Source organism: Winogradskyella sp. A3E31, from assembly GCF_046720935.1.
GTDB lineage: Bacteria > Bacteroidota > Bacteroidia > Flavobacteriales > Flavobacteriaceae > Winogradskyella.
This window is the reverse complement of the sequence record NZ_JBHNWH010000008.1, coordinates 1-115343: the sequence shown is the minus strand read 5'-3', so window position 1 is coordinate 115343 and position 115343 is coordinate 1. Positions and strand designations below refer to the sequence as shown.

Below are 115343 nucleotides of genomic sequence, written 5' to 3'. Positions count from 1 at the left end.
TACTAATTGCCCCAGGAATGGGTAAACGATGGGTTAACGATATTATTGAGGATAACGACCCTGACGACGAAAGCTATTACCCTTATATGAACGGACAATTTGTATTTAAAAATGCAGTGGTACGTTTCAGTGAAGTCATTATGGAAGGTCTAATGCAGAATAAACTAGATAAGGATGATATTGATATGCTGATTCCTCACCAAGCTAATCTTAGAATTGCACAGTTTATTCAGCGAAAATTTGGTCTAAGCGATGACCAAGTATATAACAACATAATGCGTTATGGTAACACCACTGCGGCATCTATCCCAATTGCCCTAACTGAAGCTTGGGAGGAAGGTAAAGTGAAGGATGGCGACACTATCGTTTTGGCTGCTTTTGGTAGTGGTTTTACATGGGGAAGTGCCATTATTAAGTGGTAGTAGAAACCGCATTTTGAGAAAATAAAAAAAGCCGTGACCCAAATCACGGCTTTTTCAGCTATTAACCAACTTTAACTAACTTAAGTTAGGATTGTAACATCCTATACTTTATTACTTAAAACTTATCTCTTATATAGACGTACAAAGTTGTTTTTTATTGCAAACTTTAACAATTTTAACGCTAAATTAACTTAATGCGACTTCCGATGAATATGTGTTATCGGTCTCATGTACGAATAGTAGCATATTTCAAGCTACTAGCTTTTTAGCTTTAATGACCTTTGCTTTATGTTTATGTTTTATTACTTGAGTCGATACTAATAAATTGTTGGCTGTAGTTTTTATTTGTTTTTAAACAGAAAAGGCTATCACTTCAGACAGCCTTTTCAATAATTTATTTGTCAATTCGCTATTAGTTTCCAGCGCTTAAAGAATAACTTCCATCTCCATTGAATGAAGTAATTGTAATAGTTACAGTCCAATTTCCAGGCTCTCCAGCTTGAGTAACTCCGTCAATACTATCGGGTTCAGTTCCTCCGTTCAGAGTTCTGTCAAGTACTACAGTTCCTTCAGAATCAGTAACTACAATATTAAATGTTCCAGTTGCAGTAGCAGTTATGTCAGCATTATAGTCAGCCGTTGCCAAATTATTCGTCCAATTAATTGTTCGGGAGGCATTTCCACCGTTTCCAGTAAAATCGCCACCAATATCTCCAGATGGACCTTCGTTAACAGTTATATTCGCAGTTGGTCCATCGTCATCTGAACAAGATGAAAATGTGCCAATGAATAATACCATTGCAGTAAAAATTGTAAGTAGTTTAAAATTTGAGGTTTTCATTTTTATTAGTTTTTGCTATTTATTCTATTATAGAACAATTAAGTCAATAAATTTCCCAGTCTGAAAACGTGATTTTTTAATTTTTTTTTTAAAAGTAGTTAATCAGTATGTTATATGTTGAAACTGGTCAAAATGTGCTGCAAGGGTTTGCTATGGTTTGTTATGGAATTGCATAAAGTTCCGTCAACTAATAAGATAACTATTAGCATGGTATGCTAATTACTCTCAGTTTATATATTGTAAAAGGTGTTATTTAGATTTCAAATAATATGCCAAACAAAAACCCGAAGCATTTTTTACCTCGGGTTTTCTTTGTTTAATTGCCAAGCATTAACACTAACCATCAACTATTTATGCAGGCGATTAAACATGTTCTATTAAAGTATTCCTCCGCCAGATTTGGTATTATCATCTCGTTGTTTTCGTCCTTTTGCCCTATACTTTCCTCCGCCAAAGCGGTATGAGAGTCCAGCGAAAATGGTTTTAAATTCACCTTCAAAATTCACGTTTTGTCTAAATGGACGATCACTGACTATTGCTATCTCTTGGGTGTCAAACACATTATTAAAATTAAGACTAAAGGTTGCTCTGTTGTCTTCTAAGAAGCTATAGCGCATTCCAAGGTTGACAAAATACATCGGGTCCATTTCAAAATTTAAGCCAGTGTCTGGTCCGCGATACATGGCAAAAGCAGAAAGAGATAGGCTTTTGGTGACTTTAAAGTTGTTAAAGACCCTGAAATTATAAATAACATTATCTACTTCAACACTATTTAATTCAATGTCATCTACCGTTGGGTTCATTAATGTTGGGTCTAATGATTCTGCAAAACCAGTTTGCTTTCTTGCATAGAGATCAAAACTTGCATTGAAACTCCACCATTTTGTCGGTCTGTAGTTGCTAGAAATTTCGATCCCGTAAGCCGAAGTGTTATCAAAGTTGTCTCTAATAAGGAGCACTCTTCCAGAACCTAGGTCAGACCGGTCCACAAAAACACCTTGGTTAATTTCATCTTCAATGAGTCTATAAAATACACCTCCTGTAATACTTCCTTTTTCTAAATTACGTGTATAGTTCATTTCTAATGAGTTGGTAAACTGAGGTTCTAATTCAGGATTTCCGAACTGTGATATTAAAGCTGTATTGAATTCGGGAATAGGATTAACCTGCCCCACGCTTGGCCTGTCAACACGACGACTAAAACTAAATTGATAAGAGTTTTTCTCTGACGGATTAAAAGTCACAAAAGCAGATGGGTATAATTGAAAATAATCATTTTCAAACGGGAAGTCTGTCCTTGTATTATCTGTAAGGTCGATTTCAAAGGCCAAGGCATCTACGTTTACTGTTTCTGCTCTCAATCCAAGTTGATAAGACCATTTTTCTAATTTCTTGCTAAAACTTGCATAAGCAGAATATATATCTCTGTTATAGGTGAATTCTGTTTGTGAAGGGATATAATCTCCTGACATATTTAAGACTCGCCCGTCAGAATTATAATTCACAGTGTTTTCATAAAGTCTGGCTTGTAACCCTACTTCTAGCTTTGTGTTTTCAGCAATAGGGTTTACATAATCTAAATTTACGGTAGTTCTGTTTCTATCTACTTCAGAAAATTCATTGAAATTAGGACGGGCTGTAGAGCCATTAAAAGCATTGAATGTTTCAACCGTATTGTCAAAAATATTATGGTCTATTTCTAACTCTATATTATGACCTTTATCATCAAAATCTAATTTGTAATCAAAATTATACTGCTCACTTGTATTTTCATTATCGCTATTGATGCGTTGTCTTTGAAACACATCTAGTGTGTTTGTTGTAAACAATGTTGTATTGACATCTGCACCACCATCGAAAATATTCTGGTTGGTAAATACCGAAATGGTGTTTTTATCATTTAAATAAAAATCAACACCAGCCTTGAATAAATGGCTATTACGGCTGTCCAATATTCTTAGTGATTGCGAAACACCTGCATCTTCTTGGTTAAGTTGACCCAGTTGAAGGTTGTCTGATATATTATTGCCATAACTTCCAAAGAAATTCAACTTTCCGTTTCTGTAATTCATATCAATAGAGCTATTGAATTTTGGCTCAATCTGATAACTTAAACCTGTATTTAGATTTCCGTTAAAGCCTACATTTATGTTTTTATGAAGAATAATATTGACAATACCACTCATACCATCCGGATTGTATTTCGCTGAAGGATTAGTAATCAATTCAATTTGCTTAATTGACGTTGAGGGTATTTGCTTTAAGAGTTGGGACGGTGGAATATTTGAAAGTTTTCCATCGACCATAACTTGTACGTTTTGGTTACCTCGTAGGGCAATGTCACCAGTCTGTTGATCGACATTTACAGAAGGAATGTTGTTCATAATGTCAGAAGCCGTTGGCCCAGAAGTGGTTAGATCCTTTCCGACATTGATTACTTTACGATCTACTTTTTGTTGAATCGTAGATACTTCGGCAACAACAGTTACTTCGTCTAAACTTTCAGCATCTTCGGACAGCATAATATTACCGAGTTCAACTTTGTAATTTCCCTTTTCTAGACGAATTTCTTTGTTGATAGTTTCAAAGCCAATGTATTTAATCTCTACACTGACTGTCCCTTCTGGGATTTTTTCAATTGCAAAGTTTCCATTACTGTCTGTAATACCGCCTGTAATTATTTTACCTTGAGTATCTTTTATAATGACATTAACATATGGTAATGGCTGATTTAAGGCAGCGTCCATAACGCGTCCTGATACAGAACCTGTTTTTACTTCAGAATTTGAGTTGGGTTGTGCGCTTACAAAGATTGATGAGACCAATGCAAGCATTAATAAGAAATGCTTCATTTTTGATTGATTGTTTTTTGATTGATTTGATGTATTCATTATTTAAGACGACTATCTTTGTGTTTTGTTACGTTATTTTAATGCCTTAACATCTTTTTAACAATTATGAAGAAGAAAACTTTGGTTATGGGAGCCTCACTAAATCCTGCACGATATTCGAATTTTGTTATTAGTCGATTGGTCAGCCATGGACATCAGGTTGTTGCCTTTGGATTACGCTCAGGAAACGTAAGTGGAATTGAGATTGATACGGAATTGAAAAATTACGAAGCTATTGACACTGTGACTTTATATCTTAATCCAACTCGTCAAGAACAGTATTACGAGTATATTATAGGCTTACAACCAAAGCGGGTTATTTTTAACCCAGGTACTGAAAACCCTGAATTTTATCAATTGCTGAAAGATGCTAATATAGATTTTGAAGTGGCTTGTAATTTGGTGTTATTGAGTACTAATCAGTACTAAGCTTTTCTTTTGTTGAAATTAACCATAGTCCAACAAAGGTGATAAACCCATTGATTGGAAGAATTTCCCAGTGGAACATATAGCCACCAAGCATTTCAGTTGGAATAGAAGTAATTCCAAAACTGATTAGTATTGAAAGTAAGGCAATAATCCACGCAAATTGATCCTTGATTTTTCGCTTTGTGATAATACCAAATGTGAATAACCCCAACAGTGGTCCATACGTAAAAGTTGCAAATTTAAAGAGGTTGCTTACCACGCTACCATCAAGGAAATTGAAAATGATAACAACAATCACCAAAACAATAGATACGCCGATATGCACTTTTTTTCGGAGTGGCTTTTGTTTTATTAACTCACGCTTTTCTATTCCTAAAAAATCTACTGAGAACGACGTGGTTAAGGAGGTTAATGCACTATCGGCACTAGAATAGGCCGCGGCGATTAAACCTATAATGAAAATAACAGCTAGAGGTTTACCCAGATTTTGATTCATAGCAATTTCAGGGAATAATAAATCTGTCCGTACGCGTCCATCAACTGTTGGAATCTCAAGGCCAAATTGCTCAGCATAGATAAATAGTAATGCCCCTAGAGATAGAAATGCAAAATTAACGATGACCAATAATATGGACATGGTGACCATATTTTTTTTAGCATCGTATTCATTCTTGCAGGTAAGGTTTTTCTGCATCATGTCTTGATCTAAACCAGTCATGGCTATAGTGATGAAGATCCCACCAATAAAGTATTTCCAGAAATAGGTTGTAGAATTAACATCATCAAAAAAGAATATTTTGCCTTTAGAGGCAAAGTCATCTGAATTTAAAAATTCTAAATAGGTCCAATCGAGTTTATCGTTAATAAGAAAAATTGCTAAGAGGACAGCAGTAATCATAGTCAGTGTCTGTAGAGTGTCTGTCCAGATGATTGTTTTTATACCACCTCTATATGTATATATCCAAATGAGTAAAATTGAAATAACGACTGTAATCCAAAAAGGGACACCGATTTGTTCAAAAACGATGTACTGCATGGCCAATGCCACTAAAAAGAGTCTAAAAGACGCTCCTGTAACCCTGGATAATAGAAAGAAAAAAGCTCCAGTTTTATAACTAACCTTTCCAAATCGCTGCTCTAAGTATTGGTAAATGGAAGTAACATTCATTCTATAATAAATGGGTAAAAGCACCAAAACAATAACCAGATAGCCCACAAAAAAGCCAAGTACACCTTGCATGTAAGCAAACTGTTCTCCACCAATCAATCCAGGAACAGAAATAAAAGTGACTCCAGACAAGGAAGCTCCAATCATTCCGAAAGCCACCAAATACCACGGTGCGGATTTATTAGCTTTAAAAAATGCAGCATTAGAATCTTCTTTTCCGGTGAAATAGGATATTAAGATAAGAACGCCAAAATAGGATGCGATGAGAATGAGTATAGCAGTAGGAGACATAAAAGAATAGTTTGCTGTGTCGAAAATACTATTTTTAGAAAACTTAAAAGCCCCAATCGAAAAAATTAAAATTTAAGTACCTTCGCAATCATGGAATTTTCTTCAAAACTTTTGGAAAATGCCGTTAATGAAATGGCACAATTACCAGGCATAGGTAAGCGCACAGCTTTGCGTTTGGTTTTGCATCTCTTGCGTCAACCAGAAGGTCAATCCTATCAATTGGCTGATGCGCTAAAGAAAGTCAGAGAGCAGATTAATTTTTGTAAATCGTGCTTTAATATCAGTGACTCAGAACTGTGTGAGATCTGTTCAAATCCATTGCGTGATAAAGAATTGGTGTGTGTAGTAGAAGACATAAGGGATGTCATGGCTATTGAAAACACAGGGTCTTTTAGAGGGTTATATCATGTCTTAGGAGGAAAGATTTCACCTATGGATGGTGTCGGTCCTCAGGATTTAAAGATTAACGCCTTGGTAGAGAAAGTGAAGAATAGTGAAATTAAGGAGTTGATTTTCGCTTTGAGTCCTACAATGGAAGGTGATACCACCAACTTTTATGTTTTTAGACAACTTCAGGGATGTGACATAAAAACGTCGACCATTGCTAGAGGGATAGCTGCTGGTAATGAGTTAGAATATGCTGATGAAATCACTTTGGGACGAAGTATCATTGACCGTGTGCCATTTGAGGCTTCTTTAAAATCTTAACGTGTTTTGAAGCTTTCCGTCATCATCCTTAATTATAACGTTCGCTACTTTTTAGAGTTGTGTCTTCAAAGTGTAGAAGTCGCTATTGCAGATCTTGATGCAGAAATTATAGTTGTAGATAACAACTCCATAGATGATAGTTGTGCGATGGTGAAATCAAATTTCCCTAAGGTCAGGCTTATTAAAAACAAAGAGAATTACGGATTTGCGAAGGGAAACAACATTGGCGTTAAAGATGCAAAAGGTGAGTATGTCTGTGTTTTAAATCCCGATACTGTTGTAGCAGAAGATACATTTACCACTATTTTGGAATTTGCTGACTCCAAAACCAATTTGGGTATTGTAGGCTGTCAGTTAATTGATGGTAGGGGAAAATATTTGCCAGAATCCAAACGAAATGTACCGACACCAAAAGTCGCTTTCGAAAAGCTGATTGGGAACGATAAAAACTATTATGCAAATCACCTTGAACGAGAGTCTATAGGTGAAGTTGATATTTTGGTTGGTGCTTTTATGATGCTGAAAAGATCCATTTTTAATGAGGTAGGAGGATTTGACGAGCGTTATTTTATGTACGGGGAAGATATTGACTTGTCATATAGTATTAAGAAAGCAGGTTACATCAACTATTATTATGGGGCGACAACGATTTTGCATTTTAAAGGTGAAAGTACTTTAAAGAATAAGAAGTATTTGAAGCGATTTTATGGTGCGATGGGGCTTTTTTATAAAAAGCATTTTAGTCAAAACCTTTTTTTAAACAAATCTGTAAAACTGGGAACAAAATTGTTTTCTAGCTTTAATAATCGACAAAAGAACAAAGTAATCATTCCTGATTCGATTATTTCATTTTCGGAATTACCTAAGCTGCTAACAGAAAGGTTTTCAATTCAATATAAAAAGATAAAAGAATCAGAATCGATTCCAAAGAATAGCCAATTGGTTTTAAGTTGTCATTCAAAACCCTTTAAGTCGATTATTGAGATTATTAAAAGGGATTGGGGAAACCTCAATCTGACCTTTAGAATATGGCCAAAAAACTGTAATTTTATCCTCGGAAGTGATAGCAATGCCACTAATGGCGAGGTTATTCATTTTTAATTTTATTGCATATAAATTAATTTTCAATCACATTTTTTAGTAATTTTGCAGTCGATTTGCAAATAGACACTATCAAATTACGAATATGGCAAAGTTTGAATTAAAATTACCGAAAATGGGCGAGAGTGTTGCAGAAGCAACAATCACCTCTTGGTTAAAGGATGTTGGGGATACCATTGAAGCAGATGAGGCAGTTTTAGAAATTGCCACAGACAAGGTGGACAGTGAGGTGCCGAGTGAAGTTGATGGTGTACTTATTGAAAAACGCTTTGAGGCGGATGCTGTCGTTGAGGTCGGACAAGTGATTGCCGTCATTGAAACTGAAGGAGAAGATACAGAAGAAAATAGTACTGTTTCCCAACCAGAGCCAAAAATAGAACAGACTCCAGCTAAAGAAGTCGAAAAAGTTTCGCAAACCGTAGAGCAAGCAAAATCTGCCGTAGAACCTATCAGTAATTCAGGAGAAAGATTCTATTCACCATTGGTTAAGAATATAGCTAAGAAGGAAGGTATTTCACAATCAGAATTAGACGAAGTTCTAGGTACAGGAAAAGATGGTCGTGTGACCAAAAATGACATAAAGGCGTATTTAGAGAATAGAACATCTGCACCGAAAGCAAGTGCTGCAGAAGTTAAGTCGCAGACAGTTAAGACACCTTTAAAAGAAACTCCTAAAGCAGCTCCTGTTTCTGTAAATGGAGGAGATGAAATTATTGAAATGAGCCGTATGGGTAAACTTATTTCAAAACACATGGTGGATTCGATTCAAACATCTGCACATGTACAATCCTTTATAGAAGCGGATGTTACTAATATTTGGAATTGGAGACAAAAACATAAAGATGCCTTTAAAAAACGTGAAGGTGAAAACTTAACTTTTACGCCAATCTTTATGGAGGCGGTAGCAAAAGCTATTCGAGATTTTCCATTGATTAATATCTCTGTAGATGGAGATAGAATTATAAAGAAGAAGGACATTAATTTAGGTATGGCTGCAGCACTTGGTGATGGAAACTTAATAGTACCCGTTATAAAACGTGCAGATCAATTGAACTTATTAGGAATGGCTAAAAAAGTGAATGATTTAGCTAGTCGAGCCCGAGATAACAAATTAAGCCCGGATGATATTCAAGGAGGAACTTATACGGTGACCAATGTTGGGACTTTCGGAAGTATTATGGGGACACCAATTATCAATCAACCACAAGTCGCTATTTTGGCATTGGGAGCTATTAGAAAAGTCCCTGCCGTTATAGAAACTCCAGAAGGTGATTTTATTGGTATCCGTTACAAAATGTTCTTATCGCATTCATATGACCACCGTGTAGTAAATGGGGCATTAGGAGGGCAATTTATAAAAGCTGTTAAGGATTATTTGGAGGCTTGGGATATGAATAGAGAAATCTAATTTTAGCGTTGTCACTGAGGTTACTCGAAGTGAAAGCAAGAATCTCATTATAGAAACAAAAGCACAGTTCAAAACTGTGCTTTCTTTTTTGAATAAATTAAAATTAGAGGTTTTCCATATTCTACATACCTTTGTCACTCAATTATACAAAATGCAATTAAACCTCAATAAACCCATCTGTTTTTTCGATTTAGAAACCACAGGTATTAATATTTCAAAGGACAGAATCGTTGAAATCGCCATATTAAAAGTACATCCTGATGGTAAGGAAGAATCCAAAACATGGCGTGTGAATCCTGAAATGCCAATCCCTGCTGAAGTGACTGCTATCCATGGTATTTCGGATGCTGATGTCGCGGATAAACCAACTTTTAAGGAACTATCAAAGGAAATCCATAATATGATAAAGGATTCGGACCTAGGTGGTTTTAATTCTAACCGTTTTGATATACCGCTCTTGGCAGAAGAAATGTTGCGTGCAGACGTCGATTTTGATATGAAAAACCGCCAGTCTGTTGATGTACAGACTATTTTTCATAAAATGGAGCAACGCACCTTAAGTGCTGCCTATAAATTTTACTGTGACAAGAATTTAGAGGATGCACACAGTGCGGAAGCGGATACCAATGCAACGTACGAAGTCCTTAAGGCACAGCTAGAAAAATATGATGCTCTAGAGAATGACACCAAATTTTTGGCCGAATTCAGTTCTCGAAAAAAGTTTGCTGATTTTGCAGGGTTTATTGCTTTCAATAAAAAAGGGGAGGAGTGTTTCTCTTTTGGCAAGCATAAAAATAAGCGTGTTGTCGATGTGATGGAACAAGAACCAGGCTATTTTGGATGGTTGTTAAATGCAGATTTTCCGTTATACACTAAAAAAGTGTTGACTGCGATTAAGTTGAGACAGTTTAATAATAAATTAGAATAGAGAACCAAGAACCAAGAACCAAGAAAAAAGACTTTGTAATTCTAATATGGAATCTTGTTTCTAGAAGCGAAGCGGTCTAAAAATCTATAATCTAAAAGAAAATGAAACTCATTTGCATAGGACGCAATTATACAGATCATATCGAGGAGCTCAAAAATGAACGACCAACAGATCCCGTAGTGTTTCTAAAGCCGGACACATCGATTTTACTGAAAAAGCAACCCTTTTTTATTCCAGAATTTTCTGATGATGTACATCATGAAGTCGAAATTTTGGTAAAAATCAAAAAAGTAGGGAAGCACATTGCAAAGAAATTTGCGCACAAGTATTACGATGAAATAGGTTTGGGTATTGATTTTACAGCACGCGACTTACAAGCACAATTAAAAGCTAAAGGGTTGCCTTGGGAAAAAGCAAAAGCCTTTGATGGAGCTGCAGTAATTGGGAAGTGGCTACCTAAATCTAATTTTGAAAATGTGGATCACATAAATTTCAGGTTAGAAAAGAACGAAGAAGTGGTTCAACAAGGAAATACAGAGTTAATGCTGTGGAAAATTGATGAACTCATCGAATATGTGTCAAAATATTTTACTTTAAAAATTGGAGACATTATATTTACGGGAACGCCAGCTGGAGTTGGCAGGGTTTTTGCCGAAGACCAATTAAAAGGTTACATTGAAAACAACGAGTTGTTTTCTATAAAAATTAAATAGATGCCAGAACATTATAAATTAGATCGCGTAAGAGAATTAGCGGATAACGATGAAGATTTTGTCATGGCATTAGCCGCTGCCTTTATAGAAGAAGTGCCAGAAGATGCTGAACGCCTTAAAAAAGCGGTGCCAGAAAGGGATTATTTTGAAACGTACCAAGCTGCTCATAAAATGAAACCCACCATAGACTTATTTGAGTTAGGGGTCTTAGATACACTCATAGAAGTTCAGGATTGGGGAAAGTTTGAAAAATCAGATGAAGATGTTTCTGAGCAACTTCAAACAGTTTTAACTGCGGTAGAAAATGCTACTAATGAGATTAAATCTGATTTTAATTTATAATTATTTTATCCCAAGTACTTTTTTAGACATGTGCATGGTTACTAGCATATGTGGTAAATCTACAGTTTCAGCAATTTTAAGGTCACCAGCTAAAGAGCATAAGGCATAGGCTTCATGTTTACTGAGTTTATGTTCTCTCATTAAATAATCTATCATGTAGAGTGTCGCTTTTTTTGCAGCACTATCGATGGTTGTTCCAAATCCAGTGGTTGCATAATAATCTTTGGTTTCGTATTGAGGCTCTTTCATTGATTTATCTTTTATTAACTCAATTTCATAGAGCACTCTTAATGGAACTTCTATGGCAGTACCACATACTTCACCTAGTCCTTGTACTGCATGCCCATCACCAATAGAGAACAAACCTCCTTCGACAAAGACAGGGAAATAAATTGAAGTTCCAACCGTCATATTAGGGTCATCCATATTTCCACCATTTGCTCTTGGTGGTATGGTACTCAAGAGCTCTTGTGTTGCCGGAGCTACTCCCATTACTCCAGGAAATGGATTAAGTTTTAATTGAATGGAATCATTAAAGCTAACTTTAGTTTTATTATCTTTTAAATTGTATATCCTTAGATATTCGCCCTCAATGGAATCAGCAACAAAGCTAAAACCTGGATAGATGGCGTTCCAGCCCCAATCCCCTATTTCAATCTCATGCAATGTTACCTTTAATACATCACCTGGTTGAGCGTCTTCAATATAAACAGGACCAGTTAAGGGATGGATAGGTTCAAAGTCAAGACTTGCTAAATCTTCAATAGTAGAATTTAAATTAAATTGTTCGTCACTTGCATCTTCTGTATAAGCCTCGATTATAGCACCAGATTTTACTGTGAGAATTGGTGGAATGGAACTACTAAATTTATTGTGTGTTTGGTCTTTGGTGACTGTAAAATCCGGTTTTAAGCTGTTTTTTACTTCTGGTATTTCTTCGGTTTTACTTTCCTTTTTTTCTTGACATTGAAACAGTACGATACAACAAAGTAAAAGAGTTGCTAAAGGTTTAAAGGTGAGCTGGTTAGTCATAACTGATAAATTTTGGAATAAATGTCCTTTAAAATTAATGAATAAAATACTATATAGTCTTAAATTTGATTTTTAATTATATATCCAAGAACCATTGACGGCTGAAATAATTACCATTGGCGATGAAATTCTCATAGGCCAAATTATCGATACCAATTCGGCTTTTATAGGAAAGGCATTCAATAAAGTCGGAATTTCCATCTACCAAATCACATCCGTACAGGATGAAAAAGATCATATTCTTAAAGCCTTAAAAGAAGCTGAGTCCAATGCAGATATCATTATTATCACTGGTGGATTAGGCCCTACTAAGGATGATATTACTAAGCATACCTTGTGCGACTATTTTGAAGATGAACTTGTCGAAAATAAAGATGTGTTAGAGCATGTTGAAATGCTATTTTCAAAATATATAAGTACTCCAATTTCAGATTTAAACAGGCAACAGGCTTTGGTACCATCCAAGGCAGAAATTCTAATGAATCAGTACGGCACTGCTCCAGGCATGTGGTTCGAAAAGGATGAGAAAGTCTTTGTGTCTATGCCAGGTGTACCTTATGAAATGAAAGCCTTAATTACGAATGACGTGATTCCGAGGCTGCAAGCTAAATTTAAATTCCCATTCATTTTACATAGAACGCTACTCACTTACGGACTTGGTGAAAGTGCTATTGCCAATAGGATAGAATCATTTGAATCTAATTTGCCTCCGTATATTAAACTAGCCTATTTGCCAAATTTAGGACGTGTAAGATTACGACTGTCTTCAAAACATGTAGATAGAAAAATGGTTGAAGAAGAAATGCAAAGACAAGTAAATCTTTTACTGCCACACGTTGAAGATATTTTTGTTGGCTTTGAAGAGGATTCATCATTAGAGGCGATTATTGGAAAATTAATGACTGAAAAGGGACTTAGTCTTGCAGTTGCAGAAAGTTGCACAGGCGGAAGTATAGCGCAAGCCATAACGGCAAATGCAGGGGCTTCAAAATATTTTATAGGAAGTGTTGTGAGTTATGCCACTGCATCTAAAGTAGAACTGTTAAACGTCTCACAAGAGTTAATCGATAAACATTCGGTAGTCAGCAAAGAGGTTGCGGAAGCTATGGCCGTTGGTGTTATGAAACTATACAATACCGATTATGCCATTAGTACAACTGGTAATGCAGGACCGTCAAAAGGAGATGCTGATGCTGAGGTAGGTACAGTATATATTGCGTTAGCTTCAAAAGACAAGGTGCGCTCAGAGGTTTTTAATTTTGGAAACCATCGAGAAAAAGTGATTAAAAAAGCGACTAATAAAGCCTTTGAAATCCTTCAAAAAGAAATATTAAAAAAGTAAAGTTTTCTGTTTGCTGAAAGGGAAAGTTTTATTAAATTTGCACCCTGTTTAAAATTAACACACCTAAAGATAGAATAAAGATGTCAAGAGTTTGTGAACTTACTGGAAAAAAAGCGATGGTAGGAAACAATGTTTCTCACGCCATGAACAAAACAAAGCGTACTTTTGGTGCTAACTTGTTGAAGAAGCGTTTTTACATTCCTGAAGAAGATAAGTGGGTAACGTTAAGAGTAGCGGCTTCAACACTTAAGACTATCAACAAAGTTGGTATTTCTGCAGTTTTAAAAGAAGCTAAAGCAAAAGGATTTTATAAATAAGAGCTAAGCGCTAAAGTCAATTACAATGGCAAAAAAAGGAAATAGAATACAAGTTATCTTAGAGTGCACAGAGCACAAAGCATCTGGTCAGCCAGGTACGTCTAGATATATTACAACTAAGAATAAAAAGAATACGCCAGACAGAATGGAGATTAAGAAATTTAATCCTATCCTTAAGCGTATGACAGTTCATAAAGAGATAAAATAATAAGTTATGGCAAAGAAATCAGTAGCATCGTTACAGACAGGATCTAAGCGTTTGACAAAAGCGATAAAAATGGTAAAATCACCAAAAACTGGGGCTTACATGTTTGTAGAATCAGTAATGGCACCAGAATTTGTCAATGACTTTTTGAATAAGAAATAATCACATTTCAATGTTGATTTACAAAACTGCTTTCATTTGAAAGCAGTTTTTTTATGGCTATATTTGGCGTAAAACCTGACAGTATTGCAGATGTAATTTCAGGCAGGTTTTTTGCTATACCAACAGAAATAGAAATTCATGAGTTTTTTTAAAAAAATATTTTCTTCAGAAAAGAAGGAAACCCTCGATAAAGGATTAGAAAAATCCAAATCCTCATTTTTCACTAAATTAAACAAAGCCGTTGCAGGAAAGTCTAAAGTTGATGATGATGTACTCGATAATTTAGAAGAGGTTTTAGTCACCAGTGATGTGGGCGTAAATACCACTTTAAAAGTGATAAACCGCATCGAAGAACGCGTTGCTAAAGACAAGTATCTCGGTACTTCAGAATTAAATCAAATTTTAAGAGAAGAAATTGCAGCGCTGTTATCCGAAACCAATAGTGGCGAGGCTACAGAATTTAGTATTCCTGAAGGTAAAAAACCTCATGTAATCATGGTTGTTGGAGTTAATGGAGTAGGGAAGACGACAACTATCGGTAAATTGGCATATCAGTTTAAGAAAAAAGGACTCAACGTTGTTTTAGGTGCTGGTGATACCTTTAGAGCTGCAGCGATAGATCAATTGCAAGTTTGGGCAGATAGAGTGGATATCCCAATCGTAAAACAGTCTATGGGCAGTGACCCAGCATCTGTGGCATTCGACACATTGCAAAGTGCAGTAACCAATAATGCAGATGTTGTTATTATTGATACTGCTGGTCGACTTCATAATAAAGTAAATCTCATGAACGAGCTCACCAAAGTAAAACGTGTGATGCGAAAGGTAGTTGATGATGCTCCGCACGATGTATTATTGGTTTTAGATGGTTCAACAGGGCAAAATGCCTTTGAGCAAGCCAAACAATTTACAGCAGCAACGGAAGTGACATCTTTGGCAGTCACTAAATTAGATGGTACTGCAAAGGGTGGTGTTGTTATAGGTATTAGTGATCAATTTCAAATCCCTGTAAAATACATTGGTGTTGGTGAAGGGATTGAGGATTTGCAAGTCTTTAATAAATATGAATTTGTGGATTCGTTCTTCAAATAAATTCTGACTTTAAGGTTTATTGTTTTTCGTATTTTTATAAAAAAGTACGAACCATGCGATACCAATTATTTTTTCTTCTTTTCCTTCTAACTTTCAGTTGTAAGGATGATCCTCATTCTGATAACACTGTAATTGATGAAGCTCAAACGGAGGTTGATAACACCAAAGTTTCCGCTCTTGAAACTGATTTTAGGGAATTCAAGGTTTTAGATTCTAAAAACTTAACCAAAGAAGATATTTGGGTAAACGTGAGTTCTCAAATGGAGGATTTCACTGAAGAAGACTATGACCGCCTAAAACCTCTCGTATTAGAACAAGATATACCTACGCTTCAAAATCATAGATACGATAATAAATTCACTTACGAAGAGCTCGTGAAATTCTATCTCTATCGCATTCAAAAGTATGATCGGGAAAATGAATTATCATTAAATTCAGTAATTGCCGTAAGCCCTAATGTTATAGATGAAGCCAAGCAAAAGGATCGTGAGTTTTTAAACAGAAAACTGAAACATCCCATTTTCGGAATGCCCATTTTACTAAAAGACAACATCAACGCTGCAGGAATGGCAACTACCGCTGGAGCGGTTGCATTAAAAGACAATTATACAGAAGACGCTTTTATTGTAAAGCAATTGAAAGCTCAAGGAGCACTCATCCTCGGAAAAGCCAATTTAAGTGAGTGGGCTTATTTCTTTTGTGGGGATTGTCCAAGTGGCTATTCTGCAATTGGGGGACAGACCTTAAACCCTTATGGACGACGTGTTTTTGATACAGGTGGATCGAGTTCAGGTAGTGGTGCGTCGGTAGCCGCAAATTTTGCAGTTGCAGCTATTGGTAGTGAAACCTCTGGATCTATATTGTCTCCATCAAGCCAAAATTCAGTAGTCGGTCTAAAACCAACCATTGGTTTGGTTAGCCGATCTGGTATTGTGCCAATTTCGTCAACCTTAGATACGGCAGGACCAATGACAAAGTTTGTTATTGATAACGCTATTCTATTAGATGCTTTGGTCGGAGAGGATATATCAGACAGTAAATCCATAAAGGTAGATTTGGGATTAGGCTCTTATTCTAAAAATATCAAGGAAACCACTTTAAAAGGGAAACGTTTTGCTGCGCCCCTGCGTTTTATGGAAGACTCATTATTTATTGAAGCAGTAGAGACGATTAAAGCTCAAGGTGCAGAAGTCTTTGTTATTGAGGAACAATCGCTTAATCTTCCAAACTTTCTTCGATTACTCAACTTAGACATGAAAAAAGACCTACCTGATTATCTTGAAAACTATACTAATTCTTCAATAGAGTTTAGAACGGTAGATGACATCATTGCATTCAACCTTAAAGATTCACTTAGAACTATGCCTTATGGACAGCGTTTATTTGTTGGTATTTCTGAAGATAAAGGTGATGCTGATTTCCTAGAAAAAATTAAGGACACTCTAAAAATAAATGGACGTCAATATTTTAATGTTCCGATGGATTCTTTAAAATTGAATGGCTTTTTATCGATTAACAACCGTCATGCAGGGTTTGCTGCAGTAGCAGAATATCCTGCGATTACAATCCCGATGGGCTACACCGAAGAAGGCGAACCAAAAGGATTGACCATGATTTCAACACCTCTTAACGAAAAGCAATTGTTGGAGTGGGCTTACGCTTATGAACAGGCTTCCAAAGAGCGGAAAGCACCAAAGGATTATAATTAGTAATTTCAACAATCTAAATTCTACAATCGTATATCCTAAATCATTGCGTATCTTTGCAGACTGATTTAAGCAATTGATATTAATTAAAGAGGTTACCCACTTTCGTGGGAAATGAATATGCGAACAAAATCACTTAAGAAGAACAGGATTAATGTAGTAACGCTTGGTTGTAGCAAAAATGTTTACGACAGTGAAGTGTTGATGGGACAACTGAAAGCAAGTGGCAAGGATGTCGTACATGAGCAGGAAGGTAATGTTGTTGTTATCAATACTTGCGGTTTTATCAATAATGCAAAGGAGGAAAGTATCAACACCATTTTGCATTACATGAATAAAAAAGAGGATGGTGAAGTCGATAAGGTATTTGTGACAGGATGTTTAAGTGAACGTTACAAACCAGATTTGCAAAAGGAAATTCCTAATGTCGATCAATATTTTGGTACAACTGAATTGCCAAGCTTATTAAAAGCTTTAGGTGCAGATTACAAACACGAATTGATTGGTGAGCGTGTCACAACGACTCCAAAAAATTATGCATATTTAAAAATTGCTGAAGGTTGTGATCGTCCGTGTAGTTTTTGTGCAATTCCTTTAATGCGCGGAAAGCATAAGTCTACGCCTATTGAGGAAATAGTGACAGAGGCAGAAAAATTAGCTGCCAATGGGGTTAAGGAATTAATTCTTATTGCACAGGATTTAACTTACTATGGTTTAGATCTCTATAAGAAAAGAAACCTTGCTGAATTATTAGAACATCTTGTAAAAGTTGAAGGGATTGAGTGGATACGTTTGCATTATGCATTTCCAACGGGTTTTCCTATGGATGTATTAGATGTGATGAAGCGTGAACCAAAAATCTGTAATTATCTAGATATTCCTTTGCAGCACATTTCAGACTCTATTTTAAAGAGTATGCGTCGTGGAACAACAAAAGAAAAGACGACAAAGTTATTGAAAGAATTTAGAGCAAAAGTACCTGAAATGACCATCAGGACCACGCTCATCGTTGGATATCCTGGTGAAACTGAAGAAGATTTTCAAACACTTAAAGAGTGGGTAAAAGACATGCGTTTTGAGCGCTTGGGCTGTTTTACCTATTCACACGAGGAAAATACACATGCCTACAATCTTGAAGACGATGTACCTGAAGACATTAAGATGCAACGTGCCAATGAGATTATGGAAATACAATCTCAAATTTCTTGGGAATTGAACCAAGCTAAGATTGGACAAGAGTTTAAAGTAGTGATTGACCGTAAAGAAGGTAATTACTTTATTGGTCGAACAGAATATGATTCTCCAGACGTAGATAATGAAGTGTTGATTGATGCTTCAAAAACCTATTTAAAAACAGGTGAATTTACAACTATAAAAGTTATTGAAGCCGAGGACTTCGACTTGTATGGCGAAGTAGTTTAAGTTTTATTTGGGCGGTAAACTATTGACATAATCAAAACTTTTCTGAAAAAAACCAACCATTAGATCTTTATCAGTCCATAACGTTTCAGGTACTAGAACATAATCCTTCATTTTAGCGCCATAAGAATAATAATGACCAGTATCGTATTCTTCCATAAATTTTGATGCTTTGTCTTTTGGTAAACGAATTCCGATTTCAGCAGCTTTGTTTAGAAGCGTAAACATGTAACCATTGGATGACGTGTAAATCATGTTCTTACCTTTCCTTTCAAATCCATCACAAGATGCTACAATCTCGTCATATATTTTAAGTGCATTATCCCAAGTCATGATTATCGATATTCTGGGTTTTCAAAATTCCAGCGCGTCCCATCATCCCAACCTTTTCTAGAATTTCCATAAGCATTATACCCATTGTTAACCTTTAATTGGTAAGCTAAATGCATAAGGTTATAGGTCATAAATGTCGTATTTCTGTTCGTAAAATCATTGTTCTTAGCATCGGATTCTTTATCGAGATAACTTGGCCCTGGACCTGCCTCGCCAATCCATCCACAATCGGCTTGCGGTGGAATGGAATACCCAATGTGCTGTAAGGCATACAAGATGCTCATGGCACAGTGCTTTATTCCATCCTCATTACCTGTAATAATACAGCCTCCTACTTTTCCGTAATACAAGTATTGTCCTTTTTCATTTTGCTTGCCACTCATAGCGTATAATCGCTCAATGAGTTTTGTGGCTACTGAAGATTTCTCACCTAGCCAGATCGGAGTACCAACGATAAGAATATCAGCAGAGAAAATGCGTTCAAATAATTGTGGCCATTCATCAGTTTCATAACCATGTTCCGTCATATCTGGATAAACTCCGTAAGCCACATCATGATCTACAAAGCGAATCGTCTCTAGTTCTACACCTTCTTTTTTCATAATGGATCTTGAGACATCCATTAAACCTTCAGTATGGCTTTGTCTTGGGGATTTCTTTAACGTGCAGTTGACATACACTGCTTTGAGAATTGAAAAATCGGGAGTGTTCATAATCTATGGATTTATCTTAAAGATAACCATAAAAAATAATACACTTAATCACTCCTTAAATTCCGAATACGATCTAACAACGTTGGGTGGGAATAGTGCATAAAAACATAGGCCTTATGAGGTGTAAGGTTACTTAGGCTATTTTTGGATAATTTTTTAAGCGAACTGATTAAGGGTTCTGCTTTGTATGTGTTTTTGGCATAATCATCGGCTTGGTATTCAAAACGTCTTGAGACGTAATTCATAACTAAACCTGTGATTTCTGAAATTGGGGAGTAAAGTAATCCAAATGCAATTAAACCTACATGAAAACTCGGTGTTTCCACACCAATGGCTTGTGATAGTAATGGGTTAGAGATGAAAATAGAAAGAATAAATAGCATTACCCCTGTAAGACCAATTGACGTAACCAAATTAAAAACAATATGCTTTCGTCTATAATGCCCAACTTCGTGAGCCAATACAGCAACGACTTCCTCTTCTTCCAAATCATTGATTAATGTATCGAATAATGTCACTCGCTTTTCACGCCCAAAACCAGAAAAATAGGCGTTAGCCTTTGTACTCCGTTTACTGCCATCGATAACAAAAATCTTACTGAGATTAAAACCAACACTATTGGCATAATCAGAAATTTTAGTTCTTAAATCCCCATCTTCAAGTGGTGTTTGTTTGTTGAACAAAGGCACTATTAATCGAGAGTAGAACATATTCATAAAAATGGTGAACACAGTAACTAAACTCCAGGCGTATAACCAAAATTGGTTTCCGGTCAATTGATAAAACCAAATGATAAGAGCCAGAATACCACCACCCAGAATGATGGTCATCAGTAATCCTTTGAGTTTATCAAGAATAAAGGTGGCTTTGGTCGTTTTGTTAAACCCAAACTCTTCTTCAATGACAAAGGTTTTATAATAAGAGAACGGTGTGCTGATAATATCACTACCAATCATAATGATACCGAAGAATATTAACCCAATAACAATCGAATTATCGCTATAGCTTCTGGCAATAGTATCCACAAATTCAAAACCATCGAAAATCAGAAACCCTAAGGTTAATAGTAATGAAAATATGGAAGCGTAAATACCGAACTTGTAATTCCTGGCTTTGTAGGCTTGTGATTTTTTATAGGCATCTTCGTCATACACATCTTTCAATTCCTCTGGTAGTTCATCATTATAGTGTTTTGCATTGAGTGCATCTAAAACTTTATCGATGATAAAATTGATAATGATGATGGCAATGATGATATAAAATAATGTGGTTGCAGTCATAGTTTTTCCTTTTGCTTTAACGTTCTGTCACATTGAGCGCCCGCCAGAACAAAGTCGGGCTGGTAGTCGAAATGTCATTTAGTTTTTTTATTCAAAATTACGCTGTCGTTTGGCTTCAAAAACAAGGATTCCTGCTGCTACGGATACATTCATAGAATCTATGACTCCTTGCATCGGAATAATGACATTTTGAGTTGATGCTTCTCGCCAAACTTGTGTTAAACCAGTTGCTTCCGTACCCACAACGATAGCTGAAGGTAAAGTGTAGTCTTGCTCATTATAGTTTTTAGCATCTTGAAGCGTTGCACAAAATATATTGAAATTGTATGTTTTTAAAAATGTGATAGCTTCTTGCGATGATGCCATTGCAATTTCAGTGGTAAATACACAGCCCACACTAGATCGAATAATGTTAGCATTATATAGATCTGATTTAGGATTTGCAATGATAACAGCATCCACATTAGCGGCATCTGCTGTTCGTAACAAAGCTCCAATATTCCCTGGCTTTTCTGGCGCTTCAGCAACTAAAAGTAAAGGGTTTTTCTTTTTGAATTTCAAATCTTCAAGCGAATGGTGTTTTGACTTTACGACGGCAATAACACCTTCGGTCGTATCTCGGTGTGCTAATTTTTGAAAGACCTCTTTTGAAATTTCTATGATTTCAATATTATATCGCGACATGGAATTGGCTTCACTCGCAGAAAAATATTCAGGAAAATACAATAAGGTGTCAACGGTGTAGCCGCCTTTTATGGCCAAGGATAATTCGCGTTTACCTTCTAGTAAAAATAAGCCAGAATCTCTTCGCTCTCGAGATTTGCTCTTTAATTGAACTAATCGTTTTATTAGAGGATTATTGACGCTAGTAATTTGTTTATCCATAGGGTGTCAAAATTAAGACTTTAAATGTAATTTTATACGGCTGTTTTCGTCAAAGGCCATATACTAATCAAATAAAACAAAAATGAAAATTAAATTATTAAGTCTACTAATTATTATAACAGCATTTTCCTGTAAAAATGAAAAATCAGAAACTACAATTATTGAAGACGAAATTATAACTCAAGAGGATATTACGACCAGTATTTATCCTGAATCAATTACAAAAGTTTTTGATGCCCACGGCGGTGTTGATGCTTGGAATGCCATGAATACTTTGAGTTTTACTATGGAAAAACCAAATGGCAAAGAAGTCACGACGACGCATCTTAAAAGCCGAAACGAACGTATTGAGACTCCAACCTACACAGCCGGATTTGATGGCGAAAATTATTGGGTCTTAGAAAAAGATGGCAAGGAATATAAAGGGAATTTAAAGTTTTATAAGGGTTTGATGATGTATTTCTATGCTATGCCCTTTATTGTTAGTGACGATGGTATTATGTATAAAGACGTTGAGCCTTTAACTTTTGAAGGTAAAACCTATCCAGGGATATTAATTTCTTACGAGGATGGAGTGGGAGTGTCATCTGATGATGAGTACATCATTTATTATGATGAAGAAACAGGACAGATGGAATGGTTAGGTTACACAGTTACCTTTGGAAAAGATGGTAAAAGCGATGATTTTCATTTTATACGTTACAATAACTGGCAAACTGTTAATGGTTTAGTAGTCCCAAAAAGTTTGGATTGGTATAATTATGAAGATAACACCCCAACAACGAAAAGAAACACCGTAGCGTTTGTTGATGTAACAATTACTAAAGACACACCAGATGATTCATTATTTGAAATGCCTGAAGGTGCAAGAAAAGTAGAGTAATTAGGTATTTAGAGATAAAAAAAGCGAACCTATTGGTTCGCTTTTTTTTATGAATCTCTCGTTAATATAAATTAATCCTGATTCTCATATTTATTTGAATAGCGTTTCCACAATTCAGTTTGATGAGTGTCTAAACTTATTTGTCTGCCATCAATAAAAGCATGATCAATTCTGTTGCCTCGCATATCTAAGGCATCTCCTTCACTTATAAATAGGGTAGCGCTTTTACCAGCTTCTAAAGTGCCGTAATTATCATCGATACCCATGATTTTTGCAGGGTTATGAGTGATTAACTGTAATGCCTGTTCTTTGGTTAATCCATGGGCAACCGTAGTGCCAGCATAAAAAGGAAGGTTTCTTGCATTCATCCTTTCACTGCATTCTAGAGCTACCAAAACTCCCGCATCGACTAACTGTTTGGCTAACTTATAGGGTTGGTCATAGTCATCATCTTCTAATGCCGGTAATGAATGTACTTGCATTAGAAATACAGAAACATTGTTCTCTTTCAATAATCCAGATACATTAACTGCTTGGTAACCTCCGACAATTGTTAAATGCTCAACACCTTGTTGTTTAGCAAAATTAACGGCGTCGGTAATACTTCGCTCATCGTCAGCGTTTATATATAAACGTTGAGATCCATCAAATAACCCTGACATTGCTTCAAAAGGCAAATGTTTTTCATTTTTTGGACCTGCTAAATACGCTTTTGCCTCATTAAAATAATCGGATAATTCCTTTACCTGTTTTGGATAATCTTCATTTGGTGTTATAGCAGTTTCGCCTAACCACCAACGTGGACGAGTAAAACTTCTCGGCCAGTTTACATGAATACCATCATCAGCTTTTACAGTAGCATCTTCCCAGTTCCAGGCATCGTGCTGTACAATGGAAGAGGTTCCTGAAATACGATCTCCCTGAGGAACTACCTGACTTAGGAGTACGCCACTAGGTCTCATAGATTCTACCAATTTAGACTCCGCATTGTAGGCAATTATACTTCGTATGTGCGGATTGTATGTTCCCATTTCAGAAAGATCAACAGAGGCTTTAACAGAATTTACTTCCGCCAAGCCTAATGTACCATTGGCTATTATAAAACCTGGATACACATGTTTTCCGCTGGCATCAATGACCTCCATACCGGTCATGTCCATTTTTACCATTGTAGCATCCGCCACATTTGTTAGTTTCCCATCCGCAAAAGTGATGACACTATTCTCTATGACTTCACCATTACCGATATGAGCAGTTGCTCCAACGATGGCGATTGGTTTGCTCTGTTTATCTGCTGGTGTTTGCTGTGCGAATCCGAATGTGATGCACAGTAAAAACAAGATTGAATTTATTTTAGATATCGTTTTCATGTTATTTGTTTTAATCTGTTAATCCGCTATTCGTGGAATCGCAATGCAATAATTCTTTTTCTTTTTTCTTTATAGGTTGCGTTTTCAACCCTTTGTTTTTTGCCTGAAGCATTAGATTCGTTAATTCACTCTTTTCCTTTTTAATAGCCTCACGTAACTGTTTATCACGTTCTAAATCAAAATAAGTAACACCTTCAATAATGGTTTTTTCAGCTTTAGCATAAATAGATAACGGATGGTCACTCCAAAGGACAACATCAGCATCTTTACCAACTTTAATACTGCCGACACGGTCGTCGATGTGTAATAGTTTAGCAGGATTTAATGTCACAAATTTAAGAGCTTCTTCTTCACTTAACCCACCATATTTAACGGATTTTGCAGCTTCTTGATTTAAGCGTCGAGACATTTCGGCATCATCACTATTGATAGCAACGGTCACACCAGCATTATGCATTATGGTTGCGTTGTAAGGAATAGCATCATTAACTTCAAACTTATAAGCCCACCAGTCACTGAAGGTTGAACCGCCAACTCCATGCTCTACCATTTTATCTGCTACTTTATACCCTTCAAGAATATGTGTAAACGTGTTGATATTAAAGTCGAATTTTTCCGCTACTTTCATCAACATATTGATTTCGCTTTGAACATAAGAGTGACAAGAAATGAAACGTTCTTTATTTAAGATTTCTGCAAGTACCTCCATTTCAATATCCTTTCTGTATGGCTTGCCACTTTTCTTTAATGCATCGTAAGCTTTGGCTCTGCTGAAATAGTCCATAAAAACTTGCTCAACTCCCATGCGTGATTGAGGAAACCGTGCATTGAATTGACTTCTAGACTGCTTCACATTTTCACCCAAAGCAAATTTTATAAACTTCGGCGAATTATCGTAAATAAGATTTTTGGCTGGCTCACCCCATTTTAATTTTATTATGGCAGATCGTCCTCCAATTGGGTTTGCAGATCCATGTAATATTTGGATTGACGTTACACCACCAGATAAATTTCTATAGATATTAATATCGTCATCTTCAACAACATCTTCTATTGAAACTTCAGCCGAAGAGTTATGCCCACCCTCATTAATAGATGAAGCAGCTATATGAGAATGTTCATCCACAATGCCGGCTGTAATATGCTTACCTGTGGCATCAATTACTTTTGCGCCACCAGAAGACAGGTCTTTACCAACTTTAGAAATCTTACCATCTTTGATAAGTACATCTGTATTTTCTAAAACACCTTCAGATTCATTGGTCCAAATCGTAGCATTTTTAAACAATAAAGTTTCACTTTTAGGTTTTTCATCAAAACCATAAGCCAAATTAGGATAGGTAATAGGACTCATAGTTTTGCTATCATCCGGATTATCTTTCTTTTTATCCTTCTTCTTGCCATCAGTACTTTTTGTAGCACTAAAATTGGTAGAATTACCATTAGGCATGGTTGCTTTGCCTTTCAGGGTTTTTCCATCGGTTGTATTAGCTGCAATACGGATATATTCTGTATTTGTTGAATCTTTTGTTCTAAAGGTTAGAGTCATCCAATCATCATCATAACTGATTTTTGCTCCTAATGAACGCTCACCAGATTCTAATTCAGCTTTAGGTTTACTCGTACTATTTGAAATTGACAATTTATAAGCATCGCCTGCAAGATTAAAGCTATAATCCCCATCAATATCCTTAACATTCATGTTTTCTATAACATGAGGATAGCCTTGTACCCAGTTTTCGAATATTTTGCTGTCTTTTTCGAAAACATCACCAGAAGTAATCAAAAAATTAGCATAACTACCAGTTTTTAAGGTTCCGATATTTGATTTGCCTAATAATTTAGCAGGAACTGTAGTTAATGCTGCAAGCGCATCTTCTTTAGATAGTCCATGTTCAATAGCCATCATAAGATTTGATATGAATGTTTTTTTGGACTTTAAGCCATGAGTAGTTAACGCAAATGTAATTCCGTTCTCAGCTAATAATTTAGGATTGTAAGGCTCTTGATTCCAAGAACGCATATCACTTAATGATAATGTTGAAGCTAAAAATGGATTCTCTACATCGTAAGCAGCTTGAAAATCTATCGGTAAAATAAGAGCTGCATTTGTGCTTTTTACTTCACTAATACGCTCATATTCATCTCCACCACCCAATATTGTATATTGTATATTATAAGCATCACCAACCTTATCGGCACGTAATAGGTTTGCTCGGCTTCCTGCCGAAAATATTTGAACTAAATTCTTATTTCTATTTAAAGCTTCAAGTGATAAATCTTTGGTGTCACTATTGCCATCCGCATACCAGTCAGCATCACTGTACATTTGTCTTAGTAAAGCCATACTTCCCATAATGGATTGAGGATACTGTTGTGCAGAAGTTACACTTTTACTAAACGAGAGGTATTGGGCAGATTGTCCATCAATAATACGCATGGAATTATCTGCTCCATTGTTTAAGGCAATTAACGCTCCAGTACCACGGACTATACCATCTGGCATGTGTGTGTTAACGACCCCAAAACCAAGTTTGTGCATTTCAGACGCTTCTTTGCTATTGTATTTAAATGACGTCATTACCTCTTGCTCTGGCATAACATGGTCGTTCCAATAAAAACCACTTCTACTAGCCTCGTATTGACGGACATTACTACGCACGCGTTCTGGTGTTTTTACACCAAATTCGGTAAACATATCAATAAAAGAAGGGTAAATTGTTTTACCCGTAAGATCGACTGTTGTTGTATTTTTTGGAATATTTACGCTTTTCCCAACACCGACAACTTTTCCTTCTTTTATTAGAAGGATACCGTTATTAATAATTTCAGTTGGAGAGACGTAGATCTTTGCATTGGTAAATGCCGTGTAATTAGTGTTGTTGGCAATGACTCCAGAATTACTTGGGAAATAGTCTTGACCAAACAACGAAAAACTGCACAATAACATGAGCAGCCTAAGATGTACTTTAATCATAAAAAATTGGTTAGTTAAATTAGAAACTTAAATATAGATATTATGCTCCTTCAATAAAAATATAGCAACGAGTTTAACGTTTTAATTGACAAAAACTTCTCGAAGCAGAGCTTCGAGGTTTCCATTGAAATTGTCATTCCCATGAAAATAGGAATCTAAATAACAGTTCTAAAAGCTTTTTAGACAGGGCTTTACTCTTAAGGACAAAATAAAATGGATAGAGCCTTTGCTGAATGAAATATAAATCTATTGCTCTACCTTGAAGATGGTCTATTTGAAGAAACTCTTTATTTCTCCAGTTGACCCTCAAAATAATTGACGAATAAAGCTACGACGTAACTGTAGCTCTCCATGCCTTTAGCTTGGTTGTTCGCTTTTAAAAAGGTGTCGTAGGTAGAAGCAAAAATTGGCTCTAAAGGGTTTTGGTAGGCCATCCAAAAATCTTGCACTTCTTGGTAATTCTTTAAAACACCTTTATATAATAGCGTTTTCTTTTGCTCGTAAGCTTCAGGGTCTCTTCTGTAAAGCTCATAAAGGCAGTGCCGTAATGCAAATGCTTTTCCAGAATACTCCATATATGGGTCCGGGTTGTGCATAGCCGCCAACCCGCCGATAAAATTAGCTTCATTTTCCGCTGCAAATCCTAATTGATGTGCAACTTCGTGGCTTCCAGTGGTCGCTAATTTATATTTTGGAATTAAAACATCAACTTGTGCTTCGTTGGTGAACGGATTCAGATATCCAGAAAAACCCATATAAGTTAATGGGGTGCTATAGATGGAAGATTTAATACTGGCAGGATTGTATTTCAGTTCTGGGAATGTCTTTTGCAATTCCACATAGCCTTGAGGAATCTTATCTATAATTTCAGCTTTAGAATAAGGGAATTCTATTTTTAAAGAATCAATTGGGTTTAATTTAGAATGTGCTTCGTTAGCTTCTGTAATCAAATAATCGATGACGTTGTTGAGTTCCTCAGTGGTATAGTCGTCATTTAAATCTAGTGCGACATGAAGTGGTTGTCGATAGTAATTAAACGCCCACAACACATGAAACGCAATGTATGCAAAAGATAAACCCGTACAAAGCTCCAAAAACCAGTTTTTGGTATCGTTTATAATACGTTTTCTGTGCTGTATTAACCATCTCAAAACGTACAGAATCGCAACGGTGTACAGTATATCACCAACTGAAAAAGGGAGCCAACCAAAACTATAGCGCATCAATTTAGAAATCCAAACATAAAGACCGTTACTGTAATACTGTTCTACAAATTCTGGAAAATGCTTAAGTATGGCATTAATGACGATAATTGATAATCCTGAAAATGCCAGAATGAGTTTCTTATACTGCTGCATTCCCCAAAAATAGAAAATAGTTTCAATTCCCTCTATGGTTTAACTACCTTTGTGAAAGGTTAAAAACTATTACACCTTACTGTCATTTCGAGCGTAGTCGAGAAATATGATATTTAGAACTTCAAGACATTTCGACTACGTTCAATGTGATAGATAATTTTTGATTATAGTGAATTGTTAATGTGAAAGAATATAAAAATGGAATAGTATGGATACAGATATAAGAGCTTTAGAACCTCAACCACTTTGGAATAAATTTGCAGATCTTAATGCAGTGCCAAGACCTTCAAAAAAGGAAGAACGTGTGATTGCCTTTATGAAAGATTTTGGTAAGAATCTTGGCTTAGAAACTATTGAAGATGAAGTTGGAAATGTCATTATAAGAAAACCAGCAACTTCTGGTATGGAAGATCGAAAGATGATAGTGATGCAGTCACATTTAGATATGGTGCATCAAAAAAATAACGATACTTCTTTTGATTTCGATTCTCAAGGTATCGATATGTATGTTGATGGAGATTGGGTGCGTGCAAAAGGGACAACTTTGGGTGCTGATAATGGTTTAGGTGTGGCAACAATTATGGCTATTTTAGAAAGTTCGGATATTGAGCATCCTGCTATTGAAGCACTCTTCACCATTGATGAAGAAACAGGTATGACAGGGGCAAAGGGCTTAAAAGGAGGTGTTTTGAAAGGCGATATATTACTAAACTTAGATACTGAGGAAGATGACGAAATTGGTGTAGGTTGTGCAGGCGGAATAGATGTTACAGCAACTAGAACTTACATTAATGAGAAAGTGCCGCTGCATTTTAGTGGTTTTGAAATTAAGGTCAAGGGTCTTCAAGGTGGGCATTCAGGGATGCAGATACATGAGGGTTTAGGTAATGCCAATAAGCTAATGAATCGTCTCTTGTTTAAAGGATCTCAGAAGTTTAGATTGCGACTTTCTGAAATTGATGGTGGTGGTTTAAGAAATGCCATCCCAAGAGAGAGTAGGGCGTTAATTGCTGTTAGAACAGAAAACAAAACTTCTTTTGCCGAAGAATTGGAGGCTTTGGCTTTAACTATTAAAAGTGAATTTAAAACCACTGAGCCTAATCTACAAATATTAATAGAAAAGGCTGAAACTCCTCTACGTGTGATGGACTTATCAACACAAGAGGTATTTTTAAGAGCCTTATATGCAGCACATAATGGTGTTTATAGAATGAGTGCCGATATCCCCGATTTGGTAGAGACCTCAAATAATATGGCTAAGGTTATTGTTAAGGATGGCTATATAAAAATAGGGTGCTTAACACGGTCATCTGTTGAAAGTTCTAAATGGGATTTAGCAACAGCATTAAAAGCGACTTTTGAATTGGCAGGTTGTGAAGTCGAATTTTCTGGCGACTATCCTGGTTGGACTCCTAACATGGATTCTGATATATTAAAGGTAATGGTACCAATTTACGAGCGATTAAATAATGGGGAAAAACCAAAAGTGGCTGCTTGCCACGCAGGATTAGAATGTGGTATTTTAGGCCAAAATTATCCCGATATGGATATGATTAGTTTTGGACCTAATATTAAGGGAGCACATTCTCCGGATGAGAGGGCTCAAATTTCTTCGGCCCAAAAATACTGGAAATTTGTATTAGAAATTCTCAAGCATATTCCGAAGAAATAATTAGAAAACAGAAAGCCCTTTCAAATTAATGAAAGGGCTTTCTGTTTTCTAATTAAGTTCAATTTATTGCTGACCTGCAATACTCACCAGCTCAACTTCAAAAACTAAATTTGTGTTTGGAGGAATTACTGGTGGTCGTCCACTTTCGCCATAGCCTAAATAGTAAGGTATAAAAACTCGAGCCTTATCTCCAATTTTCATATTTAACATAGCTTCTCTAAAGCCAGCAACTAATCCTGCTGTTTCATTGTATGGCATAGAAAATGGTTCATAACCGCCTCCTTGGTCAGTCCTTTCGTCATACTTGCCATTATTTTCTGCAACTTCTTTCCAGGTGGTGTAAAATAGTGTTCCGTCTTCAAAATACCCTGCGCAATTGATGTTAACTCTTTGGCTTGAGTTTGGTTTTGGGCCATCGCCATCTTTAGTAATAACCATTGACATTCCAGTTGGTGACTCTATTTTTTGTCCTTCAAGTTCTTCATTACTTTTTAACCATGCCTTACTCGCTTCTTCTGCTTTGGTTTTCAATGCTTGTTGTGCTTCTTCTTTGTTTTTTCTGATATTATCTTCAACTTTTGGCATTTCTTCTTCAAATACCTTAGGTGCATTGAATGCTTTTGCATCAGAACCTTTTCTAATAATATTTAGCTCAGTAATTGTTACATCTTCTATAGGCTTGTTTCCAACACCTACTTTAACATTAGATATTGAATCTTGTACTTCAACTCCTTTAACCAATTGTCCAAATACAGAATGGCAACTTACTCTAGGTTGGCCGCAGGGTTTCATAATACCTTGCTCATCAAAGGCGTTTAGGCTTGGGTAAGGCACTTCGGTTATGAAAAATTGACTTCCATTGGTGTTGAGTGCACCACTATTTGCCATCGATAATACGCCTGGTTTATCATGTTTTAAATCTGCATCAAAATCAGCTGCAAATCGGTAGCCGGGAGTTCCTGAACCGGAAGCGGTAGGATCGCCGCCTTGAATCATAAATTGATCCATTACTCGATGGAAAGTGATACCATTAAAAAATGGCTTATCCTTATATTGTTCTTCAACCATCGGGTGGTTGCCCTCGGCCAATGCCACAAAATTGGCAACAGTTACAGGAACTTTGTCATAATATAATTCAGCAACCATAGTTCCTTTGGTAGTTACAAACTCGGCATATAATCCATCCTCAAGGTCTGGATAACGTTCTTGACACGACGAAATTAGAATGAGTAAGAGTAGTGAAAATGGGGTTAAGATTTTTTTAATCATTGTTGTTTTGAGTTATAGTGTTTAAGGTTACTTCGCAAATAATAGGAACGTTTGTTCCAATTTTATTATCATCCCCGTAGTAGCCGTAAGCAACTTGAGATGGAAAAATAAAAGTGACTTGTTCGGAGGGTTTCATTAGTTTTAAACCCTCTCGGAGACCAGAAAAAAGGATTTCCTTTTCCATAACATAGTCTTTATTACCGATTTGGTTTTTACTGTATATGATTTTTCCATTTAAATCCTGGACGTTATAATCGAAATTGATAGAGTCACCAAACTCTGGTTGAATGGTGTCTTGCTCCACTTTGTTTTGGTAGGTGTACCAAAAGCCGTTTTCGGAAGCGAAATACTCCAGTTCTGGATTTTGTTCAATGATGGACTCTATTTTAGTACGCTCCTTAGCGATTAACTTCTTGTTGCGCTCCGCCGATTGTTTTATAAATGAGCCAGATTGTACTGATTCTGGTCGACGCGCTTCTTGAGGCTTACAGCTGACCATAAACGAAAATGAAATTAAGAAAAGGAGTAGGTGTTTCATTGCGTTAATTCCGATTTGTATTGTGGCAATATACTAATAAATTTATCAATGGTGCCCTGCAAATTTAGATCACTCTTACCACCCGCAGCATTGGTATGGCCACCGCCGCTAAAATGTGCTCTAGAAAACTCATTGACAGAAAAGTCACCTTTACTTCTAAGAGATATTTTTATAATATTCTCCTGTGTATTTTCAATAAATATGGCAGCGAAAATGATACCCTCTAACGATAGTGCGTAGTTAACAAAGCCTTCTGTATCTCCTTTTTTGAAATTGAATTCATCCAAATCTTTTTGGGTCAATGAGATATATGCCGTTCTTAATTCTGGGATAACTTTTAAGTTTTGTAATGCTCTTCCTAAAAGTTGTAAGCGACTATAGCTATTTGTATCATAAATATTATTATGAATTTGGGAGTTGTCAGCTCCTTTGCTGATTAATTGCCCAATAACTTCGTGAGTTCTTCTTGTGGTCGCAGGGAAACGAAATGAGCCCGTATCGGTCATTATGCCAGCATATAGACATGTAGCGATATCTGCAGTTATTTTCTGGTCATCACCCAATAGTTCAATAAAATTATAGACCATCTCACAGGTAGAGGACATACTGACATCAGAATACATGTATTTTGCATAATCATCTGGCTGTTGGTGATGATCAATCATAATCTTTAAGGCCTTAGATTGCTCTATGGTTAAGCCCATATCTTCACCAGTACGATTTAGGACATTAAAATCTAATGTAAAAATAATATCAGCCGACTTAATATGTTCCTCACTATTTTCAGTCGAGGAATCAAATTTTATGATGGATGATTCACCAGGCATCCATTTTAAAAAGTCGGGATAGTCGTTTGGTGCTACTACTATAGCGTTATGGCCTAAACTTTTCAAATAATGCATGAGCCCCAAGGTAGAGCCAATGGCATCTCCATCTGGATTTTTATGCGGAACTATAACAATGTTCTTTGGTGAGTCTAGGAGTGATTTAATGCTTAAAATGTCGTCTTTAGTCATAGCCAACGAAGATACAATTTTTTAATATCTATCAATATTGAATTATAACATAAAAGCATTACTTTTGCAACCGAATTTAAAAGGCCTTGTGCCGTTATATAACACAGAAAATTAAACATGGCAACTAACAGAACGTTTACAATGTTAAAGCCAGATGCTGTTGAAAAAGGACACATCGGCGCAATATTAGAAAAAATAAATGCTGCAGGATTTAGAATTGTAGCAATGAAATTAACGCAGATGACGACTGCTGACGCAAAAGAGTTTTACGCTATCCATAAAGAGCGCCCATTTTATGGCGAATTGGTAGAGTACATGACTCGTGGGCCAATTGTCGCTGCAATTTTAGAAAAAGATAATGCTGTTGAAGATTTTAGAACTTTAATTGGAGCAACAAACCCTGATGCTGCTGCTGAAGGTACTATCCGTAAATTATATGCTGCTTCTATTGGTGAAAATGCAGTACACGGTAGTGATAGTGATGAGAATGCTGCTATTGAAGGTGCATTTCATTTTGCTGGTAGAGATCAGTTCTAAACTATCTTTTGCATAAAATTTTATAAGGGTCGTCCTGAAAGGGATGACCTTTTTATTTATTCATTAATAAATGGAGAGAAATCATCTATAGCGTGAGCTTCTAAAAATTGCTTTTCACCAATGGTATTATTCTCGTTGGAATCATAATCTACTAAAATCATCCAAGTATTATCTACTTTTTTGAATATGACATGGAATTGACCATAGTAGGACTGCTCGTCCTGTTTTCCTTTGTTAACAGTTAGTTTATAGATTCCTCTTTCACTTGCGGCTTTACCGTCATTAAGACGTTCAAAAAAACGTAATGAGATGTTTCTTGTACTGCCTTGCTCTTTTACCGATTTAAAACTTTGTCTATAATTTCCTATATAAGTATTGTAATCTAGGATTCGGCTACCACCAGAAACCCTGACCAAATCTTTAGAGTGTATATCAGCCATTAATTGGGCATCAAGGGCCTCAAAAGCTTTATAGAATTTTGACCATGTTGTATTAATGGCTTTTAAGTTTTCTAAGGTTTGGGATTGAATAGCTGTGCTGCATAAAAGCAATATGGCTATTGCAACTGTTTGTGATAAACTACGTTTTCTCATGTCTAATAAAGAGTTGGTTTATTGTTTTCTAAGAATCTTTTCCATTTTTCTTCCTCTTGCTAATTCGTCAACTAATTTGTCTAAATAGCGTACTTTTTGTGTTAACCTATTGTCAATATCCTCTATTCGGTACCCACAGATAACTCCTTTTATAAGATGAGTATTTGTGTGTAGTTTAGCTTTATCAAAAAATGTTTTAAAGGTCACTTTATCGTCTATCAATGTTTTGATATCGTTATCGTTAAATCCGGTTAACCATTCAATAACCTCATGTAGCTCTGCTTTTGTTCTTCCTTTCTTTTCAACTTTGGTGATATAATGTGGATATACGGATGCAAAAGTCATATTTGCTACACGTTCATTATGTTTAGGTGTTGTTTTCATATATCAAAAAGTCATAATATTTATACTTGCAATTGCACAATTTTTTGATAGCAGTTGCACTAAGTTACTTTTTTTGACCAACAATCAACTTATAAGATACTTGATATCTTCTGTTCATTATTGGTACAAAACATACCTTGGGGGCTTAAGCCCATTCAGTCTTAAGTAAACAAGCATTTGCGCCCTGTGATGTGTTATGTGGTCAGATAGTAATAATAAGACTTGTCTTTTTGTTCTGTCTAACCCAAAATAGTCTAGTCTTTCATCCAGCCTCTCTAAGTCGAAACTTGAAATAAAAGCTTTAGTCTTATCAAATATTTTGTCAATAGTAGCAATCATTTCTTTTTTGGACTTGTCATCAACTTTGAGTTCTGTATCTGTATTCCAGTCTCTAGCTTCACGTCCACCCATTAAAGATTGACTGTGCCAATCCATTGCCCAACTTATATGCATTAAATGTTCTGCAAAACTCATAGATTCTGGTGTGGCTTTGTATTTATACAATTCCTCTGGCATCATTTCCGCAACTAGGATTAAATATTCTTTTGAATTTTCTAAGCGCTCTAAGTAGCCCTTTACAAAATCGTTTTGCTGAGCAAGTAAACCTGATGTAAACAAAGCGAAGAGTATAATCGAAGGTAAACCACTAATTTTTTTCATTGTTAGTTTTTTTAATTAATAAAAAGGGTACTCAAGATAAAATTCTTAACTCCTCGAATTCAAATCGGTTTTGATTTACTATTGAAAAATTAAGAAATTTAATATCATAGGGTTACGGCTAGTTGCAATTAGCGAGCCTTCCATTCTTCAAGAATAGGTTCTTCTCTTGCTAAAACAGATTTTGGGTCTGATTCAACCTTCTCTCTTTGCTCCTCAGAAACGGCATCAGAAGTCCACCAGTCATAAGTGTCTTTTACAGTCTTTGCTAATGGTGTAAATGATAAACCATTTACTATTGCTTTTTCATTGTTAACTTTGGCTGAGCCTTTGTTTTTCTCTGTGGGCATAATCCAAGGTACGATATGGTATATATTTTTCTCTTTTAGAAAATCGTAATCATCAATTTTAACTAATGAATTATCGGTAGAAAATGCCTTTTTAGCTTCTTCAACAAAAGAATACATATTCTGTTGCTCTTTAGGGCCAACGGCATTAAATGTACCTGTATTTTTATTTTCAATTAAGCGGATCATCCATTCTGCCACATCTCTAACATCCATATATTGTACCATGTCATCCGCTTTTCCTGGCACTAAAACCTCTCCTCCTTTGCTCAATCGTATTGGCCAATGTATAAATCTGTTAGACTTGTCTGCTGGTCCTATCATATAGGTCGGTCTTACAACAATGGTTCTATCTTTACCGAACTGATTTATTGCCTCAAGCTCAGAATTGGCTTTCATGACTCCATACCAATATTCTAATTTCTCTTCTTCTGCAACAGCTTCAGGTTCTTTTAATAAAACCTGGTCAGTCTCTTTGTAATTGCTTTTTAAATATGGATAATAAACTCCTGTTGATGAAGTATAGAGATACAAATCACAGTTTTCTTTTAATAGTTCGGCTGATCTTTTGGTCCATTCTGCATTACGTCCAGAGTTGTCTATGACAGCATCCCATTTACGATTCTGCAACGCTGTTAAATTATCTTCTCTGTCTCCAATAAGTTGTTCAACATTTTTAAAGAGGTCTTTATGGACTGTAGGCTCTGTTTTTCCCCTTGTGAAAGTGGAAATGGAATGCCCTCTTTCTATCGAATAAGCGATTTGATGTGGGCCTAAAAAACTTGTTCCGCCTAGAATAAGAATTCTCAATCCTTTTTTCTTGGTTGCTGGTAAGGATTTTTCTTTTTTCTCTTCGTTACCAGATATACAACTACTTAAACCAGTTAATAATAATGGAACAGCAATACCTGCCTTTGCACCAGTTTTAATGAACTCTCGTCTTGATGTACTGTTTTTCATAATTTTTAATATGTTGACGTATCGATATTAGTTTTAATGAACGTTATCAGTTATTTTCTTTTCTAAGCGGTTAATTATCTGATCATTATAATCAATCAAAGTTCTGAGTCTACCTAAGGAATTTGACATATACTCAAATTCATTTATCATTGCTTGATAGAAATTCTCATCGTCCAATAATTTATCTGGATCCGATTGGTACATAGTACTCCACTTTTCATCTCCACTTCGTTTTACAAATAGTTTCTTTAAAACACCTCTTTTTATAGCCTCCTCTTCAGATTTTTTGAATTTTGGAAGGTATTCATCTTCAATCGTTTCCATGAACTTAACCATTCTTGGTAAATTTTGTGTGTAGTATTTATTGATAGTTTTAAGAAGCTCCTTATTGGACATTTTATTAATACCAAGCGCCACTATATTTTCATACGGACTTTTGTCGTAGGTAAAACGGATTTTTTGCCTAGCAATGCCCATTAATCCACCGAATGATTTACCAGGTAAGAGCCCATTTTTTTCTCTTAAGTCTAAGATTTTTTGAATTGCACTATCCTTGTCCATTAAGCGTTTTTCAAGCATCTTAAAAGTGCTTTTGTCGTTTTTTAATGATATCAGCATTTCATCTAATATTTGCTGTTCTATTATTCTATCCTTTTGTGTCTCATTCCAATTATTAATCTGAAGGGCAATTAAGATCCCAATCACAACAAGAATAATCTCCCCAATGGCATACTTAAAATATCTTCCAGTTTTATTTTCACTCATAAGGGTGTAGCGTATCTTTCTAAAGAATTTTATCATTGGTTAGCGGTTAGTTATAATGAAACACAAAAGTTATTGTGTTTTCGTTTTTTAATTCACGATTAATCCACGTTGTTTATGCTAGGATAAACCGTCTCTAATTGATTTTTAAGACTTTCAATTTGCCTAATAGCTATTTTAATTCTCTGCACGAAAGGGGCATTAGAGCCTCTAACACTATGAATGATATTGGCAAATTTTAAGTCTGAGAGCAGGTCATGGTAGTCAACCTTACTTTCTGTTTTTTTTCCAATAATTATATTGTTGAAATTTTCAGTTGAATAATTGTCTATCAAATAAGGTTGTAGTAATTGGTGATAATTTTCATCGTTCTGCTTGTAATATTCCATTAGCGTAATGTACATATCATTAAGTGAAAGCATAGAATTAATTAACGAGGGTGATTTTTTGAACTCAAAATTTTCTAAAGAAATTATCCTTTGAAATTTACTTTGCTTTAATTTAAAGTTACTAAATGCTATAATATAGATTAATGTACTGTCAAATTCTCGGTTTGTGAGTTTTACATTATCAGAGTCTATTAACGATATGACTTCTATTATTTTTTTATCTCTGTTTTCCCATAAGGCTAACTGATTTTTAACCGAAATTAGGTTTTCATTCAATTCAATATATAATTCCTTTGCAATAGTTGTTTCTTTTTTATTCAGTTTTTGAAGTTCGTTCCAATTGTTAATTTGTAAGGCAATCAAAATCCCAATAACTACAAGGACAATTTCCCCAATTGCATATATCAGATATTTTTTGGTTTTATTTTCACTCATAAGGGTGTAGCGTATCTTTCTAAAGAATTTAATCATTGGCTTTTATGCTTATAAAAACATTTTGGATAAGACGAGATATATCTATAATCTTAAAATAAGTGTTCAGGTTAGGGTTGTATGTAATACTGATTTAGAACTAAAGGTAGTAAAATCGAGAAGATTTTACGATAGACAGTTTGAATGTAATGAGTTTATTATGTTTATAATAACTCAATGTGTAAAGACAGTTTTTACATATTCAAGTGTAGAATTAAAAGCGGTAGTCCTTTTATTTCACCTACCAGATCATCAACATTCGTTTCATCTTGCTAACAGTAATACTTATAAATACTCCGATTACTGAAGCCACATAATTGAATGCAATATCTACTATATCGAACACTCGATACGGTATAATATACTGGATGCATTCGTCTAAAAGACCAACGGTACCAGCACCCAAAATTGAGATTAAGACAGGCGTTTTGACATATACTCCATTACTTTTTCTTTCAGTTAAAGCCTCATATATTAATAATGAAAGTAATCCGTATTCAAACATATGGGAACGCTCAGAGGTCTTAATATCCATCCTTAATATAGCCATACCATAAACTGCAATCACCCCAGCATAAATCCAATACTCTAGTCTTTTGTCAGAATGTTTCAATCCGCTAACTATGAAGGCAAAAATTAACAGAAGGAATAAATAAAACATACTTTCTTCTATTATTCGTCGGCGAATCATTAAATCCAAAATTTGACCTCCCAAGAAGAGAGTTGCATAGATTGCAACTAAAACTATTAACGCCACAATCCATAATTTCCGTTCCTTTTTTGATGTAACTTTAATCACTATCGGGTTCTACAGATTCTTTTTCGACAGGAAAGTAGTTTTTTGTGTTAGACTCTATTACGTCCTTTAGGTTCATTAGGTTGGTATCCTCTTGGGATTTAAATGAACTGCCAACCAATGCTATAAATGATTTAGAAAACATGCCATTTCCTTTAACGGTAGTATGCGACGTAATTTTTGTTTTTCCGTTGAGAGCAGTCATGTTTAGTTTGTAATCCATATCCATAAAGTCTGTCTCAAACAGCATTTCTATAGATTCGTTTGGCTTTAAGTCTGTAATGGTTTCTTTAATGGTCATCTCTTGCCCATCAGTAATAAAATAGACGTTTGATACAGATCCGACAGTGCCTTTTTGGCCACTGACATGTTCAACGTTTTGAAATCCATCCATCCATTCTGCCATTTTGCTCTCGTCTTGCATTACTTGCCATGATTCTTCTAAAGGTTTATCGACCACTATTTCACTGTCATAAGAGATGTCTGGCTTAAGAACACCAATAAGTAAAAATATAATTAACAATATGGCTAAAGTTCCGAGTATGTATTTTAAATATTTCATAAGTCTGATTTTTGGTTGTTAGTTTTTATTTTTGATTTGCCACTTTTTCTGATTCTATGCGTATAAACTCAGGCAAGTAACTTGGTGTACAATTTTTAGGAACAACTTCATCTTTGTACAGACCAGTATTTTTGCCAATTGCTATACATCTATTGCGATATTTTTCCTGCCATTTTCCTATTTGACCTGCTGTGTAGTTCATGGCCCACTGTACTTCTGGTTCTTCATTTAGCAGGTTAGTTTCAATCACAGTCAATAATTCTTCTGTATTTGAGTGGTTTGTGTTTCCCATCCATCTTAACCTTGCTTGATAATACCAAAAGACTCTCCGTAATAAAGGTGATGAATGTTCTTGCCAAGATTGAATACGTGTAATCAATTTTTTGTCTTTAGATAATTGATTTGCCATCAACCAGTCAATTAGGTGAATGCGCTCTTCATAGCCGTGCTTCTTAATGTCGTTATCTAATTGGTCAATCACCTCTTCATTGAGACATTTTTTATCCATTATCAAAATCGCTAACTGACGAGGTAGAAATTCTTCTGTTGACCAAAGATCCATTGCTAATTCATGATCTTTTTTTATTTCCTTGGCAATTTTTCTCAAATCTCCCAGTTTGGTTGATTCATTGTCAATTTGATTATAGATATTATATGCTTTTGAAGAAAGATTCATTTGTTTTATTGTATTAAACATCTGTGTTTCGTTATAGAAAAAAATCGAACGGACGTTCCTATCTAAACCAAAGATAGTAAAGAAGTTATAAATTTAGGGTAGCAGATTACAGCTAATTATAGATGAATAGCGTTCAATTTTTAAAGTTGAAATAAATGTTCAACGATTACTTGTGCAGCAACCTCACTTCCTTTTTTTGAAGGGTGAAATCCATCAGGACCGTAATATTGCTTATCGTCTGTGGTATCAATATAGTTTTTCCATACCTCACCAACGGGTAACAAGATGGCGCTGTTAATGTCTGCGGCGTCTCTATGATTTTTTATTACACCATCAAACGTGTAAAAATAATTTAGAGATGGCCAAACTGTAAAGTAACACAGCTTGGTATCGTATAATGCACATAAATTGGATATTTTTTGACCGTCTTCAATAAGCATTTTACGACCTTCACTTTGAGATGATGGTCCTTGTTGTATAATAACATAATCATATGTTTTGCTTACAATTAGTTTTTGGATTTTTCCGTCATTCCAATGGTCAATGATAGCATAGTTTGGATATGCAATCATTTTGGTCTTTATTTTTATGCCCTTACGCTTGGCATACTTCTTAACAAGTTGAGGTAAATCGTTGGTATAAGTTAGACTGTTTCCTACAAACAAAATATTGAATTCTGTTTTGTCATTCTTAACAACATCTTCCTGACCATTTATATTTGAATAAACACTAACAGACAGTATTAATAGTAAAATAAATTTCTTCATGGTATAATTCATCCCAAATTATATCTAGACCTTACTTTTTTTAACGCATTTCCAGAATGAGCTTAGGTGTTGCTAACGGTAGTTTTTAATATATTCTACAACTAATGAATCCGTTTTTTTAACTAAGTCATTTGTGAATAATGTATTCCGATTCATAAATATCGCTATTGTCAAAGGCTTGTCTAAATACCTTTTGGTAAACGTATTTGTGCCAAACCAACCCCCAGAATGTGATGCAGTACTATCAGTAACGCCCCAACCCATTGCATAATAACTTTCAACGCCATTGTTTATCTCTGTGGAACTAGGTTTAAATATTATATCGTGAGTTTTTTCAGAAAGGATAGTTTTATTTCTTAATGCTAGATCATACTGGAAATAATCGTTTACACTCGTATATACTCCACCAGCTCCTAAAAGGCCATTTAAAAAATGACCATCCACTTTTGTCCAATTTCCTAAACTGTCTTTTTCATAACAAAATGCTCTTTCTTCAATTTCAATTGGCTTTGCAAGATTGAAAAAATTCGTTTTTTTCATTCCAGCTTTATCGAATACATTATTTTTTGCAAATTCTGCAAATTCTTCTTCACTCACTTTCTCAACAATGGAAGGGATGAGCTCATATATTCCGTTATTGTATTGATATTTTTCTCCTGGTTTTGTAATTGTGCGGTTTCCTTTGGAATACCATTCTAAAACATTTTTATTCTCTGCTATTTTTGTGGAATCCCATTCTGTAAAAAATGCTTCTTCGGCATCTGCTTCTCCAGAAGTATGATTTATTAGTTGTTCAATTGTGGTTCCATCTTTAAAAGTTTCTACTGGGAAAATTGAATAAACAGAATCACTCAATGATATTTTTCCTTCATCGACAAGTTTTAGAACGGTCAAAGCTGTAAATTGTTTACTGACAGAACCCATTCTCATATTTGTATTTTTTGTAATTGGTTTTTTTTCTTCTAGGTCTCTTAATCCAAAACCCTTTCCTATTATCATTTCACCATCATAAGCAACAAGTAGTGCTGCTCCTGGTTCATTTTCTCCAATATGAGAATTGAAGAGTGAATCAATACTTGTCTGTAGTTGTTCTAATTCTAGAGAATTAAATTCTATTTTTTTATCAGAGGGTGATTTACAAGAAACAAAAATGATTAGTAGTACTATTACTGTGTTTTTCATATTGGTTGGTTTTAATTACCGCTAACAATTGGCTGAACATAATATGTTTAGCTGCATTATATACACACAAAAAAGGTGCATTTATTTCCTAAATATAAGAAATAAACACACCTTTCTTAATTACTTTTTTTGTTGTTATTGATCTAAACCTTCTTGCTTAGGATTCAATAATACTGGGTCACCAAAACCAAGCTGTTTTAATTTTTCTAATTGCGTAGCTGCATCTCCCACTACCATATAAATCATTTGACCCGGTTTAATATAGCGCTGAGCCAAAAGTTTCATGTCATCAACGGTCATTGCCTTTACTATGGCTTCTCGTTGCTTGGCATAATCATCTGTAAAACCATAGGCGCTGATATTGGTGAGCATGTTTAATTTTGCACCTAAAGTTTCAAAAGCCCTAGCATTACTTTTTATGGTAAAGCCTTTGGTCACTGCTAAATCTGTGGAGTCGTAGTTTTTGCCATAGTTTTCCATAATGTCTTTCACCAAAGCAGAGGACTCATAAGTGACATTAGAGCGTACACCGCTACTGATTGTAAATTCACCTTGTAAATCCGAGCCACTAAAACGTGATCGAATACCATAGGTATAACCTTTACCTTCTCGTAATTGTTGCGTCAGTTGTGAAGCAAAACTACCTCCTCCCAAACGGTAATTCATTACTGTAGCTGGGTAATAATCCGCATCAGTGACCTTTAATGCAGGGTACCCAAATTGTAGCACCGATTGTTTGGCGTTTGGTACATCATAAAAATACACCTTAGACATGTCAACTTGTGGTAACGGTGGTAATTCTGGGATGCTAATAGCTTTGGCTGGCCACTTTTCATTTAATTGAGCTAAAGTATTAACAACGTTATCTTCTGAAATAGCTCCAACGACCTGCACCGTAGTTAATGTCGGACTCAAATAGCTGTTGTAATAATGTTCAATATCAGAGATTTGAATAGTTTCTACAGATGCCTCAGTACCGCTGTTATTATACGCCAATATGTTGTTTTCGCCATAAAGGATTTTATCAAACTCAGTATTAGCAATCGCATTAGGATTGGCTTTTTGGCGCTGAATACTACTAATGGTGCTCTTTTTTAGTAAGTCGAACTCTGTTTCGTCCCATCGTGGTTCGAGAAGTATTTCTTCGACGATGGCCATAGTTTTATCAAAGTTTTTAGCCAAGGTATTACCGCTGATAATAATAAATTCATCACCTGCATAAGCATTGATATTGGCTCCAAGAAGCGCAATTTCATTTTCGAGTTCTTCGGGGGTTTTGGTTTTGGTGCCTTTTGTAATGAGGTTAGCAAGAAGATTAGAGACTCCAACTTTGTCTTTGTTCTCAAAGAGCAAACCGCCATCCATTCTTATTTCGAACTGAACTAATGGTACTTCGTCATTTTCAATACCAAGCACACTTAACCCAGAACTTAATTGGCGTTTCCATACTTGTGGAACGGCAAGGTCTGGACTTTCTCCATAAGGTGGTTCGATAGTTCTGTCAAAGCTAGAAGGTGTTCGTTCATATTCTGCAGCAACAGAAGCATCAAACGATTCTTCAGCTCCTTCTACGATTTCTTCTTCTACAACATCTGCCAATGCTGAATTATCTAGTATTAAATGGGCTTGTCCTTTAGGGACAAAACTGGTGGCTACAAAGTTTTTGTCTTTAATATACGAATTGTAAACACGCATCACATCTTCTTTGGTCACGGCTAAAATATTCTGAACATCTTCATTGATAAAGCCTGGGTCGCCAGCAAATATTTCGTATTGTGCTAATTGAAAGCCTTTACCTAAAACGCTAGAAAGCCCATTATAGAAATTTGTTTCTTGTCCGGCTTTAATACGTGCCAAATCTTGATCCGAAATACCATTGATTTCAAAATTCTCAAACCCTTCTTTAATTGCTGAACTGACATCATTAAGATTAATTTGATTAAATGCGGTGACTTGTAATAGTAATTGTCCTGCCAATTCTGAGCTGTATTGATACATATTGACATCACTAGTCAATTCTTGGTCTTCAACTAAAACTTTATACAAAGGCGCAGATTTGCCTTCCGTTAAATATTCGGAAAGGACACTCAAAGCGTATGAGTCTGGGTGATATTGATGCACTGCAGGCCAAGCCATGGTTAATCGCGGAGCTCTTGCAAAATTGTCTTCATAATACAAACGTTTTGAGTTTTTGAGTGTGGCAGGTTGCTTTTCAAGTGTTGCAATTTCCTCACCAGCAGGAATCTCATCAAAATATTTTTTCACCCAAGCTTTGGTTTGCTCAACATCAATATCTCCAGCAATGGTTAACGTCACATTATTTGGCACATACCACCGGTTGTAAAAATCTTTGACGTCTTGTAGCGTTGCATTTTGTAAATCTTCAAGCGAACCAATAACAGTATGGTGATACGGATGCCCTTCGGGATATAGATTTTGATCGATTACCATGGAATTATGACCGTAAGGACGATTATCAACAGATTGTCGCTTTTCGTTTTTAACCACTTGTTTTTCCTTCGCCAATACGGGTTCTGTCACGGTATTAATAAAGTAGCCTAGCTTGTCTGCTTCAGCCCATATCATTTTCTCTAGAGCATCTTTAGGTACAGTTTGAAAGTAATTGGTACGATCTCGACTTGTAGAGCCATTGGCTCCAGAACCGCCAATACGTGCACTCATTTTATCCAGTCCGCCTTTTCCCAAATTTTCGGACTCTAAAAACAATAAATGTTCAAATAAATGAGCAAAACCTGTTCGGCCTTGTTTTTCTCTTGCCGAACCCACATGAGCAGTCAGTGCAACAGCCACAACAGGATCGGATCTATCGACATGAAGTATGACTTGGAGTCCATTATCTAAAGTAAATTTTTCGTAATCGACTTTAAATTCTTGGGCTACTTCTTTAGGTTCGTCTTTACAAGATGTTACAAAAAGAGATAGTGTCAATGCTAAAAAGCAAAATTTTAAGATTTTCATGGTTTTATAGTATTTGATTGATGTTTTATAGTTCAAACGCATTATTATTCACAAAGAAGATAGAATTGACTAAAAAGAGTTTTCCGTTTTCCCAGAAACTTCTAAACATAACATCGTCCACAAAATAGATAAAACTACCGCTACCCTTACGCTCTTCACCAAAAACAAGAGTATCATCTAATTTTTTAAGTGCACGCTGGCCAGCAAAACCAGAATACACCTTTGTGTTATCGAGATGAGCTACATTGTAGCCTCCATCTAAAAGGCCATACGCAGAACTACCCAGTTTTAAAGTGAAATAGTGGTCGTCATAACCAAAGGCCATTGGATGCGTGTTGTCTACTTTAGTTTTAAAAATGGCTCCTGTAATAAGATCATTGGCGTACTCTCGCTCTCGTTCTGCATAAGAAATAAGATGTTGTTTTGAATCCTTCTCTTCAGCATCCTCTTCGTCCTTTTTAGGCTCGAGACTAAAGCCTTCTTTTCCTGAAAAAGCACTTAGTGCTCTGTCAATGGCAATAACTTTTCCACCACTCTGAACCCACTCGTTGAGCTTTTTCATGTTATTGTCATTCAATACACTTCCGTAGTATCCACTTGGTAGTATCAGAACATTGTATTTGTCTAGATTGGTGCGTCCAAAATCATCTGTATGTATCGATGTTACAGGGTATTTTAACTGTTGTTCAAAGAAATGCCAAAGTGCACCGTAGCTTAAAGATGACGTACCTTCACCCGAAAGTATAGCGATTTTCTGGGGATTTATGAGTTTAATATCTGGCGAACCGATATCTGGTGTCGTTGTAGAAAACCCAGAATTGATAATATCTAGGATTCTGTTTTCAGTTCTGACCACCGAATTCAATGTTCCTAAAAAATCAGAGAGATGAGCATTATCTCCTTTAGTGATAATTAAAGAGCCTCTGTCAAAATTTTTACCGTTGCTAGTAAATGGTTTTTCGGTAAAACGTACTCTTATATCTGCCTTTAACAAAGCTGCTAAAAATTGCCCATCTTTTAAACTTTTCCATTGGCTTACATACCCATAAGCCGCTGGTAGCATTGTGGGCATTTTTCCTTCAATTGAATTTAATGTGTTAACATTCGAGGTGCTTGCAATGGCGTTGAGGCCATAAGCATAAGGAATGGACCAGGCTGTGATATCGTAAGTCAACGAATCACTTAGCTTTGCGTCTGGTTCAAACAATACTTTAACCATTTTGCCTTTTGGTTGATTGCTTGATACCACTAAATCCTTTGAACTAGCATTTAAACTGCCTTGCTTTCCTGTTTTGTAATCATATCCAGAAACTTTTCCGATTGAAGCATTGCCGTATTTTATCTCATGTTTGTCTAACAAAACTTTTAAGCTTTCAATTTTATCAGCGTTGCCTTGAAGTACATAACTTTTATATTTTAAGTTTGAATTATCAAAAAACTTAGAAAATTCAGAATTCAGTGTTTCTGCATTTTGAGAAGAAATTTCAACCGTTGAAAGTCCAGTTGTTGTATGATGGGTTAAACGCTCAACTAATGTTAGTACATGCCCCTCATCATTTAATATGCCTAGGCCAGCTCGGCCATGTCCGCCTTGCTCGTAAGTCATACCAATGGCTCCCATATAAGTAGGGTAAGTGTCCCCATAACTTGGGTAAAACAGATCGAAGCGTTCTCTGGTAAAAAACAACCAGCCTTCTTTATCGAAATACTTAGCGTGGTTTTTACCGATTTGAGTTTGAAAATCACGCTGCCAATCTGTAATGATTTCATGAAACGGTTCTGCAGCCGGAGCAAAATAATAGGGTTCATTGATGCCTTGTTCATGGAAATCGACATGGATATGTGGCATCCATTTATTATAAGCCTTTAGTCGAGATGTGCTTTCTACTTGTGTCGCCCATGCCCAATCTCTATTTAAATCAAACAGATAATGGTTTGGTCGTCCACCTGGCCATGGCTCATTATGCTCGCTGGCTTGAGGGTCAATATCATAAGGACTACTTGCTGTTTCATTAAACCAATTGACATAACGATCCCGTCCATCAGGATTAATACAAGGATCGATAATCACCAACGTATTTTCTAACCATTCTTGATTTTCTGTAAGTAACTTATAAATGGTCAGCATCGAGGCTTCTGTACTTGATGCTTCGTTACCGTGTACATTATAGCTTAACCAAACCACAGCAATTGAAGTGTCACTTGGACTCCCTTCAATTAAACCAGCATTTTTTAAATGATTGGTTCTAATGGCTTCAATGTTATTTAGGTTTTCTGCGGAAGAAATATAAGCCAAGTAGAGAGGACGTCTTTCATTAGTTTCCCCATACTGTTCTAATTTAACATTATTAGGCATCTCCCTTTCAACATGCTTAAAATAGTCTACAACTTGATGATGGCGACTAAATTGAGTGCCGATATCATAGCCTAAAAAATCTGAAGGTGATTTTAAATTTTGAGCTGTACTTAAAGTTACAGTACAGAAGAGAACGAATAGAAAACATGTTAGTTTTTGCATGAGTATTAATGTTGGTTTTAAAGGTTAGTAAAGATAAGACCTGTTTTTAAAACTTGAAGGTAAAAATCTGAATTAACTAAAAATTAGTAATTAAAATTATGAGTTGCTTTATCTTTATGCCTGAATTTAAGTGAAACTATGCCAACTGAATGTATTTCATTTAGGGAAACCAACTATTTCTCTGACCTAATTTGCGATTATCTCGATCAAAAGCCTGAATTAAAAGCATTTTATAATCGTTACCCTTCATTAGAAAATTTTGCTGAACAGATTGAAGAGAAATCTAAAAGTGGTCACCTTGAGCGCAGTCGAAAGGTACTTTTAGAGGTATTAAAAGAACAATATCAAAATATTGAAACTTCGGAATTGACCTCAGAACATATTGAAAGTCTGACATCACAAAAAACATTCACCATCACCACAGGGCACCAACTCAATCTTTTTACTGGGCCGCTTTACTTTTTATATAAAATTATATCGGTTATTAATCTTACCAAAGAATTAAAGGCAGCATACCCAGAGTACAATTTTGTACCAGTCTATTGGATGGCCTCGGAAGATCATGACTTCGAAGAAATCAACTACTTCAATTTTAAAGGCACCAAAATTCAATGGAATAGTAGCCAAACAGGAGCTGTTGGCCATTTTAATTTGGAAGGGCTAGATGCAGTTTACAAAGTTGTTGCAGAAGCTTTTGGACCAGGAGAAAATGCAGAGCAATTAAAAATATGGTTTGAGAGTGCTTATTTAAAACATAAAAATTTGGCAGATGCCACTCGTTATTTAGCTAACGAACTTTTTGGAAAACACGGTTTGGTTATTATAGATGCAGATCATAAAGATTTAAAACAGTCGTTTATTCCACATATTAAAAAGGAATTGCTAGACCAGAGCAGTTTTAATGATGTTACTAAAGTGAACACCCAACTTGAAAGTCTAGGCTATGGCATCCAGGTCAATCCAAGAGAAATTAATTTTTTCTATATCCATGAAGGTATTAGAGAGCGCATTGTGTTTGAAGATGGAGTGTATAAAGTCAATAACACATCTATGTCTTGGAGTAAGACTGAAATGTTAAAACACCTTGATGAAGTGCCAGAGCGTTTTTCACCGAATGTGATTATGCGCCCGTTATATCAAGAGGTGATTTTGCCAAACCTTTGCTACATAGGAGGTGGGGGAGAATTAGCGTATTGGCTGCAATTAAAACAAAACTTTGAAAGTCATAAAGTAACGTTTTCGATGTTGCTTCTCAGAAACTCTGCTTTAATAAAGTCTGAAAAGCAAGATAAAAAACAACAGAAATTAGGTGTTACTAATTCTGATTTATTCTTAAAACGAGAATCCTTTATCAACAAAAAAGTACGTCAGATATCTAATATTGATATCGACTTTTCAGATCAAAAAGAACACCTAAAGTCACAGTTTGAAGCCTTATACAAATTGGCAGAGCAAACCGATACATCTTTTGTTGGTGCAGTAAAGGCACAGGAGGTAAAGCAAATAAAAGGACTGGAGCATTTAGAGAAACGCTTACTCAAAGCCCAGAAACGCAAATTGGCAGATGAGGTAGAGCGAATGACAGATATACAAGAGCAACTGTTTCCTGGTCAAAGCTTACAAGAACGAAACACAAATTTTTCTGAGTTGTATTTGGAATATGGAGATAATTTAATTGAGAGATTAATGGAAACACTACAGCCTCTTAAAGGTGATTTTTTAGTGTTAACAATTTAAATTAAAAATAGGTGTGCCAAACTGGGATTTTGCATTGCAATTTCTATTTTTGCACATGCAACATAACAAAGTCCTAATTTTAGATTTCGGATCGCAATACACACAGCTTATTGCACGCCGAGTAAGGGAGCTCAACATCTATTGTGAGATCCATCCATTTAACAAAGTGCCATTAGAAATTGATGACTATAAAGCGGTAATCCTATCAGGTAGCCCTGTGTCAGTGCGTTCAAAAGAGGCATTACATCCAGACCTTTCTCAAATAAAGGGAGTAAAACCATTATTAGGGGTGTGTTACGGAGCACAATATTTAGCACATTTTTTTGAAGGGGAAGTTGCAGAATCCAATACACGAGAATATGGGAGGGCAAACTTGTCTTTTGTCAAATCTGATGATTCATTTTTTGAACATATCAATGAAGGCAGTCAAGTATGGATGAGCCATAGTGATACAATTAAATCACTCCCTAAAGGTTCTGAATTATTAGCAAGCACTCACGATGTTAAAAATGCAGCATACAAGATAAATGATGAACTGACCTATGCTATACAATTTCACCCAGAAGTGTATCATACCACTGATGGTAAGCAATTGCTGGAAAACTTTTTGGTCAATATTGCTAAGGTAGAACAAGACTGGACTCCTCAATCTTTTGTGGAAGAAACAGTAGAAGAGTTAAAAGCTAAGCTTGGCGATGATAAAGTTGTATTAGGTCTTTCAGGTGGAGTAGATTCTTCTGTAGCTGCTATGTTATTGCATAAGGCTATCGGAAAAAACCTGTATTGTATCTTTGTAAATAACGGGTTACTTCGTAAAAATGAGTTTACGGATGTACTAAAACAATACGAGGGTATGGGGCTCAATGTAAAAGGTGTGGATGCTTCGGCACGCTTTTTGGATGCCTTAGCAGGAAAGAGCGACCCAGAGGAAAAACGAAAAACCATCGGTCGCGTGTTCATTGAAGTGTTTGATGATGAGGCCACGAGCATACAAGATGTAAAATGGTTGGCTCAAGGTACCATTTATCCGGATGTAATAGAAAGTGTATCAGCAACAGGCGGTCCAAGTGCTACCATTAAAAGTCATCATAATGTCGGCGGATTGCCAGATTTTATGAAACTAAAAATTGTTGAGCCTTTAAAAGCATTATTTAAAGATGAAGTGAGACGTGTTGGTGCTTCTATGGATATGGATGCTAAGCTTTTGGGTAGACACCCGTTTCCTGGACCAGGATTGGCAATTCGTATTCTTGGAGATCTAACCGCTGAGAAAGTCCGTATATTACAAGAGGTCGATGCTATTTTTATTAATAATCTACGATCTTGGAATCTATACGATAAGGTGTGGCAAGCAGGAGCCATGTTATTGCCAGTTAATAGCGTAGGGGTTATGGGCGATGAACGTACGTATGAAAAGTGTGTGGCGTTGAGGGCCGTTGAAAGTACGGATGGGATGACAGCAGATTGGGTAAATTTACCCTACGAGTTTTTGCAAAAAACATCAAACGAAATAATAAATAAAGTAAAAGGCGTTAATAGAGTAGTATATGATATTAGCTCTAAACCGCCAGCGACTATAGAGTGGGAATAGGTATTCCCCATGATATATGATAAACATTTAATAAAATTAAAGCACCAAACATGAAGCACATTGTAGCAATTTTTATTCTTTTATTCAGTTTTGGGCTAAATGCACAGGAGTATCGCACTCACAAAGTAGCACCAGGGGAAACCTTACAACAGATTGCCAAAAAATATTTAGTAACACCGTTTGATATCTTAGCCTTAAACCCAGATGCTAAAACAGATTTCGGTCAGGGTACAATTTTGATCATTCCTACAGCAAGTGAAAAAAATAAAGCAATTGTTGAGGCCTCCCACCAGATTATTGGCTTTAAGAACCATAAAGTTCGACGTAAGGAAACACTATTTAGTATTTCACAGCAATACGGTATTGCAATTGACTCTATTAAAAGACACAATCCAAAATTATATGCAGAAACCCTACAAAAAGGAGACCGTATAAAAATCCCAAGATACAAGACCATAGTTTCAAAACAAACTATGGAGAATACCATAAAAAAGTATGCAGTAAGACCAAAAGAAGGTAAATGGCGAGTGGCTTACAAATTCGGGATTACAGTGCCGCAACTAGAGGCATTAAACCCTGATATGAAAGAAGTGTTACAACCAGGGGATGTACTTAATGTTCCTAACATTGCTGATAACGAAGAGAAGCCATTAGAAGATCAATTTGAATATTACGAAGTATTGCCAAAAGAAGGTTACTATAGACTGAATATAAAGTTAGGCCTTACTGAAGAACAATTAAAACAGCTTAATCCAGAATTAGAGAAAGATGGTCTTAAGGCGGGTATGATTTTAAAAGTACCTTCAGATATTTCTGTGATGAATGTGCTAGAGGAAACCGAAATAGTAGATTTAGGAAACTCTATTACAGATACAGAGACAAAAAAAATTGCCTTGCTTTTACCGTTTCGTTTGCAACGAATAGACTTAGATTCTGTTCAAGAAACTAAAGCCATGATGAAAAACGATAGGATGCTATCCGTGACCTTGGATTTTCATTCTGGAGCTTTAATGGCTCTTGATGCCGCTAAAAAGTTAGGTGTCTCATCTGAACTTAGCGTTTTTGATACTGAGAATAGAGTTTCAGAAATTTCAAATCTGGTAAGTCGAAATGACTTTACAAAATACGACGCTATTATTGGCCCGATGACTACTGGTAATTTTGATCGTTTTGCCCAAAGGCTGAGAAATGAAGATGTTCCGTTAATTGCTCCAATGGCCATTCCTTCACAGGTGTATGATAATGTATATCAAACTATTCCTGATAGTGAAGTATTACAAAATAAAATGATTGATTTTGTGAAAGCTGATTCGGTAAAACAAAAAGTGATTATAGTGGCTGATCGGAGTGCATCGGCATCAGTAGAGTTACTAAAAAGGCATTTTCCTACTGCATTTCTTTTGTATTCAAGAAAAACAGAAAAGGGTGCTGATGCCAAATACGTTTTAGTAAGTGATTTAGAAAACCTATTTGTAGAAGGAAAAAATGTGGTGTTCTTAGAGACTACTAGCGATGCATTTGCATCGAATGTTATTAGCTTATTGAATGGTCTCAATATGGGCGACAAAAAAATTGTATTGTCAACTTTAAATAGGAATAAAGCTTTTGAAGGTAAGGATGTTGAAAATACACATTTGTCTAATTTAAGTTTTCAATACCCATCCATTAATAAAGGTTTTAATGAAGAGCAATTGGACGAGTTTATTACAAAATACGAATCCAAGTATGGTGTAAAGCCAAATCGATTTGCAATCCGAGGCTACGACGTTATGTTAGATACCCTGTTGCGTTTAGCATCTGAAGAAGGTAACCTTTACGAAGCAAGTGGAAGTGGTGCGGAAACTGAATACATTGAAAATAAATTCCGTTATAACAAAAAGCTCTTTGGCGGTTATGTCAATGAGGCTGCTTACATCGTTCACTATAATGATTTAAGGATTTTACCGATTCAACAATGACATCGAAAGTAATTTACTTAGGAAATCTTAGAACGGAAAATGTTCATACCAAGTCAGGTGATTCTTATATCACTGATGCTCCGATAGACAATAATGGCAAGGGTGAAGCGTTTTCTCCTACAGATACTGTTGCGACGGCTTTAGCCAATTGTATGCTGACAGTTATGGGAATAAAAGCAAAAACCATGGATTTTGATATAAAGGGAGCTACAGCTGAGGTAACCAAAACCATGGCAAGCCATCCGCGTAGGATTTCAAAAATTGAGGTGGTATTAACTTTGCCATGTGAAGCTGATAATAAGACCAAAAAAGTATTAGAACACACGGCAGAAACATGCCCAGTACTTTACAGTTTGCATGCTGATATTGAAAAGAAAATAATTTTTAACTGGAAATAGTGACATTTAAGTCTTTCCTTATTATCGCTTTAGCATTTACGCTGATGTCATCATCAAACGATGGTGAATTTTCTTGGAGCGAAACCAAGAAATTAACATGGGCAGATTTTAAAGGTAAGCCAGATAAAAATTCTGATGCTGTGGCATTGACGGCTTCTGGTATAACATTCGGGTATTCCTACCGTCAGCAAAGAGGTAGTGGGGAGATTATTAGTTTTACTACAGATGTAAATGCCTATTTTTATCCTAGCATGTCTTGGTATCATAAGGATAGAGCTAATAACTATATTTTAGCACACGAGCAATTACATTTCGATTTAACCGAACTCTATGTGCGTAAGTTTAGAAAGGCTGTTAAGGACATACCTATTACTAAAACCATAAAATCAGATTTAAAAAAGCTTCAAAAAGACATTAATTCAGCCTTGTCTGAAGCCCAAAATAAATACGACTTTGAAACCAATCATTCTATAATTCCCGATGCCCAACAACGATGGATGGATTCTATTCATATTGAATTGGAAAAACATAAAGAATTCAAATCACAATAAATGCTTTCAGGAAGTAAGGAAGCTCTCGTTGAATTAGCCCACTACAAAATGCCATTCGGTAAATACAAGGACCGATACCTTATAGATATTCCAGAATATTATTATACATGGTTTAGGCAAAAAGGATTTCCAAAAGGAAAGCTCGGCATGATGATGCAACAAATGCACGAAATAAAAATCAATGGGCTTGAAGAATTGATTTATACTATTAAAAAACGGAACTTGAGATAGAGATTAACTGAATATAATGCCACATCAGATTCTACTCCAATAAAACATTTCAACAAAGCATAAACAATACACTAAAAAGTCGTTTAATTTCGTAAATTTGCCTGCGTTTAACAGCGCAACATGACTACAGATCCTAAGTACATTTTTGTAACCGGAGGAGTATCTTCATCACTTGGAAAAGGTATTATAGCAGCTTCTTTAGCTAAATTACTACAAGCACAAGGTTACAGAACGACCATTCAAAAATTAGACCCTTACATCAATGTAGACCCAGGGACTTTAAACCCTTATGAGCATGGCGAATGTTATGTTACAGATGACGGGGCAGAAACGGATTTAGATTTAGGTCATTACGAACGTTTTTTAAATGTACCGACTTCACAAGCTAATAATGTCACTACAGGTAGGATTTATCAGAGTGTTATTGATAAGGAAAGACGAGGGGAGTTTTTAGGTAAAACCGTTCAGGTCATTCCTCATATTACTGATGAGATTAAAAACAGAATTCAGATTTTAGGAAATTCTGGTGAGTACGATATTGTTATTACCGAGATCGGTGGTACTGTTGGTGATATTGAGTCTCTACCCTATATAGAATCCGTACGTCAATTGAAGTGGGATTTAGGTCCAGAAAATGCATTGGTCATTCATTTAACTTTGGTGCCGTTTCTTTCTGCAGCTGGTGAGTTAAAGACCAAACCAACACAGCACAGCGTAAAAACATTGATGGAAAGTGGAGTGCAGGCTGATGTTTTGGTGTGCAGAACCGAGCACGAATTAAACGATGGTATAAAAGTAAAATTGGCACGTTTCTGTAACGTAAAAAAGGAAGCGGTCATTCAATCTATAGATGCTTCAACCATTTATGACGTTCCGAATATGATGTTGGATGAAGGTCTTGATAAAGTTGTTCTCGAAAAATTAGGATTACCAAGTATAGCGCCAGACCTTAAACAGTGGAATCAGTTTTTAGGGAGATTGAATAATCCAAAAAACGAAGTCACTATTGGTTTAATTGGTAAATATGTAGAACTTCAAGATTCTTATAAAAGTATTTTAGAAGCCTTTATACATGCTGGTGCAGAAAATGAAATTACCGTCAATGTTGAAGCTATTCATTCTGAATATTTAACGGATGGAAACATAAAATTTAAGTTACAGCATTTAGATGGTGTTTTGGTGGCGCCTGGATTTGGTGAACGTGGGATAGAAGGAAAAATTGAGGCTGTAAAATTTGTACGCGAGAATAATATCCCATTTTTGGGAATATGTTTAGGGATGCAGATGGCAGTTATAGAATTTGCAAGAAATGTATTGCATCTAGAAAATGCCAGCTCAACAGAGATGGATGAAGGCACTCCACACCCAGTTATTGATTTAATGGAGTCTCAAAAAGATGTTGTGGACAAAGGTGGTACAATGCGTCTAGGATCATGGGATTGTGATTTAGAGGATGGGAGTATCGTTTCAAATACCTATGATGATCAAATCATTAAAGAGCGACATAGACATCGTTATGAATTTAATAATGCATATAAAAAGCAATTAGAAAAAGCTGGGCTAAAAGCAACAGGGTATAATCCTGAAACAGGATTAGTAGAAATTATTGAATTGCCAAGCCACCCATGGTTTGTAGGTGTTCAGTATCACCCAGAATATAAAAGTACTGTAGCAAATCCGCATCCTTTGTTTGTGGCATTTGTTGGCGCAGCTCTTAAACACAAATTAAAAAAATAGAATGCCAGTATGGCACAATCATATCAATTGGATAGCTTTTTGCTAAGACTTGATACGTTATCTGGTACATATTTAGAAATTAGAAAACAAATAACCGTCGCTAATTTTAGCATCCTCGAAAGGCAATCAACATTATGGAAGAAAAGAAATTAGATATTAATTCAATCATCGGATTTATCCTCATATTTGGGATTCTTATTTGGATTATGTATCAGCAGCAACCAACGGAAGAAGAAATAGCTGCTCAGAAAAAAGCTGAGGCTGAAAAGGTAGAGGCAGAAAAGCAACCTGAAGTTGTAAAAGAAGATACTGCTGTAACAACGGCCGAAGATTATTCAAACACAGGGCAACTGGATTCCCTTCAGCAAGTGGCGCTTCAAAATAAGTTAGGGGCTTTTGCTTATGCATCTTCACTACCTTCTGCTACAGATGAGGAAACGACTGTAAATACTGGTGTTTTTGAATTAAAATTTAAGAATAAGGGTGGACATCTGTCTCAAGTGAAGTTAACCCAGTTTGTAGATTACGATTCGGTGCCGATTTATTTAGTGAAGGACGGTAACTCAAAATTCAACATCAATTTCGCGACGACAGATAACAGAATATTAAATACAAGAGATCTTTACTTTCAACCTAGTGTTAGCAAAAGTGGTGACAATACTGTGGTCTCTATGAGACTTAAGGTATCTGAATCAGATTATTTAGAATACCGATACGAACTTAAGCCTGAGGACTATATGATAGATTTCTCGATTAAGTCTGAAGGTTTAGACGGTATTATAAATGGATCTCAAGAAATTATATTGGATTGGGAGCAAAAAGGTATTAGACATGCCAAGAGTATTTCTTACGAAAATAGATACACCCGCCTCACCTACATGCACGAAGAGGACAAAATTGACAAGTTGGGCCAAATGGGTGATGATAACGAAACGGTCGAAGATGTTGAGTGGCTATCGTACAGACAGCACTTCTTTAGTACCATATTAGTTGCTGATGACCCCCTTAAAAATGTAGCCATTTCCTCTAAAGATTTGGTTGAAGATGAAGAGGTAGATACCTTATATACAAAGTTGTATGCCTCTAAAATACCTTTAGAATTTAAAGGTGGTGCAATAAACGAAACTTGGGGTATGTACTATGGTCCTACAGACAGTAATATTTTAAAAACCTACGATAAAAGTTTAGAGGAAAGTATTCCTTTTGGTTGGGGGATTTTTGGATGGATCAACAAGGCCATTTTTATCCCATTATTTAATTTCTTAAGTGGCTTTTTACCGTATGGTATTGCAATTATAGTTATGACTATTTTGGTGAAGATTTTATTGTCATTTGTACAATACAAACAATTTTTATCTCAGGCTAAGATGAAAATTTTAAAGCCAGAGTTAGATGCTATTAGAAAGAAACACAAGGACAATAAATTAAAGGCGCAACAGGAAACGATGGCACTTCAGAACAAAGCTGGAGCAAGTCCATTGAGCGGTTGTTTACCAGGACTGATGCAGATACCTGTGTTTTATGCCTTGTTTATGTTTTTCCCGACAGCTTTTGCATTACGACAAAAAAGCTTTTTGTGGGCGGATGATTTAAGTTCTTACGATACTATTGCTAACCTACCTTTTAGTATTCCGTTTTACGGTGATCATGTGAGTTTATTTCCAATTTTGGCAGCAATAGCTATTTTCTTCTACATGAAAATGACAACAGGGCAGCAAATGGCTAGTCAACCAACGCAAGAAGGTATGCCAGATATGGCAAAGATGATGAAGTACATGATTTACTTTTCACCGTTACTAATGTTGTTCTTCTTTAACAATTATGCCTCTGGTTTAAGTTTGTACTATTTTGTGTCTAACTTAATTAGTATTGGCATTATGCTGGTCATTAAAAACTACATCATTGATGAAGAGAAGGTTTTAGCCAAGATTGAGGTAAGTAAGAAAAAGCCAAAAAAGCAAAACAAGTTTCAGCGAAAAATGGCTGAGATGATGGAGCAAGCTGAACAACAAAAGAAAGCACAGCAAAAGCGTAAGAAGTAATTTTATATTATACCTTATCATTCTGAACGCTGAGATGAATTTCTTTTGTTACACTAAATAAAAAAGCCCTTCAAATTATTTTGAAGGGCTTCTACTAACTAAATCAATCAATATAAAAATGAGGTAATCAGCCTCGATCTTTCTCTTTCATTTATTGTTGTGGTAATATGACTTTGTCAATAGCATGTACTACGCCATTTACACATTGAATATCTACCAATGATGGGATTATATTACTTACACGATCATTAGGGTCTGTAATTGTTAATGCTGATGCATCTAATTGTACATCTCCACCTAATGTAGTAACTGCGCCTGTCATTAATTCGTTCGACGTCACATTAGCGCCAGCTACAACATGAAAGCCTAAAACAGCTTCAACAGTTGCTGCATCTAAATCGGTAAGTGCAGTGATACTTAATTCAGTTAATAGGTCGGCAAATGCAGTGTTTGAAGGTGCGAAAGCCGTAAATGGTCCATCACCTGACAATGTTGCTGTTAAATCTGTAGTAGTTTGCGTATCTGCATAACCAATAGCTTGTACAAGAATACTTAAATTTGGATTTGCTACTGCATGGTCTACAATAGTTGGCGGTAATAAAACTTGATTTATGACATGTACTCTTCCATTAGTTGCAGTTAAATCTGGTGTTGTAACATTGGCACCAACTGCTGTAGATGATCCACCATTCAACTCTAGAGTTGTTCCATTCAAATTATAAAATAAACTTAAATTGTCATCATCAGCACCAGTTGCACCTGTATTTGTGTATCCAGACCCAGCAGAAATAAGGGTTGCAGAATCTACATCTGCACCAATTATAACATGATTTAATAATACATTGGTTAAAACATCTACAGGGATATCGTCAACTGTAGTCCAACTAGAGTTGCTATCTAATAAAGCTTGAAAAGCCGTATTGGTAGGTGCAAATACTGTAAAAGGCCCTGACCCTTCTAATGTAGTGACAAGATCAGCACGAATAAGAGCTGATACCAATATTGAAAAATCATCGCTACTTGTGGCAATATCCACCACAGTAGTTGTATTGGCTACAGGTCCAGTAGCATCATCGTCGTCACTACAAGACTGAAAGCCTATAAATAGTGCCAATAATGGTAATAATTTGAGGAAGTTAGAAATAAATTTCATTTTTTTGAGTTTTAATTTTAATACAATTAATTTTTTGTTCAACAAATATAGAAAATGATTAAACAAAAGTTATTACTTGCTTTATTTTTTACCATTATTTTAACAAGTTTAGGGGCTCAAAATGATGTCAATCAGTATGATAAAAGTGGCAAGCGTCACGGCGTATGGACTAAAAACTATGACGGTACGGACATCATTCGTTATAGTGGCACATTTGACCACGGAAAGGAAATAGACACGTTTAAATACTATAAAGTTAAAAACAAAAAGGCTGTTTTAAGTGCCATCAAAGTCTTTAACTCACAAAATAATTTGGCCAAAGTAACATTCTTAGCTTCAAACGGAAAAAAAGTGAGCGAGGGTGAAATGGATGGCAAAAAGTTTATTGGCAAGTGGGTGTATTATCATAACAATTCAGATAAGATACTTATTGAGGAAGTTTATAATTCTGAAGGTGTATTAAACGGAGAGCGGCTCGTCTATTATATTAATGACAATATAGCAGAGAAAGCCTTGTATAAACAAGGAAAGCTAGATGGCCCATCGTATTGGTTCACCGAAAAAAAAGACACACTTCGTATGTCAACATACAGCGATGACAAACTTAATGGCCTCAGCATATATAATGATGCTTCAGGGAAACTCAGTGCCAAAGGCGACTACAAGGATAATTTAAAAGTCGGTGCGTGGTTGTACTATAAGGATGGCGAGTTAGAAAAGGAAGTAGATCACTCTAACTAATAGTTTATAGCAATCCATACTATAGTTTTCTTGAATATATAGAAGGATTAATTGCCGTTTTATTTTGTAATTTTGCCGTTCGTTTTCGAACAAATTCAGACTTAGATATTTAAACATGAAACGAGTCATCGTCGGACTTTCGGGTGGAGTGGATTCCAGTGTAGCAGCCTATCTTTTAAAAGAGCAAGGCTATGACGTTATAGGCTTATTTATGAAAAACTGGCACGATGATTCGGTAACCATTTCTGATGAATGTCCTTGGTTAGAAGACAGTAACGACGCCATGCTAGTTGCTGAAAAATTAAATATTCCTTTTCAAACGGTAGATCTTAGTGTTCAGTATAAAGAGCGCATTGTGGATTACATGTTTAAAGAGTACGAAAGTGGCCGTACTCCAAACCCGGATGTGCTTTGTAATCGAGAAATAAAGTTCGATGTGTTTATGGACATCGCTTTAGAATTAGGTGCTGACTATGTTGCTACAGGCCATTACTGTAGAAAAGCAAGTTTTGTAAAAGACAATAAGGAAATACACCAATTATTGGCTGGAGTAGATGGCAATAAGGACCAGTCTTATTTTTTGTGTCAGCTTTCGCAAAAACAATTGGCTAAAGCGCTTTTTCCAATTGGGGAGTTAACAAAACCTAAAGTGAGGGAAATAGCAAAGGCCCAAAACCTAATAACGGCAGAAAAGAAAGATTCACAAGGCTTATGTTTTATTGGTAAGGTAAGGTTGCCAGAATTTTTGCAACAACAGTTAAAACCTAAAGAAGGTGTTATTGTTGAAATTCCGGATAATCAGGAATTTTATTCTGATGAGTTGCCAAATTTTAAATCCAAGATCCAAGAATTAAAGCATTTATCCGAAAGAAGACCGTATAAAATTGACGATGGTAAAGTGGTAGGTAAGCATCAAGGTGCCCATTTTTTTACTAAAGGACAGCGTAAAGGACTTGCAGTTGGTGGTACTAAAGAACCATTGTTTGTTATTGATACTGATGTTAATGAAAATGTTATCTATACAGGTCAAGGTAAAGACCACCCCGGATTATTGAAATCTGTACTTTTTGTTTCTAATGAAGATTTGCATTGGGTGAGAGAGGATTTGTCATTAGCAGAAGGGAAAACCATGTCAGTTGAAGCGCGAATACGATACAGGCAACCACTTCAGAAAGCAAAACTTTATAAAGTGTCTTCCGGACTCTATGTAGAATTTGAACAGTCACAATCTGCAATTACTGAAGGCCAATTTGTCGCTTGGTATATTAAGGACGAGCTCATTGGTTCTGGTGTAATTAGCTAGAAATATTTGAGTTGTCATTCCTGCGCAGGCAGGAATCTTCTCATTTATTTCTAATGCTTTGAATTATGTATTCATTATTTTTATGTCCTAAATATTAAAACGAGTCATGCTTAATTTGTATGGCTTAATATCTTATAAAACCAATAATGCAAAACAGAATAACATCACTTTTCAATATAAAATATCCCATTATTCAAGCAGGTATGATCTGGAATAGCGGCTGGAGATTAGCCTCAGCTGTGAGTAACGCTGGTGGTTTAGGTCTTTTAGGCGCAGGCTCTATGTACCCAGAAGTGTTAAGGGAACACATTCTAAAGTGTAAAAAAGCCACAGATAAACCTTTTGGTGTCAATGTACCGATGTTGTATCCTAATATTGAAGATATTATGGATATCATTGTTGAGGAAGGTGTAAAAATAGTCTTTACGTCGGCAGGTAATCCTAAAACTTGGACGAAGTGGCTTCAGGAAAAGGGGATAACTGTAGTGCATGTCGTGAGTAGTGTAAAGTTTGCATTAAAGGCTCAAGACGTAGGAGTTGATGCAGTAGTGGCTGAAGGCTTTGAAGCTGGCGGGCATAATGGACGAGATGAGACGACGACCTTAACACTCATCCCAATGGTAAAAGACCAAATTGACATTCCATTGATTGCTGCTGGTGGTATTGCTACAGGCAAAGCTATGTTGGCCTGTATGATTTTAGGTGCGGATGCCGTACAAGTGGGTAGTCGTTTTGTGGCGAGTGAAGAATCTTCAGCTCATGATGCTTTTAAAAACGTAGTAGTCGATGCAAAAGAAGGTGATACCCAATTAACCCTAAAGGAACTAGCACCAGTAAGACTTATTAAAAATAAGTTTTACAACGACATTCAAGAGTTATATAAAACCTCACCAACAATTGATGAATTAAAAGACCTTTTAGGACGAGCAAGAGCAAAACGAGGCATGTTTGAAGGTGATTTAGAGGATGGTGAATTGGAGATTGGTCAGATTTCAGGATTAATTGACGATATAAAACCTGCAGCTCAGATAGTTGCGGATATGATGGTTGAGTTTGAAGAAGCAAAAAGAAAAATAGCAGAATTATAGCTTGAGAAGTTTAATTTTGCACCATGGTACTTTCCAACTACACCAAAGAATTTAGATATAACCTAAAATTAGCGACACCTGTTATTTTAGGGATGCTCGGGCATACGCTCGTTGCTTTTGTGGATAATATCATGGTAGGTCAATTAGGTTCGGCAGAATTGGCTGCAGTGTCTCTGGGAAATAGTTTTATTTTTATCGCAATGTCTATAGGCATTGGTTTTTCTACTGCCATAACACCTCTGGTTGCTGAAGCAGACGGTGAAAACAATTTTGAACGAGGTAAATCAGCTTTTAAGCACGGTCTATTTTTATGTACTGCTTTGGGGCTTGTTTTATTCTTACTCCTACTTGTTGCTAAGCCTTTAATGTATGTTATGGACCAACCAGAAGAAGTGGTTGTTCTCGCTGCACCATATCTAGATCTGGTGGCATTTTCGTTGGTTCCGTTAATTGTTTTTCAAGCTTTTAAACAGTTTAGCGATGGGTTGTCCTTGACAAAGTATCCCATGTACGCAACTGTTATTGCTAATATTATAAACATAATACTAAACTATCTTCTTATTTTCGGAGCCTTTGGGTTTCCAGAAATGGGTATTGTTGGTGCAGCGTTGGGTACATTGATTTCACGATTTGTTATGCTGATCTATATGTGGTGGTTATTGGCAAAAAAGAAAAAATCAAAAGCTTACGTCACCAATATTAAGTTCTTTCAGTTAAGTAAAAAAGCCATAAATAAACTTACTGGTCTAGGTTTTCCAAGTGCCATGCAAATGCTATTTGAGGTCGCTATTTTTACAGCAGCTATATGGTTAAGTGGCACCTTGGGTAAAAACCCGCAAGCTGCAAATCAAATAGCATTGAATCTATCATCGATGACATTTATGGTCGCTATGGGATTGAGTGTAGCAGCGATGATTAGAGTTGGTAACCAAAAAGGGTTAAAGGACTTTAAGGCCTTAAAACGTATTGCAGAATCTATTTTTTTAGTGGGGTTTATGTTTGCTGTGATTTTTGCCTTGTTATTTGTTGTTTTCCACAACGTATTACCACATCTCTATGTCGATGCTAACGACCCTATAAATGCAGTTGACACCATTGAGGTGATAAAAATAGCCAGTACATTATTATTGGCTGCAGCGGTATTTCAAATTAGCGACAGTCTTCAGGTTATTGTTTTAGGTGCTTTACGTGGGCTCCAGGATGTAAAAATTCCAACATTTATGACCTTTGTTGCTTATTGGCTAATCGGTTTTCCGGTGAGTTATTACCTTGGAAAAGAAGACGCTTATGGTAGTTTGGGTATTTGGTTAGGGTTATTGGCGGGTTTAAGTTCAGCGGCTATTCTTCTCTTTTTTAGATTTAGGTATCTTACAAGAAAGTTAATTGCTAATAAAGCGTGATTTAAATATTTGAAGAAAAAACTAACTTTAGAAGCCAAATAAACTTGTACTTTATAACTTTGAATTTTTAAACTCTAAACTAATACATGGAACTTCCTAAATTCATTCTTGGAGACAACACGGACTACCCAGATGCTATATTTATTATTCATACCGAATTCCCAAGGTTTATCATCAACCTTGAAAATGATGAAGTCGAATGGTTTGAAGAATTCGATGCTCATGATGAAAAGGAATTAGAATCAGAAATGGAGAACTACATCAATGAAGCAACCGCATTTTACGATAGGGAAATAGCAAGATACGACGACTAATGTTAGACTGGCTTTTAGAAAACGATACAGAATTATTTTTATTCCTTAATAACCTTGGCTCAGAATCTTGGGATCAGTTTTGGTTGATCGTAACACACGAATATACCTTTGCACCACTTTATGGACTGCTATTATTTTTAATTTATAAAAAGTATGGATTAAAACCGTTGATACTTATGGTCTTTGTCATAGCAGCCATGATTACTTTTACAGACCAAATGACCAATGTCTTTAAAGACACTTTTATGAGACCAAGGCCATGCAGGGCAGAAGGCATTATGGATCAGGTACGGTTTATTGCGGTGCGCTGTGGTAAATACGGATTCTTTTCCGGACACTCCTCCAATTCCATGGCGGCAGCAATTTTCGGTGGTTTGGTCTTAAGGACTTATTTTAAAGGGATCATTTACTATCTTATATTTTGGAGTTTTGTGGTCGCTTACAGCAGAATATACGTAGGTGTACATTACCCCTTAGACATTATTTGTGGTTTAACTTTCGGTGCATTATCCGGTTTAATGTTCTACAAATTGAATAAATACCTTTTAAAACGGTTTATTTCCGACTAAGTAAGTACACATCATTTTTCAATCTGTTCTTATAACCTCTTTGATCTTGCGCAGCAAAATTCAAGTCATAAGTACCTATAGATTTAATGGTATATAAATCAGAAAGCGATGAGTCGCCCAAGGGTTTGTTAAACTCCGTAATCAAATAAAACGAGGTTTCATTAGGAATAGTAAAGCCTTCTTCTGAATTTAATGAAGGAACTTTGTCACCATAGTTCCAAACGGCTTCAGGTGAAATACTGCCTAGACTGTAAGCTGGGAGGTTTTCTGTTCTTAATTCTGAAATGGGTTTAAATCCATCGTGTTGCTGAGTACTGATTAATGGTAATGCAAACACTCCTAAAACAAGCATAAGTCCAAAACAGAGATAGACAACGTTTTTCATGTGCTTTCGTAGCATGTTTTTAAAAATCAAAAGACCAATACTGACTAAGAGTATTGATGCTAAGGAAAATAAAACCCATTGTACTCCAGAAAAATCACCAATAAATATAAAGACAGCTATAGGAAACATAATTCCTATTGTACCTATTAACCCAAAATTAAAATACACGGGATAGGTGTCTTTTTTTGAACTTAACGTTTTAAAATGCTGAATAAGATATTCAATATAAAACCCAATATTTAGGGCTAAAGGGATAAGCACTGGCATTAAGTAGCGCGATTTTTTTTCAGGAATAACGGATAAAAGGACCACAGCCAAAAGTGTCCAGAATAAAGTGAATTTGTAAATTTTTAAATTAGAAACCTTTGATTTCATATAAGGATACAGCAGGCTTATAAAAGCAGGAATAGTCCATAAACCGCTTTGGGTAAAAAAGCTCCAATAGTAATAAAATGGGCGGACATTATAGCTGCTCCAATTCCCTGTTTCCTTAGTGGCAATTTCTGTAAAAGTAATAGGGTCAGCAATGCGAACATACAAATACCAAAGACCACCAATGGCAATACCAAAGACAAAAAGCGTTAAGAGCTTAAGGTTTTTTAATAGTCCTCCATTGTACTTAAAAACAATACCATAAGACATAAGAAACGGCAAACATAGGGCATATAGAGATACTGGACCCTTAGAAAGTACTGATGCTGAAATACAAAGTGCAAATAGAATACCATAAAGTACAGAAGTCTTGTATTGCAGTTGCTTTAAGAGATAATAGATGGCCATTATCATAAAGCCATGAGCATAAATATCCCACGGTGCTTCAATAATGATTCCTATAACATAAAATGAAGTCATAACAATAAACCCATTTCTAAGGCTATGGTTATGAGGCAGCTTCAGGGCTTTTGAAATGAGATAGGAGTACACACCAATAATACCGATACACAGTATTGCTGGGATGCGGAGTGCCAACACATTTTTAATACCAAATACCAACCCAAAAAAAGCAGTAATCCATGTTGGTAAAGGTGGTTTTTCATACCGAGGCTCGCCATTCATGGTGGTTAAGATCCAATTATTGTCCGTTAGCATTTCTCGAGCTGAAATAAAATTTCTAGCCTCCATAATGCTTACAGGAACTGCCCAAATAGAGAAGCCAAGCATAAGTAAGGCAAAACACATAAGGCTAGCAATCGGATATTTTTGAATGGTCTTAATCACGTGTTTTTCGAATTAAAATGGCGTTCCTAGTGTAAATGACGACACCGAACAGATGACCTATAAAAAGGACAGGGTCTTTTCTAATGATGGCATAAGTTAATATCATTGAAGCACCAATCAAACTTAATACCCAAAAACCCATGGGTAGGCTTGATACTTTTTTTCGTTCAGAATGTATCCATTGATAGACAAACCGTAAAGTAAATACTAGTTGTGCAAGGATTCCTAAAACTAGCAACCAAGTAGGTATGGCCTCGTTCTTAAATAAAAGTTCGAGGTCTATTTTATTGTTGTTGTAATAAAAAATAACAATGACAACGGGCACAATAAAGAGAAAATAGCGTAATACTTTTGGAAATTTTTGCCATTGCCCTTGGAGCTGTAAATTTCTAATGTATATAAAATAAGTTAATGCTTGGCCAAGCATAATGGCAAAGTCCAACCGCAGGTAACCGTATATAAACAATAGGAAAGAGGCTATTAAACTAAGGGTCCAGAATGTAGTAGGTGTAATGACCTTACGTTGCTTTTCTGAAGTAACCCACTGAATGATTAATCGCGATGAAAATAAAATTTGCGCTAAAAACCCTATGCCATAAACGAGGTAATCTTTCATTGACTGCGTTTTGCAATGGTGTAATTGATGTACTTTCGTTTCATCCATAAATAGGCAAAGCAGTCCATTAATGGTCCTAAAAGTCGGTTCCATAACCCGAATTTTGCCGTGCCTGCCATTCGGGGAAAATGCTGTACAGGGATTTGAATGATGTTGCCGTTTTGAAGTAAGATCATCGCTGGTAAAAACCGATGCAGACCCTTAAACATTGGGATGCGTTTGGCATAGTCAGAGTGGATGATTTTTAAAGGGCAGCCAGTATCATCCATACCGTCTTTGGTAAAGCTTCTCCGAATTCCATTGGCAATTTTTGAGGACATATTCTTTACAAAGGAATCTTTACGATCCGCTCTAACGCCAGTCACTAAATGGTATTTTGAGGAGTGCTCAAGCAAGAGGTTGAAATCTTCTGGAGCCGTCTGTAAATCTGCGTCAATATAACCCACAAGAGGACTCTCCACAGTATCAAAACCAGCTTTAATCGCTGCGCTTAAACCTCGGTTGTCTTCAAAAGAAATAAAATTAAAGTGTGGCTGTCGCTCACAAATAGTTTCAATTAAATCCTGACTGTTATCTTTTGAACCATCATTGACAAAAAGAATTGACGTTGGCACAGAAGCTATACCAATATAATGTACAAGTTCCTGTTCTACACGTTCAAGATTTTCTTCTTCATTATAGACAGGAACAACAATGGTCAATTGGTAAGGCATGCGTTTTTACTTTGTGGCACAAAAATATCGTTTTTTTACTATACTTTTTGCCCTAGTAGGTTTAAACCTAAAAATGCTGTTACTTTGTAGGACAATTAGTAGATAAATATGAAGTTTTTAATCACTGGTGCAGCCGGTTTTATTGGGTCTCATTGTGCTGAAAGATTACTCGAGCTTGGACACTCGGTTATAGGGGTTGATAATTTTTCTGACTATTACAGTACTGATCTTAAGGAAAAGAATGCAGAGGGTATAACTTCAAAAGGGGGTGAGATTAAAAGATTGGATTTAAGAACAGATGATTTGTCTAAATCATTGTCTTTAGATTTTGATTATATCATCCACTTCGCAGCACAACCAGGGATTTCACAAAGCTCAACATTTACGGACTACTTCTCCAATAATGTTTTGGCGACCAAGTATCTCGTTGATTTTGCTTTAAAATGTAAAGATTTAAAGCTCTTTGTAAATATTGGAACCTCCTCTATTTATGGTTTGGAAGCTACGTCTTCTGAGGAAACTGCTCCTAAACCTGCCTCTTACTATGGGGTTACAAAATTGGCAGCTGAGCAATTGGTGATGCAAAAAAGTAGAGAGAAAATGATGAAAGCTTGCTCTTTGCGACTCTACTCCGTAATTGGACCCCGTGAACGTCCTGAAAAAATGTATACCAAATTGATAGATTTGGGCTTAAAGGATGAAGCCTTTCCATTGTTTGAAGGTAGCGCCTCCCACTTAAGAAGTTTTACGTATGTTGGTGATATCATTGATGGGATAGTCAGTGTCATTGGTAAAGAAAAAGAATTAGATGGGGAGATTGTCAATCTAGGAACCGAAGTGGAGCACACAACTCAAGAGGGTATCAATACCGTTGAAAAAGTATTGGGTAAAACCATACAGATAAAAACAATTCCTAAACGAGCAGGTGACCAGTTGCGTACAAAAGCTATTATCGATAAAGCACAGAGACTCTTAAACTATAACCCACAAACGACACTTTTAGAAAGTGTAAGACATCAAGTGGACTGGTATAAGAAAGAAATAGTGAACAACTAATATTACTTCTGAAGTTGTAGTAAATATTCGGCAGCAACAAACGGAGTCGTTTCCCCTTTTTCAATTTTATCTAGCTGTTCTTTTAAAGCTTCTTTAATTTTTGGCGTGTCAAAAAAATCAGATTTTAAGCGTTCTTCTATTGTCTGAAGCAACCAGAATTTATTTTGCTCGTGTCGATGACCTTTAAAATACCCTGAAGCTTTTGTCTCTTTAATATAATTTTGAATCATATCCCATATTTCAGAAATACCTTCGTGTTTTAATGCACTGCACAAAGTCGTTTTTGGAGTCCAACCCGATGCTTTTGCGGGATACAAATGCAAGGCGCGCTGAAATTCGAGTTTAGCAGACTTTGCGGCTTTAAGATTATCACCATCTGCTTTATTAATAACAATGGCATCCGCCATTTCAATAATACCACGTTTTATGCCTTGCAGTTCATCACCGGCACCAGCAAGTTTCAGTAATAGAAAGAAATCTACCATACTGTGTACGGCTGTTTCACTTTGTCCGACACCAACAGTCTCAATAATAATAGTATCATAACCGGCTGCTTCGCAAAGGATAATACTTTCTCGTGTTTTTCGGGCTACACCACCGAGGGAATTGCCAGAAGGTGAAGGTCGGATAAAGGCATCTTCGGACTTTACTAACTCTTCCATTCGGGTTTTATCACCTAAAATACTCCCCTTACTGACGGTGCTACTTGGGTCAACAGCTAGCACAGCAACCTTTTTATTCTCTTTTATTAGGTACAAGCCTAGGGCTTCAATAAAGGTGCTTTTTCCAACTCCAGGAACTCCGGTAACACCGATTCTTAAAGAAGAACTATCACTTAAACATGAGGAAATAAGGTCTTGAGCACTCTTGGCATGCTCGGGATTGGTGCTTTCAATTAATGTGATGCCTTGACTAAGACTTGCAACATCTCCTTTTTTAATACCTTCAATTAAATTTTGAATAGAACGCTGTTGTTGACGTTTTTTTTTAATGGTATCAGCAGACTTTTGGTTTAAAATTTCAGCATCTGAAACACCTTCCTTTTCGCTTAACGCAGAATTGGGTTTATGTTTGGGATTCTTCAAAATTTCAAGTCTTTTTTAAGGTTTTGATGGTTCTACTTTTGTAATAGGGATGGCGATCTTGGTTTTGTCCCAGGCCATGGTGAGCTTTAAGTCACCTGTTGTATTATCAAAAGCTATGGTAAAGTCTTCTACAACGGTTTCTAAATTCTGTGTTGGTACAACCAGATTGATGACATCATAGTTGGGATCCCACATAGGTTCCATTTTTTCATCCACACCCCAAGGATATTGTTTGCTGTTAAACATCACTTTCCAGGTGCTATCCATGGGTACCGTCCAAAGTGTGTAGTCGCCTTTAGGCAATGCATAACCGTTAATTTTTAATGGTTTGTTTGTGGAAAAGGTAGTGGCTTCATTGGCACCGGTTCTCCAGACCTGATTGTAAGGAACCAAAGCACCAAAAATATCTCGATCACGTTTTGAAGGTCTGTTGTATTTAACTTCAAGCTCTAGCTCGTTTAATTCTATTTTTGCGGTATCTGCAGGACTTAACCGTGGGGAAAAAATATTTTCAACAAAATAGGAGTATAAGAAAAGCCCAAAAGCCACTATGACCAATATAATAAGAAGGCGTTTTAAAAACGTATTCATGTAAAAATGTGGTTTAATTTAAAAACTAAAGATAATTGAATTCCCTAAATTTAAAGACCATTACAACGTATTTTTAACGATTATAGTGTGTTTTTAGATTTTTTTTAAATGTATTTGCAACACTCCTCTTTTTTCGTCGTCTTTATAATGAACACAACCAATTAAACCAAAATTACCGCATGTTTCAAGCAGACATTATTGAAAAGTGCAAACAGAACGATAGGCAGGCTCAATTAAAGCTTTACAATCAATATTGTAATGGTATGTTCTGTGTGGCCAAACGTTTTGTGCACGACACTATGGAAGCTGAAGACGTTGTTCAAGAGGCATTTATAAAAGCCTTTTCAAAATTAGAGCAATTTAAAGCGGAAGTAACATTTGGAGCATGGTTGAAACGTATCGTCATCAACAAAAGTATCGACTTACTCAAATCCAAGAAACAACGCATGTTGGAGTTGGAGGAGGTGCACCTAAAAGTAGTAGATACAGATGAGAAGGACGAATGGTTGGTAGAAGATGGTATTACCGTAGAAGATGTAAAAACAGCAATTAAAGAATTGCCTGAAAAATATAGGTATGTGGTAATGCTCTATTTAATTGAGGGTTACGACCATCAAGAAATATCTGAAATTTTAGATATTTCCCAGGTGGCTTCAAGAACACAATTATCAAGAGGAAAAGTAAAATTACAGTCAATTTTAAAAACAGAACAAAATGGCACAAGATCTTAGACACCTGTTTAAAGACAACACATCTCAAGAAAACGAAACCATGCCAGATGGCCATGAGGTTCGATTTCTTAAAAAGTTAGATGAAGCCTTGCCAAAGACAGAGGAACAATCGTCTTTCGGATGGTGGAAAGTAGCAGCAAGTGTTGTCATTCTATTAGGATTAGGTTATGGAGCGTATAACTATATAGGAACCACTCCTGTTGAAGAGGATGCTATAGAAATTGTTTCAGAGTCTCAATTAAAAACCATGGGGGATGTTTCGCCAGATCTAAAGAAAGTTGAGGATTATTATTTGGCAAGTATCAATTTAGAATTGTCCAAAGTCCAAGTTACTGAGGATAATAAGGAAGTTTTTGATGGTTATGTTCTTAGGCTTGAAGAGTTACAGAACGAATACAATAACCTTAATGTTGAACTGACTGACAATGGACCAAACCCCTTAACCATTGATGCCTTAATCAATAATCTTAAGCTAAGGCTCAATTTACTTTACGATTTACAAGAACAATTAAAAAACTTAAACAATGAGGACGCACTAATGCAAACCTCAGTGTAAACATCAAAAAACGAACAGTATAATATCAAAAAATTATGAAAACAAAACACCTATTGATCTATCTATTTTGCTTAATGGCGAGTGTTGCCATTGCACAGCAAAAATTAAATAAAACAACAAAATCGTTGAATGCGAATAAGGATGTCACCATCGATTTAAACACTAATTATGTTGAAATTGAAATAGACACCTGGAACAAGAACACGGTTAAGGTTGAGGCTTATATTGAAAGTGATAAACTATCAAAGGAAGAACTTCAAGAAGCACTAAAAGAGTGGGGTCTAGAAATTACTGGATCTGGAGACTATATTTCAATCACATCTAAAGGCGGACACAGTTTTAGGCATTTAGAAGGAGATTATGCACACGCTCTTAGGGATTTAGAAATTCGCTTGGCCGATATGCCTGAGATTCCGGAGATGCCAAAAATGCCAAAGATGCCGAAAATGCCTAACATGGAAATGCCAGAGATGCCAGAGATGCCAGAACTTCCGGAACTACCAGAAGGTGTAAAGTCTGTTAATTTTGACTATGACAGATATAAGAAAGAAGGTGATGCTTATCTAGAAAAGTGGAGTGCTGAGTACGAAGAAAAATACGGCAAGGAGTACAAAGAAAAAATGAAGCAATGGGCACGTAAATTTGAGGAGTCTGGCTACCAAGAGAAAATGCAGAAATGGGGAGAAGAATTCGGTAAAAAGTTTGAAGGTAAGTGGGCCAAGGACATGGAGAAGTGGGGAGAAAAATTCGGTGAAGAATTTGGTGAAGAATGGGCTAAAAAGATGGAAAAATGGGGTGAGGAATTTGGAGAAAGCTTTGGTAAGGATTTCGAAAAAAACATGGAAGCTTGGGGCGAGCGCTTTGGTAAGCAGATGGAGCGACAGGCAGCTATGATAGAACGTAATGCAGAAAGACATGCAGCTTTAGCAGAGAGAGATGCAGCGATTGCAGAAAGACATGCTGAACGTAGCTCTCAACTTGCGGAACGTCGCGAAGAGCAACTTGTGCGTAAAAAAGAAGCCTTAGAAAGACGTATGGAATCAAGAACTAGCGTTAAAAAGGTGATTAAAATTAAAATGCCTAAAAAAGCAAAGCTCAAGATGAACGTTAGACATGGGGAATTGAAGATGAGTTCGGTGATTTACGACCTTAAAGCGGATATACAATATGCAAGTTTAGTAGCAGATCACATTGATGGAAGTAACACTTCCATCAATGTGTCTTACTCACCAGTACTGATTAAAACCTGGAGTCTAGGAGCTTTAAAATTGAATTATGTAGATGACGCTGATATTAGTACAGTAAGTAGAATTAACTTAACCTCTAACTCTTCTAATGTGTCGATAGGCGATTTTACTGGTAGTGCTATCATTAACGGTAGCTTTGGTGAGCTTGATTTAGGCGGTATTTCTGATGGGTTTACAAATCTCAACATGGTCTTGGAGAACAGCGATGCCTTGGTCAATTTGCCTAAGGGGGACTATAATTTTCAGTACACAGGTAACAGGTCGCGTTTTTCCCATCCAAAGAAAACCGATGATAAATCGGTGAATACCTTTTCAGACGGAAATCTATCTAGCAATAAATCTATTATTGTGAATGCAAAATTCAGTACAGTGACTATGCAATAATTCTACGCTTCCGCTTACCTTTGCTGAAAATGGAGTTAAACAATGCCAGTTTCACATTTCAGTCAATTTTTAGAGGATCTTAGTGATGATCCATTATATGTTTTATCTCCTTCAATAGATTTGAAGGATTATTGTTTTATAGACCTCTCGGTATCCAATAAAGCGCTAGAGTCTGTCGATACATCTTCGTCCATAAGCTTAGAAAATTATATTGAGGCTTACAAATTTAAAAACTCAGCCAAAGTGGCCTATGGTGGTTATCTTGAAACACGTAATATCTACCAACGTAGCTCCTATTTTACAACATCTAAGGCTGATGCCCAACGCAATATTCATTTAGGACTGGATTTATGGATTGAAGCTGGTACAGCTATTTTTGCTCCTTTAGATGCCGAAATCCACAGTTTTAAAAACAACACCAATCACGGGGATTATGGGCCTACCATAATTTTAAAGCATCACATTGCAGGTATAGAGTTCTATACGCTTTATGGGCATTTGAGTTTAGCATCTTTAAAAGGAAAAGCAGTAGGGCAACCCATTAAAAAAGGAGATACCATAGCAACTTTAGGGACTGCTGAGGTCAATGGAGATTATGCTCCGCATTTACACTTTCAAATTATAAAAGATATGGAAGGACATATTGGGGATTATCCGGGAGTTTCAAATAAAAATGATGTGGAGCATTATAAAAGCAATTGCCCAGATCCTAATGTGCTTTTGAAAATTGGGGTTTAAAAATCCTTCAACAAAAAATATATAGTCAATAAAAAAGCATTCTCAATTGAGAATGCTTTTCGGTATGAATAAAAAGTATGTTTATTTATTCTTTAGATTCTTCAGCAGCAGGTGCTTCAGAAGTTGCTTCAGACCCTTCTTCAGTTCCTTCTGCTCCTTCCTCAGTTCCTTCTTCATCTTCCTCTTCTTCCACTTCATCAACAATAGCTAATCTACTACGTCTTACCTGCATAACAACAGTGTTGTCAGGGTGTAATAGTTTATACTCATCATTTTTCAATTCAGTGATATAAATTTTACTTCCAATTTTCATTGGTGTAATATCTACCTCAATAAAATCAGGGAGGTTAGAAGGGATGGCTTTTACTCTAAGTTTTCTGTATGGAATTCTTAAGTTACCACCATTTAGCACTCCTTTTGAAACACCAACTGTTTTTACAGGTATTTCCATAGTGATTTCCTTATCTTCATAAATTTCATAAAAATCTATATGAAGGATTCTATCCGTCACTGGGTGAAACTGAATGTCTTGCATTACTGCATTGTAAGTGTCACCATTATCTAGCTTAATCACAACCGTATGCGCATTTGGAGTGTATACGAGTTTTGAAAACGCTAGCTCTGGCGAAAAGAAATGCACTGGCTTGGCTTCTCCTCCGTATAATACGCAAGGAACCTGACCAGCATTACGTAAGGCTTTTGTCGACTTTTTGCCTACGCTTTCTCTTTGAGATCCGTTAATTGTAATCGATTTCATTGTTTTTGTTTATAGTTATTATTAATTACATTATAAATTTAGAACTGATAGAATTATTATGATGTACACGGTGCATGACATCAGCAAATAAATTCGCACAGCTTAATACCCTAATTTTTGAACTCTCTTTTTGGAGCGGAATAGAGTCCGTTACGATGAGCTCTTCTAGTTTTGAATTTTCAAGACGTTCATAAGCATTACCCGACAATATAGGATGAGTACAAATAGCTCTAACACTTAAAGCACCTCGTTCCATCATCAAGTCAGCAGCTTTTGTAAGTGTACCTGCCGTATCTACCATATCATCAACTAGGACGACATTTTTACCAGTCACGTCACCAATTAATTCCATGTGTGAAATTACGTTGGCTTTAGCACGTTGCTTGTAGCAAATAACAACATCACTTGTTAAAGCTTTAGAGTAGGCATACGCACGTTTTGAACCACCCATATCTGGTGAGGCAACGGTTAGATTATCTAAGTTCAGTTTTTGTAAATAGGGTAAAAATATAGTTGATGCAAATAGATGATCTACAGGCTTTTCAAAAAAGCCTTGTATTTGATCTGCATGCAAATCCATTGTAATGATACGTGTGGCTCCTGCAGCTTCGAGCATTTTAGCTACTAATTTTGCAGCGATTGGTACTCTTGGCTTGTCTTTTCGATCTTGCCTTGCCCATCCAAAATAAGGCAAAACAGCAGTAATATGACGAGCAGATGCACGTTTAGCAGCATCAATCATCAACAACATTTCCATAAGATTTTTCGGTCCTGGGTGTGTTGAGCCAATGATAAAGATTCGTGTTCCTCTTATAGATTCTTCGTAAGAAGGCTGAAACTCGCCATCGCTATAGGTTGAGGTAATAACATTACCGAGATCTGTACCATATGCAGCAGCTATCTGTTCTGCCAAATACCGACTTTGGGAACATGTAAAAATTTTTGCTTCAGTTGTTGTATTAGGCATCAGTTTTTAGTCAAGTAATGTTATAATTAATATGCTTTAGTAAAATGAGGTGCAAATTTAGGAATTTATTTGAGGTAATAAAGTATAAACCTACTATTTTTAGTTGCTCGAACTAATTTATTTTTTATTTTTGCATCCCGATATTTATCTGGGCAAAATTGCACAAGTGTCACGCTGAGGCGTGATTTGCTTTTAAACAAGCTCAAGTGGCGGAATTGGTAGACCTGTCTGCCGACAGGCAGGCGCGCTGATGGATTTAGTTCTTATGTATTATGTTCTATATTTATGCTTTATCAAGTATTAAAAGAAATTATATCTATGTAGGTATGACTGAAAATCTTGATGATAGAATTGCTAGACATCAACTAGGAAGAGAAAAAACGACAAGGGCATATAGGCCTTTTAAATTGATATTTACAGAAGAGATAGCAGGCGAAAGAAGTATTGCTAGAAAAAGAGAGAAATATTGGAAATCTGGAATAGGAAAAGAACAATTAAGAAAAATTAGAGATAATTAAGTCTATAGAATATTAGCTCAAGTGGCGGAATTGGTAGACGCGCTGGATTCAAAATCCAGTTTCTTCGGAAGTGTGGGTTCGATTCCCACCTTGAGTACCAAGAGGGACAAATCATTTTTTTTTGATTTGTCCCTTTTTTTATTCCTCTTGTATCCCTTAATACTGGTAATTCGAAGAAGCAGTGAATTTAAGTCTGCGGTTCGAACACTTTAATTTTTAAGAGACATTGTTCCGAGCAGTTATCTTTTTCTACTGAATATAGGGATGATTAAATTGTGTTTTTAAATATATCTTGGTGAATACAGTCAACCAATTTTGTCATTCCCGCCTTCGCGGGAATGACAAATTAATCCTGCACCAACACCCATTCCCCCTTATCAATCAAAGGAATGGCCTGTTTGTACTTCACTACCTTGCTTTCACCACTCATCACATGCTTAATGGTCACACGATCATTACGTCCAATTTTTGGTTGTTCACGGACAATGGTCTCTGTAACTTGTTGCTGTTGACGAGAAGCTCCTTGACCAGCAGCTCTACTTTGAGCTGCACGTTCATCCAAGTTTTGGATTTCTTCCTTTTGCTCTTGTGTTTTTTCTTGACGACGCGCTTTTGCTTCTTGGATAGTATCGGCAGTTTCTCTTGGAATTTCTCCTTTAAATAAGAAGGAAATCACATCTTTATTGACTTGATCGATCATCACTTTGAACAGTTCAAAAGCTTCAAACTTATAAATCAAAAGCGGATCTTTCTGTTCGTGTACTGCCAACTGCACGGATTGCTTTAATTCATCCATTTTACGCAGATGTGTTTTCCAGGCATCATCAACAATGGCTAGCGTAATGTTCTTTTCAAAATCATTAATCAATTGTTTTCCTTTGGTCTCGTAGGCTTTTTCTAAATCGGTAACGACCTGAAGGTTTTTTACTCCATCCGTAAAAGGAACCACGATACGCTTAAAACGATCACGCTGTGTTTTATAAACGTTCTCAATAACAGGAAAGGCCAAATCAGCAGCTTTTTGCATTTTTTCTCGATAATGCTGAAAGGCTGCCTTGTAAACTTTTCCTGCAATTTCCTGAGCACTTAACTTCCCGAATTCTTCTTCAGATATTGGAGAAGGCATTGAGAAATAGCGAATCAGTTCAAATTCAAAATTCTTATAATCGTTCGCTTCCTTATTGGTTTCGGAGATACCTTCAGAGGTATCAAAAATCATATTCGCCAAATCTACACGGAGACGTTCCCCATGCAGGGCATGACGACGACGTTTGTACACCACTTCTCGTTGGGCATTCATCACATCATCATATTCCAATAAGCGCTTACGGATACCGAATTGGTTTTCCTCTACTTTTTTCTGTGCACGTTCAATAGACTTAGAAATCATGGAATGTTGAATCACTTCACCTTCCTTAAGACCCATTTTGTCCATCATTTTGGCAATACGCTCACTACCAAAAAGACGCATTAAATTATCTTCTAATGAGACATAAAACTGAGAGCTTCCAGGATCTCCTTGTCGACCTGCTCTACCACGCAACTGACGGTCAACCCGTCTCGAGTCGTGACGCTCTGTACCTACAATCGCTAAACCACCAGCTTCCTTCACTTCGTCGGACAATTTAATATCCGTACCACGACCAGCCATGTTGGTGGCAATAGTCACCTGTCCTTTACGACCTGCCTGATCTACAATTTCGGCCTCTCTTTTATGTTGTTTTGCATTTAAAACATTGTGAGGTATTTTTCGAATACTCAACATTTTGCCTAATAGTTCTGAGATTTCCACAGAAGTGGTACCAATTAAAACTGGGCGTCCTGCTTGGGTCAATTCTGTGACTTCATCGATAACGGCATTGTACTTTTCGCGTTTGGTTTTATACACCAAATCCTCTTTGTCATCTCTTGCTATCGGTCGGTTGGTTGGGATTTCAACAACATCTAGCTTATAGATTTCCCAAAGTTCACCAGCTTCAGTAACTGCTGTACCCGTCATACCAGACAGCTTGCGGTACATTCTAAAGTAATTCTGAAGGGTTACAGTGGCAAAGGTCTGCGTGGCATCTTCAATTTTTACATTTTCTTTGGCCTCAATAGCTTGGTGTAAACCATCACTGTATCGACGTCCGTCCATAATACGACCCGTCTGTTCATCAACAATCATGACTTTATTGTCAATGACGACATATTGTGTGTCTTTTTCGAAAAGCGCATAGGCTTTAAGAAGTTGATTTAAGGTGTGAATACGTTCTGACTTTATTGAGAAATCTCTGAATAACTCTTCTTTTTCAACAGCTTCCTCTTCAGGTGTCAACCCTTTGTTTTCAATCTTAGCGATTTCGGTTCCCATTTCAGGCATCACGAAGAAGTTTGGATCGTCCTTACCAGATAAATGCTCAACACCTTTGTCGGACAATTCAACCTGATTGTTCTTTTCGTCAATAACATAGTACAAGGCTTCATCAACTTTCGGCATTTCCCTGTTGTTGTCCTGCATATAGAAGTTCTCCGTCTTCTGCAACAACTGTTTAATACCTTCTTCACTTAAGTATTTAATGAGGGCTTTGTTCTTGGGAATACCTCTATACACACGGAGTAGTTTAAAACCACCTTCTTTAGTGTCTCCCTCTGCAATCAGTTTCTTAGCTTCTGCTAAAACTCCGATTAGATATTTTTGTTGTACGTCAACAAGACTACTGACTTTAGGTTTCAGTTCAATAAATTCATGCTCATCTCCTTTTGGAATTGGACCTGAAATAATTAAAGGTGTACGCGCATCATCAATTAAAACAGAATCTACCTCATCGACAATCGCATAATGATGTGGACGTTGCACTAAATCTTCTGGTGAGTGCGACATATTATCACGCAAATAATCAAAACCAAATTCATTGTTGGTGCCATAAGTGATATCAGCATTGTAAGCTTTACGACGCTCAGCCGAATTTGGTCTGTGGTAATCTATACAATCCACACTAAGACCATGGAATTGAAAGATTGGTGCCATCCAAGCACTATCACGTTTAGCTAAGTAATCATTTACGGTGACCAAGTGGACCCCATTTCCTGCTAAGGCATTTAAATAGACGGGTAAGGTGGCTACTAAGGTCTTACCTTCACCCGTTTGCATCTCTGCGATTTTACCTTGGTGCATTGCCACGCCACCAATGAGTTGCACATCGTAGTGGATCATATCCCAAGTAATGGGTTTTCCTGCGGCATCCCATGAGTTTAACCACACAGCTTTGTCTCCATCTAGGCTCACATAGTCGTGTGCTCCCGAAACTTCACGGTCAAAAGCATTGGCAGTGACGGCTATTTCGGTATTATGTACAAAACGCTTGGCGGTCTCTTTAACCACAGCAAAGGCTTCTGGTAAAATCTCATTGAGGACGTCTTCGGTAAGGGTGTAAATATCGTCTTTGATACTATCAATTTCTTGGTAGATATCTTCTCGCTCATCAATATCTTCAGTGGCTTCAGCCTTTTCAGTTAATTCAGTGATACGGTCATTATGTGGTTGACGCGCTTCAGCAATTTTAGCTTTAAAGGCTTCAGTTTTAGCTCGGAGCTCATCATGGGATAAGGCTTCGAGGCTACTCTCAAAAGTTTTTATTTTGTCAACAATAGGGGTGATAGACTTAACATCTTGTTTGGATTTATCTCCAACAAAGACTTTAAGTACAGAATCGAGAAAACTCATGTTTAATATGTTTATGGCAACAGGTTTAGACCTGCTGCGTTTGTATTTCAGTTTTGGTTAGCCAAAAGGCTGGTAAAGATACATTTTGTATATCTTTTATAAAATCTAAAGACACAAAAAAAGCCTCTTAGTTAAGATAACGCAAGAGACTTTAATGTTGTGTTTTTTATATGTTAATATTCATCCTCATTCCAGAGGTAGTCTTCGTCAGTTGGATAGTCTGGCCAAATTTCCTCAATAGAATCGTAAGAGTCTCCTTCGTCTTCTATGGCTTGTAAATTTTCTACAACTTCTAAAGGTGCTCCTGTTCTAATTGCGTAATCGATCAATTCATCTTTAGTCGCTGGCCAAGGTGCATCACTTAAATAAGATGCTAATTCTAATGTCCAATACATTTGTTATGCGGTTTAATTTTTTGCAAAAATAAATTTTTAGTTCAAATAGTCAAGAAAAAATCAAATTATTTACTCAATAATAAAAAGAACGTAAATTCTTAAGGGAAAAATCACTAAAAATGTAAGCTTTATTGCGATCTAATTCTTAAAGGCCTATGAATTTTTATTAGGAATCCATTTAATTTCTTCGGCTTGTAACTCATAGGTCAACTTCCGTGCCAATACAAAAAGAAAGTCAGAGAGTCGGTTAATATACATAAGGGTTTCGGGTTGAAATGGTTCTAATTCATTAAGATGGGACGCTAAACGCTCAGCTCTGCGACAAACACATCTCGCAATGTGACAGAATGACACGGTCTGATGTCCCCCCGGAAGCACAAAATGGGTCATCTCAGGCAAATCAGCATTCATACTATCCATACTGTCTTCTAATTTTTTAATATCAGATGCTGAAATTTTAGGAATCTTAAGACGCTGTTCTCCATTCTTTAAGGTTGCTTTTTCAGGATCTGTTGCTAAAATAGCCCCTACAGTGAAGAGCCGATCTTGAATGTCCATCAATAGCGTTTTATGAATAGGGTCTATAGCCTGATCGCGTATCAACCCTATATGAGAGTTCAGCTCGTCAATAGTGCCATAACTTTCTATGCGGATATGATGCTTCGGTACACGTGTGCCACCGAACAATGCTGTCGTTCCCTTATCACCTGTTTTTGTGTAAATCTTCATGCTTTAAAGTTAAACGTTAAAAAGGGAAAAGTGAAAAGTTGAAAGAGAAAAATTGAAAAAGCATTTTAATTGAAACTTAGAGCCCAACTGCTAACTGCCAACTGTAACTGAATACCGACAACTGCGACTGCTTACTGATTACTGCAACTGAAAACTGCAGACTAATTAAACGTATCGCTCTCAATAATACCATCACGTAATCGGATGACCCTTTTGGCGTGTGCAGCAATATCTTCTTCGTGGGTGACCATAATAACGGTATTTCCTGATTTGTGAATATCTTCAAACAGCGCCATGATTTCCGTACCTGTCTTTGAATCCAAATTCCCAGTAGGCTCATCGGCTAAGATAATGGAAGGCTTGTTGACCAATGCCCTACCAACGGCAACACGCTGACGTTGACCCCCAGAGAGTTGGTTCGGTTTATGATCCATACGATCTGCAAGACCTACATCAGATAACACTTCAGAGGCTCTTATTTCTCTATCTTTTTTAGATGCCCCAGCATAAATCATAGGTAAGGCAACGTTATCTAAAGCTGTCGTTCTTGGTAATAAATTAAATGTTTGAAAAACGAAACCGATTTCAGTATTTCTAATGTCTGCCAGTTCATCGTCCGACATTTGACTCACATCTTTACCGTTCAACATATAGGAACCTGCAGTTGGTGTATCGAGGCAGCCCAAAAGATTCATTAAGGTTGATTTCCCCGAACCTGATGGTCCCATAATGGCGACATATTCGCCACGTTTAATATCGAGGTCGATACCTTTAAGCACGTGTACAGTTTCTTGGCCCAGTTTAAAATCCCGAATAATATTTCGGATTTCAATAACGTTTTTACTCATAATTTAGACGTAGTTTCTATAAAAACTCCTGCAAGATACAGGAATTAACAGTTAATAGGACGTTAAAGTTGTCAATCTGTTACACCCTAATTTTAAAATGTTGTTTTTGCTGTTGGGATCTAAAAAACACAAGGCCTAATTGAAAGGTATCTACAGTAACGGTCACCTTAGGATGTGCCTTGATCATCTCCCAGGCTTCGGTCATACCTTTAGACCAATAGATATCATCAAAAATAAATACAGAATCATTATGCGCTTTAGGAAGTAGCGCATTAAAATAGTTGAGCGTAGCAGCTTTTTGATGATGACCGTCAAAAAAGATAAGGTCATAAGTCTCTGTTTGTAGTGATGGAATAAGTGCTGTAAAGTCGCCAATTTTATATTCAACGTTACTGATACCTTTAGAATCTAATTGTTGTTTTGCAAAGTTCGAAGTGTTTGGGCAGCCTTCAATACTTGTCAGTTGTCCTTCTTTTTGTCCGAGCGTTATAGCGTATGTCGCCATACCTAAGGATGTGCCAAGTTCGAGAGCATTCTTACAATTCAGGTAGTGGGACAATCTAAAAAGCAACTGAGCCGTTTTAATAGAACTACTAGAGGTATTGACCATAGAGGACACTTTTCGCTTTGTGGATGGTAAGCGTTTTGAGCCCATACCCAAATCTTTAATCTCTAGTACAGTTGAAGAGCCCTTTAAATGTTGTCGATAGGTTTTGAGCTGGTCATATTCAGGATAAGCGGTCTTGTCATAGAGACATTTGGTCACCAAATCAAAAATAAACGGAGAATGCACTCCATGCTGATTGGTGGATTTTAAAAGAAATTTTATGTAGGAAATTAGTTGATGCATGTTGACTTTAATAACAGAATTTTATAGCCTTTTTTATCTTCTCACTTCTCACTTCTCACTTCTCACTTCTCACTTCTCACTTCTCACTTCTCACTTCTCACTTCTCACTAACCCTCATACTTCTCCGCCAATTCAAACCATCGCGCCTCTTTTTCGTCAATGGTATCAAGAATCACCTGTAGTTCCTCTGATAGTTTGTTGATGTCCTCTTGTTCCAAATCAGGGTTAAGAAACTTGGCTTCTAAGGCTTTTTTGTCCAACTCTAAGGAACGTATTTTACTTTCCAGATTCTTGTATTCTTTCTGTTCGTTGTAGCTTAATTTCTTTTTCTCGTTTTCAGATGGAGTGGTGGTGGTCTCTTTAGGGGTGTCCTGTGTAGATTTTGTAGTTTTTGGTTGGCTATCTTCATAGGCTCTAAAGTCAGAATAATTACCAGGAAAATCATCAACGACGCCATCACCCTTAAATACAAATAAATGATCCACAATTTTATCCATAAAATAGCGATCGTGGGACACGACGAGCAAACAACCTGGAAAGTCTAACAAGAAACTTTCCAAAACATTTAAGGTCACAATATCTAGGTCATTGGTAGGCTCATCTAAAATCAGCACATTAGGATTTTGAATCAGAACCGTACAGAGATAGAGGCGTTTCTGTTCACCGCCACTTAGTTTTTCAACATAATCATACTGTTTTTTACGGCTGAATAAAAACCGCTCCAACAGTTGTTGTGCACTAATTTGGCGTCCTTTAGCCAAAGGGATATAGTCACCAAACTCTTTAATGACCTCTATCACTTTTTGCCCCGGTTTTACAGCAATACCGCCTTGGGTATAATATCCAAATTTTACAGTATCACCGATGACAATTTTACCGCCATCAGGCTGCAGATTTTCCGTTAATAGGTTTAAGAATGTCGATTTACCAGTACCATTTTTTCCAATAATGCCCACACGTTCCCCTTTTTTAAAGGTGTAGTCAAAGCCGTCTAAAATGGTGGTGTCTTTAAAGGATTTAGAGACATTATGGAACTCAATAATCTTACTGCCCAGACGCTCCATGTTAATCTCAAGTTGGACTTCGTGGTCTTTTCTGCGTTGATGCGCTTTGGCCTTAATATCGAAAAAATCATCAATACGACTTTTGGATTTTGTGGTTCTGGCCTTGGGCTGTCGGCGCATCCAATCCAATTCCTTTTTAAAGAGCTGTTTGGCCTTGTTGGTTTCAATAGCCTCATTTTCAATCCGGGCCTCGCGCTTTTCTAGGTAATAGGAGTAATTGCCTTTATAGGTATAGAGTTGCCCCTGATCTAATTCTATAATTTCTGTACACACCCGTTCTAAGAAGTAGCGATCGTGGGTCACCATAAAAAGGGTGAGCTGCCTTTCGGCAAAATAACGTTCTAACCATTCTATCATTTCAAGGTCGAGATGGTTGGTAGGCTCATCTAAAATCAAAACATCAGGATTGCTAATCAATGCCTGTGCCAGAGCTAAACGCTTTTTCTGCCCCCCAGACAAACGCCCCACTTTGGCATCCAAGTCTTCAAGCTTTAGCTGAAACAAAATTTGCTGAAACTGGGTTTCAAATTCCCAGGCGTTATGGCGTTCCATAGCCTCAAAAGCCTTTTGGTAGGCATCTGTATCTTCAGGGTGTTTAAGAGCGTTTTCATAGGCTTCAATGACCTTCAGTATGGGTAAATCCGAAGCATAGATGGATTCTTCAACGCTGAGTTTGGGGTCGAGGTCGGGTTCCTGGTCTAAAAAGGACAGGCGGATACCATTTCTCACTACCACTTGCCCACTATCCGGTGATTCTTTTCCTGCTAAGATATTTAGTATGGACGTCTTACCACTACCGTTTTTAGCCACAAAAGCCACCTTGTGGTCCTTATGGATACTGAATGAGATGTCACTGAACAATTGTAGTTCACCGTAGGATTTAGATATCTGTTCAACATTGAGGTAATTCACAGTGCTTTTTTTACAAAGAACGGAAAACTTCCAAAAAAAAAGGCAATAGTTTTGTTATTCCTGCCGTTAGCTTATATTTGTCTGTAAACCGTTTGATTCAATGACTAAATACCTTCTGGGCGTATTGGTAATCAGCCTTTTATTCTGTGTGTCTTGCATTCCTCATAAAGACGTGCTATACCTTCAAGATAAGCCTAGTAAAAATGATAGTATTCCAAAGCTGGTAGAGCAGAGTAAGCCCTATCGCATTCAAATTAATGACATCTTAAATATTCGCATTAGGGTATTAGATGCTTTGGATAACGAAATCACTAATATTTTCAACCCAACCTCCGATAGTCAGTTAGATGCCGCCTCTAACGAGCGTGCCTATTACGATGGATTTTCGGTAAGTTTACAAGGCTCAATTACCATACCGCAATTGGGAGATTTTAAAGTGGTGGGGATGACGACCAAAGAGATTGAAGCCATGATTAAAAAGCGCTTGTTGGAGAAGGAATTCAATGAGTATGCCACCATTATTGTCACCGTAAGATTAGCAGGCTTACGTTATACAACCTTGGGAGAAATTGGGAATGGAGAACAGACCTTGTTTAAAGAACGTGCCAATATTTTTGAGGCCATTGCCAATGCTGGTGATATCACACAATTTGGGGATAGGACAGATGTATTGATAGTTAGGCAATATCCGTATGGTCAAGAGATTCACCATATCGACTTAACGTCTAGAGAAGTGATGTATTCTCCTTACTATTACATTCAGCCTAATGACATGATTTATGTAAAGCCTTTAAAACAGAAGTCCACAGGTATTGGGATTAATGGTATTCAAACGTTTACAACTGTTATTGGAGTGTTATCAGTCATAACAAGTACTATTTTATTAATCGATCGCATTTAACATGGCAGGATTGGACGAGGATTTGGATTTTGATGAAAGCGGGGGAGGACGTCTCACCTTCGACTTTCAAGGCTTTTTATTTAAGGTAATCCATTATTGGAAACTGATCGTCTTATGTATCGGTGTCGCTCTTGTTATTGCCTACCTCATTAATGCCCGTAAGCAAAACATTTACCGATTAAATGCACTGGTTTCTGTAGAATCAGAACAGAATCCATTTTTTACGGCCAATACCAGTATTTCTTTTAACTGGGGAGGAGTGTCGGGTAAAATAGGTAAGGTGATGACGACCTTGGCTACCCGTAGTCATAATGAGTTGGTGGTAGATTCTTTACAGTTTTACATGCAATATTTGAAACAGGGAAAATACCGTATGGAGGACATCTATACAGCCTCACCTTTTGTGGTCACTATCGATAAAACCAAAGGACAAGTTTTAGGGAAACCCATCGAAATAAAAGAGATTGATGCTCAAAGTTTTGAATTAATTTACAATTTTGAAAGTCCAGGTATTACCTGTCAACGCTATTCAGACAAAGAGGTCTATAGGGACAAGATGCCTATAGGCGAATTTCGACAGCGTTTTAAGTATGGGGAGCAGATTGCATTACCATTTCTAAATGCAAGCATTAGCAAAAGAGAAGGCAGGGGCGTTAATGCTGCAACCCAATACTTTGTGCGCTTTTCAAGTTTTGATAATGTGGTACAGGGCTTTAAAAACAGTGTCAGTACAAGTTTTTTTAGAGGCAGTTCAACGGTATTGTCATTAGCACAGGCTGGAACCAACAAGGCAAAAATTGTCGATTATTTAAACACCACAGCCACCATTTTAGCGGAGACCGAATTGCGCAATAAAAATTTATACGCCACCAATACCATAAAATTTATTGATAGCAGTTTAAATGCAGTCACGGGTAAACTCAAGGACAATACGGATGAAATGAATGCCTTTAGGCGTGCCAACCAGGTTTTTGATGTCTCTGATGAAATTGCCACGATATCCGGTCGCTTAAAAGAATTTGAACTCCAAAAAGAGGAAGAGGATATTAAAATCTCTTACCTTAATAATTTAGAAACCTATTTACAGAACAAATCCGATTATACCAACATTGCGGCACCAACATCTGTAGGTATTGATGAAGGAGGATTATTGAGTAGCATTAATACCATCACAAATTTGGCAATACAGCGCCAAAATTTAGAGCAAACCACCAGAGAAGGATCCATATTGCTTAAACAAATTGACAGTCAAATCGATGCCGAAAAGAGCGTGGCTTTTGAGTTGATTAATAACAGAAGACGGTCTATCAATTTGCAATTGGGCACTATCAATTCTAGGATTGCCCAATTTGAAGCCCAATTGGCAGAGTTGCCGGAGGAACAACAAGAGTTTTTAAGGATCCAACGTAAACTGGATATCAATCAGGACTCTTATAATGTGTATCTGTCAAAACGTTCTGAGGCAGCCATAGTAAAGGCAGCTAATGTCTCAGATATCAATATTATTGATGCCGCTAAGGATATTGGCGGAGGACTTATCGGTCCAAACCGCTCACTCAACTATATGATGGCTCTAATGGTGGGCTTTTTTGTACCCATGTTCATCATATTTGTCCGCTTTTTACTGGACAATACCATCCACGGTTCGGATGAGGTAGAGCGCCTATCACGTATCCCCATTATTGGTCTGGTGGGCAAGTACAATTACAAAAACAATTTAGTGGCTTTTGAAAAGCCAAAGTCAGCCGTATCCGAATCCTTTAGGGCCATACGTTCTAGCTTGCAATTTATTTATAAAAAGCAAGGGCCGACCGATTTAGGAAAAACCCTAATGATTACCTCTTCCGTCAGCGGAGAAGGAAAGACCTTTTGCTCTATCAATATTGCATCCGTGTACGCCCTTTCGGGTAAAAAGACCATTATTTTAGGTCTCGACTTACGGAAACCAAAGATTTTTGGGGATTTTAATATGAAGAACGATTTGGGTGTGGTCAACTATCTGATTGGGGACAACAGCCTCGACGAGATTAGGACCACGACACATATTCCTAATCTGGATGTGATTCCTTCGGGTCCTATTCCTCCAAACCCATCAGAACTGTTGATGGAAGATCGTATGAAAGCATTAATGCAAGAATTGCGCAAGGAATATGACATTATTGTCTTGGACACTCCTCCATTGGGCTTGGTAACGGATGCTTTAGAGCTGACCCAATATGCAGATGCCACGATATTTCTCATTCGTTTGGACTATACCAAAAAAGGCATGTTAGGGCTGGTCAATTCCAAATGGCGTAAAGGGGAATTAAAGAACGTCCACTTTTTACTGAACTTCTACAAGCATAAGAGCAACCATAATTATGGCTACGGTTATGGCTATGGTTACGGCTATGGCTACGGTTATGGAGCTTATGGCAATGCCTATCACGAAAATGATAAAAATTCTATACTTTCTAAAGTCAAACGATTTATTAAGCGCCTGTAATGAGAGAAACCAACCAACCAACTATTGCAATTATTGGTTTAGGCTATGTGGGATTGCCGCTAGCTGTGGAATTTGCCAAACAATACAAAGTACTGGGTTATGATATCAAAGATGACCGCGTAGAAGCTTTAAAATCAGGTGTTGATGAGACCTTAGAAGTTGGTGATAAAGACTTAAAAGCTGTTTTAAAAGAAGAAGGCAGCATAGGACTGTCTTTGGCTTCTCATCCAGAGCTACTGAAAGAGGCAGATATTTACATTGTCACGGTGCCCACACCAACGGATGACTTAAACAAACCCATTTTAGACCCCTTGGTGCAGAGCAGTACCACGGTAGGGCAGTATCTCAAACCGGGTAATATTGTGATTTACGAATCTACCGTTTATCCCGGAGTGACGGAAGATCTCTGTGTGCCTATTTTAGAGCGAGAATCACAATTAACATTCAATACCGATTTTTTTGTGGGCTATTCCCCTGAGCGGATTAATCCAGGCGATAAAACCCACACCATCACTAAGATACTAAAAGTCACCTCAGGCTCAACTCCTGAGGTCGCACAACGCATAGATCAATTATACCAATCCATTATAGAAGCAGGCACCTATTTGGCACCGTCCATCAAGGTGGCGGAAGCAGCAAAGGTCATTGAGAATTCCCAACGAGATATCAACATTGCTTTTGTCAATGAGCTGTCTAAAATATTTAGAGTATTAAATATCGATACCAAGGAAGTGTTGAAGGCCGCGGGTACCAAATGGAACTTTATCAATTTCACACCGGGACTGGTCGGTGGACATTGTATAGGGGTAGATCCCTATTATCTCGCTCAAAAAGCCATAGAATCTGGCTACGACCCTGAGATTATTTTGGCAGGGCGTAAAATGAATGACAGTATGGGAGCCTATGTAGCCCAGGAAACGGTGAAGTTGATGATTGGTAAGGGTACGGCTATTAAAGATTCTAAAGTCTTGATTTTAGGTATTGCCTTTAAGGAAAATTGTCCGGACATCCGTAACTCCAGGGTCATTGATATTATTAAAGAATTAAAATCCTATAATGTCGCTGTGGACATTTGTGATCCTTGGGCTTCCGAAAAAGACGTAAAGACTGAGTACGATTTACAATTATTATCCAATTGTAAGGATCTTAACAGGGTGTACGATGCCATCATCGTAGCCGTTGGGCACAATGAGTTTAAGACTCTTGATTTGTCACCACTGAAAACAGCACAGACCGTTATTTTTGATGTTAAGGGTATATTGCCTGTAGCTGAGGTGGATGCTCGGTTGTAATTGTCGTGTTGTCAAAACCAAATAGTTTTGTCATTTATACCTTATTGTCATTCCCGTGAAAACGGGAATCTATTTTAATTATTTGTTTACATCACCATGCTATTTAATGGAAATAAACAATTAAGCACAAGCAATAATCCTGAGTTAAAATCATTAATACATTACCTACCAAAGCTCTTCCCTTCAGATGAAGGGAAGTGGTTTCACGACAGTGAAAGCGATGGGTTTGAAAAAACTAGATTAGGTGTGATATATCGAGCGGGAAAACACAGTGAAAGCGAAGGGTTTGACCTTAAGATTTTTCTTCTTTAAAACACTCAGTAATCCCTTGCAATACAGATCTCATATGGTCAAAAACCATCTTATTCTCAAAGCGAAGCACTTTATAACCTAAATTTTCAAGATATGCTGTTCTTTTTAGGTCATAATCTTGAGCTATAGGATTGTTATGAACATCACCGTCTAACTCAACAATTAACTTTTCAGAAGCACAATAAAAATCAACGATATAATTACCGATACTATGTTGTCTATTAAATCGCCTTCCTTTGAGTTGTCTAGATTTAAGTTCTGTCCATAATTTAGCTTCTGCTGGTGTCAGATTATGACGAAGCTCTTTTTTCAAATCTTTTAAGTGCTGACGATTATGAAGTTTTTGTTGGCTCACAGTTTAAATGTAGCGTTTACTAATAAATAGTCAAACTCCCCGTCTTCGGCTATTGCCGAATCCACCCCTCTTTATCTAAAGCGGGGAGCTTTTGTTTGTTCTTAATTTTGTATTAGGTGTTCAACGTTTAATGATGGTTATTTAAGGGTAAATGTCTTAAAAAATGTACAATAAATAGATAGTTTATTTACATCACCATATTATTCAATGGATGTAAACAATTAAGTACAAGGAATATTCCTGAGTTAAGATTATTAATGTATTACCTACTAAAGCTCTTCCCTTTAGATAAAGGGCGACCAAACGTAAAAAATACATCTAGTAGATGTATTTAGTGCAGGTGCGAGACGGCGGGCAGGAAAACATAGTGAAAGCGATGGGTTTGAAATAATAGTGCTAATTTTACCCTATAATGTCTGTCACAGATCAAGAAAGAATAACTAAGAATGTTTGAAGATAAAATAAAAAACCACGCTTATCTAGTTACTGGAGGAGCAGGCTTCATTGGGAGCAATTTGGTAGAATACTTGTTAGAAAATACTGCCAAAAAAGTAAGGGTCTTAGACAACCTCTCAAACGGCTACTACTCAAATATAGAACGTTTTACAAACCACCCGAATTTCGAATTTATAGAAGGAGATATCCGAGACCTAGACACCTGTAGAGCCGCTGTAAAGGATATGGACTATGTCAGTCACCAAGCGGCGTTGGGATCTGTACCACGATCTATCAAAGATCCTATAACCTCAAATGCCGTTAATGTCTCGGGGTTTTTAAATATGCTGGTGGCGGTTAAGGACAGTAGTACCATAAAACGCATGGTCTATGCAGCTTCAAGCTCTACCTATGGAGACAGTACAACCTTACCAAAAGTTGAGGAGAACATTGGGAAGCCCTTATCTCCGTACGCTGTGACTAAACTCGTCAATGAATTGTATGCTGATGTGTTTGCCAAGACCTATGGCATGGACACTATTGGTCTGCGGTATTTCAATGTCTATGGCCCGTATCAAAGTCCAAATGGTGCTTATGCAGCCGTGATTCCCTTATTTATGCAAGCGTTAAAGGATGATAGGTCTCCAAACATTCATGGAGATGGTGAACAAACGCGTGACTTTACCTATGTAGCTAATGCAGTTCAGGCGAATATCAAAGCATTCTTTGCTAATGATAAGGCGAGTAATGAAGTCTTTAATGTGGCCTGTGGAGAACGTATTTCTGTCAACCAATTGTGGGAAGGCCTAAAATTGGCGGCAAACAGTGATCTTAAACCCAGGTATGTAGCACCTCGACAAGGGGATGTGCGTGATTCACTGGCGGATATCTCAAAGGCTAAAAGTTTATTAAGTTATGAGCCTGTGGTCAAAGTAGAAGAAGGCCTTCAATTAACATGGGATTGGTTTTCTAAATAGTTTTCCTGCGAAAGCAGGAATCTCATTTTTTTTTACTCCACAACATGGTAGTTTCGACCTACCGTGTCACTCCTACATGTCACCTTGAGCGCAGGCGAAATGTATTAAAAGAATTATGCCATCATTCCATACCCCCTTTAGCATTCTCGCCCTCCTTGTCATCCCCGCGTAGGCGGGAATCTAATTTTAAAAACCTATAACTACCACTCAGAGTCCTGTCCACTATCGGTCACGACAAATATCAAAAGAAAGCTCCCCGCTTTAGACAAAGAGGGGTGTCTGTGGCAGAACCACAGACGGGGAGTTTGAAAAAAATCTTATTTATGAGAGGCATTGTAAAGACCGAAGAATCTATAACGTATTATAAACCTTAAAACCTCACCAAAAACCGAAAAGCCGCTACTCTTAAAAAAGAATAACGACCCTCCGATAAGTACTTAAAAAAGCACAATAACTTAGCCAACAAGAGCAATGCTCATAGCATTGTCACTAGCCAGTTCATAAAAAGAACCATTGATGTCCTGATAGAAAATAATGCCCAAAGCAACCACAACACCAACAGTAGCTGGTAGTGCTGCTGTAAACCCAAGATCGGCAACCAAGGTGGTGTCACTACCAACAAGACCACCCAATGGAATTTCAGAACTAAAACTGATGGCACTCACTTCGTTCTCATTAGGTTCAACAGGTTCATAGGATTTTAATGCATTATCATACGAAAAATCGCTCAGAACACTACAGGCTAATACCAATCTAAAGTGACTGGCACCTTCAGGTGGATGTAGATAATCCGAAGTGTTAAAATCAGGAATCGTCCAGGTGGCAATACTGCGATTAGCATCCAGACTCGGAACACTATAAGGGGCATAAAAAACGGTTTCTAAGGATAGACCTTTATTAAATTCAAAGCCCTCTAAAAATCCTTTGTTGGGTAAAATACTAAACTCGCGTTTACCACGGACTCCAGCACCATTGGCATTAATCCGTTTCATAACAGCAGTTAAACGACCGGTAACGGTTCGATCACTCATAATACTAACAATACTGGCAAAACCGTGCCGTAGAGATTTACCGACTTTTGCACTGCCACCAAACTCACTCATGTTCTCTCGAGTACGTTTAAAATTTGCTTCTTTAAGGATACGATCCTTGTTGATAGCACTCTTTGTTTTAACGATGGACTGTCCACCGCTTCTGTAAAAGGTCAACCCACCCAGGGTGCCTTCCAGATCAATATAGCTTCTATTTTTAGCCATAATAAATTGATTTTTAGGTAACACAATGTGTTACTGATGAAACAATAATTAAAATACAAAGGCCTTTGTATGGGATAGTGCTTGTAAGAAATATCGGTATATAGATATACTCAATACACCAGTGATTTAGTCGTTGCCTTTAAGTTAAATATGTGTTAAATCGATGATTGCCATTCTCACTAAACCTGTCATTCCCGCGCTTTGTGCTACCGAAGTTTTAACGAAGGAGTAAGGCGGGAATTTGCCTTATAAATACCCCAAATGTCATTCAGAAGGAATCCCAATAGCTATCGGGATAACTGAAGAATCTAACAGTCTAACAATCTAAAAATCTAAGGATCTAACAATCTAACCCATCTAAAAATCCAACCCCCAATTGTTCAAACCCTAGTTAATAACTTCATAGTAAGGAGCTGCCATAAACTTTAATCATTTAAAGGCATTCTGTATATTAGCACTTAACTAAATCTATTGGATTGAACCCATCAAAAGACACCCCTTGGTTATACACCATTTCTGCTAAGCGCAAGCTCATAGATTTTAACTTCAAGGAAATCTGGAGGTATCGTGATTTACTGATGCTCTTTGTTAAACGTGATGTGGTGACGGTGTATAAACAGACGATTCTAGGCCCTTTATGGTACCTCATTCAGCCCCTCTTTACAGCATTGACCTTTACCATTATTTTTAATAAAGTGGCCAATATAGAAACAGGAACAGTCCCCCCTTTTCTATTTAACTTGGCAGGGATTTCAATATGGAATTATTTCAAATCCTGTTTAACATCGACCTCTACTACGTTTAATAAAAACGCTGGGATGTTTTCTAAAGTCTATTTTCCAAGATTGATAAGCCCATTGTCCTCGGTCATATCCAACTTAATGCGTTTTGGAATACAGTTATTGATATTTCTTGTATTCTTCGCATACTATTATTTCGTTAAAGAGTCACAGATTAGCTTCAGTACTACTATTTGGATATTTCCGCTATTGGTTTTGTTAATGGCATTATTAGGTTTAGGACTGGGCATGATCATTTCTGCAATGGTCACAAAATATAGGGATCTAAAGTTTCTCATCAATTTTGGGACACAATTGTTGATGTATCTATCGGCCGTCATGTACCCCTTGGCATTGATGCGGGAAAAACTACCACGTTTCGCCTGGCTGGTAGAATACAATCCACTGGCATATATTATAGAGGCGGCCCGTTATACACTCACTAACCAAGGCACTTTGTCCACTAATGGCCTATTAATGACCGCAGGAGTTACTCTTGTTGTGTTGTTTTTTGGAATCATTATTTTTAATAAAACGGAAAAAACATTTATAGATACCATCTAGAAAAATGAAGAGCTTTGACCATTTTATTATTACGCGTTTTAACATTAAAAATAAGGGTTGGCTTAGCGACAAATACGGACAGAATGTTAATGATCAAAAATGGTTAACTGAGCGTTACGAATTATTTATGATGTATTGTTACCCATCTGTATTAAAACAAAGTTGTAAGGATTTTACGTGGTTGGTGTTTTTTGATATGAATACACCCTTAAAGTTTAAAGAAAAAAACAAGGATATAAATAACAGCTTACCACAGTTTAATGCTATTTATGTGGAAGATTATTCCGATTTCGAAAATAAACTTCCTGAAGAAATTAAGACTAGAGCAGAATCTGAATATATAATTACCAGCCGTTTTGATAATGACGACTGTTATCATGTTGATACAGTCAAAACCATTCAAAAGCATTTTAAACCACAACCAAATACAATTATAGATTTAGAAAATGGGCTGACCCTAGACATTAATAAGGTGAACAGGTTATCAAGAAAAAAAGGGGTAGTATCAGGGCCGTTTGTGAGCTATATAGAGAAGATTGAAGAAGGCAAAATTATTAAAACCGCTTATAATTGTGAGCATGTCCATTGGAAAGACAGAGCGCAATTTATCCCTGTAAAACAAGGTTATTTTTGGTTGCAGATCATTCATAACCGAAATGTGTCCAATCAAATGAGCATTGACTTAATAAGCAATAAATCCTACCTAAAAGGGTTTCCGATAGATAGAATGCCAAAGTTTAATTTAAAATATTATGTGTTTGTGTTTGTATTGCAACTCGGGGTTTTCGAATTTTTTAGAACTATAAAAGCCAGTTTTAAATAATAAAATGAATCAAAATAAAATCATATTAAAAGTTGAGAACCTATCGAAGCAATACCGTTTGGGTTTGGTGGGTACTGGCACATTAGGGGATGATCTAAAGCGTTGGTGGTACCGTGTCCGAGGCAAGGAAGATCCTTTTTTAAAAGTTGGGGGTAATAACGACCGTACCTTAGAAGCCAATGAAGATTATGTATGGGCCTTGCGTGATATAGACTTTGAAGTAAAGACTGGTGAAGTTGTCGGTATTATTGGTAAAAATGGTGCTGGGAAATCCACATTATTAAAAATACTGTCACGCATCACTTTACCGACCACTGGTGAAGTAAAAACAAGAGGTAAAATAGCTTCATTGTTAGAAGTCGGTACTGGGTTTCATTCAGAATTAACGGGTTTGGAAAATATCTATCTCAATGGAGCTATTTTGGGTATGACCAAAGCAGAGATAAAAGCTAAGGAAGAAGAGATTGTTGAGTTCTCTGGTTGTAAGCTGTATATAGATACCCCAGTAAAGCGCTATTCGTCTGGGATGCGAGTCCGTTTGGCTTTTGCGGTGGCAGCTTTTTTGGAGCCCGATATTTTGGTGATTGATGAAGTTTTGGCTGTGGGAGATGCGGAATTTCAAAGAAAGGCAATAGGGAAGATGCAAGACATTTCTAACCAAGAGGGACGTACGGTCTTGTTTGTAAGCCACAATATGGCCTCTGTTAAAACCTTGTGTACCCGAGCCATAGTCTTGGAACATGGACGTATTGTCTTTTCTGGTGGTACGGATGAAGCTGTAAGCTACTATTTAAAAGGGAGTGCCGAAGTTGATAATATTAAACAATTTGATGAAGAAGACTACAATACGCCAAACTTTAGGTTAAAAGGCATATCTGTTGCAAACACAGGGAAAAAGATAATCGACCCTATTCTAGAAGACGAAGAGATTCAAATTGTTACAGAAATAGACTTAAAGTCTAACTCCCCAGAGCGATACCATATTACGTACCACCTTATCAACGAGTTGGGAGATGCATTATTTTCGTTCTCAAGCCGTAAAGGAGGAATTGATCTTAATAAGGGGCCTAATGAATTATGTTGTACCATTCCGGCATCGTTTTTACAGTCGGGGCAATATTTTTTATCCTTTTACCTCATTGTAGACCAACGTAAAGCTGAGTTTATGGAAAAGGATATTATTAGTTTTACAATTGTGGATGCAGAACGGACTATTGGCGCCTATATGGGTCGAGAACCAGGCTATATTAAACCACGTTTTAATTGGACGAGACAATGATTAATGTCACCAAAACGTTTTTACCACCACAAGAAGAATACAACGCTATTCTAAAACGAGCGTGGGACACCGGTTGGATGACCAACCGTGGGGTATTGGTCAAGGAGCTGGAACAAAAACTACAGAACTATTTAAAAAGCAGACCGCTCATTGCCATGACCAATGGTACTTTACCGTTGCAAATAGCCATAAAAGCATTAGGGCTAAACGGGGAGATTATTACCACACCATTTTCATATGTAGCAACAACGAGTTCTATTGTATGGGAGGGCTGTACCCCGGTTTTTGTAGATATACATCCAGAGTATTTAACTATTGATGAGACTCAAATCGAAGCTGCAATCACGGATAAGACCTCTGCTATTTTAGCGACGCATGTGTTTGGTAATCCCTGCGAGGTGGAGGCTATTGATAAAATTGCAAAAAAACACAGTTTAAAGGTCATCTACGATGCTGCACATTGTTTTGGGGTAGAGTACAAAGGCCAGTCTATTTTTAATTTTGGGGATGTGAGTACCTGTAGCTTCCATGCCACCAAACTATTCCATACAGGTGAAGGAGGAGCATTGTTTTGCAATGATGATAGATATAAACAAATGTACCTTCATCATAATTTTGGACATGACGGTGAAGATGTTTTTGAAGGCATAGGAATAAATGCTAAAATGTCTGAACCTCAATCTGCTATGGGTTTATCGGTTCTCAAGTACCAAAAAAAAATAATAGATGATAGAAAGCGAATTACAGAAAATTATGGCAGCCATTTTTGCAATTTTAAAAGCATTCAAATTATATGCTTAAGGCCAGGAACTGATTGGAACTATTCGTATTACCCGATTATCTTTAAAACAGAAGAACTACTTTTAAAGGTAAAGGATAGATTAAATAGCCAACAAATTTATCCTCGAAGATATTTCTACCCTTCTTTAAATTTAATGGGTTATGTAAACGATTTTAAGTGTCCTATATCTGAGTCAATAGCAAAGCGTATTTTATGTTTGCCTTTATATTATAATCTCAAAGAAAAGGATCAAAACAATATATCTGCTATTATTAAAAAGGCTATTAATGACTGAAGCAAATGAATCTTTTTTTATTCTGTCGAACCCAAGAAGCGGATCTACATTGTTACGTATAATTCTTCAGTCACACCCAAATATTACAGTACCGCCAGAGTGCGGTTTTCTTCAATGGTGGCATTTAAAATATAAGAACTGGAGTCAATTAGATGCTGTTAATAGGTTAGAAGTAGAGAAATTTTGTAAAGACTTGGCATCTTCAAAAAAAATAGAGACTTACAATCTAGATTTTAATTTATTAAAAGAAAATATAAACGAGCAATTGCCTGAAAATTACTCCGATCTAATGGCTTTAGTATATAAAACTTATGGGGTACAACAACATAAAGATGTAAAAGTTTGGGGAGACAAGAACAACTACTATATAAAGCATATAGACCTAATAAAACAATTATATCCTCATACAAAATATATTCATTTGGTCAGAGATGGTAGGGATGTGGCTGTATCATATTTTAAGCTTAAAAAGATTAAAACAGAAAGTCCCTACAAACCAGTTCTTCATTCTAAAATTGATGATATTGCAAGGGAGTGGGATTACAACAATCAAAATATACTTAATTCACTCTCTACTATAAAAAATGAGAATAAATTAACTGTGCTATATGAAGATTTAGTATCTAATTTAGAACAAGAATGTATAAGGTTATCAAAGTTTCTAGGCGTAGAATTTAATGCTAAAATGTTAGATTACTATATAATAAACAATGAAAAGGAGTTAGAGCCAAAGCTTACATTAGACTGGAAAATGAAAACTTTAATGCCGCCAGATATAAATTTAATTGGGCAGTATAAAATGTATTTTTCAGATAAAGAAATTAATAGCTTTAATGCCATAGCCAACAAAAGCTTATTAAGTTTCAATTATGTCTAAAAGCACTAAGCCTTTATTAAGTGTACGCTTAATGACATTTAATCATGAGCCTTTTATTGTTAAGGCTCTGAAGGGTGTTGATATGCAAAAGACTAATTTTGATTTTGAAGTGGTAATAGGTGATGATTTTTCTACTGATAATACGCTTAAACTCATAAAAGCCTATAAATTTAATAACTTAAATGTATCTGTTAATATATTAAACAGAGAAATAGGAGGTGATTATTACAGAAAGCGAAAAAAAAATGGACGGCTTTATAATTTTTATGATATTCTTAAAAATTGCCAAGGAAAGTATGTTGCCTTGTTAGATGGTGATGATTACTGGTCAGATTCTAATAAGCTACAAAAGCAAATTGATTTTTTAGAAGCAAATAGAGATTACTCTATTTGTTGGACAGGATATAAAATTTTAAGGGAGAATAAAATAATTAACCCAATTTGGTATAATGACAGAAAAGCTGAAGCCTTATGGGATATTAGCTTTGACAATTTCAGTTCGCCATATTGCACTATGACACTTACAACAGTGTTTGAAAAAAAATCTATAGCGCAGTGGTTATCAAATTTTTTAAATTTTCGTTTTTTTAAGGATAATACATTGTATTTTTTATGTTTAAACTCTGGTAAAGGAATGTTTTTGAATTGTAATACTTCAGTATATAGACAACATCCAGATAGTGTTTACGCCCTACAACCTGACTATAATAAAGCATACTCTAACTATACAAATTATGAAGAATTACTGATAAAGTTTCCAAAGGCTAGGGAGTACAACATAATTACAAAGCGTAACAATTGGAAAAACCAATTTTTACGAGAACTTTATAAAAGACCCATTCCTAAAGTAAAAAAATGGGCTATCCGTTTTAAATTAGAAGCCTATTTTAAATGGCTAGCTATAAAAGCAAAATTGTGATAACATCCCTTGAAAATACTGACAAAAAAGGTGTATCTATTGTAATAGTGACTTACAATGGAGTAGGGCGTTTACAACCGACCTTAGTACATATTGCTGACCAAAAACATATCGATTTTCCCTGTGAACTATTGCTTATTGATAATAACAGTACTGATGGCACGTCTAGCTTTGTTAAGGAGACCTGGGAAACCTTAGGAGCACCATTAGCACTTAGGATTGAAGTTGAGAAACAGTCAGGGACAATGTTTGCCAGGCAACGAGGGATAGACTCTTCCAATTATCGATATATGGTGTTTTGTGATGACGATAATTTATTAAATCCAAACTACATACGGCAAGCATACGACAGAATTAAAAGCAATGAAAAAATTGCTGCAGTTGGTGGCCAAGGCATTATAGAGTATAATGGAAGTTCAGCCTCAAAATGGATGACTCCAGCCTTTGAGCGCAATTATGGATGCGGCCCTCAAGGCAAGTCAGATGGTGATACAACCTACGATAAGGGCTGCTTATATACCGCTGGAGCCATTTTGGACCGTCAGTGGTTGTCTAAACTTTACAGTGCTGGCTTTAGGTCCGTACTTAAAGGTCGAGACAGTAAATCTTTGGTTGCTGGAGAAGATACGGAATTGACTATGGCCTTAAAATTAATTGGAGCTGAACTTCACTATTATTCAGAGTTGAGTTTTAAGCATGTGATGACCCCACAACGCATAACTTGGGCTTACCTAAAGCGGTTGCACGAGGGGTTTGGCTACTCTAACCACATACTTTCCCCATATAAACATGTGATGCATAATAAGAGACCAAGCAGAAAACAGCAATTATTAAAAACCGTAAAAGACATCTGTGCTTTGGAGTTGTCCTTATGTTTTAAAACAAACAAGGAGGGTAATGTAGAGGTATTGCATTTACAATCTCTAAAGGGACGCTTAAGAGCCATGCTTTTTGGACAAGCAAAATACAGGGAGTCGCTAAGTATTGCAAAAAAGCTAAGTAAAAACCATTTAAAATAGGCTTTTGTAATAATGCATAAGATAAGGGCAGATAAAAGATTTAAGCTGATGAGACAGAAGGCCATTTTTATGGTGCTTGGTTTTAAAGCATTTAAATTAAAGGAAGCCTTGGTAATTTGTAGTGCACCTAGGTCTGGAAGTACATGGCTTATAGAAATGTTAAGTAAATTTCCTGAGATTATAATTAACTGGGAACCGATTCATTCAACAAAAGGAGTAGTACCGAATAAAAGGTATTTGGGTGAAAGACCATTTATTGAAAAGGACGAGGACAATGGTCAGCTTTTTACGTTTTTTAAAAACGTATTTTGTTTTAAGCGGTTCAATACATGGACAACACGTTATGCAGCTTTTAAAATAGCCTTAAAATCAAAAAAGGTAGTAACCAAATTTGTGAGGGCTAATCCATTACTACCGTATTTTGCTCATAATTTTGGTTTAAAATATAAACCAATTTTATTGGTGCGCCATCCTGTCCCCACCTGTCAGTCTATCATAAAGGCATTTGGAAATCAGACTAGGGAGTTACTTAATTTTGAGCCACCAGAAACATTAAACAATGAAAGATTTATGCCTCACGTAGAGTATATCAATCAATTGCAAACACGCCTAGAGCAACAGATTGCCTTATGGTGCATTGATAATGTAGATGTAGTAGAGACAAAAGATCCTCAAAATTGGCACTTAATACCCTATGAAGCAATGATGGCAAACCCAATAGATACTCTAAAAGATATTTCAAACCTATGGCATTTAAAGGTGAATAAAAATACTTTTAAAGCCATTGCAATCGATAAGCCCAGTAGAACAACATATAAAGGTGATTTAAGAAAGGATCCCAAAAGCCAAATAGAAAAATACTTAGAGGTATTGACTAATGAAGAATTGGACCGTATTCAGGCTATTTTTAATTATTTTGGTCTTAAATACTACAAGGCGCACCATCCATACCCATTAGATAACTATTAAATCAGCGTATTGCAAAAGCAAAAAAAAATAAAAATAGCGGTTGTAACGGGTACGTTTCCTTCAGTCTCAGAAACCTTTGTGATCAATCATGTCAAAGGGCTCTTAAAAGCTGGGATACATGTCGATTTTTATTGTTTGCACAAAGACACTAAAGCACTTAATCATACAGGCTTAGACCCAAAAGTATTGACCGTTAAAGGTCTCCAACCAAAGACCTTTGTTCAAAGGCTAAAATGTATTTTTAAAACCTTACAGCAGTCTAAGTATAGGTTTTTATGGCAAACCATAAAGACCTTCAATATCTTTAAGTATGGTAAGGAGGCTCTTATTGCAAAACAATTTTTTAAGGCTTATTATTTGCACTACTTTCAGATTAATAGTTATGATGTAGTACACATCCATTTTGCCACAAATGCGGTAAAGCTATTGCCTTTACTTAAAAACTTTAAGAATAAAATTGTGGTGACTTTCCATGGCTATGATGCCCATAAGTATCAATCCTCGTATTATAAAGCATTACAAACATTACCAAACATACATTATACCGTCAACACCAATTATACCCTTAAAAAAGTTTTGGGGTTAGGATTTCAAAGGAATACGATTACTATCCTCCCTGTTGCTGTGGACACCGAATTATTTGCACCAAAAGAAAAACAAAAGCCTAATGCTTTGTTTTCTATTCTGTTTGTGGGGCGATTGGTGCCTTTTAAGGCTCCCTTGCGTGCAATTAAGATTGTTGAAAAACTGATAGAAACTCATAAGGATGTGAAATTAACTATAATTGGAGGTGGAGAACTTTACGATACCTGTAGTAATTATATAGAACAGAATGGTCTATCAGAGCATGTGCGACTTTTGGGTGCTTTATCACAACAAAAGATTAAATTGCAGATGGAACTAGCGGACGTGTTTTTATATCCCGGTATCGTAGATGATAATGGACGCTGCGAAAATCAAGGCCTTGTAGTGCAAGAGGCTCAGGCCATGGGCTTACCAGTAGTAGTCTCTAATGTTGGTGGTCTAGCTGAAGGCGTGATTGATGGAGAAACGGGATTTGTAGTTGAAGAAAATTTGTTGGATGTATTTGTCGAAAAATTAATCCATTTAAAATCTAGTAGTTCCGAATGTCACAAATTAGCAAGTAATGCTATTAAATTTATAGATAAACACTATACCACGGCACAGCATGTACAAAGGCTAATTTTAATTTACAAAGACCATTGTGATGGATAATCAGGAAAAAATGAAATATGTTATGATTATTGGCGCCATGAAAGCTGGGACGACATCTTTATTTCACTATTTGGCTGATCACCCACATATATGTCCAGCGGTTACAAAAGAGCCAGAGTTTTTCTCGGAAAACCAGGGTCATGCAAGGAAGTTTGATAAATATGAGGACTGTTTTAGACCAAATTACAAAATGCATAGCTACTGCTTGGATGCATCTACAGGCTATACCAAATATCCTAGCGAAAGGAACGTTCCAAAATCTATTTTTGAGTATGGTATAAAACCCAAGTTCATTTATGTGTTAAGAAATCCTATTAAGCGAATTGAATCCCAATACAATTTTATGCAGAAATACGACAAACCATGGAGTTATAATGATAATTTGTCTTATCTACTGGATTTAAGTAAATATGCCATGCAATTAGATCAGTATATGCATTTTTTTAAAAGAGAAGACGTCCTTCTTTTGGATTTTGAAGAGCTAAAAATAGCGCCTCAATCGGTATTAAAAAAAGTATATACTTTTTTAGAATTGGATTTTTATAATTCAAACAAAATCAACAAACAGTATAATAAAACGAGAAAGGAAACTTTAAAGGCAGATAGATACAAGAAGAAAGTCGATGCTAGGTTTGCTGCTTTTCCAAAGATATTTCGGGATGTTTTAAAGTTTTTAATTTCAAAAAAATATAGGATCAAACCTATGATTCTAAATGAAAGTCAAAAAAATAATATATACTTGGCTTTAAGGGAAGATATAGAAAGGTTAAAAAAAGTGTATAATTTCAGTACATCTCACTGGAAATTATGATTTAAGTGAATCTTTATTAGTTTTATAATATAAATGCATTTTAATGTTAAAGCATACGATTTTAAAAGTAATTAATAAGTGTTTAAAAATATATTATACCTTTAATTTACATAAATTGGGCTTAATGTTTGGCACTGATAAGGCCATAGATCATTTTTATTTGCCACATTATAAAAAACATTTCAGACCCTATAAATTTAAAAAAATTAATCTCTTAGAGATTGGAGTTGGAGGCTATAAAAGCCCAAAGCATGGTGGTCATTCTTTGAGACTATGGAAATCTTATTTTCCATTTGCACATATATTTGCAATAGATATTTATGATAAATCAGCTTTAGAGGAAAAGCGTATTAAGATTTATAAGGGCAGTCAAGTAGATATTGATTTTTTGAATAAAATCTCATCAGAAATAGGGGATTTTGATATTATTATTGATGATGGTAGTCATGTCAATGAACATGTAATAAAATCGTTTCAACTACTATTTCCAAAACTTAAGGATGGTGGTATATATGTTGTAGAAGATACTCAGACTTCTTATTGGAAACGTTATGGGGGGGATAGTATCGACTTAAAAAACTCAAATACAATTATGAATTTTTTTAAGAACCTTACTGATTCTTTGAACCATAAAGAATTTTTATTACCTGGTTATGAGCCAACTTATTTTGATAAACATATAACTGCAATTAACTTTTATCACAATTTAATTTTTATCTATAAAGGTTTTAATGACGAACCTTCCAATGTTCTTTTAAATAATGATTATGTTAAGGTCTGAATAGTATTTTTTATAAAAAATGGAATATTACCAAATAAGGTTTTTATGACAAATCTTGTGTCAATTATCATCCCCGTATTTAATAGAGAATATCTAATTGCAGAAACCTTGAACTCTATCTTGACTCAAACCTATAAAAATTGGGAATGCCTTGTTATCGATGATGACAGTACAGATAATACAGAAAAAGTAGTAAAGGCTTTTGTAACAAAAGATGAACGGTTTATTTATTATAAAAGACCGGTCAACCGCCCAAAGGGAGCAAATGCATGTAGAAACTATGGTTTGGAGTTAGCAAAGGGAGACTTCGTTAATTGGTTCGACAGTGATGATATTATGCACCCCGAAAAAATAGAAAAGCAATTACATCTTTTACAAAATACAGATTATGAATTTTGTGTATGCCAAACCCTAAAGTTTAAAAAAACCATTGATAAGCCTAGAGGGTTTTTGTCTGAATATATTGTGTCTGAGAATCCATTAGAAGATTTCATTACAAAAAAAATTGTTTGGTTAACCCAAGCTCCACTATTTAAAAAGGACTTACTGTTAAGAAACAACTTTACATTCGATGAAAGTTTACAGGCAGGTCAAGAATGGGATTTATTTGCAAGAATATTATTTATGTGTAATACTTATGGCGTAATTAATGAGCCCCTGGTATATCTCAGAAAGCATAAAGATAGTATTTCAGGTGACAAAACCATTAATGAAAAATGGCATTATACAAAAGCACGTTATAACATTTATAAGGATTATTTGCCTCGCTTATCGCCAAGACTAATGAAGTATTTTAACAATTACTTTAAACGGATGTATTGTGAGTTCTTAAGGGAAGGAGAGTTAGATAAAGCTAGTTACTTGTTAAAAAACGTGTTTTATAAAACAAAAAACATCCCTTTTAAAATGCGTGTATATCTTGTATTGGCAAAGCTGAGCTTTAAATACTTTAGGCAAGGGGAATTTTTTTTAAGACCAATGTTAGATGATCATAATTTTTATAAGATTAAAGCGTGAAATCCCTTTCTATTGTCATTTGTAAATATAATAAGGCTTTATTTGAGCAATGTGTTGCAAGTATAAAACACACACTAAACAACCATTATGAACTTGTTGTCATAGACAATACAAATAACGACTATGATATTTTTGAAGCATACAATAAAGGTGTCAAAAGAAGTACTGGTGATGTCATTTGCTTTATTCATGAGGATGTCATCTGCCACGAACAGGATTGGAACAAAAAAGTGATGAAACACTTTGATAATGATATAGATCTGGGAATGATTGGTCTTGCAGGGGGTGCATCTTATCATAAATTTGCCTGGTCTTGGAACCAAACCTATTACAAGGAGGATTATGCCGTAAGTTTGGCATCAATAAAAGAAGGTAAATTAAGCCATAATAGTACGGGTTTTAACTCTAATACTAAACAGGTTTTGATAGTAGACGGCCTTTGGTTTTGTATTAAAAGAGAGTTACTAATAAGCCATCAAATTAGATTTGATACCAATACTTATAGTGGATTTCATAGATACGACTATGATATTTCTTTTCAAATTGCACAAATTTCAAAAATCAAAGTTGTTAACGATATTAAAATAGAACATAAATCCTCTGGCACAAGAAATAGGGATTGGATGCAAGCGAATATTGATTTTCAGAAAAAATGGGGGTATATACTTCCGTGTAAAATTCAGGATGGTAAAATAGGGCTTGTTCCATTAAAAATAAGTCCAAAAGACATAAGAGCCTTATATCACTTTATATATTTAATGAAAGAATATGGTTTTACAAAGTGCGATATGAATTTTTTTATAAGACGGAATTTATTTAAAACTGCTGCTATGCCCATTATTCAATTTAAATTAATACTCATTTATATCTTGGGTTTTAGGTGGTTCGATAAAATGAAAGAAAAGTTCCCCTTTTAAATGTTTATCTTGCAAAATCAAGTGCGAGTAATTGATGACCAACAATCTAATTTCCATAATAATACCCACCTATAATAGACGGTCGTTATTGCCTGAAACTTTGGACTCTATAGCCAAGCAGACCTATACAAATTTTGAATGTTTAGTCATTGATGATAGATCAACCGATGAAACCAAAGATTACCTTATTACATATTCTCAAAAGGATCCCAGATTTAAATATTTTTTGCGTTTTGAAGATAAACCTAAGGGAGCTAATGTCTGTAGAAATATTGGATTAGATATGGCTAAAGGCGATTACATTGTTTTTTTTGATAGTGATGATGTGATGACCCCTGACCATTTGGAAGTAAAAATACATGGGTTACAAAGCAATCGCTGTGATTTTGTAATTACTAAAACCAAGTACTTTAATTTTGATGACGGTAATCTTAGTTTAGATGTAAATTATACGTTTAAGACCAAGGATATTTCACTTTACAACTATGTTAGTCAAACTATTAATTGGTTGACATTAGATATAGCAATTGTTTCTCATATTGCCAAACAATGCCGTTTTAATGAACTTCTTTCTTCTGGACAGGAATACAATTATTTTTCAAAAATCTTAACCAAAACAACAAATGGTGTTATTTTGGATAATATAGTATCACTACGGAGATACCACCAAGAGTCCATACAAAGCAAATTAAGAAAAGATAAAAATAAAATGACACTTTCCTATTTCATAGTCTATTGGAACACTTATAGGGATATAAAAAAACAAGCAACTTATGACGTTAGGAAAAACTTGGTGTACAAATGTTACAGAAGTTTTAAGAAATATGATACAGCTTTAGAGTTAACGTACATAAAACCTCTAACTTGGGCACTCATAAAAATATTTGGGATAAAAGGTCTTTATTATGCCCTAGACGTATTTGTAAATAATTTAAGGAGGAGTGCTTATGCGTCTTAAAATTGCTATATATACAGCCATGTATGCAGGCAAGGATAAATTAAGAGCACCATTAGAAATGTCGGATGATAATATAGATTATTTCTATTTCTCCGACATTGAGCCAGATTATGATATTAGTCCTTATCAATTTATAAAGCGGCCAATACTCTATGATGATTTGGCAAAAAATGCACGAAGATTAAAGATACTTGGCGATCCTCTTTTAGAATCGTATGATATGGTTATATGGCATGATGCCAATATGCAAATGATTGAAAAAGGGATTAAATCATTGATAAATAGGGTAAAATCTCATAGCCTTTCAATCTATACGCATCCCGATAGAGATGACCCTTACAGCGAAGCCATGACCTGCATACGTGTTAAAAAAGAAAGTGCCATACTGATGTTAAGGCAATGCTGGCACTATTTTTTAAGAGGCTTACCTGCTCATTCGGGGCTATATTCTACCGGATTATTGGTAAAAGTAAACTTGAGCAATCATAAAAATTTTTATAATGCCTGGTGGCAAGAGGTCTTTAAGTACAGCCGACGAGATCAATTAGCCTTGGCATACACAAGTTTTAAGCACAATTTTACCATAAATACTATAGACGGGGATATTTACAATAACCCTTACCTTAACTATTACGACCATAATTATTTAGAATACAGAACCAAAAACAATAAGATGAAGCTGGAATCAGGTTGGGTTCGGAAACTCTGTTTTTTAGGGGTAAAAGTGTTACGAAAATTAAGTAAACTCAAAAGATGAAGCCATTAGTATCCATTTGCATACCAACATTTAATGGCGAAACATACATCGCAGAAGCCATGGAGTCGGTACTTCAGCAAGACTATTCCAATTTAGAAATTATAGTCTCCGATGATTCTTCACAAGATGATACGCTTTCCGTAGTTGAGCGTTACAAGACAAAAACTCAAATACCAATACAACTACACCACCATACTCCGAAAGGCATTGGAGCTAACTGGAATCATTGTATTGAAAAGGCCAATGGGGAATACATTAAGTTTTTGTTTCAGGATGATAGATTAGAACCACAATGCGTCAGTAAAATGATGGCAATGATGGGGAGTGCAGATACAATTGGTATGGTATACGCCAAACGCCACATCATATCAGATAGTAATGATGACTTCTATAAGGAGTTTAAAAGAGTTTACGGGCAACTGCATACCAATTGGGGGGAGTTGAGTATTAAAACCGGCAGTATGCCTGGACAGGCATATTTAAAGGATAGCCAATTTTTAAATGCCCCAAAAAACAAAATTGGAGAACCGTCTAGTGTTCTCATTAAAAAGAAATGTTTTAAAAAGGTTGGACTGTTCAATACAGACCTAAAACAAGCATTGGATTGCGAATTTTGGTACCGTTTAATGCCCTTTTATGATATTGGTTTTGTTGATGAATATTTAGGGACGTTTAGGTTGCATAAAGCACAAGCATCCCATAAGAACAAACAGGCAAAGATTAATGAAACTGAACAGTTGTATAAGATGTATTATAAAACACTGTTGCCCCATTTACACAAAAAGTGCAAATGGAAGCTGCACAAACGATTTCATCCGTTATTAAGCCGATTGGTAAAAGTAAAAAATGGTTAGGGAATGAAGAATAACTCACGTGTTAGTGTACTATTGCCCGTTTACAATGGCGAAAAAACCATAAAAAGGACTCTAGAAAGTTTGCTGAATCAGACCTACACCAATTTTGAATTGCTCATTGGTATTGATGGCACTACAGATAGATCCAAAGAAATTGCATTGGGGTTTAGGGATGAGCGTATTAAAATTATAGAACACCCTAATAATCTCGGACTGGCTCAAAACTTAAACACCCTAGTAGCAAACTGCAATCCAGATACTGAGCTTTTTGCTATGGCAGAACAAGATGATTGGTATGTGCCAGAACGATTAGAGTGGCAAGTTGAGGTGTTAAACGACAATACTGATGTAGGATTAGTATCTGGTATCGCAGAATTTAAAAGTGATAACAATAATGTTTTATTTCCAGGGCTTTTAGTGCAAGGCCAGCAATTTTCGCAAGGGAAAGCATTGTTTAAATTTTTGTACATCAATCAGCTGAAAGTGGTCAACACCTGTATGATGTGGCGTAAGAAAATACACGAAGAACATGATTTAAGCTTTAGAGATACCTATGGTAATTTTAATGTGGATTGGAATTTTGTACTACGATTTTCACTCGTATCTAAAGTACATGGTATTCCAAAAAAAATGGTAGAGATGGACAGGCACCAATCCAGGACCTCTGTTACTGTAGATAAGTGGAAACAGTTCAGTGCCTCCCGTCAATTGTTAAAAGATTTTAAGGAAGAGTTTCCTAAAGTGATTAGTAAAACAGATTATAAAAAAGCGCTTAAAACACATCGAAAAATAGAACTGGGATATAAATCTAAATTTGAAATTGTAATCTACAGCATATATTACCTTTTGTATTATCAAGATGCATATTTTCTAAATTATTTAAAAAATCGTTCCTTTAAATATCTCAAAAAGAGTTAATATTAAAAAGGTAAAATAGAACATTAAATTAATAAAACTTGTTTTGTGATATACTTTACTAATAGTTTTAACCTTGGGATTAGAAAGATTCTAAAAAAAATAGGCCGAGGCTATCGCTTCTATAACCAAAAGTTAGATGTTGATAAAGTCATATCCCAAAACTTTAAGGTAGGGAAGTCCTTTTCTTTTGTACAAGTAGGTGCCAATGATGGGGTGAGTTTCGATAACCTATATGAGGTGGTGACCAAGAGAAAATCCAAAGGACTGGTCATTGAACCGCTTGAGGAATATTATACACAACTCGTTGAAAATTATAAAGTATATCCTGAAATTATACCAATAAAAAAAGCAGTACACCCTACAGCATCACAGATAACAATTTATAAAGTGGCAAAAAGTGCGTTGCATAAATACCCCGATTGGGTTAAAGGTATCGCATCGGTTGACCCAAAGCACCATTTAAAAATCAACGTGGCTTCTGAGGATATGGAAAAAGAAGAAGTATCTTGTATGCCATTAATGGCTCTTATTAAAAACAGTGGTATGCTTAATCTAGATTACATTCAGATAGATACTGAGGGCTTCGATTTAGAGGTGCTAAAAATGATCAATTTTTCGACAGTTAAACCTGTCCTTATCAAATACGAATCGGTCAATCTATCACAAAAAGACAAGCAGGAAGCTAGGCATCTGTTGGAGAAAAATGGTTATTTCCATTACCAATCACACTACGATAGTTTGGCAATACATCTGGGTAAAATAAAACTCTATTGGAAGTGATACCAAAAATAATACATTATTGTTGGTACGGTGGTAACCCTAAACCCAAGCGTATAAAAAAATGCATCAATAGCTGGAAAACCCATTTACCAGAGTATAAAATAATGTGCTGGGATGAGTCTAATACAGACTTGGATATACCATTTATTAAAGAGGCTTACTTAGAAAAAAAATGGGCTTACGTTTCAGATTATATACGTTTAAAGGCATTATATGAATATGGAGGTATTTATCTCGATACAGATATGTTGGTCTTAAAAAACCTAGACACCTTATTAGTTAATCAATGTTTTTTTGGAATAGGAGACCCTAAGTATATATATACAGGTATTATCGGAGCCAAAAAATCCTATTCATTTTTATGGAGATGCTTAAAAGATTATGAAGCATTTGATGATTTCCCAGTCGATGTTTTACCAGAAATCACATCTCCAAAAATAGTAACCAAGTGTTTTAGAGAATACTATAACTATACAGATACTTTTGAAAAGCTACTTCATTTAGATAGTGTCACAATATATCCCCAAGAATGGTTTTATCCTTTCCCTGCAAAGGCGAGATATTCAAAAAACTATATTGAGTATGCCACAGAGAACACCTATGCCATTCATCTTTGGATTGCCTCTTGGGCAAAAATACCCGCGTTTAAACTCATTAGACAACAACATTACGCTAGGGGATTGGCAACCATGCTAAAGGAAGTGCTGAAAGGAGAGGGCGCTTCAATAAAATATTACAGGAAAATTGCCTCAAGTTTTAAACAGGCATTAAGTACATCTGATAATAAATAATGGGCAAAAAGAAACCATTACATATAGACTATTTAAATACTTATGGTGGGGGTTTTAACACCAATTCCATTGGGTCGGTCATTAAAGACATCATGGCTATTAAAAAGCAGGTACAATCCGAACACTATTATACCTATAATGCAACGACAACATCTCAACAAATAAATCTTTTTAATACCACATCTCAATTTTATAAACGCTTCACTAAATTTTTAAATTGCTTACCCTACCGTGTAAAAAAAGGAGTTTTTAAAACTATGAATTATAAGATGGTGGTGTATATTATTCTTTATGTATTAAAAAGAACATTTAGAAATAATAAAAACCTAATCATTGTATATAATGGTCAACCCATCATTTTTTGGGTACTTAAAAAAATGATACGCCCAAAGCGATTAATCTTTATTTGTCATGGGGGGAGTTTACGTGTTTACAATGGGGAGGTAGGTGAAAATGAAATACTTCGGTATGCAGATACTATAGTGACATTGAATACCCATGTGTACAATGAGGTTAGTGAGCTACATAATCACGTGTATCTTATTCCTAATTATGTCAAGGATGTAAAAAGTAATTCTGCATTAAAAAACAAAAAACATTTTGTGTTTGCCGGTCGGATAGATACTAATAAACGGGTTAAGGAAATATGTCAAATTTTTAAAGACAGCTTTGAAGATACTGATTTTAAGCTTAAAATTTGTGGTTCAGGCAATAGTACGTATTTTAATGAAACTCTCGATATTGTTGAGTCTTCAGAGAACTTAGAATACTTGGGCTACTTAGATATAGCACAAGTAAAGGAGCTCTATTCAAATTCAGGGTATATCATCCTTATATCTGCCTCCGAGGGTTCGCCTTTATGTTTAAATGATTCATACAACTATAATATAACTCCAATCGGCAATACCATTCCTGGCATTCAGGATTTTATTGAAGCCTTTGGAGGAATTATGCTTCCAGAAAGCCATATTTTCGAAGCTTTGGAAGCGACATTTAAAGCGATCAGAGGTAATGAAGAAATAACATACTTAACAGAACAAGATGTTGAAAAACAAATGATATTCAAGAAGGATTATTTTGAATCCAAGTATAAAGAAATACTAACTTAGCGTATGGCAAAAATTAAGGTCTTACATATTTTTGAGAACTATTCGCATGTGTACCAACCCTATATACCGCCAGTCATTGAGGGTCTAAAACAAGACGAGGATCTAGATATTTCGATAGTTGCTTATAAAGGCAGGTCAAGTAAAGCCTTAAAGGTAGTTCCAAAATACCTTAAAAGACGTTTGGTAGAGAGATGGTACCAATTCATAAATAAGCGTTATAAAAACCTATCTTATATTGAAATATGGGCATTAAAGAACAAGACAGATATCATCCACGTGCAACAGTCCTATATGTTTCCAAGAATTTTGGGATTGACGGAAATTACTAAGGGTATAAGACCTAAATTAGTAGTGACGTTACGGGGTAGTGAGACCTATGTAAAACCATGGGTACAAGATAAGTGGGAGACATTCTTTAAGGACTATGGTAATAACATAGACGCATTTGTAGTGATGAGTACTCATCAAAAAGAGTATCTACAGCGTTGGGGAGTTGAACAAGACAGGATCCATGTCATTCCAATTTCCTTTGGCCAAAAATTTGAAGCGAAACCTAAAAAGGCATCAAAAGATGGTATTAAAATAGTCTCAGTGTTTCGTTTATGTTGGGAAAAAAACATCAATGGCAATTTAATGGTAATTAAAATCCTCAAAGAGCAAGGATTTAAAGTGAGTTATGATGTGTTTGGTGATGGCCCTGAACTTGGAAAACTATATTACTTGATAAACAAATACCATCTCAATGATTCGGTAAAGGTACATGGTCGGGTAGATAATCATGAATTAAAAAAGAAGTTAGGGAATTACGATTTTATACTACAATTAAGCCATTCTGAAGCATTCCCGACTAGTGTGTTAGAAGCTCAAGCTATAGGTATTCCCGCAATTGTATCGAATGCAGGTGGTTTACCGGATGCTATACAACAGAATAATAGTGGTTATGCTATGGATGCTAATGATACGGAAAGAGCTGCTGATTATATAGCTGGACTTTGGAAGGATGTAGAGAAATACTATTCTTTTTCTAAGGCGGGCATAGATTATGCACAATACCATTTTTCAGTTGATAATGAGGTCAGCGCGATTAAAAGTTTATATATTCATTTAACCAAGTGATTTTTGAAAAGACCGTTATCGATAGCCATATATTCTGGTATTATACCAAGTACCACTTTTATAGAACAGCTCATACATACAGTAGCAAAAAATCATCAGGTGCATCTTTTCGGTACTCTAAAGCATTCTGCACAGTATAAAAAGCCTAATATTAAAGTCATTCAAACTCCAATTAGCCAGTGGAAAAATATAGGTTTAACCTTTTTTCGGTGTATTAAATTGTTATTTAAAAATCCTAAAATGTTAGCTCTAGCATTAAAAGAAGCCAATTCATACAATGGCTATTATATTAAATGGATGCGTTTCTCACGTTTTGTACCCGTACTCTTGTACCAACCAGATATTTTTCATTTGCAATGGGCGAACGAAATTAACCGATGGATGTTTTTAAAAAAAGCCTATCCCTGTAAGATTGTCGTCAGTTGTTTAGGGACGCTCATCAATATAAGTCCAAAATCCAACCCTAAATTGAAACAACGGTATTTAGAACATTTTAAGGATGTTGATGCCTTTCAAACAGTGTCAGATGCCTTAGCTAAAGATTTAAAGGAGTTTCAAGTACCAGAAGAAAAAATCCATACCATTCGCAGCATTGTGCCAGAGTTAGCATTTACTTATTTTAATAGTCCCAATGAGTCATTTAAAGGATCTATTAATTTGGTGTCTGTGGGGCGTTACCATTGGGTCAAAGGCTATGAGTATGCTTTAGAGGCTATTAAACAATTAAAGAAGCACAGCAACGTATCCTATACAATTATTGCTCCTGGCCACCCTCCTAAGTCTTTGTTAACTCTAGTAAAAGATTTAGGTCTTGATAATACGATTACATTTGTGGAAAGTATGGAGCAACCAAAATTGTTTAAGACACTCAAAACTTTTGATATGATGCTATTGCCAAGTCTCAGTGAGGGTGTCGCCAATGTGGCATTAGAGGCCATGGCTGTTGGTTTGCCAGTCATTTCAACAGATTGTGGAGGTATGCCAGAATTAATATCCCATGGCCAAAATGGATGGTTAGTCCCTGTAAAAAACTCTAAAGCTATGGCAGATAGGGTTGTGGTAGTGTCTCAAATGGATAAGGGGCAGCGAGCCATCGTTATTGAAAATGCCCATAAGCATGTAAAACAAAACTATAGTGAATATAAAATTGGCAAGGACTTGGAGGATTTTTATAAAAAGGTTTATGATAGCTAAACTAAGCCCGTTGAATGAAAAAGATGAAGAAACAAAAATCAAATTCTTCTGTCACATTGAGCGTAGTCGAAATGCTTAAAAATCGATAACTTTAATCGTCTTCTATTATGTTCAGACTAATAATGTATAAAATTTGCTTTCATTCAACGAATTAAACCCAGTATCAATCTATAAAAATTATATGAAGCATAGTATCTAAGTACAAAGAAAATAACTGAATTTGAGTTCAAAAAAATTACATATCGCCATTTTTTCAGGGGAACTCCCAAGCACCACATTTATAGAGCACCTCATTAATGGGGTAGCCTCAACACACCGAGTCTTATTATTTGGTGTAAAAAGGCCATCGGCGATTATAGCCTATAAAGATGACGTTAAAATGCACATAACGCCACAAAACAAGTTTAAGAACCTTGTTGTGTCATTGTATAGAAGCTTCCGACTCTTACTAAAACGCCCTAAAGAGTTAATGAAATTATGGAAGGAGGTCAAGCGATTTAAATCGCGTTATGATCGTTGGATATGGCTCACCAAGTTTTTACCTATAGTGCTGTACAGACCAGATGTATTGCATCTGCAATGGACACGAGACTTGGAATTTTATACTTTTTTTAAAACCAAATTCAACATCCCTTTAATAGTCAGCCTTAGGGGAGCACATGTCAATTACACTCCAATTGTAGAGCCTAAAATTGCAGCTGTGTATAAGGAGACTTTTCCACACGTGGATGCCTTTCATGCCGTATCTGAAGCTATTGTTAGAGAGGCTTCAAAATATGGTGATATCGAATCTCGAACACGAGTGATCCACTCTCCAGTTCCAAATATATATTTTAATCAATTTTTACCATATGCAAAAAACGAAAAGAACACAATCAACATAGTATCTATTGGACGATTCCATTGGGTAAAAGGATTTCGCTATGCCATTGATACCCTAGCACAATTAAAAGATCAAGGGTATGATGTGCATTATACAATCGTTGGACCTAATGCGTTTCCTGAAGCCTTAACGTTTCAAATCAATCAATTAAAAATTAAGGATAGCATTACCCTAAAAGGGAAATTACCACAAAATGAGGTATTGACATTTTTGCAAACACAAGATGTACTCTTATTACCAAGTTTGCAAGAAGGTATCGCCAATGTGGTGCTTGAAGCTATGGCCATAGGTCTACCTGTAGTCTCAACCGATTGCGGAGGGATGTCCGAAGTTGTAATTCATAAAAAGACGGGTTGGTTAGTGCCGATTCGTAATCCTATAGCTATGGCAGATGCCATAGTAGAAATTGTTGAAAGTGATGCAGCCAGCATAAATAGAGTAACCCAAGAGGCGCACCGTTTGGTTAAAGGTCAGTTTAATTATGATACTAGCGTCCAAGAGTTTATTAGTCTTTACGAATCGGTTGTGGAATCTCACTTGTCATTCAGAAGGAATCCCGATAGCTATCGGGATGACTGAAGAACCATATTCTATAAACGTCACTTCGAGTGCCACGCAAAAAAGCGTGGTGTA

108 protein-coding genes and 1 tRNA gene (1 of these 109 running past the window's edge) are annotated in these 115343 nt (G+C 36.2%); 66 read left to right on the top strand and 43 right to left on the bottom strand.

All coding sequences use genetic code 11. The features are described 5' to 3' along the window. Positions 1-422, top strand: partial view of a 3-oxoacyl-ACP synthase III family protein gene (locus tag ACFEMA_RS11320; RefSeq protein ID WP_411768311.1) — the end only. It extends 589 nt beyond the left edge of the window; 422 of the gene's 1011 nt are visible here — the last part of the coding sequence; its start codon lies off the left edge, out of view; its stop codon occupies positions 420-422. A 412-nt stretch (positions 423-834) separates the two neighbouring features. Here the strand turns inward: ACFEMA_RS11320 and ACFEMA_RS11315 are convergent, their stop codons facing one another. Beyond that, a complete protein-coding gene (locus ACFEMA_RS11315) occupies positions 835-1263 on the bottom strand; it encodes a hypothetical protein (RefSeq protein WP_411768310.1) in 429 nt (142 codons plus the stop codon). Positions 1264-1640: 377 nt separating this feature from the next. Continuing rightward, positions 1641-4115, bottom strand: a complete 2475-nt coding sequence (locus ACFEMA_RS11310) for a TonB-dependent receptor domain-containing protein (RefSeq protein WP_411768309.1) — start codon at positions 4113-4115, stop codon at positions 1641-1643. A gap of 105 nt (positions 4116-4220) precedes the next feature. Here ACFEMA_RS11310 and ACFEMA_RS11305 point away from each other — a divergent pair, with 105 nt between their 5' ends. Further along, positions 4221-4583: a CoA-binding protein gene (locus ACFEMA_RS11305; RefSeq protein WP_411768308.1), complete on the top strand. Its 363-nt coding sequence runs from the start codon at positions 4221-4223 to the stop codon at positions 4581-4583. On the opposite strand, the gene ACFEMA_RS11300 is transcribed toward ACFEMA_RS11305, so the two are convergent. Then, the gene (locus ACFEMA_RS11300; RefSeq protein ID WP_411768307.1) at positions 4570-6042 is read right to left on the bottom strand and encodes a sodium:solute symporter; all 1473 of its coding nucleotides are present in this window, start codon (positions 6040-6042) and stop codon (positions 4570-4572) included. The two genes, ACFEMA_RS11305 and ACFEMA_RS11300, sit on opposite strands and share 14 nt — an antisense overlap. Positions 6043-6132: 90 nt before the next feature. Between ACFEMA_RS11300 and recR the strand changes: the two genes are divergently transcribed. The 6 genes from recR (at position 6133) to ACFEMA_RS11270 (ending at position 11242) form a co-directional block, all read left to right on the top strand. Next, positions 6133-6750 carry a recombination mediator RecR gene (gene recR / locus ACFEMA_RS11295; RefSeq protein ID WP_411768306.1) on the top strand — a complete coding sequence of 206 codons (618 nt, stop codon included), beginning with the start codon at positions 6133-6135 and terminating at the stop codon, positions 6748-6750. Between the two features lie 6 nt (positions 6751-6756). Next, complete coding sequence (locus tag ACFEMA_RS11290) at positions 6757-7851, top strand: glycosyltransferase family 2 protein (protein WP_411768305.1); 1095 nt, start codon at positions 6757-6759, stop codon at positions 7849-7851. An 85-nt stretch (positions 7852-7936) separates the two neighbouring features. After that, a complete protein-coding gene (locus ACFEMA_RS11285; protein WP_411768304.1) occupies positions 7937-9259 on the top strand; it encodes a dihydrolipoamide acetyltransferase family protein in 1323 nt (440 codons plus the stop codon). Positions 9260-9410: 151 nt separating this feature from the next. Next, on the top strand, positions 9411-10187 hold the full coding sequence (locus ACFEMA_RS11280; RefSeq protein ID WP_411768432.1) for an exonuclease domain-containing protein: 777 nt from the start codon (positions 9411-9413) through the stop codon (positions 10185-10187). Positions 10188-10288: 101 nt separating this feature from the next. Then, positions 10289-10900 (top strand): fumarylacetoacetate hydrolase family protein, encoded by a 612-nt coding sequence (locus ACFEMA_RS11275; protein WP_411768303.1) that lies wholly within the window; start codon positions 10289-10291, stop codon positions 10898-10900. Continuing rightward, positions 10901-11242 carry an Hpt domain-containing protein gene (locus tag ACFEMA_RS11270; protein ID WP_411768302.1) on the top strand — a complete coding sequence of 114 codons (342 nt, stop codon included), beginning with the start codon at positions 10901-10903 and terminating at the stop codon, positions 11240-11242. Here ACFEMA_RS11270 and ACFEMA_RS11265 read toward each other — a convergent pair whose 3' ends face one another. Further along, positions 11243-12274, bottom strand: a complete 1032-nt coding sequence (locus tag ACFEMA_RS11265; protein ID WP_411768301.1) for an acetamidase/formamidase family protein — start codon at positions 12272-12274, stop codon at positions 11243-11245. 94 nt (positions 12275-12368) lie between these two features. Between ACFEMA_RS11265 and ACFEMA_RS11260 the strand changes: the two genes are divergently transcribed. The 7 genes from ACFEMA_RS11260 to rimO all read left to right on the top strand — a co-directional run bounded on the left by ACFEMA_RS11260 (position 12369) and on the right by rimO (position 18520). Continuing rightward, positions 12369-13616, top strand: coding sequence for a competence/damage-inducible protein A (locus tag ACFEMA_RS11260; RefSeq protein WP_411768300.1), 1248 nt, complete (start codon positions 12369-12371; stop codon positions 13614-13616). An 80-nt stretch (positions 13617-13696) separates the two neighbouring features. Beyond that, complete coding sequence (rpmB, locus tag ACFEMA_RS11255) at positions 13697-13933, top strand: 50S ribosomal protein L28 (RefSeq protein WP_411768299.1); 237 nt, start codon at positions 13697-13699, stop codon at positions 13931-13933. A gap of 25 nt (positions 13934-13958) precedes the next feature. Further along, positions 13959-14141 carry a 50S ribosomal protein L33 gene (rpmG, locus tag ACFEMA_RS11250; RefSeq protein WP_008271040.1) on the top strand — a complete coding sequence of 61 codons (183 nt, stop codon included), beginning with the start codon at positions 13959-13961 and terminating at the stop codon, positions 14139-14141. A 6-nt stretch (positions 14142-14147) separates the two neighbouring features. Beyond that, positions 14148-14300: a DUF4295 domain-containing protein gene (locus ACFEMA_RS11245; RefSeq protein ID WP_008271041.1), complete on the top strand. Its 153-nt coding sequence runs from the start codon at positions 14148-14150 to the stop codon at positions 14298-14300. Positions 14301-14438: 138 nt separating this feature from the next. Further along, positions 14439-15392: a signal recognition particle-docking protein FtsY gene (ftsY, locus tag ACFEMA_RS11240; protein WP_411768298.1), complete on the top strand. Its 954-nt coding sequence runs from the start codon at positions 14439-14441 to the stop codon at positions 15390-15392. A 53-nt stretch (positions 15393-15445) separates the two neighbouring features. Then, entirely contained in the window at positions 15446-17101 is a 1656-nt protein-coding gene (locus ACFEMA_RS11235; protein WP_411768297.1) for an amidase family protein, read from the top strand. Between the two features lie 117 nt (positions 17102-17218). Further along, positions 17219-18520: a 30S ribosomal protein S12 methylthiotransferase RimO gene (rimO, locus tag ACFEMA_RS11230; protein ID WP_411768296.1), complete on the top strand. Its 1302-nt coding sequence runs from the start codon at positions 17219-17221 to the stop codon at positions 18518-18520. Between the two features lie 3 nt (positions 18521-18523). On the opposite strand, the gene ACFEMA_RS11225 is transcribed toward rimO, so the two are convergent. The 4 genes from ACFEMA_RS11225 to ACFEMA_RS11210 form a co-directional block, all read right to left on the bottom strand. Next, positions 18524-18850: a hypothetical protein gene (locus tag ACFEMA_RS11225; protein WP_411768295.1), complete on the bottom strand. Its 327-nt coding sequence runs from the start codon at positions 18848-18850 to the stop codon at positions 18524-18526. 2 nt (positions 18851-18852) lie between these two features. Continuing rightward, positions 18853-19563, bottom strand: coding sequence for a flavodoxin family protein (locus tag ACFEMA_RS11220; RefSeq protein ID WP_411768294.1), 711 nt, complete (start codon positions 19561-19563; stop codon positions 18853-18855). 44 nt (positions 19564-19607) lie between these two features. After that, on the bottom strand, positions 19608-20843 hold the full coding sequence (locus ACFEMA_RS11215) for a M48 family metallopeptidase (RefSeq protein ID WP_411768293.1): 1236 nt from the start codon (positions 20841-20843) through the stop codon (positions 19608-19610). A gap of 87 nt (positions 20844-20930) precedes the next feature. Further along, positions 20931-21728, bottom strand: coding sequence for a TrmH family RNA methyltransferase (locus ACFEMA_RS11210; RefSeq protein ID WP_411768292.1), 798 nt, complete (start codon positions 21726-21728; stop codon positions 20931-20933). Between the two features lie 82 nt (positions 21729-21810). Between ACFEMA_RS11210 and ACFEMA_RS11205 the strand changes: the two genes are divergently transcribed. Next, on the top strand, positions 21811-22611 hold the full coding sequence (locus tag ACFEMA_RS11205) for a hypothetical protein (protein ID WP_411768291.1): 801 nt from the start codon (positions 21811-21813) through the stop codon (positions 22609-22611). Positions 22612-22682: 71 nt separating this feature from the next. On the opposite strand, the gene ACFEMA_RS11200 is transcribed toward ACFEMA_RS11205, so the two are convergent. The 3 genes from ACFEMA_RS11200 to ACFEMA_RS11190 all read right to left on the bottom strand — a co-directional run bounded on the left by ACFEMA_RS11200 (position 22683) and on the right by ACFEMA_RS11190 (position 28316). Continuing rightward, the gene (locus ACFEMA_RS11200) at positions 22683-23981 is read right to left on the bottom strand and encodes an amidohydrolase family protein (RefSeq protein ID WP_411768290.1); all 1299 of its coding nucleotides are present in this window, start codon (positions 23979-23981) and stop codon (positions 22683-22685) included. Positions 23982-23991: 10 nt separating this feature from the next. After that, positions 23992-26958 carry an amidohydrolase family protein gene (locus ACFEMA_RS11195; RefSeq protein WP_411768289.1) on the bottom strand — a complete coding sequence of 989 codons (2967 nt, stop codon included), beginning with the start codon at positions 26956-26958 and terminating at the stop codon, positions 23992-23994. A gap of 287 nt (positions 26959-27245) precedes the next feature. After that, positions 27246-28316, bottom strand: a complete 1071-nt coding sequence (locus ACFEMA_RS11190; protein WP_411768288.1) for a DUF3810 domain-containing protein — start codon at positions 28314-28316, stop codon at positions 27246-27248. Between the two features lie 208 nt (positions 28317-28524). Here ACFEMA_RS11190 and ACFEMA_RS11185 point away from each other — a divergent pair, with 208 nt between their 5' ends. After that, positions 28525-29988, top strand: a complete 1464-nt coding sequence (locus ACFEMA_RS11185) for an aminoacyl-histidine dipeptidase (protein WP_411768287.1) — start codon at positions 28525-28527, stop codon at positions 29986-29988. Positions 29989-30051: 63 nt separating this feature from the next. Here ACFEMA_RS11185 and ACFEMA_RS11180 read toward each other — a convergent pair whose 3' ends face one another. From ACFEMA_RS11180 to ACFEMA_RS11170, 3 genes are read right to left on the bottom strand one after another with little or no spacing between them, the layout of a single operon-like run. Further along, on the bottom strand, positions 30052-31257 hold the full coding sequence (locus tag ACFEMA_RS11180) for a peptidylprolyl isomerase (protein ID WP_411768286.1): 1206 nt from the start codon (positions 31255-31257) through the stop codon (positions 30052-30054). Further along, complete coding sequence (gene gldI, locus ACFEMA_RS11175; protein ID WP_411768285.1) at positions 31250-31795, bottom strand: gliding motility-associated peptidyl-prolyl isomerase GldI; 546 nt, start codon at positions 31793-31795, stop codon at positions 31250-31252. The genes ACFEMA_RS11180 and gldI overlap by 8 nt, the downstream gene beginning before the upstream one ends. Continuing rightward, positions 31792-32811: a DHH family phosphoesterase gene (locus ACFEMA_RS11170; protein WP_411768284.1), complete on the bottom strand. Its 1020-nt coding sequence runs from the start codon at positions 32809-32811 to the stop codon at positions 31792-31794. The genes gldI and ACFEMA_RS11170 overlap by 4 nt, the downstream gene beginning before the upstream one ends. A gap of 117 nt (positions 32812-32928) precedes the next feature. On the opposite strand from ACFEMA_RS11170, the gene ACFEMA_RS11165 reads away from it, so the two are divergent. Further along, a complete protein-coding gene (locus ACFEMA_RS11165; RefSeq protein ID WP_411768283.1) occupies positions 32929-33348 on the top strand; it encodes a nucleoside-diphosphate kinase in 420 nt (139 codons plus the stop codon). Positions 33349-33404: 56 nt separating this feature from the next. Here the strand turns inward: ACFEMA_RS11165 and ACFEMA_RS11160 are convergent, their stop codons facing one another. The 13 genes from ACFEMA_RS11160 to ACFEMA_RS11100 form a co-directional block, all read right to left on the bottom strand. Further along, positions 33405-33941 carry a nuclear transport factor 2 family protein gene (locus ACFEMA_RS11160; protein WP_411768282.1) on the bottom strand — a complete coding sequence of 179 codons (537 nt, stop codon included), beginning with the start codon at positions 33939-33941 and terminating at the stop codon, positions 33405-33407. 18 nt (positions 33942-33959) lie between these two features. Then, positions 33960-34325 (bottom strand): DUF2200 domain-containing protein, encoded by a 366-nt coding sequence (locus ACFEMA_RS11155; protein WP_411768281.1) that lies wholly within the window; start codon positions 34323-34325, stop codon positions 33960-33962. Between the two features lie 117 nt (positions 34326-34442). After that, positions 34443-34985, bottom strand: a complete 543-nt coding sequence (locus ACFEMA_RS11150) for a DinB family protein (RefSeq protein WP_411768280.1) — start codon at positions 34983-34985, stop codon at positions 34443-34445. A 128-nt stretch (positions 34986-35113) separates the two neighbouring features. Then, a complete protein-coding gene (locus ACFEMA_RS11145) occupies positions 35114-36289 on the bottom strand; it encodes an NAD-dependent epimerase/dehydratase family protein (protein WP_411768279.1) in 1176 nt (391 codons plus the stop codon). A gap of 33 nt (positions 36290-36322) precedes the next feature. Beyond that, positions 36323-37090, bottom strand: a complete 768-nt coding sequence (locus ACFEMA_RS11140; RefSeq protein WP_411768278.1) for a DUF6090 family protein — start codon at positions 37088-37090, stop codon at positions 36323-36325. A 62-nt stretch (positions 37091-37152) separates the two neighbouring features. Continuing rightward, a complete protein-coding gene (locus ACFEMA_RS11135) occupies positions 37153-37911 on the bottom strand; it encodes a hypothetical protein (RefSeq protein WP_411768277.1) in 759 nt (252 codons plus the stop codon). A gap of 241 nt (positions 37912-38152) precedes the next feature. Then, positions 38153-38572 (bottom strand): VanZ family protein, encoded by a 420-nt coding sequence (locus ACFEMA_RS11130; protein WP_411768431.1) that lies wholly within the window; start codon positions 38570-38572, stop codon positions 38153-38155. Positions 38573-38702: 130 nt separating this feature from the next. Then, a complete protein-coding gene (locus ACFEMA_RS11125; RefSeq protein ID WP_411768276.1) occupies positions 38703-39269 on the bottom strand; it encodes an SRPBCC family protein in 567 nt (188 codons plus the stop codon). Between the two features lie 25 nt (positions 39270-39294). Continuing rightward, a complete protein-coding gene (locus ACFEMA_RS11120; protein WP_411768275.1) occupies positions 39295-39966 on the bottom strand; it encodes a DNA alkylation repair protein in 672 nt (223 codons plus the stop codon). Between the two features lie 119 nt (positions 39967-40085). Then, entirely contained in the window at positions 40086-40712 is a 627-nt protein-coding gene (locus tag ACFEMA_RS11115; RefSeq protein WP_411768274.1) for an SGNH/GDSL hydrolase family protein, read from the bottom strand. Between the two features lie 72 nt (positions 40713-40784). After that, a complete protein-coding gene (locus ACFEMA_RS11110) occupies positions 40785-41894 on the bottom strand; it encodes a serine hydrolase domain-containing protein (protein ID WP_411768273.1) in 1110 nt (369 codons plus the stop codon). A 135-nt stretch (positions 41895-42029) separates the two neighbouring features. Further along, entirely contained in the window at positions 42030-44873 is a 2844-nt protein-coding gene (locus tag ACFEMA_RS11105) for a M16 family metallopeptidase (RefSeq protein WP_411768272.1), read from the bottom strand. Positions 44874-44898: 25 nt separating this feature from the next. Next, complete coding sequence (locus ACFEMA_RS11100; protein ID WP_411768271.1) at positions 44899-47391, bottom strand: M14 family metallopeptidase; 2493 nt, start codon at positions 47389-47391, stop codon at positions 44899-44901. A gap of 138 nt (positions 47392-47529) precedes the next feature. Here ACFEMA_RS11100 and bshC point away from each other — a divergent pair, with 138 nt between their 5' ends. The 8 genes from bshC to yidC all read left to right on the top strand — a co-directional run bounded on the left by bshC (position 47530) and on the right by yidC (position 57636). After that, on the top strand, positions 47530-49128 hold the full coding sequence (bshC, locus tag ACFEMA_RS11095; protein ID WP_411768270.1) for a bacillithiol biosynthesis cysteine-adding enzyme BshC: 1599 nt from the start codon (positions 47530-47532) through the stop codon (positions 49126-49128). A gap of 55 nt (positions 49129-49183) precedes the next feature. After that, on the top strand, positions 49184-50719 hold the full coding sequence (gene guaA, locus ACFEMA_RS11090) for a glutamine-hydrolyzing GMP synthase (protein ID WP_411768269.1): 1536 nt from the start codon (positions 49184-49186) through the stop codon (positions 50717-50719). A 50-nt stretch (positions 50720-50769) separates the two neighbouring features. Next, positions 50770-52677: a LysM peptidoglycan-binding domain-containing protein gene (locus ACFEMA_RS11085; RefSeq protein ID WP_411768268.1), complete on the top strand. Its 1908-nt coding sequence runs from the start codon at positions 50770-50772 to the stop codon at positions 52675-52677. After that, complete coding sequence (locus ACFEMA_RS11080) at positions 52674-53075, top strand: OsmC family protein (RefSeq protein WP_411768267.1); 402 nt, start codon at positions 52674-52676, stop codon at positions 53073-53075. Before ACFEMA_RS11085 ends, ACFEMA_RS11080 begins: the two co-directional genes overlap by 4 nt. Positions 53076-53119: 44 nt before the next feature. Beyond that, entirely contained in the window at positions 53120-53626 is a 507-nt protein-coding gene (locus ACFEMA_RS11075; RefSeq protein ID WP_411768266.1) for a DUF922 domain-containing protein, read from the top strand. Continuing rightward, entirely contained in the window at positions 53627-53857 is a 231-nt protein-coding gene (locus ACFEMA_RS11070; protein ID WP_411768265.1) for a DUF3820 family protein, read from the top strand. A gap of 120 nt (positions 53858-53977) precedes the next feature. Beyond that, positions 53978-55594: a CTP synthase gene (locus ACFEMA_RS11065; protein ID WP_411768264.1), complete on the top strand. Its 1617-nt coding sequence runs from the start codon at positions 53978-53980 to the stop codon at positions 55592-55594. 134 nt (positions 55595-55728) lie between these two features. Further along, positions 55729-57636, top strand: a complete 1908-nt coding sequence (gene yidC, locus ACFEMA_RS11060; protein WP_411768263.1) for a membrane protein insertase YidC — start codon at positions 55729-55731, stop codon at positions 57634-57636. Between the two features lie 151 nt (positions 57637-57787). On the opposite strand, the gene ACFEMA_RS11055 is transcribed toward yidC, so the two are convergent. Further along, a complete protein-coding gene (locus ACFEMA_RS11055; RefSeq protein ID WP_411768262.1) occupies positions 57788-58789 on the bottom strand; it encodes a fasciclin domain-containing protein in 1002 nt (333 codons plus the stop codon). A 54-nt stretch (positions 58790-58843) separates the two neighbouring features. On the opposite strand from ACFEMA_RS11055, the gene ACFEMA_RS11050 reads away from it, so the two are divergent. The 6 genes from ACFEMA_RS11050 to ACFEMA_RS11025 all read left to right on the top strand — a co-directional run bounded on the left by ACFEMA_RS11050 (position 58844) and on the right by ACFEMA_RS11025 (position 64204). Next, a complete protein-coding gene (locus ACFEMA_RS11050) occupies positions 58844-59530 on the top strand; it encodes a toxin-antitoxin system YwqK family antitoxin (protein ID WP_411768261.1) in 687 nt (228 codons plus the stop codon). A gap of 115 nt (positions 59531-59645) precedes the next feature. Continuing rightward, positions 59646-60833 carry a tRNA 2-thiouridine(34) synthase MnmA gene (mnmA, locus tag ACFEMA_RS11045; RefSeq protein WP_411768260.1) on the top strand — a complete coding sequence of 396 codons (1188 nt, stop codon included), beginning with the start codon at positions 59646-59648 and terminating at the stop codon, positions 60831-60833. Between the two features lie 146 nt (positions 60834-60979). Next, a complete protein-coding gene (locus tag ACFEMA_RS11040) occupies positions 60980-61921 on the top strand; it encodes an NAD(P)H-dependent flavin oxidoreductase (RefSeq protein ID WP_411768259.1) in 942 nt (313 codons plus the stop codon). 23 nt (positions 61922-61944) lie between these two features. Then, a complete protein-coding gene (locus ACFEMA_RS11035) occupies positions 61945-63321 on the top strand; it encodes an MATE family efflux transporter (protein WP_411768258.1) in 1377 nt (458 codons plus the stop codon). An 86-nt stretch (positions 63322-63407) separates the two neighbouring features. Beyond that, a complete protein-coding gene (locus ACFEMA_RS11030) occupies positions 63408-63635 on the top strand; it encodes a hypothetical protein (RefSeq protein ID WP_411768257.1) in 228 nt (75 codons plus the stop codon). Further along, entirely contained in the window at positions 63635-64204 is a 570-nt protein-coding gene (locus ACFEMA_RS11025) for a phosphatase PAP2 family protein (RefSeq protein WP_411768256.1), read from the top strand. The genes ACFEMA_RS11030 and ACFEMA_RS11025 overlap by 1 nt, the downstream gene beginning before the upstream one ends. Here ACFEMA_RS11025 and ACFEMA_RS11020 read toward each other — a convergent pair. From ACFEMA_RS11020 to ACFEMA_RS11010, 3 genes are read right to left on the bottom strand one after another with little or no spacing between them, the layout of a single operon-like run. Further along, on the bottom strand, positions 64191-65807 hold the full coding sequence (locus tag ACFEMA_RS11020; protein ID WP_411768255.1) for an ArnT family glycosyltransferase: 1617 nt from the start codon (positions 65805-65807) through the stop codon (positions 64191-64193). The two genes, ACFEMA_RS11025 and ACFEMA_RS11020, sit on opposite strands and share 14 nt — an antisense overlap. Further along, positions 65800-66423 carry a lipid-A-disaccharide synthase N-terminal domain-containing protein gene (locus ACFEMA_RS11015; RefSeq protein WP_411768254.1) on the bottom strand — a complete coding sequence of 208 codons (624 nt, stop codon included), beginning with the start codon at positions 66421-66423 and terminating at the stop codon, positions 65800-65802. The genes ACFEMA_RS11020 and ACFEMA_RS11015 overlap by 8 nt, the downstream gene beginning before the upstream one ends. After that, the gene (locus ACFEMA_RS11010) at positions 66420-67136 is read right to left on the bottom strand and encodes a glycosyltransferase family 2 protein (RefSeq protein ID WP_411768253.1); all 717 of its coding nucleotides are present in this window, start codon (positions 67134-67136) and stop codon (positions 66420-66422) included. Before ACFEMA_RS11010 ends, ACFEMA_RS11015 begins: the two co-directional genes overlap by 4 nt. A 108-nt stretch (positions 67137-67244) precedes the next feature. On the opposite strand from ACFEMA_RS11010, the gene ACFEMA_RS11005 reads away from it, so the two are divergent. Beyond that, positions 67245-68192 (top strand): NAD-dependent epimerase/dehydratase family protein, encoded by a 948-nt coding sequence (locus ACFEMA_RS11005; RefSeq protein ID WP_411768252.1) that lies wholly within the window; start codon positions 67245-67247, stop codon positions 68190-68192. A gap of 2 nt (positions 68193-68194) precedes the next feature. Here ACFEMA_RS11005 and meaB read toward each other — a convergent pair whose 3' ends face one another. After that, positions 68195-69280: a methylmalonyl Co-A mutase-associated GTPase MeaB gene (gene meaB / locus ACFEMA_RS11000; protein WP_411768430.1), complete on the bottom strand. Its 1086-nt coding sequence runs from the start codon at positions 69278-69280 to the stop codon at positions 68195-68197. A gap of 12 nt (positions 69281-69292) precedes the next feature. Further along, positions 69293-69868 (bottom strand): DUF2911 domain-containing protein, encoded by a 576-nt coding sequence (locus ACFEMA_RS10995; RefSeq protein WP_411768251.1) that lies wholly within the window; start codon positions 69866-69868, stop codon positions 69293-69295. 179 nt (positions 69869-70047) lie between these two features. Here ACFEMA_RS10995 and ACFEMA_RS10990 point away from each other — a divergent pair, with 179 nt between their 5' ends. From ACFEMA_RS10990 to ACFEMA_RS10975, 4 genes are read left to right on the top strand one after another with little or no spacing between them, the layout of a single operon-like run. Further along, positions 70048-70599 (top strand): RNA polymerase sigma factor, encoded by a 552-nt coding sequence (locus ACFEMA_RS10990; protein WP_411768250.1) that lies wholly within the window; start codon positions 70048-70050, stop codon positions 70597-70599. Beyond that, a complete protein-coding gene (locus ACFEMA_RS10985; protein ID WP_411768249.1) occupies positions 70583-71155 on the top strand; it encodes a hypothetical protein in 573 nt (190 codons plus the stop codon). Before ACFEMA_RS10990 ends, ACFEMA_RS10985 begins: the two co-directional genes overlap by 17 nt. 35 nt (positions 71156-71190) lie before the next feature. Continuing rightward, entirely contained in the window at positions 71191-72786 is a 1596-nt protein-coding gene (locus ACFEMA_RS10980) for a hypothetical protein (RefSeq protein WP_411768248.1), read from the top strand. Between the two features lie 42 nt (positions 72787-72828). Then, complete coding sequence (locus ACFEMA_RS10975; protein WP_411768247.1) at positions 72829-73524, top strand: peptidoglycan DD-metalloendopeptidase family protein; 696 nt, start codon at positions 72829-72831, stop codon at positions 73522-73524. 85 nt (positions 73525-73609) lie between these two features. On the opposite strand, the gene ACFEMA_RS10970 is transcribed toward ACFEMA_RS10975, so the two are convergent. After that, complete coding sequence (locus tag ACFEMA_RS10970) at positions 73610-74281, bottom strand: 50S ribosomal protein L25/general stress protein Ctc (RefSeq protein WP_411768246.1); 672 nt, start codon at positions 74279-74281, stop codon at positions 73610-73612. A gap of 25 nt (positions 74282-74306) precedes the next feature. Further along, positions 74307-75248 carry a ribose-phosphate pyrophosphokinase gene (locus tag ACFEMA_RS10965; protein ID WP_411768245.1) on the bottom strand — a complete coding sequence of 314 codons (942 nt, stop codon included), beginning with the start codon at positions 75246-75248 and terminating at the stop codon, positions 74307-74309. Positions 75249-75520: 272 nt separating this feature from the next. Here ACFEMA_RS10965 and ACFEMA_RS10960 point away from each other — a divergent pair, with 272 nt between their 5' ends. Together ACFEMA_RS10960 and ACFEMA_RS10955 are read left to right on the top strand one after the other, a co-directional pair. Beyond that, positions 75521-75766, top strand: coding sequence for a GIY-YIG nuclease family protein (locus ACFEMA_RS10960; RefSeq protein ID WP_411768244.1), 246 nt, complete (start codon positions 75521-75523; stop codon positions 75764-75766). Between the two features lie 15 nt (positions 75767-75781). Next, a tRNA-Leu gene (locus tag ACFEMA_RS10955) sits at positions 75782-75866 on the top strand. Positions 75867-76112: 246 nt separating this feature from the next. Here ACFEMA_RS10955 and secA read toward each other — a convergent pair. From secA to ACFEMA_RS10925, 6 genes are all read right to left on the bottom strand, one after another. Then, entirely contained in the window at positions 76113-79472 is a 3360-nt protein-coding gene (gene secA / locus ACFEMA_RS10950; protein WP_411768243.1) for a preprotein translocase subunit SecA, read from the bottom strand. A gap of 173 nt (positions 79473-79645) precedes the next feature. Further along, complete coding sequence (locus tag ACFEMA_RS10945) at positions 79646-79867, bottom strand: DUF2795 domain-containing protein (RefSeq protein ID WP_008272287.1); 222 nt, start codon at positions 79865-79867, stop codon at positions 79646-79648. 153 nt (positions 79868-80020) lie between these two features. Further along, entirely contained in the window at positions 80021-80596 is a 576-nt protein-coding gene (locus ACFEMA_RS10940) for a cob(I)yrinic acid a,c-diamide adenosyltransferase (RefSeq protein WP_411768242.1), read from the bottom strand. Positions 80597-80757: 161 nt separating this feature from the next. Further along, on the bottom strand, positions 80758-81444 hold the full coding sequence (locus ACFEMA_RS10935) for an ABC transporter ATP-binding protein (protein WP_411768241.1): 687 nt from the start codon (positions 81442-81444) through the stop codon (positions 80758-80760). A gap of 79 nt (positions 81445-81523) precedes the next feature. Beyond that, complete coding sequence (locus tag ACFEMA_RS10930) at positions 81524-82294, bottom strand: O-methyltransferase (RefSeq protein ID WP_411768240.1); 771 nt, start codon at positions 82292-82294, stop codon at positions 81524-81526. Between the two features lie 107 nt (positions 82295-82401). Next, the gene (locus ACFEMA_RS10925) at positions 82402-84270 is read right to left on the bottom strand and encodes an ABC-F family ATP-binding cassette domain-containing protein (protein ID WP_411768239.1); all 1869 of its coding nucleotides are present in this window, start codon (positions 84268-84270) and stop codon (positions 82402-82404) included. Between the two features lie 100 nt (positions 84271-84370). On the opposite strand from ACFEMA_RS10925, the gene ACFEMA_RS10920 reads away from it, so the two are divergent. Genes ACFEMA_RS10920 through ACFEMA_RS10910 form a run of 3 tightly spaced genes read left to right on the top strand, consistent with a single transcriptional unit; the run spans position 84371 to position 88948 of the window. Beyond that, a complete protein-coding gene (locus ACFEMA_RS10920; RefSeq protein ID WP_411768238.1) occupies positions 84371-85171 on the top strand; it encodes a polysaccharide biosynthesis/export family protein in 801 nt (266 codons plus the stop codon). Between the two features lies 1 nt (position 85172). Next, entirely contained in the window at positions 85173-87656 is a 2484-nt protein-coding gene (locus tag ACFEMA_RS10915; RefSeq protein ID WP_411768237.1) for a GumC family protein, read from the top strand. Continuing rightward, positions 87656-88948 carry a nucleotide sugar dehydrogenase gene (locus ACFEMA_RS10910; protein WP_411768236.1) on the top strand — a complete coding sequence of 431 codons (1293 nt, stop codon included), beginning with the start codon at positions 87656-87658 and terminating at the stop codon, positions 88946-88948. The genes ACFEMA_RS10915 and ACFEMA_RS10910 overlap by 1 nt, the downstream gene beginning before the upstream one ends. A gap of 292 nt (positions 88949-89240) precedes the next feature. Here the strand turns inward: ACFEMA_RS10910 and ACFEMA_RS10905 are convergent, their stop codons facing one another. Beyond that, entirely contained in the window at positions 89241-89615 is a 375-nt protein-coding gene (locus ACFEMA_RS10905) for an endonuclease domain-containing protein (protein WP_411768235.1), read from the bottom strand. A gap of 446 nt (positions 89616-90061) precedes the next feature. Here ACFEMA_RS10905 and ACFEMA_RS10900 point away from each other — a divergent pair, with 446 nt between their 5' ends. Next, the gene (locus ACFEMA_RS10900) at positions 90062-91027 is read left to right on the top strand and encodes an SDR family oxidoreductase (protein WP_411768234.1); all 966 of its coding nucleotides are present in this window, start codon (positions 90062-90064) and stop codon (positions 91025-91027) included. A 455-nt stretch (positions 91028-91482) separates the two neighbouring features. Here ACFEMA_RS10900 and ACFEMA_RS10895 read toward each other — a convergent pair whose 3' ends face one another. Further along, positions 91483-92283, bottom strand: a complete 801-nt coding sequence (locus ACFEMA_RS10895) for a hypothetical protein (RefSeq protein ID WP_411768233.1) — start codon at positions 92281-92283, stop codon at positions 91483-91485. Between the two features lie 476 nt (positions 92284-92759). On the opposite strand from ACFEMA_RS10895, the gene ACFEMA_RS10890 reads away from it, so the two are divergent. From ACFEMA_RS10890 to ACFEMA_RS10780, 23 genes are all read left to right on the top strand, one after another. Next, positions 92760-93626: an ABC transporter permease gene (locus ACFEMA_RS10890; protein WP_411768232.1), complete on the top strand. Its 867-nt coding sequence runs from the start codon at positions 92760-92762 to the stop codon at positions 93624-93626. A gap of 4 nt (positions 93627-93630) precedes the next feature. Further along, positions 93631-94449: a glycosyltransferase gene (locus ACFEMA_RS10885; protein ID WP_411768231.1), complete on the top strand. Its 819-nt coding sequence runs from the start codon at positions 93631-93633 to the stop codon at positions 94447-94449. A gap of 4 nt (positions 94450-94453) precedes the next feature. Next, positions 94454-95728, top strand: coding sequence for a polysaccharide ABC transporter ATP-binding protein (locus ACFEMA_RS10880; protein ID WP_411768230.1), 1275 nt, complete (start codon positions 94454-94456; stop codon positions 95726-95728). Beyond that, positions 95725-96804 carry a DegT/DnrJ/EryC1/StrS family aminotransferase gene (locus tag ACFEMA_RS10875; protein ID WP_411768429.1) on the top strand — a complete coding sequence of 360 codons (1080 nt, stop codon included), beginning with the start codon at positions 95725-95727 and terminating at the stop codon, positions 96802-96804. Before ACFEMA_RS10880 ends, ACFEMA_RS10875 begins: the two co-directional genes overlap by 4 nt. Then, a complete protein-coding gene (locus tag ACFEMA_RS10870) occupies positions 96797-97681 on the top strand; it encodes a sulfotransferase family protein (RefSeq protein ID WP_411768229.1) in 885 nt (294 codons plus the stop codon). The genes ACFEMA_RS10875 and ACFEMA_RS10870 overlap by 8 nt, the downstream gene beginning before the upstream one ends. Then, entirely contained in the window at positions 97674-98600 is a 927-nt protein-coding gene (locus ACFEMA_RS10865) for a glycosyltransferase family 2 protein (protein ID WP_411768228.1), read from the top strand. Before ACFEMA_RS10870 ends, ACFEMA_RS10865 begins: the two co-directional genes overlap by 8 nt. Further along, positions 98597-99619: a glycosyltransferase gene (locus tag ACFEMA_RS10860; RefSeq protein WP_411768227.1), complete on the top strand. Its 1023-nt coding sequence runs from the start codon at positions 98597-98599 to the stop codon at positions 99617-99619. The genes ACFEMA_RS10865 and ACFEMA_RS10860 overlap by 4 nt, the downstream gene beginning before the upstream one ends. A 48-nt stretch (positions 99620-99667) precedes the next feature. Further along, positions 99668-100588, top strand: coding sequence for a sulfotransferase family protein (locus tag ACFEMA_RS10855; protein ID WP_411768226.1), 921 nt, complete (start codon positions 99668-99670; stop codon positions 100586-100588). A 9-nt stretch (positions 100589-100597) separates the two neighbouring features. Next, positions 100598-101824: a glycosyltransferase family 4 protein gene (locus ACFEMA_RS10850; RefSeq protein ID WP_411768225.1), complete on the top strand. Its 1227-nt coding sequence runs from the start codon at positions 100598-100600 to the stop codon at positions 101822-101824. Then, complete coding sequence (locus tag ACFEMA_RS10845) at positions 101817-102635, top strand: sulfotransferase family protein (RefSeq protein WP_411768224.1); 819 nt, start codon at positions 101817-101819, stop codon at positions 102633-102635. Before ACFEMA_RS10850 ends, ACFEMA_RS10845 begins: the two co-directional genes overlap by 8 nt. A gap of 124 nt (positions 102636-102759) precedes the next feature. Beyond that, the gene (locus ACFEMA_RS10840; RefSeq protein ID WP_411768223.1) at positions 102760-103416 is read left to right on the top strand and encodes a class I SAM-dependent methyltransferase; all 657 of its coding nucleotides are present in this window, start codon (positions 102760-102762) and stop codon (positions 103414-103416) included. 45 nt (positions 103417-103461) lie between these two features. Next, on the top strand, positions 103462-104433 hold the full coding sequence (locus ACFEMA_RS10835) for a glycosyltransferase family 2 protein (protein WP_411768222.1): 972 nt from the start codon (positions 103462-103464) through the stop codon (positions 104431-104433). Next, positions 104430-105350, top strand: a complete 921-nt coding sequence (locus ACFEMA_RS10830; protein WP_411768221.1) for a glycosyltransferase — start codon at positions 104430-104432, stop codon at positions 105348-105350. Before ACFEMA_RS10835 ends, ACFEMA_RS10830 begins: the two co-directional genes overlap by 4 nt. 34 nt (positions 105351-105384) lie before the next feature. Then, the gene (locus ACFEMA_RS10825) at positions 105385-106308 is read left to right on the top strand and encodes a glycosyltransferase family 2 protein (RefSeq protein ID WP_411768220.1); all 924 of its coding nucleotides are present in this window, start codon (positions 105385-105387) and stop codon (positions 106306-106308) included. Continuing rightward, entirely contained in the window at positions 106298-107065 is a 768-nt protein-coding gene (locus tag ACFEMA_RS10820; protein WP_411768219.1) for a glycosyltransferase domain-containing protein, read from the top strand. The genes ACFEMA_RS10825 and ACFEMA_RS10820 overlap by 11 nt, the downstream gene beginning before the upstream one ends. Then, positions 107062-107919: a glycosyltransferase family 2 protein gene (locus tag ACFEMA_RS10815; protein WP_411768218.1), complete on the top strand. Its 858-nt coding sequence runs from the start codon at positions 107062-107064 to the stop codon at positions 107917-107919. The genes ACFEMA_RS10820 and ACFEMA_RS10815 overlap by 4 nt, the downstream gene beginning before the upstream one ends. Positions 107920-107922: 3 nt before the next feature. After that, a complete protein-coding gene (locus ACFEMA_RS10810; RefSeq protein WP_411768217.1) occupies positions 107923-108837 on the top strand; it encodes a glycosyltransferase family 2 protein in 915 nt (304 codons plus the stop codon). A gap of 45 nt (positions 108838-108882) precedes the next feature. Then, a complete protein-coding gene (locus ACFEMA_RS10805; RefSeq protein WP_411768216.1) occupies positions 108883-109617 on the top strand; it encodes an FkbM family methyltransferase in 735 nt (244 codons plus the stop codon). Beyond that, positions 109614-110408, top strand: a complete 795-nt coding sequence (locus tag ACFEMA_RS10800; RefSeq protein WP_411768428.1) for a glycosyltransferase family 32 protein — start codon at positions 109614-109616, stop codon at positions 110406-110408. Before ACFEMA_RS10805 ends, ACFEMA_RS10800 begins: the two co-directional genes overlap by 4 nt. Beyond that, positions 110408-111517 carry a glycosyltransferase gene (locus ACFEMA_RS10795; RefSeq protein ID WP_411768215.1) on the top strand — a complete coding sequence of 370 codons (1110 nt, stop codon included), beginning with the start codon at positions 110408-110410 and terminating at the stop codon, positions 111515-111517. The genes ACFEMA_RS10800 and ACFEMA_RS10795 overlap by 1 nt, the downstream gene beginning before the upstream one ends. Positions 111518-111520: 3 nt before the next feature. Further along, positions 111521-112633: a glycosyltransferase family 4 protein gene (locus tag ACFEMA_RS10790; protein ID WP_411768214.1), complete on the top strand. Its 1113-nt coding sequence runs from the start codon at positions 111521-111523 to the stop codon at positions 112631-112633. A 3-nt stretch (positions 112634-112636) separates the two neighbouring features. After that, on the top strand, positions 112637-113827 hold the full coding sequence (locus ACFEMA_RS10785) for a glycosyltransferase family 4 protein (protein WP_411768213.1): 1191 nt from the start codon (positions 112637-112639) through the stop codon (positions 113825-113827). A 220-nt stretch (positions 113828-114047) separates the two neighbouring features. Then, a complete protein-coding gene (locus tag ACFEMA_RS10780) occupies positions 114048-115289 on the top strand; it encodes a glycosyltransferase family 4 protein (protein WP_411768212.1) in 1242 nt (413 codons plus the stop codon). Positions 115290-115343 lie beyond the last annotated feature (54 nt).

What these genes read in the sequence shown, in the direction of transcription:
- ACFEMA_RS10965 (WP_411768245.1), bottom strand. Translation starts at nt 75,248, where the DNA reads ATGCCTAATACAACAACTGAAGCAAAAATTTTTACATGTTCCCAAAGT.
- ACFEMA_RS11050 (WP_411768261.1), top strand. Translation starts at nt 58,844, where the DNA reads ATGATTAAACAAAAGTTATTACTTGCTTTATTTTTTACCATTATTTTA.
- rimO (WP_411768296.1), top strand. Translation starts at nt 17,219, where the DNA reads ATGCGAACAAAATCACTTAAGAAGAACAGGATTAATGTAGTAACGCTT.
- ACFEMA_RS11145 (WP_411768279.1), bottom strand. Translation starts at nt 36,289, where the DNA reads ATGAAAAACAGTACATCAAGACGAGAGTTCATTAAAACTGGTGCAAAG.
- ACFEMA_RS11300 (WP_411768307.1), bottom strand. Translation starts at nt 6,042, where the DNA reads ATGTCTCCTACTGCTATACTCATTCTCATCGCATCCTATTTTGGCGTT.
- ACFEMA_RS10835 (WP_411768222.1), top strand. Translation starts at nt 103,462, where the DNA reads ATGACAAATCTTGTGTCAATTATCATCCCCGTATTTAATAGAGAATAT.
- ACFEMA_RS11135 (WP_411768277.1), bottom strand. Translation starts at nt 37,911, where the DNA reads ATGATTAAATTCTTTAGAAAGATACGCTACACCCTTATGAGTGAAAAT.
- ACFEMA_RS11040 (WP_411768259.1), top strand. Translation starts at nt 60,980, where the DNA reads ATGCAAAACAGAATAACATCACTTTTCAATATAAAATATCCCATTATT.
- ACFEMA_RS10815 (WP_411768218.1), top strand. Translation starts at nt 107,062, where the DNA reads ATGAAGCCATTAGTATCCATTTGCATACCAACATTTAATGGCGAAACA.
- ACFEMA_RS10900 (WP_411768234.1), top strand. Translation starts at nt 90,062, where the DNA reads ATGTTTGAAGATAAAATAAAAAACCACGCTTATCTAGTTACTGGAGGA.
- ACFEMA_RS10825 (WP_411768220.1), top strand. Translation starts at nt 105,385, where the DNA reads ATGACCAACAATCTAATTTCCATAATAATACCCACCTATAATAGACGG.
- ACFEMA_RS11150 (WP_411768280.1), bottom strand. Translation starts at nt 34,985, where the DNA reads ATGAAAAAAATTAGTGGTTTACCTTCGATTATACTCTTCGCTTTGTTT.
- ACFEMA_RS11195 (WP_411768289.1), bottom strand. Translation starts at nt 26,958, where the DNA reads ATGATTAAAGTACATCTTAGGCTGCTCATGTTATTGTGCAGTTTTTCG.
- ACFEMA_RS11015 (WP_411768254.1), bottom strand. Translation starts at nt 66,423, where the DNA reads ATGAAAGATTACCTCGTTTATGGCATAGGGTTTTTAGCGCAAATTTTA.
- ACFEMA_RS10985 (WP_411768249.1), top strand. Translation starts at nt 70,583, where the DNA reads ATGGCACAAGATCTTAGACACCTGTTTAAAGACAACACATCTCAAGAA.
- ACFEMA_RS11235 (WP_411768297.1), top strand. Translation starts at nt 15,446, where the DNA reads ATGCGATACCAATTATTTTTTCTTCTTTTCCTTCTAACTTTCAGTTGT.
- recR (WP_411768306.1), top strand. Translation starts at nt 6,133, where the DNA reads ATGGAATTTTCTTCAAAACTTTTGGAAAATGCCGTTAATGAAATGGCA.
- ACFEMA_RS10995 (WP_411768251.1), bottom strand. Translation starts at nt 69,868, where the DNA reads ATGAATACGTTTTTAAAACGCCTTCTTATTATATTGGTCATAGTGGCT.
- ACFEMA_RS10855 (WP_411768226.1), top strand. Translation starts at nt 99,668, where the DNA reads ATGAGACAGAAGGCCATTTTTATGGTGCTTGGTTTTAAAGCATTTAAA.
- ACFEMA_RS10885 (WP_411768231.1), top strand. Translation starts at nt 93,631, where the DNA reads ATGAAGAGCTTTGACCATTTTATTATTACGCGTTTTAACATTAAAAAT.
- ACFEMA_RS10915 (WP_411768237.1), top strand. Translation starts at nt 85,173, where the DNA reads ATGGCAGGATTGGACGAGGATTTGGATTTTGATGAAAGCGGGGGAGGA.
- yidC (WP_411768263.1), top strand. Translation starts at nt 55,729, where the DNA reads ATGGAAGAAAAGAAATTAGATATTAATTCAATCATCGGATTTATCCTC.
- ACFEMA_RS11075 (WP_411768266.1), top strand. Translation starts at nt 53,120, where the DNA reads ATGTCATCATCAAACGATGGTGAATTTTCTTGGAGCGAAACCAAGAAA.
- ACFEMA_RS11025 (WP_411768256.1), top strand. Translation starts at nt 63,635, where the DNA reads ATGTTAGACTGGCTTTTAGAAAACGATACAGAATTATTTTTATTCCTT.
- ACFEMA_RS10990 (WP_411768250.1), top strand. Translation starts at nt 70,048, where the DNA reads ATGTTTCAAGCAGACATTATTGAAAAGTGCAAACAGAACGATAGGCAG.
- ACFEMA_RS11185 (WP_411768287.1), top strand. Translation starts at nt 28,525, where the DNA reads ATGGATACAGATATAAGAGCTTTAGAACCTCAACCACTTTGGAATAAA.
- rpmB (WP_411768299.1), top strand. Translation starts at nt 13,697, where the DNA reads ATGTCAAGAGTTTGTGAACTTACTGGAAAAAAAGCGATGGTAGGAAAC.
- ACFEMA_RS10810 (WP_411768217.1), top strand. Translation starts at nt 107,923, where the DNA reads ATGAAGAATAACTCACGTGTTAGTGTACTATTGCCCGTTTACAATGGC.
- ACFEMA_RS10960 (WP_411768244.1), top strand. Translation starts at nt 75,521, where the DNA reads ATGTTCTATATTTATGCTTTATCAAGTATTAAAAGAAATTATATCTAT.
- ACFEMA_RS10795 (WP_411768215.1), top strand. Translation starts at nt 110,408, where the DNA reads ATGGGCAAAAAGAAACCATTACATATAGACTATTTAAATACTTATGGT.
- ACFEMA_RS11315 (WP_411768310.1), bottom strand. Translation starts at nt 1,263, where the DNA reads ATGAAAACCTCAAATTTTAAACTACTTACAATTTTTACTGCAATGGTA.
- ACFEMA_RS10930 (WP_411768240.1), bottom strand. Translation starts at nt 82,294, where the DNA reads ATGCATCAACTAATTTCCTACATAAAATTTCTTTTAAAATCCACCAAT.
- ACFEMA_RS11200 (WP_411768290.1), bottom strand. Translation starts at nt 23,981, where the DNA reads ATGAAAACGATATCTAAAATAAATTCAATCTTGTTTTTACTGTGCATC.
- ftsY (WP_411768298.1), top strand. Translation starts at nt 14,439, where the DNA reads ATGAGTTTTTTTAAAAAAATATTTTCTTCAGAAAAGAAGGAAACCCTC.
- ACFEMA_RS11225 (WP_411768295.1), bottom strand. Translation starts at nt 18,850, where the DNA reads ATGACTTGGGATAATGCACTTAAAATATATGACGAGATTGTAGCATCT.
- ACFEMA_RS10920 (WP_411768238.1), top strand. Translation starts at nt 84,371, where the DNA reads ATGACTAAATACCTTCTGGGCGTATTGGTAATCAGCCTTTTATTCTGT.
- ACFEMA_RS11305 (WP_411768308.1), top strand. Translation starts at nt 4,221, where the DNA reads ATGAAGAAGAAAACTTTGGTTATGGGAGCCTCACTAAATCCTGCACGA.
- ACFEMA_RS10940 (WP_411768242.1), bottom strand. Translation starts at nt 80,596, where the DNA reads ATGAAGATTTACACAAAAACAGGTGATAAGGGAACGACAGCATTGTTC.
- ACFEMA_RS11005 (WP_411768252.1), top strand. Translation starts at nt 67,245, where the DNA reads ATGAAGTTTTTAATCACTGGTGCAGCCGGTTTTATTGGGTCTCATTGT.
- ACFEMA_RS10980 (WP_411768248.1), top strand. Translation starts at nt 71,191, where the DNA reads ATGAAAACAAAACACCTATTGATCTATCTATTTTGCTTAATGGCGAGT.
- ACFEMA_RS11085 (WP_411768268.1), top strand. Translation starts at nt 50,770, where the DNA reads ATGAAGCACATTGTAGCAATTTTTATTCTTTTATTCAGTTTTGGGCTA.
- ACFEMA_RS11190 (WP_411768288.1), bottom strand. Translation starts at nt 28,316, where the DNA reads ATGCAGCAGTATAAGAAACTCATTCTGGCATTTTCAGGATTATCAATT.
- ACFEMA_RS11110 (WP_411768273.1), bottom strand. Translation starts at nt 41,894, where the DNA reads ATGAAAAACACAGTAATAGTACTACTAATCATTTTTGTTTCTTGTAAA.
- ACFEMA_RS11165 (WP_411768283.1), top strand. Translation starts at nt 32,929, where the DNA reads ATGGCAACTAACAGAACGTTTACAATGTTAAAGCCAGATGCTGTTGAA.
- mnmA (WP_411768260.1), top strand. Translation starts at nt 59,646, where the DNA reads ATGAAACGAGTCATCGTCGGACTTTCGGGTGGAGTGGATTCCAGTGTA.
- ACFEMA_RS10970 (WP_411768246.1), bottom strand. Translation starts at nt 74,281, where the DNA reads ATGAAATCGATTACAATTAACGGATCTCAAAGAGAAAGCGTAGGCAAA.
- ACFEMA_RS10880 (WP_411768230.1), top strand. Translation starts at nt 94,454, where the DNA reads ATGAATCAAAATAAAATCATATTAAAAGTTGAGAACCTATCGAAGCAA.
- ACFEMA_RS10865 (WP_411768228.1), top strand. Translation starts at nt 97,674, where the DNA reads ATGTCTAAAAGCACTAAGCCTTTATTAAGTGTACGCTTAATGACATTT.
- ACFEMA_RS11035 (WP_411768258.1), top strand. Translation starts at nt 61,945, where the DNA reads ATGGTACTTTCCAACTACACCAAAGAATTTAGATATAACCTAAAATTA.
- ACFEMA_RS11220 (WP_411768294.1), bottom strand. Translation starts at nt 19,563, where the DNA reads ATGAACACTCCCGATTTTTCAATTCTCAAAGCAGTGTATGTCAACTGC.
- ACFEMA_RS11210 (WP_411768292.1), bottom strand. Translation starts at nt 21,728, where the DNA reads ATGGATAAACAAATTACTAGCGTCAATAATCCTCTAATAAAACGATTA.
- ACFEMA_RS11100 (WP_411768271.1), bottom strand. Translation starts at nt 47,391, where the DNA reads ATGCAAAAACTAACATGTTTTCTATTCGTTCTCTTCTGTACTGTAACT.
- ACFEMA_RS11065 (WP_411768264.1), top strand. Translation starts at nt 53,978, where the DNA reads ATGACTACAGATCCTAAGTACATTTTTGTAACCGGAGGAGTATCTTCA.
- ACFEMA_RS10875 (WP_411768429.1), top strand. Translation starts at nt 95,725, where the DNA reads ATGATTAATGTCACCAAAACGTTTTTACCACCACAAGAAGAATACAAC.
- ACFEMA_RS11275 (WP_411768303.1), top strand. Translation starts at nt 10,289, where the DNA reads ATGAAACTCATTTGCATAGGACGCAATTATACAGATCATATCGAGGAG.
- ACFEMA_RS10975 (WP_411768247.1), top strand. Translation starts at nt 72,829, where the DNA reads ATGCCAGTTTCACATTTCAGTCAATTTTTAGAGGATCTTAGTGATGAT.
- ACFEMA_RS11170 (WP_411768284.1), bottom strand. Translation starts at nt 32,811, where the DNA reads ATGACTAAAGACGACATTTTAAGCATTAAATCACTCCTAGACTCACCA.
- ACFEMA_RS11140 (WP_411768278.1), bottom strand. Translation starts at nt 37,090, where the DNA reads ATGATAAAATTCTTTAGAAAGATACGCTACACCCTTATGAGTGAAAAT.
- ACFEMA_RS11215 (WP_411768293.1), bottom strand. Translation starts at nt 20,843, where the DNA reads ATGACTGCAACCACATTATTTTATATCATCATTGCCATCATCATTATC.
- ACFEMA_RS11130 (WP_411768431.1), bottom strand. Translation starts at nt 38,572, where the DNA reads ATGTTTTATTTATTCCTTCTGTTAATTTTTGCCTTCATAGTTAGCGGA.
- ACFEMA_RS11120 (WP_411768275.1), bottom strand. Translation starts at nt 39,966, where the DNA reads ATGTTTAATACAATAAAACAAATGAATCTTTCTTCAAAAGCATATAAT.
- gldI (WP_411768285.1), bottom strand. Translation starts at nt 31,795, where the DNA reads ATGAAACACCTACTCCTTTTCTTAATTTCATTTTCGTTTATGGTCAGC.
- ACFEMA_RS11105 (WP_411768272.1), bottom strand. Translation starts at nt 44,873, where the DNA reads ATGAAAATCTTAAAATTTTGCTTTTTAGCATTGACACTATCTCTTTTT.
- ACFEMA_RS11155 (WP_411768281.1), bottom strand. Translation starts at nt 34,325, where the DNA reads ATGAAAACAACACCTAAACATAATGAACGTGTAGCAAATATGACTTTT.
- ACFEMA_RS10845 (WP_411768224.1), top strand. Translation starts at nt 101,817, where the DNA reads ATGGATAATCAGGAAAAAATGAAATATGTTATGATTATTGGCGCCATG.
- ACFEMA_RS11080 (WP_411768267.1), top strand. Translation starts at nt 52,674, where the DNA reads ATGACATCGAAAGTAATTTACTTAGGAAATCTTAGAACGGAAAATGTT.
- secA (WP_411768243.1), bottom strand. Translation starts at nt 79,472, where the DNA reads ATGAGTTTTCTCGATTCTGTACTTAAAGTCTTTGTTGGAGATAAATCC.
- ACFEMA_RS11245 (WP_008271041.1), top strand. Translation starts at nt 14,148, where the DNA reads ATGGCAAAGAAATCAGTAGCATCGTTACAGACAGGATCTAAGCGTTTG.
- ACFEMA_RS11205 (WP_411768291.1), top strand. Translation starts at nt 21,811, where the DNA reads ATGAAAATTAAATTATTAAGTCTACTAATTATTATAACAGCATTTTCC.
- guaA (WP_411768269.1), top strand. Translation starts at nt 49,184, where the DNA reads ATGCAACATAACAAAGTCCTAATTTTAGATTTCGGATCGCAATACACA.
- ACFEMA_RS11270 (WP_411768302.1), top strand. Translation starts at nt 10,901, where the DNA reads ATGCCAGAACATTATAAATTAGATCGCGTAAGAGAATTAGCGGATAAC.
- ACFEMA_RS11030 (WP_411768257.1), top strand. Translation starts at nt 63,408, where the DNA reads ATGGAACTTCCTAAATTCATTCTTGGAGACAACACGGACTACCCAGAT.
- rpmG (WP_008271040.1), top strand. Translation starts at nt 13,959, where the DNA reads ATGGCAAAAAAAGGAAATAGAATACAAGTTATCTTAGAGTGCACAGAG.
- ACFEMA_RS10910 (WP_411768236.1), top strand. Translation starts at nt 87,656, where the DNA reads ATGAGAGAAACCAACCAACCAACTATTGCAATTATTGGTTTAGGCTAT.
- ACFEMA_RS11115 (WP_411768274.1), bottom strand. Translation starts at nt 40,712, where the DNA reads ATGAAGAAATTTATTTTACTATTAATACTGTCTGTTAGTGTTTATTCA.
- ACFEMA_RS11180 (WP_411768286.1), bottom strand. Translation starts at nt 31,257, where the DNA reads ATGATTAAAAAAATCTTAACCCCATTTTCACTACTCTTACTCATTCTA.
- ACFEMA_RS10840 (WP_411768223.1), top strand. Translation starts at nt 102,760, where the DNA reads ATGTTTGGCACTGATAAGGCCATAGATCATTTTTATTTGCCACATTAT.
- ACFEMA_RS11265 (WP_411768301.1), bottom strand. Translation starts at nt 12,274, where the DNA reads ATGACTAACCAGCTCACCTTTAAACCTTTAGCAACTCTTTTACTTTGT.
- ACFEMA_RS10935 (WP_411768241.1), bottom strand. Translation starts at nt 81,444, where the DNA reads ATGAGTAAAAACGTTATTGAAATCCGAAATATTATTCGGGATTTTAAA.
- ACFEMA_RS10895 (WP_411768233.1), bottom strand. Translation starts at nt 92,283, where the DNA reads ATGGCTAAAAATAGAAGCTATATTGATCTGGAAGGCACCCTGGGTGGG.
- ACFEMA_RS11070 (WP_411768265.1), top strand. Translation starts at nt 53,627, where the DNA reads ATGCTTTCAGGAAGTAAGGAAGCTCTCGTTGAATTAGCCCACTACAAA.
- ACFEMA_RS11285 (WP_411768304.1), top strand. Translation starts at nt 7,937, where the DNA reads ATGGCAAAGTTTGAATTAAAATTACCGAAAATGGGCGAGAGTGTTGCA.
- ACFEMA_RS10820 (WP_411768219.1), top strand. Translation starts at nt 106,298, where the DNA reads ATGCGTCTTAAAATTGCTATATATACAGCCATGTATGCAGGCAAGGAT.
- ACFEMA_RS11055 (WP_411768262.1), bottom strand. Translation starts at nt 58,789, where the DNA reads ATGAAATTTATTTCTAACTTCCTCAAATTATTACCATTATTGGCACTA.
- ACFEMA_RS11125 (WP_411768276.1), bottom strand. Translation starts at nt 39,269, where the DNA reads ATGAAATATTTAAAATACATACTCGGAACTTTAGCCATATTGTTAATT.
- ACFEMA_RS11010 (WP_411768253.1), bottom strand. Translation starts at nt 67,136, where the DNA reads ATGCCTTACCAATTGACCATTGTTGTTCCTGTCTATAATGAAGAAGAA.
- ACFEMA_RS10790 (WP_411768214.1), top strand. Translation starts at nt 111,521, where the DNA reads ATGGCAAAAATTAAGGTCTTACATATTTTTGAGAACTATTCGCATGTG.
- ACFEMA_RS10870 (WP_411768229.1), top strand. Translation starts at nt 96,797, where the DNA reads ATGACTGAAGCAAATGAATCTTTTTTTATTCTGTCGAACCCAAGAAGC.
- bshC (WP_411768270.1), top strand. Translation starts at nt 47,530, where the DNA reads ATGCCAACTGAATGTATTTCATTTAGGGAAACCAACTATTTCTCTGAC.
- ACFEMA_RS11160 (WP_411768282.1), bottom strand. Translation starts at nt 33,941, where the DNA reads ATGAGAAAACGTAGTTTATCACAAACAGTTGCAATAGCCATATTGCTT.
- ACFEMA_RS11310 (WP_411768309.1), bottom strand. Translation starts at nt 4,115, where the DNA reads ATGAAGCATTTCTTATTAATGCTTGCATTGGTCTCATCAATCTTTGTA.
- ACFEMA_RS10945 (WP_008272287.1), bottom strand. Translation starts at nt 79,867, where the DNA reads ATGTATTGGACATTAGAATTAGCATCTTATTTAAGTGATGCACCTTGG.
- ACFEMA_RS11280 (WP_411768432.1), top strand. Translation starts at nt 9,411, where the DNA reads ATGCAATTAAACCTCAATAAACCCATCTGTTTTTTCGATTTAGAAACC.